The 115343-nt window shown below is 42.1% G+C and carries 81 protein-coding genes, 7 tRNA genes and 1 other RNA gene (1 of these 89 running past the window's edge); 62 read left to right on the forward strand and 27 right to left on the reverse strand.

Annotated elements, in window-relative coordinates; all coding sequences use genetic code 11:
- Positions 1-119: 119 nt before the first annotated feature.
- Together BM176_RS29120 and BM176_RS29125 are read right to left on the reverse strand one after the other, a co-directional pair.
- Positions 120-920 carry a hypothetical protein gene (locus tag BM176_RS29120; RefSeq protein ID WP_090107932.1) on the reverse strand — a complete coding sequence of 267 codons (801 nt, stop codon included), beginning with the start codon at positions 918-920 and terminating at the stop codon, positions 120-122.
- Between the two features lie 203 nt (positions 921-1123).
- Entirely contained in the window at positions 1124-3322 is a 2199-nt protein-coding gene (locus BM176_RS29125; RefSeq protein ID WP_090107933.1) for a glutamine synthetase III family protein, read from the reverse strand.
- A 387-nt stretch (positions 3323-3709) separates the two neighbouring features.
- Between BM176_RS29125 and purL the strand changes: the two genes are divergently transcribed.
- On the forward strand, positions 3710-5962 hold the full coding sequence (gene purL / locus BM176_RS29130) for a phosphoribosylformylglycinamidine synthase subunit PurL (RefSeq protein ID WP_090107934.1): 2253 nt from the start codon (positions 3710-3712) through the stop codon (positions 5960-5962).
- A 1250-nt stretch (positions 5963-7212) separates the two neighbouring features.
- On the opposite strand, the gene BM176_RS29135 is transcribed toward purL, so the two are convergent.
- Complete coding sequence (locus BM176_RS29135) at positions 7213-8454, reverse strand: aminotransferase class I/II-fold pyridoxal phosphate-dependent enzyme (RefSeq protein ID WP_090107935.1); 1242 nt, start codon at positions 8452-8454, stop codon at positions 7213-7215.
- 116 nt (positions 8455-8570) lie between these two features.
- Between BM176_RS29135 and pafA the strand changes: the two genes are divergently transcribed.
- The 3 genes from pafA (at position 8571) to BM176_RS29150 (ending at position 11815) form a co-directional block, all read left to right on the forward strand.
- Positions 8571-10253 (forward strand): alkaline phosphatase PafA, encoded by a 1683-nt coding sequence (pafA, locus tag BM176_RS29140; protein ID WP_090107936.1) that lies wholly within the window; start codon positions 8571-8573, stop codon positions 10251-10253.
- Between the two features lie 84 nt (positions 10254-10337).
- On the forward strand, positions 10338-11117 hold the full coding sequence (locus BM176_RS29145) for an enoyl-CoA hydratase/isomerase family protein (RefSeq protein WP_090107937.1): 780 nt from the start codon (positions 10338-10340) through the stop codon (positions 11115-11117).
- 47 nt (positions 11118-11164) lie between these two features.
- Complete coding sequence (locus tag BM176_RS29150) at positions 11165-11815, forward strand: hypothetical protein (protein ID WP_143097951.1); 651 nt, start codon at positions 11165-11167, stop codon at positions 11813-11815.
- Positions 11816-11888: 73 nt separating this feature from the next.
- Here the strand turns inward: BM176_RS29150 and BM176_RS29155 are convergent, their stop codons facing one another.
- Complete coding sequence (locus BM176_RS29155) at positions 11889-12278, reverse strand: hypothetical protein (RefSeq protein ID WP_090107939.1); 390 nt, start codon at positions 12276-12278, stop codon at positions 11889-11891.
- A 149-nt stretch (positions 12279-12427) separates the two neighbouring features.
- Here BM176_RS29155 and BM176_RS29160 point away from each other — a divergent pair, with 149 nt between their 5' ends.
- The 3 genes from BM176_RS29160 to BM176_RS29170 all read left to right on the forward strand — a co-directional run bounded on the left by BM176_RS29160 (position 12428) and on the right by BM176_RS29170 (position 15744).
- Positions 12428-13864: a tetratricopeptide repeat protein gene (locus BM176_RS29160; protein ID WP_090107940.1), complete on the forward strand. Its 1437-nt coding sequence runs from the start codon at positions 12428-12430 to the stop codon at positions 13862-13864.
- 260 nt (positions 13865-14124) lie between these two features.
- Positions 14125-14889: a phosphosulfolactate synthase gene (locus BM176_RS29165; protein WP_090107941.1), complete on the forward strand. Its 765-nt coding sequence runs from the start codon at positions 14125-14127 to the stop codon at positions 14887-14889.
- A gap of 117 nt (positions 14890-15006) precedes the next feature.
- Positions 15007-15744, forward strand: a complete 738-nt coding sequence (locus BM176_RS29170; protein ID WP_090107942.1) for a shikimate dehydrogenase family protein — start codon at positions 15007-15009, stop codon at positions 15742-15744.
- A 1-nt stretch (position 15745) separates the two neighbouring features.
- On the opposite strand, the gene BM176_RS29175 is transcribed toward BM176_RS29170, so the two are convergent.
- Complete coding sequence (locus BM176_RS29175) at positions 15746-16537, reverse strand: class I SAM-dependent methyltransferase (RefSeq protein ID WP_090107943.1); 792 nt, start codon at positions 16535-16537, stop codon at positions 15746-15748.
- Positions 16538-16615: 78 nt separating this feature from the next.
- Between BM176_RS29175 and truB the strand changes: the two genes are divergently transcribed.
- On the forward strand, positions 16616-17305 hold the full coding sequence (truB, locus tag BM176_RS29180; RefSeq protein ID WP_090107944.1) for a tRNA pseudouridine(55) synthase TruB: 690 nt from the start codon (positions 16616-16618) through the stop codon (positions 17303-17305).
- Here the strand turns inward: truB and BM176_RS29185 are convergent.
- Positions 17293-19704, reverse strand: a complete 2412-nt coding sequence (locus BM176_RS29185; protein ID WP_090107945.1) for a translocation and assembly module lipoprotein TamL — start codon at positions 19702-19704, stop codon at positions 17293-17295. The two genes, truB and BM176_RS29185, sit on opposite strands and share 13 nt — an antisense overlap.
- A gap of 98 nt (positions 19705-19802) precedes the next feature.
- Between BM176_RS29185 and BM176_RS29190 the strand changes: the two genes are divergently transcribed.
- Positions 19803-20543, forward strand: coding sequence for a TrmH family RNA methyltransferase (locus tag BM176_RS29190; RefSeq protein WP_090107946.1), 741 nt, complete (start codon positions 19803-19805; stop codon positions 20541-20543).
- Here BM176_RS29190 and BM176_RS29195 read toward each other — a convergent pair.
- Positions 20536-21768 carry an ABC transporter permease gene (locus BM176_RS29195; RefSeq protein WP_090107947.1) on the reverse strand — a complete coding sequence of 411 codons (1233 nt, stop codon included), beginning with the start codon at positions 21766-21768 and terminating at the stop codon, positions 20536-20538. The two genes, BM176_RS29190 and BM176_RS29195, sit on opposite strands and share 8 nt — an antisense overlap.
- Before the next feature lie 105 nt (positions 21769-21873).
- Between BM176_RS29195 and BM176_RS29200 the strand changes: the two genes are divergently transcribed.
- Entirely contained in the window at positions 21874-23166 is a 1293-nt protein-coding gene (locus BM176_RS29200; protein ID WP_090107948.1) for a type IX secretion system plug protein, read from the forward strand.
- 84 nt (positions 23167-23250) lie between these two features.
- Here the strand turns inward: BM176_RS29200 and BM176_RS29205 are convergent, their stop codons facing one another.
- The 6 genes from BM176_RS29205 to BM176_RS29230 all read right to left on the reverse strand — a co-directional run bounded on the left by BM176_RS29205 (position 23251) and on the right by BM176_RS29230 (position 28745).
- A complete protein-coding gene (locus BM176_RS29205) occupies positions 23251-24561 on the reverse strand; it encodes an NAD(P)/FAD-dependent oxidoreductase (RefSeq protein ID WP_090107949.1) in 1311 nt (436 codons plus the stop codon).
- A 191-nt stretch (positions 24562-24752) separates the two neighbouring features.
- The gene (gene fsa, locus BM176_RS29210) at positions 24753-25403 is read right to left on the reverse strand and encodes a fructose-6-phosphate aldolase (protein ID WP_090107950.1); all 651 of its coding nucleotides are present in this window, start codon (positions 25401-25403) and stop codon (positions 24753-24755) included.
- Between the two features lie 201 nt (positions 25404-25604).
- An RNA gene (gene ffs, locus BM176_RS29215) (signal recognition particle sRNA small type) lies at positions 25605-25704 on the reverse strand.
- A 399-nt stretch (positions 25705-26103) separates the two neighbouring features.
- On the reverse strand, positions 26104-26781 hold the full coding sequence (locus BM176_RS29220) for a hypothetical protein (protein ID WP_090107951.1): 678 nt from the start codon (positions 26779-26781) through the stop codon (positions 26104-26106).
- Between the two features lie 363 nt (positions 26782-27144).
- A complete protein-coding gene (locus BM176_RS29225) occupies positions 27145-28152 on the reverse strand; it encodes an NAD(P)H-dependent flavin oxidoreductase (protein WP_090107952.1) in 1008 nt (335 codons plus the stop codon).
- A 2-nt stretch (positions 28153-28154) separates the two neighbouring features.
- Positions 28155-28745 carry a riboflavin synthase gene (locus BM176_RS29230; RefSeq protein ID WP_090107953.1) on the reverse strand — a complete coding sequence of 197 codons (591 nt, stop codon included), beginning with the start codon at positions 28743-28745 and terminating at the stop codon, positions 28155-28157.
- Between the two features lie 21 nt (positions 28746-28766).
- Here BM176_RS29230 and rpsU point away from each other — a divergent pair, with 21 nt between their 5' ends.
- The 12 genes from rpsU (at position 28767) to nusG (ending at position 33879) form a co-directional block, all read left to right on the forward strand.
- Positions 28767-29117, forward strand: coding sequence for a 30S ribosomal protein S21 (gene rpsU, locus BM176_RS33015; protein WP_255373607.1), 351 nt, complete (start codon positions 28767-28769; stop codon positions 29115-29117).
- Positions 29118-29197: 80 nt separating this feature from the next.
- Positions 29198-30139 (forward strand): tyrosine-type recombinase/integrase, encoded by a 942-nt coding sequence (locus tag BM176_RS29240; RefSeq protein ID WP_090107954.1) that lies wholly within the window; start codon positions 29198-29200, stop codon positions 30137-30139.
- Positions 30140-30319: 180 nt separating this feature from the next.
- Entirely contained in the window at positions 30320-30619 is a 300-nt protein-coding gene (locus BM176_RS29245) for an HPF/RaiA family ribosome-associated protein (protein WP_090107955.1), read from the forward strand.
- 225 nt (positions 30620-30844) lie between these two features.
- Positions 30845-30918: transfer RNA gene (locus BM176_RS29250), tRNA-Thr, on the forward strand.
- A gap of 74 nt (positions 30919-30992) precedes the next feature.
- Positions 30993-31073 (forward strand) — tRNA-Tyr (locus BM176_RS29255).
- A 106-nt stretch (positions 31074-31179) separates the two neighbouring features.
- A tRNA-Gly gene (locus tag BM176_RS29260) sits at positions 31180-31252 on the forward strand.
- Between the two features lie 62 nt (positions 31253-31314).
- Positions 31315-31386: transfer RNA gene (locus BM176_RS29265), tRNA-Thr, on the forward strand.
- Positions 31387-31419: 33 nt separating this feature from the next.
- A tRNA-OTHER gene (locus BM176_RS29270) sits at positions 31420-31494 on the forward strand.
- A gap of 74 nt (positions 31495-31568) precedes the next feature.
- Positions 31569-32756, forward strand: a complete 1188-nt coding sequence (gene tuf / locus BM176_RS29275) for an elongation factor Tu (RefSeq protein ID WP_090107956.1) — start codon at positions 31569-31571, stop codon at positions 32754-32756.
- 111 nt (positions 32757-32867) lie between these two features.
- A tRNA-Trp gene (locus BM176_RS29280) sits at positions 32868-32938 on the forward strand.
- A gap of 96 nt (positions 32939-33034) precedes the next feature.
- Positions 33035-33226: a preprotein translocase subunit SecE gene (gene secE / locus BM176_RS29285; protein WP_089782540.1), complete on the forward strand. Its 192-nt coding sequence runs from the start codon at positions 33035-33037 to the stop codon at positions 33224-33226.
- 2 nt (positions 33227-33228) lie between these two features.
- Positions 33229-33879, forward strand: a complete 651-nt coding sequence (gene nusG, locus BM176_RS29290; protein ID WP_255373608.1) for a transcription termination/antitermination protein NusG — start codon at positions 33229-33231, stop codon at positions 33877-33879.
- A 198-nt stretch (positions 33880-34077) separates the two neighbouring features.
- Here nusG and BM176_RS29300 read toward each other — a convergent pair whose 3' ends face one another.
- Positions 34078-34650, reverse strand: coding sequence for a DUF1579 domain-containing protein (locus tag BM176_RS29300; RefSeq protein ID WP_090107958.1), 573 nt, complete (start codon positions 34648-34650; stop codon positions 34078-34080).
- A gap of 420 nt (positions 34651-35070) precedes the next feature.
- Between BM176_RS29300 and rplK the strand changes: the two genes are divergently transcribed.
- The 13 genes from rplK (at position 35071) to BM176_RS29365 (ending at position 56042) form a co-directional block, all read left to right on the forward strand.
- On the forward strand, positions 35071-35514 hold the full coding sequence (gene rplK, locus BM176_RS29305; protein WP_090107959.1) for a 50S ribosomal protein L11: 444 nt from the start codon (positions 35071-35073) through the stop codon (positions 35512-35514).
- Positions 35515-35560: 46 nt separating this feature from the next.
- Positions 35561-36250, forward strand: a complete 690-nt coding sequence (gene rplA, locus BM176_RS29310; protein ID WP_090107960.1) for a 50S ribosomal protein L1 — start codon at positions 35561-35563, stop codon at positions 36248-36250.
- A gap of 40 nt (positions 36251-36290) precedes the next feature.
- Positions 36291-36821: a 50S ribosomal protein L10 gene (gene rplJ, locus BM176_RS29315; protein WP_090107961.1), complete on the forward strand. Its 531-nt coding sequence runs from the start codon at positions 36291-36293 to the stop codon at positions 36819-36821.
- A gap of 97 nt (positions 36822-36918) precedes the next feature.
- Positions 36919-37290, forward strand: a complete 372-nt coding sequence (rplL, locus tag BM176_RS29320; RefSeq protein WP_090107962.1) for a 50S ribosomal protein L7/L12 — start codon at positions 36919-36921, stop codon at positions 37288-37290.
- A 249-nt stretch (positions 37291-37539) separates the two neighbouring features.
- Complete coding sequence (rpoB, locus tag BM176_RS29325) at positions 37540-41349, forward strand: DNA-directed RNA polymerase subunit beta (RefSeq protein WP_090107963.1); 3810 nt, start codon at positions 37540-37542, stop codon at positions 41347-41349.
- Positions 41350-41480: 131 nt separating this feature from the next.
- Positions 41481-45776 (forward strand): DNA-directed RNA polymerase subunit beta', encoded by a 4296-nt coding sequence (rpoC, locus tag BM176_RS29330; protein WP_090107964.1) that lies wholly within the window; start codon positions 41481-41483, stop codon positions 45774-45776.
- 100 nt (positions 45777-45876) lie between these two features.
- Complete coding sequence (locus BM176_RS29335; protein ID WP_177230583.1) at positions 45877-46569, forward strand: DUF4397 domain-containing protein; 693 nt, start codon at positions 45877-45879, stop codon at positions 46567-46569.
- Between the two features lie 115 nt (positions 46570-46684).
- A complete protein-coding gene (locus BM176_RS29340) occupies positions 46685-47299 on the forward strand; it encodes an OmpH/Skp family outer membrane protein (RefSeq protein WP_090107966.1) in 615 nt (204 codons plus the stop codon).
- Positions 47300-47407: 108 nt separating this feature from the next.
- Complete coding sequence (locus BM176_RS29345) at positions 47408-48829, forward strand: APC family permease (RefSeq protein WP_177230584.1); 1422 nt, start codon at positions 47408-47410, stop codon at positions 48827-48829.
- Positions 48830-49545: 716 nt separating this feature from the next.
- Positions 49546-50490, forward strand: a complete 945-nt coding sequence (locus BM176_RS29350) for a FecR family protein (RefSeq protein WP_090107968.1) — start codon at positions 49546-49548, stop codon at positions 50488-50490.
- 104 nt (positions 50491-50594) lie between these two features.
- Complete coding sequence (locus tag BM176_RS29355) at positions 50595-53783, forward strand: TonB-dependent receptor domain-containing protein (RefSeq protein ID WP_090108089.1); 3189 nt, start codon at positions 50595-50597, stop codon at positions 53781-53783.
- Between the two features lie 73 nt (positions 53784-53856).
- The gene (locus tag BM176_RS29360; RefSeq protein WP_090107969.1) at positions 53857-55215 is read left to right on the forward strand and encodes a hypothetical protein; all 1359 of its coding nucleotides are present in this window, start codon (positions 53857-53859) and stop codon (positions 55213-55215) included.
- A gap of 68 nt (positions 55216-55283) precedes the next feature.
- Positions 55284-56042: a DUF4397 domain-containing protein gene (locus BM176_RS29365; RefSeq protein WP_090107970.1), complete on the forward strand. Its 759-nt coding sequence runs from the start codon at positions 55284-55286 to the stop codon at positions 56040-56042.
- A 34-nt stretch (positions 56043-56076) separates the two neighbouring features.
- Here BM176_RS29365 and BM176_RS29370 read toward each other — a convergent pair whose 3' ends face one another.
- Together BM176_RS29370 and BM176_RS29375 are read right to left on the reverse strand one after the other, a co-directional pair.
- On the reverse strand, positions 56077-57447 hold the full coding sequence (locus BM176_RS29370; protein WP_090107971.1) for a S41 family peptidase: 1371 nt from the start codon (positions 57445-57447) through the stop codon (positions 56077-56079).
- 11 nt (positions 57448-57458) lie between these two features.
- Positions 57459-57980, reverse strand: a complete 522-nt coding sequence (locus BM176_RS29375; RefSeq protein ID WP_090107972.1) for an RNA polymerase sigma-70 factor — start codon at positions 57978-57980, stop codon at positions 57459-57461.
- Positions 57981-58092: 112 nt separating this feature from the next.
- Here BM176_RS29375 and BM176_RS29380 point away from each other — a divergent pair, with 112 nt between their 5' ends.
- The 5 genes from BM176_RS29380 (at position 58093) to BM176_RS29400 (ending at position 62704) form a co-directional block, all read left to right on the forward strand.
- Positions 58093-58695, forward strand: a complete 603-nt coding sequence (locus BM176_RS29380; RefSeq protein WP_090107973.1) for a DUF4254 domain-containing protein — start codon at positions 58093-58095, stop codon at positions 58693-58695.
- An 8-nt stretch (positions 58696-58703) separates the two neighbouring features.
- Positions 58704-59735 carry a glycosyltransferase family 9 protein gene (locus BM176_RS29385; RefSeq protein WP_090107974.1) on the forward strand — a complete coding sequence of 344 codons (1032 nt, stop codon included), beginning with the start codon at positions 58704-58706 and terminating at the stop codon, positions 59733-59735.
- A gap of 67 nt (positions 59736-59802) precedes the next feature.
- Positions 59803-59873, forward strand: a tRNA-Gln gene (locus BM176_RS29390).
- Positions 59874-60111: 238 nt separating this feature from the next.
- Positions 60112-61278, forward strand: coding sequence for a hypothetical protein (locus BM176_RS29395; protein WP_090107975.1), 1167 nt, complete (start codon positions 60112-60114; stop codon positions 61276-61278).
- 64 nt (positions 61279-61342) lie between these two features.
- Positions 61343-62704 carry a glucoamylase family protein gene (locus BM176_RS29400; RefSeq protein WP_090108090.1) on the forward strand — a complete coding sequence of 454 codons (1362 nt, stop codon included), beginning with the start codon at positions 61343-61345 and terminating at the stop codon, positions 62702-62704.
- A gap of 5 nt (positions 62705-62709) precedes the next feature.
- On the opposite strand, the gene BM176_RS29405 is transcribed toward BM176_RS29400, so the two are convergent.
- Positions 62710-63687, reverse strand: coding sequence for a GlxA family transcriptional regulator (locus BM176_RS29405; RefSeq protein WP_090108091.1), 978 nt, complete (start codon positions 63685-63687; stop codon positions 62710-62712).
- 168 nt (positions 63688-63855) lie between these two features.
- On the opposite strand from BM176_RS29405, the gene BM176_RS29410 reads away from it, so the two are divergent.
- The 13 genes from BM176_RS29410 (at position 63856) to BM176_RS29470 (ending at position 84169) form a co-directional block, all read left to right on the forward strand.
- A complete protein-coding gene (locus BM176_RS29410; protein ID WP_090107976.1) occupies positions 63856-64386 on the forward strand; it encodes an SRPBCC family protein in 531 nt (176 codons plus the stop codon).
- Positions 64383-64952, forward strand: coding sequence for a dihydrofolate reductase family protein (locus BM176_RS29415; RefSeq protein ID WP_090107977.1), 570 nt, complete (start codon positions 64383-64385; stop codon positions 64950-64952). Before BM176_RS29410 ends, BM176_RS29415 begins: the two co-directional genes overlap by 4 nt.
- 12 nt (positions 64953-64964) lie before the next feature.
- The gene (locus BM176_RS29420; RefSeq protein WP_090107978.1) at positions 64965-65597 is read left to right on the forward strand and encodes a dihydrofolate reductase family protein; all 633 of its coding nucleotides are present in this window, start codon (positions 64965-64967) and stop codon (positions 65595-65597) included.
- Between the two features lie 386 nt (positions 65598-65983).
- On the forward strand, positions 65984-66991 hold the full coding sequence (locus BM176_RS29425) for a hypothetical protein (RefSeq protein ID WP_177230585.1): 1008 nt from the start codon (positions 65984-65986) through the stop codon (positions 66989-66991).
- A 90-nt stretch (positions 66992-67081) separates the two neighbouring features.
- Entirely contained in the window at positions 67082-69286 is a 2205-nt protein-coding gene (locus BM176_RS29430) for a fasciclin domain-containing protein (RefSeq protein WP_090107979.1), read from the forward strand.
- An 18-nt stretch (positions 69287-69304) separates the two neighbouring features.
- Positions 69305-72580: a SusC/RagA family TonB-linked outer membrane protein gene (locus tag BM176_RS29435; RefSeq protein ID WP_090107980.1), complete on the forward strand. Its 3276-nt coding sequence runs from the start codon at positions 69305-69307 to the stop codon at positions 72578-72580.
- A gap of 21 nt (positions 72581-72601) precedes the next feature.
- Entirely contained in the window at positions 72602-74083 is a 1482-nt protein-coding gene (locus BM176_RS29440; protein ID WP_090107981.1) for a RagB/SusD family nutrient uptake outer membrane protein, read from the forward strand.
- A 9-nt stretch (positions 74084-74092) separates the two neighbouring features.
- On the forward strand, positions 74093-75721 hold the full coding sequence (locus tag BM176_RS29445; protein WP_090107982.1) for a fasciclin domain-containing protein: 1629 nt from the start codon (positions 74093-74095) through the stop codon (positions 75719-75721).
- Between the two features lie 19 nt (positions 75722-75740).
- Entirely contained in the window at positions 75741-77162 is a 1422-nt protein-coding gene (locus BM176_RS29450; protein WP_177230586.1) for a fasciclin domain-containing protein, read from the forward strand.
- A 5-nt stretch (positions 77163-77167) separates the two neighbouring features.
- Positions 77168-80278: a SusC/RagA family TonB-linked outer membrane protein gene (locus BM176_RS29455; RefSeq protein ID WP_090107984.1), complete on the forward strand. Its 3111-nt coding sequence runs from the start codon at positions 77168-77170 to the stop codon at positions 80276-80278.
- Between the two features lie 19 nt (positions 80279-80297).
- Positions 80298-82043 (forward strand): RagB/SusD family nutrient uptake outer membrane protein, encoded by a 1746-nt coding sequence (locus BM176_RS29460; protein ID WP_090107985.1) that lies wholly within the window; start codon positions 80298-80300, stop codon positions 82041-82043.
- Positions 82044-82056: 13 nt separating this feature from the next.
- A complete protein-coding gene (locus tag BM176_RS29465) occupies positions 82057-83877 on the forward strand; it encodes a rhamnogalacturonan lyase (RefSeq protein WP_090107986.1) in 1821 nt (606 codons plus the stop codon).
- Positions 83878-83938: 61 nt separating this feature from the next.
- Complete coding sequence (locus BM176_RS29470) at positions 83939-84169, forward strand: hypothetical protein (RefSeq protein WP_090107987.1); 231 nt, start codon at positions 83939-83941, stop codon at positions 84167-84169.
- 484 nt (positions 84170-84653) lie between these two features.
- Here the strand turns inward: BM176_RS29470 and BM176_RS29475 are convergent, their stop codons facing one another.
- From BM176_RS29475 to BM176_RS29490, 4 genes are all read right to left on the reverse strand, one after another.
- Positions 84654-85160, reverse strand: coding sequence for a hypothetical protein (locus BM176_RS29475; protein ID WP_090107988.1), 507 nt, complete (start codon positions 85158-85160; stop codon positions 84654-84656).
- Entirely contained in the window at positions 85157-86395 is a 1239-nt protein-coding gene (locus BM176_RS29480) for an AAA family ATPase (RefSeq protein WP_090107989.1), read from the reverse strand. The genes BM176_RS29475 and BM176_RS29480 overlap by 4 nt, the downstream gene beginning before the upstream one ends.
- Before the next feature lie 176 nt (positions 86396-86571).
- Positions 86572-87105, reverse strand: coding sequence for a GNAT family N-acetyltransferase (locus tag BM176_RS29485; RefSeq protein WP_090107990.1), 534 nt, complete (start codon positions 87103-87105; stop codon positions 86572-86574).
- A gap of 55 nt (positions 87106-87160) precedes the next feature.
- A complete protein-coding gene (locus BM176_RS29490; RefSeq protein WP_090107991.1) occupies positions 87161-87373 on the reverse strand; it encodes a helix-turn-helix transcriptional regulator in 213 nt (70 codons plus the stop codon).
- Between the two features lie 165 nt (positions 87374-87538).
- On the opposite strand from BM176_RS29490, the gene BM176_RS29495 reads away from it, so the two are divergent.
- On the forward strand, positions 87539-87928 hold the full coding sequence (locus tag BM176_RS29495) for a hypothetical protein (protein WP_090107992.1): 390 nt from the start codon (positions 87539-87541) through the stop codon (positions 87926-87928).
- A gap of 35 nt (positions 87929-87963) precedes the next feature.
- On the opposite strand, the gene BM176_RS29500 is transcribed toward BM176_RS29495, so the two are convergent.
- The 3 genes from BM176_RS29500 to BM176_RS29510 all read right to left on the reverse strand — a co-directional run bounded on the left by BM176_RS29500 (position 87964) and on the right by BM176_RS29510 (position 90350).
- Positions 87964-88743, reverse strand: coding sequence for a nucleotidyl transferase AbiEii/AbiGii toxin family protein (locus BM176_RS29500; protein ID WP_090107993.1), 780 nt, complete (start codon positions 88741-88743; stop codon positions 87964-87966).
- Positions 88727-89353, reverse strand: coding sequence for a type IV toxin-antitoxin system AbiEi family antitoxin domain-containing protein (locus BM176_RS29505; protein ID WP_090107994.1), 627 nt, complete (start codon positions 89351-89353; stop codon positions 88727-88729). Before BM176_RS29505 ends, BM176_RS29500 begins: the two co-directional genes overlap by 17 nt.
- A 226-nt stretch (positions 89354-89579) precedes the next feature.
- Positions 89580-90350 (reverse strand): TerC family protein, encoded by a 771-nt coding sequence (locus tag BM176_RS29510; RefSeq protein ID WP_090107995.1) that lies wholly within the window; start codon positions 90348-90350, stop codon positions 89580-89582.
- Positions 90351-90527: 177 nt separating this feature from the next.
- On the opposite strand from BM176_RS29510, the gene BM176_RS29515 reads away from it, so the two are divergent.
- On the forward strand, positions 90528-91223 hold the full coding sequence (locus BM176_RS29515; RefSeq protein ID WP_090107996.1) for an HAD family hydrolase: 696 nt from the start codon (positions 90528-90530) through the stop codon (positions 91221-91223).
- On the opposite strand, the gene BM176_RS29520 is transcribed toward BM176_RS29515, so the two are convergent.
- The 3 genes from BM176_RS29520 to BM176_RS29530 are packed head-to-tail and all read right to left on the reverse strand — an operon-like array spanning position 91197 to position 94693.
- Positions 91197-92033, reverse strand: coding sequence for a hypothetical protein (locus BM176_RS29520; RefSeq protein WP_143097952.1), 837 nt, complete (start codon positions 92031-92033; stop codon positions 91197-91199). The genes BM176_RS29515 and BM176_RS29520 overlap by 27 nt on opposite strands.
- Before the next feature lie 19 nt (positions 92034-92052).
- Positions 92053-92688 carry a response regulator gene (locus BM176_RS29525; protein WP_090107998.1) on the reverse strand — a complete coding sequence of 212 codons (636 nt, stop codon included), beginning with the start codon at positions 92686-92688 and terminating at the stop codon, positions 92053-92055.
- Positions 92663-94693: an ATP-binding protein gene (locus BM176_RS29530; RefSeq protein ID WP_090107999.1), complete on the reverse strand. Its 2031-nt coding sequence runs from the start codon at positions 94691-94693 to the stop codon at positions 92663-92665. The genes BM176_RS29525 and BM176_RS29530 overlap by 26 nt, the downstream gene beginning before the upstream one ends.
- A gap of 431 nt (positions 94694-95124) precedes the next feature.
- Here BM176_RS29530 and BM176_RS29535 point away from each other — a divergent pair, with 431 nt between their 5' ends.
- The 7 genes in view from BM176_RS29535 to BM176_RS29565 are tightly spaced (at most 26 nt apart) and all read left to right on the forward strand, a layout consistent with a single transcriptional unit that may run on beyond the window.
- The gene (locus BM176_RS29535; protein WP_090108000.1) at positions 95125-98505 is read left to right on the forward strand and encodes a SusC/RagA family TonB-linked outer membrane protein; all 3381 of its coding nucleotides are present in this window, start codon (positions 95125-95127) and stop codon (positions 98503-98505) included.
- 11 nt (positions 98506-98516) lie between these two features.
- Positions 98517-99965: a RagB/SusD family nutrient uptake outer membrane protein gene (locus BM176_RS29540; protein WP_090108001.1), complete on the forward strand. Its 1449-nt coding sequence runs from the start codon at positions 98517-98519 to the stop codon at positions 99963-99965.
- A 23-nt stretch (positions 99966-99988) separates the two neighbouring features.
- On the forward strand, positions 99989-100897 hold the full coding sequence (locus BM176_RS29545; RefSeq protein ID WP_090108002.1) for a zinc-binding metallopeptidase: 909 nt from the start codon (positions 99989-99991) through the stop codon (positions 100895-100897).
- 26 nt (positions 100898-100923) lie between these two features.
- Positions 100924-102222: a DUF4302 domain-containing protein gene (locus BM176_RS29550; RefSeq protein WP_090108003.1), complete on the forward strand. Its 1299-nt coding sequence runs from the start codon at positions 100924-100926 to the stop codon at positions 102220-102222.
- A 19-nt stretch (positions 102223-102241) separates the two neighbouring features.
- Positions 102242-111112 carry a right-handed parallel beta-helix repeat-containing protein gene (locus BM176_RS29555; RefSeq protein WP_090108004.1) on the forward strand — a complete coding sequence of 2957 codons (8871 nt, stop codon included), beginning with the start codon at positions 102242-102244 and terminating at the stop codon, positions 111110-111112.
- A gap of 2 nt (positions 111113-111114) precedes the next feature.
- Positions 111115-114420, forward strand: coding sequence for a PKD domain-containing protein (locus BM176_RS29560; RefSeq protein ID WP_090108005.1), 3306 nt, complete (start codon positions 111115-111117; stop codon positions 114418-114420).
- Between the two features lie 22 nt (positions 114421-114442).
- Positions 114443-115343, forward strand: the 5' portion of a protein-coding gene (locus tag BM176_RS29565; protein ID WP_090108006.1) for a PorP/SprF family type IX secretion system membrane protein. Its footprint extends 107 nt past the window's final position; 901 of the gene's 1008 nt are visible here — the first part of the coding sequence; its start codon is at positions 114443-114445; its stop codon lies off the right edge, out of view.

Genomic DNA, 115343 nt, shown 5'->3' on the forward strand with positions numbered 1-115343 from the left:
ATTGATACCAACAGGTACTAAAAAATATATGACCCGCCAGGGCGGGCCATATATTTTTTAGTTTTTATAGAAACTGACCTTTTTAGTCAGCCTCTCATGATACCCTGAGCCATATCATATTATTTACAGGAGTACTGGATGTCCAGTGTACCTATGAGATATGTTAAAAAAGTTGGATGGAGATAATCTTTTCCTTTAGATGCAATATGTGTTGGAAGTCCGTATTTATTGAATGCAGTAGCATTTAAACTATTATTCAGGCTGTAATCTCTATCCATGAACTGCCATAAGGGATTAGTCAGATGGAAGTTTACCTTATTATCATAGTTACCATAAACATCTACATATTGAGGATCATCGCCATGTTTGGTGACTACAGAATCCAGGTTCCCCATATTATTATAATAAAAATACTGATTCCGGACTCCAAATTCCTGTACCTCATTGAGTGATATGACCCTGTTGTGGGAATCATATTGAAAGGTGGTAACGAGAATAAGTATTGGAACATCAGGTATTTTAATGGGATTATCACCAATAATACCGGAGTAAAACGAGCTGTCCTGAATCACCCGGTTTCTTCCATCATATTTAAACCGGTGCCAGAATTCAAACAGATCGCCATAATTTCCGTTATGATAAGCGCCGATAGCATCAGTGACTCTGTTTTGTTGATCATGCCTGAACAGGTAATTAGTGGCCCCGGTTGCTGTGGGAATATGATTAATGCGTAGGGGTGTTCCTTTTGCATCATATTCAAAATCGGCTGTATAATTGCCATACAGAGGATCCTGATTCGTTAATTTAACGATCTGGCATAATTGCGGTTGACAGTCCGGATCGGGTTTGTCACAACCAGAAAATAACAAGTTAGCAGTAATAAAAACTGCTGAAAGAAACAGTATAGAATTCTTTTTCATGTGAGGTGGGTTGAGAAGGGTTAAGAGAGTGTGAAATGATTAATATACGCGCTACAGGGTACACAAATTAATTACGGGAATGGAATATGGAAGCAGGGGGTATACGGTTATTAGGGCTAACTGAAGATAAGAATAATTCTTAGAAACACAAAGCCCCGGATGAAGATCCGGGGCTAATCATACACCAAAACAATCTTACGGTTTTATCGCAAGAAAAGCAGCTCTCTGTACTTGGGCAGTGCCCACATTTTGTCATCCACAAGGAACTCCAGTTTATCGGAGTGGTATCGGATCACATCAAAGTACGGCTTAATTTTTTCACAGTAATCTATAGCTTTCTGACGGCTGTCGCTAACTTTGTTAGCTACTTTACGCGCCTCTATCATAGCCTGTACGTTCTCACTGATGACGTTTACATGTTCAGCGATTTTTTCAGCAATCTGTTTCTGTGCTTTCACAGCAGAATCTCCCAGACCTATTTCTTTTAAACCACGGATATTTTCTACCAGTGTGTTCATGTAGCTGATTGCTGAAGGGAGGATAGTGTTAGTTGCCAGGTCGCCGATTACGCGGGCTTCGATCTGTACTTTCTTCACATAATCCTCAAGAAGAATCTCATGACGTGCATGTAATTCTTTCTCGTTGTATACTCCAACTTCTGAGAAAAGTTTAGAAGATTTGGAAGTAACGAATGCATCCAGAGCCTGAGGAGTAGTTTTTACGTTAGGTAAACCTCTTCTTTCAGCTTCTTTTTCCCACTCTTCACTATATCCGTCGCCTTCAAATAAAACTTTTTCCGAATCTACAATATATTTCCGAAGAGTTTGCATAATAGCAATCTCTTTTTTCTCGCCTTTTTCGATCAGTGCATCCACTTCTACTTTGAAGTTAGTCAGTGTTTTAGCAACGATAGTATTCAATACTGTCATGGCTGATGCGCAGTTTGCAGAAGAACCTACAGCGCGGAATTCAAACTTGTTACCAGTGAAGGCAAAAGGTGAAGTACGGTTACGGTCGGTGTTGTCAAGCAACAGTTCTGGAATATGACGGTGCAGATCCAGTTTCAGGATAGCTTCGTCCTGCTCATCGAACTTGTTGTTCACGCGGGTTTTAACTTCCTGCAGTACATCGTACAGGTATTTACCGGAGAACACAGAGATGATAGCCGGAGGTGCTTCGTTAGCACCCAGACGGAAGTCATTGCTTGGTGAAGCAATAGAAGCTCTCATCAGATCAGCATAATCATGAACCGCTTTGATCGTGTTTACGAAGAAAGTCAGGAACATCAGGTTGGTCTTCGGTGTTTTACCGGGAGCCAGCAAGTTTACACCAGTGTCGGTAGCCATGCTCCAGTTGTTATGTTTACCGGAACCATTGATACCTGCAAATGGTTTCTCATGCAATAATACTTTCAGCTTATGACGTTTGGCCACTTTAGCCATTACATCCATCAGCAGGGAGTTGTGATCTACTGCAATGTTCACTTCTTCAAAGATAGGAGCACACTCAAACTGAGAAGGTGCAACTTCATTGTGACGGGTTCTTAAAGGAATACCCAGTTTGTAAGATTCTTCTTCGAAATCGCGCATGAAAGCATATGCACGCTCAGGAATGGAACCAAAGTAATGATCTTCCAGCTGCTGGCCTTTTGAAGGAGCATGGCCAACTACTGTACGGCCACACATTACCAGGTCAGGACGGGCATTAGCCAGGGCCTCATCAACGATGAAGTATTCCTGTTCCCAACCCAATGTGGCAGTGATCTTGGTTACATTTTTATCGAAGTAGTTACATACGTCTACAGCGGCTTTATCCAGTGCAGAAAGAGCTTTCAGCAATGGAGCCTTGTAATCCAGCGATTCGCCGGTGTAAGCAACAAATATAGTAGGAATGCAAAGTGTTTTGCCTGCTCCCTGTTCCAGGATGAATGGAGGAGAAGATGGATCCCATGCAGTGTAACCACGGGCTTCAAAAGTAGCACGTAAACCACCGTTAGGAAAACTTGAAGCATCTGGTTCCTGTTGAACAAGTGCATCACCATCAAAAGTTTCCAGCGCAGAGCCATCACCTTTCAGGGTAAAGAAAGAATCATGCTTTTCAGCTGTAGTGCCGGTTAAAGGTTGAAACCAGTGTGTGTAGTGAGTCACACCCTTTTTCATTGCCCATTGTTTCATACCGGAAGCTATCTGCTCAGCCATTTTGCGCTCGATCTTGGTGCCGGCTTTAATAGAGTTATTTAAACTCTTATAAGCTTCGTCACTCAGGTTTTCGCGCATTGCTTTTCCTGTAAAAACATTAATACCGAAGACCTCGGTGATTTTGGTACCGGCGACTGGTTCGGGTTTGATTTTCAGATCAACGCCGGAGAGGTTTTCCAGCGCGGTGAAGCGTAACGATTGCATGCTGTAAATAATTTTACACAAAAGAACGCTCTTGTGCTTACATAAGCAAGAAATAAGTTGATTTTAACTAAAAAATTACATTTTGAGGGTAAAAAGGGTTAATTTTTTAATTTTTAAATAAAAAAATAAGGGTGACAAACTTCTAAACTAATACATTAAAAAAATAATAATTTGTATATGCTGCTAAAGTTGTGCGCTACAGGTAGTAAATTGAAGATGTATAGCAGTTAAATGCTCAAAATACAGCATTTACTGTGATCATTTGCCTCATATGTAATATATAATAGCAATCCCTTCTGATGAAGTCCCAATATCCTTTGTCAATTGCAGGAAAAACTTGTAGTTTCGCATCTTCTTTTTATCTATCGTACTCATACTTTTAGTTACATGCAAACTACAGAAACTACAGATAAGTTTTCCCAAACTACTGTTGAAACTGCCGAACAGCTTGGTCTTACTGCTGACGAATTTGAACGTATTGTTAGTATACTTGGCCGCACTCCTAATTTTACCGAATTAAGTATGTACTCTGTAATGTGGAGTGAGCATTGCAGTTACAAGAATTCAATTGTATGGCTGAAATCCTTGCCCCGTGAAGGAGAACGCCTCCTTGTGAAAGCAGGAGAGGAGAATGCCGGTCTGGTAGATATTGGCGATGGCTATGCCTGCGTATTTAAAATTGAATCTCATAATCACCCATCTGCAATTGAACCCTTCCAGGGTGCTGCTACAGGTGTGGGCGGGATCCACCGTGATATCTTTACCATGGGCGCTCGTCCTATCGCAGCATTGAATTCCCTGCGCTTTGGTAATCTCAACGATAAAAAAACACAACACCTGTTAAAAGGTATTGTACATGGTATAGGCCACTACGGCAACTGCTTTGGTGTTCCTACTGTGGGTGGTGAAGCATACTTTGAAGACTGCTACGGTACCAATCCTCTGGTAAATGCCATGAGCGTAGGCATCGTGAAAGTGGGACAAACAGTATCCGCTACCTCTTATGGTGCAGGTAACCCTGTATTCATTGTAGGCTCTGCTACCGGTAAAGATGGTATCGGCGGTGCTTCTTTTGCCAGCGCAAATATCACTGAAGACAGCGTGGAAGATTTGCCATCCGTACAGGTAGGCGATCCTTTCCAGGAAAAGAAACTGCTGGAAGCCTGCCTGGAAATTATCCCAACAGGTGCACTGGTAGGTATGCAGGACATGGGTGCTGCGGGCATTACCTGCTCTACTGCCGAAATGAGCGCCAAAGGAGAACATGGTATGATCATTCACCTGGACAAGGTTCCTACCCGTCAGGAGAATATGAAAGCATGGGAAATGCTGCTGAGCGAAAGCCAGGAAAGAATGCTGATCGTATTGCACAAAGGCCAGGAAGCTGAAGTGCTGAAAATATTTGAAAAATGGGATCTGCACTGCGTACAGATCGGTGAAGTAACGACAGACAAAAATCTGAAGTTCTATATGAACGGTCACCTGGAAGCAGATGTGCCGGCAGAAAGTATGGTACTCGGTGGCGGTGCTCCTCAATACCACCGTGCATATACAGAACCCGCTTACTTTGAAAAGGTTAAGGCATTTGATATCCAGAATATTCAGGATACCCTCCATGCACGCTTCGCGGCGGAAAGACTGGCCAAACTGCCTAACATTGCTTCTAAGCGCTGGATCTATACCCAGTACGACAGCATGGTAGGTACTGCCAATGCCAGCACCAATGCTCCAAGCGATGCTGCTATTGTGACTGTAAAGGGTACTAAAAAGACACTCGCAGTGACTACAGACTGTAACAGCCGCTATGTATTTGCAGACCCGCATACCGGCGGTCAGATCGCTGTAGCTGAAGCTGCCCGTAACATTGTGTGCAGTGGTGGTGAACCGGTAGCAATTACCAACTGTCTGAACTTTGGTAATCCTTACGATCCGGAAGTATACTATCAGTTCGTATACGCCCTGAAGGGAATGGGTGAAGCCTGCCGTAAATTTAATACGCCTGTTACCGGTGGTAACGTGAGTTTCTATAACCAGTCTCCTGATGGCCCTGTATATCCAACACCGACGATTGGTATGCTGGGTATACTGGATAGCATTGAACAGCGTATAACTCTGAACTTTAAAGAAACAGGACACCTTGTATACCTGGTAGGCAGAAGCCGCAATGATATCAGCAGCTCCGAATACCTTCACAAGCTGTTAGGAATTGAATACAGCCCTGCGCCTCACTTCCACCTGGAAGAGGAGCAACAGCTGCAACAAGCTATCGCAAAACTGAATAAAGCAGGATTATTGCAATCTGCTCATGATGTAAGTGAAGGCGGACTGTTCATTACCCTGCTGGAAAGCGCTATGGCCGGCGGACTTGGTTTTGATATCCAGACAAACAGCAATTTCCGTAAGGATGCTTACCTGTTTGGTGAAAGCCAGAGCCGCGTGGTAGTAACAATCAGACCTGACGATAAAGAGAAGTTCGAATCGCTGTTACATAGCCTGGTAGATGCTTCTGACTATTCCGTTCGTTTCGAGAAGATAGGATTAGTACATGGTGAGCAGGTAGTAATTGATGGTGAAAGCTGGGGTATTGTTGCTGATTGGAAATACAACTATGATACCTCCCTGGAGTCTCATTTAGTATAAAAATACTCACAAAAAAAATTAACAAGTGCAGTGTATATCCCACATGGGTGTTATGCTGCACTTTTTGTCTTTTTATTGTTGTACATCATACACTTATAAATTTTAAGACCCCTGCAATCTTCCACGGTATTGGGTTTTCCACGATCATTCTAATTATTGTATAACATATTCGTTTTAACAACTCATTAACAAAATCCCATCTTCGTGTGAGCTTATATAGCAGTGAGAAGCCTACTTTTGATAAAGAGAGATGCAAACACATACGGTCTGATATCATAAAGACCACCCTATAAAAATATTTATCCTTGGAGTCAAAAGATTCCTATCCTATGAAAGAGGCTCATTAAAAGCCACCTATAATTTTGGAGTCATTAAGATTCCCTATCCTATGAAGAGGCGGTAAAAGACCACCTACTTATTTATCCGGAGTCACAAGATTCCCTATCCTATGAAGAGGCGGTAAAAGGCCACCTGTCTATTTATCCTGAATCACATAGATTCACTATCCTATGAAAGAGGTTGGTAAAAGACCACCTGTCTTATTTATCCTGGAATCATTAAGATTCCCTATCCTATGAAAGAGGCGGTAAAAGACCACCTACTTATTTATCCTGGAATCACAAGATTCCTATCCCTATGAAAGAGATCTTTAAGTAGATCACCTTATTTGTGGAATCCCGAGATTCCATTACTCTATGAAGACCAATTTACGTTCTACCATGTCCTAATGAAAGCTATGTGATTTATTACACCTAGTGAGAAGAAAAATTTAAATTTGAAGCCCCGGATTTACCGGGGCTTCACTGTTTTCACTACCTCCCATTTCAATAAATTAATAACCAGAGAGCTCTTGGATCAACTCCAATAGGGGATTGATTGTACCAGTATTCTTATATGCTTATAAGCTGGAAGGCCTTTCCCTATATGGTTCTTATATGCTTAGCTTATAGGAACCATATAACCAGCTTGGAAGCAGGATATAAGCAGCTTATAAGCAATATTATATAATGCAGTACCAGTAATGGTTTCAGGCAGTATTTTGACTGTCTTATCTTAAGCTTACTTTCCTGGTTAAAATAATCCTGTTTAAAGTTTGCAGAAGGTTGAGTCAAAGCCACAGAGGGGCTTCCTGTTTGCAGAAATATTAACGGAGTTCAAATAAATAGGGCTGACCTTTGGCCAGCCCATTTAAACAACAAAGGCTCCTTCTGGAGCCTTTGTTGTTTAATATAGTTAGATGATCTGATGGATTATACCATTGGAATCTCAGCCACCTTGTATTCTTTCTTATCCAGTTTGGCTTTGGTCTGGGTAAAAGCTTCCAGCGTCAGTTCTATATCCTCATCGCCATGAGCAGCGGTAGGGATAAGACGGTAGATGATCTGACCTTTAGGTATAACAGGATATACCACGATAGAACAGAAAATGTTATAGTTCTCACGCAGATCCAGGCACATTGCAGTAGCCTCTGGAATATCTCCCTGCAGGTAAATAGGCGTAACAGGAGAGTTAGTTCTGCCTATGTCGAAGCCACGGTCACGGAGGCCCTTCTGGAGCTTATTTACGTTTTCCCACAGCTTTGCTTTCATTTCCGGATGTTTACGCATCAGTTCCACACGCTTTAAGTGACCTATCACTAATGGCAAAGGAATAGATTTCGCAAAGATCTGGGAACGTGAGTTATATCGCAGATAGTTGATGATGGCTTTATCGCCGCTGATGAAAGCGCCGATAGAAGCTCCGGATTTTGCAAAAGTGTTGAACAGCAGGTCAATTTTATCTTGTACACCTTGTTCTTCACCTGTACCGGCACCGGTTTTACCCATAGTACCAAATCCATGTGCATCGTCTACCATGAAACGGAATTCATATTTATCTTTCAGTGCAGCAATTTCTTTCAGTTTACCCTGATCGCCGGCCATACCAAATACACCTTCAGTGATTACCAAAATTCCCCCACCGGAAGTTTTGGCCAGTTCTTCAGCGCGTTTCAGTTGTTTTTCGCAATCTTCTATATCATTGTGTTTGAACACATAACGGTGGCCCTGGTGAAGGCGCAACCCGTCAATGATACTGGCGTGGCACTCTGCATCATATACGATAATGTCTCTGCGGTTACAGATAGCATCGATAGAGCTCATAATACCCTGATAACCATAATTAAGCAGTGTAGTGTCTTCCTTGCCCATAAAGTCGGATAATTCTTTCTCCAGCTTCTCATGGTAATTGGTATTACCACTCATCATGCGGGCTCCCATTGGAGTAGCAAGTCCGTAGTCTGCTGCTGCTTTGGCATCCGTAGCGCGTACCTCAGGATGGTTAGCCAGTCCCAGGTAGTTGTTCAGGCTCCAAACAATTTTTTCATTACCCCTGAAATTCATACGGGGACCTATTTCACCTTCCAGCTTGGGAAAAGCAAAATAACCATGAGCTCTATTTGAGTGTTCGCCAATCGGGCCCATGTGTTTAAGCAGTTTCTCGAATATATCCATATGTTAATTAATGATTAATAATGATTGTTTAAACCGGACACAAAGGTATTAAAATATTACTTTTTGTAAACTTGAGTTACTTTTATAAAGTGAACAATAATCAAGAAACAAGAATCATGAACTGGAAATTTCTCCCTGGTATCCTTTTGATAACATGCTTATTTACTTCGCTAAGCGTATTTGCACAAAAGGCAACTTCACCTAAACCAGGTTACACAACTTCTCTAAGTAACACTGTTATTTCAAAAAACGTTAATCGTCCCAGACTGGTGGTCGGTATAGTGGTGGATCAAATGCGTTGGGACTACTTATACCGCTACTCTGACCGTTATACTGATGGTGGCTTTAAACGGCTGCTGAGAGAAGGATTCTCCTGCGAAAATACATTAATTAATTATACTCCTACGATAACAGCTTGCGGACATACCTGTATCTATACCGGTTCTGTACCTGCCGTACACGGAATTATTGGTAATAGCTGGTACAGTCGCGAGTTGGGGAGAGACCTCTACTGTGCTGAAGATACTTCCGTAAGTACAGTTGGGAGTACTTCCAATGCTGGAAAAATGAGCCCGCGTAACATGTTGGTAACTACTATCGGGGATGAATTGCGATTGTCAAACAACTTCCAGAGTAAGGTAATAGGCGTAGCTATTAAAGACAGGGGCTCCATCCTTCCTGCTGGCCATAGTGCTACTGCTGCCTACTGGTATGATGGTAGTACGGGCAACTGGATCAGCAGTACCTATTATATGAAAGAACTGCCATCCTGGGCAAAGGACTTTAATAGTGAAAAATGGCCTGCACGCTATCTTAGCCAGCCATGGACTACTTTATATCCAATTAATACCTACACACTGAGTACGGGGGATAATAAAGCTTATGAAGGCCGTTATATGGGAGCCACGGCAACTGTATTTCCGCACGATCTGAATGTGGCCCCTGCCAGAGATATCTCTTCCACTCCTTTTGGCAATACTATGACGCTGGAATTTGCTAAGAAAGCAATGGATGCCTACCAGTTAGGTAAAGGGTCTGTAACGGATATGCTGGCAATCAGCCTGTCGTCTACCGATTATGTAGGGCATCAGTTTGGTCCTAATTCAATCGAAATTGAAGACGTTTATCTGCGTCTGGATAAAGACCTGGATAACTTCTTTAAATATCTGGACGCGACTGTAGGGAAAGGGCAGTATACTTTTTTCATTACAGCAGATCATGGGGTAGCACATGTACCCGGCTTTATGGAGGAAAATAAATTACCAGGCAAAGCATGGCGCGATACTAAGCTGGTTACTACCCTGAATCAGATCGTGAAAGATCGTTTTGGTGTGGAAAAAGCAATCATTGCTTCGGATAATTTCCAGTTAAGCCTTGACCACGATGCTATCGCTAATACGGGGAAACCTGAAAAAGAAATCCGGGACCTGATCATTGCCAATCTGCTGAAACAACCGGCTATTGCCAATGCATTTTCTCTTACAGAACTAATGACCACCACTTTACCGGAACCTATGCGTTCCATGATAGCTAACGGTTTTAATATGAAACGCAGCGGAGATATCCAATATGTATTATTGCCGGGTTATATCGAAGGTGGGTTAACTGGTACTACACATGGCGTATGGAATCCTTATGATGCGCATATTCCGCTGGTATGGATGGGTTGGGGCATTCACCCTGGTCATAGTAACCGGACTGTTGGGATGACTGACATTACTCCTACACTTGCTGCTTTACTACATATACAAATGCCCAGTGGGAACGTTGGGAAAGTGATCGAAGAGATCACACAATAAATTGGATTGACAATTTCAGATTGCAGAATTTCACAGGTTCTTGCTATATTCATTCTGCAATCTGAAATTGCCAATACGAAATAAATGACGTTTGAACATATCCTATATAATGTAACAACACGCATCGCCACTATAACTTTGCATCGTCCGGAAAAGCGTAATGCGCTTAACGGTGCCATGGTAGCAGAGTTACAGTCTGCTTTTCAACTGGCAGAAAAAGATGTAAACGTAAAGGTGATTATATTGAAAGGCTCCGGCGAAGCATTTTGTGCTGGAGCAGATCTTGAATATCTACAACAGCTTCAGAAAAATACAAGAGCAGAAAATCTCGCCGATTCCCGCGCACTGATGCAACTCATGCAACAGATCTATTATCATGACAAGGTGGTTATTGCCCAGGTGGAAGGACATGCCATAGCCGGCGGATGCGGACTGGTTACCCTTTGCGACCTGAGTTATGCCATACCGGAAGCATTGTTGGGCTACACAGAAGTGAAAATTGGGTTTATACCTGCATTGGTAGCTGTTTTCCTGGTAAGGAAGATAGGAGAAGGACGTGCCAGGGATCTATTATTGACGGGAAGACTGGTACCTGCTCAGAAAGCGGAAGACTATGGCCTTTTAAACCAGGTAATTCCAGCTAGTGATATAGCTTCTCATGTAGCAAAAGTTGCAGAAGATCTTTGCAGCGGCACTTCTGCCAATTCCCTAAAAGTGACTAAAAAATTAATCTCCGGAGTACTGGATCAATCCCTTGATGAAGCCCTGGAACAGGCAGCCCAAATGAATGCTGCTACCCGCGAACATGCTGATTGTCAACGGGGTATTCAGGCGTTTCTGACAAAGGAAAAAATGAAATGGTAAACCGGTATGATTTTTTCAATATACCTATGAAACATACAACATTTGTTATGCAGAAATATCTATTAATGCTGCTGTTATCCAGCCTTGTCACCGGCGGGCTAACTGCACAGCGCCTGGTATCAGACGCAAAGATTGTTTATCGTATAGAAAGACCTGCCCAACAGCCTGGAGATCTTACTTTTGAAGGAAGCACATTTACTCAATATCTAAAAGGACATCAAAGCCGTGTTGACATCGACTTTAAACTTGTTCATTACAGTTACCTCATCGATAGCCGGAATGAAACAGTGGTAACGCTGATTGATAATAATGGCGATAAATACCTGATCCGCGCAGGAAAAGATGAGTATGAAAAAGACCTGAAACAATATTCTGGTGTACAATTTATTGATAGTAAAGAAACTAAGGAAATAGCCGGGTATACCTGCAAAAGGGCTGTTGGTAAATTAGCTGACGGTCAAACTATAGAGGTGTATTACAGTCCTGATCTGGTACCTGAAAACAAACAGTTTAACCGCCGGTTCGTTAATCTGAAAGGGATTCCTTTACAGTTTGAGGTGCTTAACAAGAATGGTACTAAAATGACGATGATTGCTACAAAGGTGGATCTGTTCCCGGTACCCGGTTCTTATTTCGATACACCCAAATCTGGTTACAAAGAAATCAGCAGGGAAGAGTTGATGAAAATGGGAAATTAATGTATAAAAACAAAAAGGCTTCGGAAACCCGAAGCCTTTTTTATAGCAAAAATGCAAAATCAGAGTTGATTAATTAATTCCGTTTCAAAGGCAGTACAATCTGCAGATGATGGAAATTCATGTTCGAAGGTTGCTGTACCTGTGTTGCATAAGGCAGCACATAAGTAACGTTTCCCTTCTTAAAACTCATTACTGACTTTATGTTAAACGCCACAGCGTTATTATTATCAGATGATAGCTTAAAAGTTGAGTTCATAGAACCACTGTAACGAAAACCTGCATCGAGGCTTAAGTTGGCTTTAGGCATCAGCGATAATCCGCTTTCTGTTTTCTTAATCTTGTCTTTATTCTTGTCAGTTATTATGTTGTCACTGGCATGTGCATTCATGGCAACTACTGCCAGTGTGCCTGCCAAAAAGAAAGACAATGAGAGAGCCTGAAATATGTTAGTTATCTTCTTCATTGTGTCACAAATGTACAAACTTTTCAATATATTTTATAACAAATCCTTAACTAAGTTACGATAATTTCCTAAACAAATGTTAAAGTTTTCATAATACTTGCTTTCTCCAGCCATAGTGCCCGATTCAAAAATTTCTTATATTTACATTAATGAATCAAGACTTTCCATTTTTGAACGAAGATTTTGAGGAGCTTAGAGACTTGTTGCAGCAGTTTGAAAACCTGAAATCTGGCCAGTCTCATTCCTTTCTCGATGAGGATTCCTTTGAACTGATCATAGACTATTATGATGAGCACGATGAACTCCCCAATGCTATGCACGCTGCTGAACTAGCAATCGAGCAGTTCCCTTATTCTTCTTCTCTCTTGTTAAAGAAAGCCAATCTGCTTATTGAATCAAAAAAATACCAGGATGCTATGGAGCTGCTTGAAAAAGCTGCCATTCTGGATAGCACAGATATTAACCTGTATATCCTGCAAGCGGATGTATTCCTGGCCATGAACCAGCACACTAAGGCAGCAGCCTTGCTGGAAGAGCAGATTGCCATATTTGACGGAGAAGATAAGACAGAACTGTTACTGGAACTGGCTGATGTGTACGACGACTGTGAAGAATTCGACAAAGTATTCGATTGCCTCAAACTTACATTGGAGCACGATCCAAATAATGAAGAAGCACTGCATAAAATCTGCTTCTGGACAGAATTTACCGGAAGAAACGAAGAAAGCATCCGCCTTCATACCACTATTATAGACGAACATCCTTATAATCAGCTGGCCTGGTTTAACCTGGCGACTGCCTACCAGGGATTAAAACTCTACGAAAAAGCAATTGATGCCTACCAGTATGCTATTGTGATCGATGAGAAATTCGATTATGCCTATCGCAACATGGGGGATGCCTACATCCGCTTACGTAAATATGCAGAGGCTATCGAAGTGCTGAAAAAGCACCTGGAAATAGCCAAACCAGAAGATGTAATCTATGAGGCAATCGGCCACTGTTACGAACGGCAGCGTAAATACACACAGGCAAGATATTACTATCGTAAAGCGTCACATCTGAGCCCTGGCGACGATAAGCTGTATTACAAAATAGGGGTGGCTTACATGACAGAATCCAACTGGGAAAATGCCATTAAGTCTATTATGAGCGCTATCAAAATCAATAAAAACAGCGCGGAATACCTGATAGCACTGGGACAATGCTACATGGAGCTGGACAGAAATAAAGAGGGACTCATTCATCTCCTGGCGGCAGTACGGTTACGCCCTTCCAGTATCACCACCTGGCAGGAATTTATCCGTGGCCTTTATATCTCAGGCTTTTACCAGGAAGCACTCTCCCAACTGGATGCGGCAGACCAGAAGCTGGGATACAAGCCCGTATTGTTATACTACCGGGCCGCCATCTCAATTGCTTTGGGTAAGTCTAAAGAAGGGATGATCCTGCTGGAAAATGCTTTACAACGCTCAGTAAAACATGTGAAAAAATTCATAGAACTGGATCCTTCATTATTGCAACACAATGCTATTGTGGAGATGATATCCCGTTATAAACGTACAAAACGCACTAAAAATCAATAATATAGCGTCACGCTTATACCAAATGCGAAACGCTGAACGTTCAAAGCAATGCGTTCGGTGTTTCGCATTTTGCGTTTGCAAAAAATTCTTATTTGAGGCTGTTTAATTGGAATGTAGTAATTTTGCGCCGGTTTTATATACACATATTATATTTGGCTTAAATAATACTATTCCGTACACTATTCTTATGAAGGTCCGTCCTAAGTGCCTTTATAGTTTAGATGTTAGGGTTACTGACCAGGACGATAAAAATGTTTTAAATGAATTTTAATCTGACACAAATTCCCGATCGGACACAGAAGCCTCGTAACCATGGATTGACTATGGTGATGGACAAAGGACTTAGTTTGGAAGAAGCAAAGAATTTTTTATCGGTCGCGTCGCCACACGTAGATATTTTGAAACTGGGCTTTGGGACCTCTTTCGTTACGCCTAATCTGCGGGAAAAGATCGAAATATATCAGGCGGCTAATATCCCTGTATATTTTGGGGGAACATTATTCGAAGCTTTCCTGATCCGGAATCAGTTTGAAGAGTATGTGAATATAATCAAGGATTATGGGATCACTATGATGGAAGTATCAGATGGTTCTATCACTATCCCTCATGCTGAGAAATGCGGCTACATTGAGAAATTAGCCAAACATGGAATGGTACTGAGCGAAGTAGGTTCTAAAGATGCAGAACACATTATCCCTCCTTACAAATGGATAGAGCTGATGAGTGCTGAATTAAGTGCAGGTGCTACCTACGTGATAGCAGAAGCGCGTGAAAGCGGTAACGTTGGCATCTACCGTGGTACCGGTGAAGTACGTGAAGGATTGGTACAGGAAATCCTGACCCAGATCCCTGCAGAAAAGATCATCTGGGAGGCTCCACAGAAAGCACAACAGTTATATTTCCTGGAATTGATAGGTTGTAATGCTAACCTGGGTAATCTGGCTCCTCATGAAGTAATTTCCCTGGAAGCAATGCGTGTTGGCCTAAGAGGCGACACTTTCCATTTATTCCTGAATAAAGAATAATTAACCAGAGCAGACTAAAAGTACCTGAAGTGCTGAATTACAAGTACTTTTAGTCTGCTGTTCTTGTATATTATAAGCAGCAACCTTTTTTCGATCAGTTGCCTAATTATTTCAGTTATGAAAGTTTACGGTCTTATTGGCTACCCGCTGAGCCATTCGTTTTCCAAAGATTTTTTTGCAGAAAAGTTTGCCAGGGAAAATATTAAAGATTGTATATACGAGAGCTTTCCGCTGCCTGCCATAAAAGAGTTGAAACCTCTGCTTGCCAGTCAGCCTGAATTATTAGGTCTGAATGTAACCATCCCCTATAAGGAAGCTGTTATTCCTTATCTCGATGAACTAAGTCCTGCTGCTGCACAAATCAAAGCTGTAAACTGTATTCGCATTATTGATGGTGTGAAAACCGGCTTTAATACGGATGCCATAGGTTTCAGAAGGTCGTTGGAGCCACTACTCCAATCTCATCATACCAATGCATTGATCCTGGGCACTGGTGGTGCTGCCAAAGCTGTACAATATGTACTGGAAGCTCTGAATATCCCTTATAAGCTGGTGAGCCGCAAGGCCGCTCATGATGGTGCCGTTACCTACGACCAGCTGGATGCGGAGGTAATGGAAGAACACACAATTATCATCAATACAACTCCGCTGGGAATGTATCCCAATGCAGAAGCTGCTCCTGAATTACCTTATAACTTCCTTTCCTCTCAACACCTGTTATACGATCTGATCTATAATCCGGCCATGACAGCTTTCCTGAAACATGGTGCCGATAAAGGTGCTACCATCAAGAATGGGCATGAAATGCTCATCCTGCAGGCCGAAGCCAGCTGGGAAATATGGAATGATCTGTAAATCAGTGAATCATATAGTATACGCAGGTAGTCACAAAATTCCTGAAGAAAGGTATTTTGGCTATAGGTCCCCATTGCTTGCGTGCACTCACACCAAACTTATACTTGTAGATTGGGTTAATAAGATAGAATTGCTTTTTCGTGATGCCATAACCTTGTTGCTTCACGATTTTCTCAAAGCGTTCTATTGAAATGCCCGTGTCCTTGATCTCCATTAATTCATCAATCACAGACTGATCTTCCTTAAATGCACGTAAAATTCCTTTGTATAGTGGGTTAGGGAGTAAGTGAATGTAAGGCATCATATTCAGCACTTTGCTGCGGCATGTTTGCTGATGTCCGCCGTGTGGCATATACCAGGGGGGAAACCCAAAATATACCTGACCCCTTGGGGTGAGTAGATTTTTAAGATAACCAATGATCTTGGCCTGATCGGGAATATGTTCAATAGCATCTTTCAGGATGATGAGATCGAAAGAGTTTTTGAACTCTCCCAGGAAATCAACATCATAAATATTTTTATTGATGAGCTGCATGAGGCCCGCATCAACATATTGTTTCAGGAATTCGTGTCCCAGCGCAATCTTATCGTCAGAAAGGTCTACGCCAACACAATGACATCCTCTCTCCAGGAACGGAATTAATACACCGCCTTCCCCACAACCAATTTCCATGATCCGGATATCTGATGTAATGGGCAGGGCAGATTCAATAAAGGGCATCACGTAGTTAATGGAATTATCTACCTGCTGCTGGTATCTGATATTTGCGTTACTGTGTTGTACTAAGGACATAGTCTGAAAATTCCGTGAAAATAGTAAAAAAATAGGGAATGAATCATGCAGAATGCCTAACGCACTTATATTTGCGGCATGAATCAGACGGCAGAAAAAAATATTTATGAAGAAGGCCAGGTAGTGCTTATTAATAAACCACTGAAATGGACCTCTTTCGATGTAGTGCGCAAGATAAGAAATACAACAAAAGCAAAAACAGGACATGCTGGTACATTAGATCCGCTGGCTACCGGGCTGTTGATCTGTTGTACAGGTAAAATGACGAAGAAGATCAATGAATATCAGGCAAAGGAAAAAGAGTATACCGGTACATTTACGCTGGGATCTGTAACTCCTACTTATGATCTTGAATCTGAACCCACTGATTTTAAATCCCTGGATGGGATTGATGAACAGGCCATTCATGCTGCTACAAAGCAATTCTTAGGGGCTCAGCAGCAATTGCCACCGATACATTCTGCTATCAAGCAAAACGGAAAGCCTATTTATGAATTGGCACGTAAAGGTGTAGAAGTAAAGGTAGAGCCCCGCAGTATTTTCATCAATGAATTTGAAATTACTTCTATCGCATTGCCCGTAGTCCATTTCCGGGTGGTATGTAGTACTGGTACTTATATCCGTTCACTGGCAAATGACTTTGGCGCTGCGCTGGGCGTTGGCGGATATATGAGCAGTCTGTGCAGAACCCGTATTGGCGAGTTCCGACTCGAAGATGCAAAAGATATCCAGGTGTTTATTGATGAATTGAAAGATCAGAAAGGGTAACCGATCGCGATATTCCAGATGATATTATCTCTCCGCCAGCGTCCGTTTCCAAGCTGCCACTGGTCGAGATACCAGCCATTCTTGTTACCGGTAAAGTAAGGTGCTTTGATAGGAATTCCCCAGTCAAGCCTGATCAGGAAAAAGGAAAAATCCAGCCGTAAGCCGGCGCCGGTACCAATGGCAAGGTCATGATAGAGATTGGATAACTGGAAGTTAGCTCCTACACGCACCGTATCTTTCTTCAGCATCCAGATATTACCCATATCAATGAAGGTGGCACCTTTCAGGTTAATGCTACCGTTGAACAGGCGCAGCAGATCAAACCGGTATTCTATATTTCCTTCCAGTTTCATATCACCTGTCTGATCCGGGAAGCTCACAGCTGTTGCTGAGGTGTCCTTAAATGTGCCAGGGCCTAATGTGCGTAAACGCCATGCGCGGATACTGTTGGGGCCACCGGAAGTGAACTGCCTGATGTAAGGCAGTACATCCGATTTACCATAGGCAATACCGATTCCTCCGTATAAGCGGGTGGCCACAGTAGTATGAGTGGTCAGGTTCCAGTAATGTCTGTAATCTGCTTCCAGCTTCACAAAATTGGCTATCGGCATATTGGTTAATTTTTCCAGGTCTGTGCTGTTACCGGAAATAGCGCCCCATAAGCCATTGATACCATTCAGCCATCCGCCGGATTCTTCTACATTGGCGCGGAAATAGGAATTATGGTACTTATGATATACGTCGTTGTTGCTAAAGATATAAGTAACATTCTCCCCTCCAATAAAAGCTGGTTCAAAGCTCCTTTTCAGGTATGGGTTCTTATTAACCGTAGAATCGCGGAAAAGTTTGTTGAGATTTACACCCACGTAGTTCAGTGAGATGGGCTTAACGATCCAGCGTTTATTCTGAGATTCATTCCATTCGTAACCAAAGGAGGCGTTCAGGTTGGAAATATAGAACTTATCAACACGGGTGAGATAATCTATACCCGCTGTGAGCCTGGTTCTTACAGTGGAGCGATTAGTCTGTGAAATTTTGAAAGGAATGATAAACCGGGGGAAGATCAGGCTCACCTGACCTCCAATCTCCTGCGATTGCAGCATCCACATATTGTCCTGGTTCCGGATCAATTCTATACCTGCATTCAGATTCACGTTCAGCTGAGTGGCAGAACGACCCACATTCAAATGTTTATAGTTAAGGCTTATACCACTACCCAGCAGGTAATCAGAGCTGGTACTCACCTCAAAGTTGGCTCCCAGCTCCTGCCGGCGTTTGGGAGTGAGGTAAATATAAGCGTCCAATTTATTCGGCCGTAGTTTATCCTCCCTGTATTGCAGGGTCACAAACTGCCATGCTCCCAGATCGTACAAGCGGTTGATTGCATCATTTGTTTTCTGCTGGGAATATAGATCTGTGCTGCGTAGCAGGACTGATCTTGAAAGTACACTGGGCTTTAATATATTTTGGCGGTAGCGGATAATCAGATCTTTCTGATGTAATTCCTTAAATGTAGAATCAGCGGTATTACCATAAGCCGGGTAATCCGGATAAGTGTAGATACTATCAATGTGATAAAGCTGGTAGGGAGCCGCAGAGTCTTCCGGGTTACGGATCTTCACGGTAATATCCATTGTTGGCCGCTCCAGTCCCTTTTTCTCATTGTAAACGTTCACGATACCTTCAAAAGGGTTCATGAGGTTTCTGAAAAGCATTTTATGTAAGGTATCTATCACAAATTCTATAGCGTCGCGGTCAAATTTGTAATAACCGGCATTGCGCATTACCCGCATGAGTCTTTCCCTTTCACTGCCCAGCAGCTCCTGTTTATAAGCCATACCTGGTTTGATCAGGGAAAGGGATTGGTTCTTCTTCGCCAGATCCAGCAGAGTGGTATCGGGTACTTCGTATTCTATTTTATCGATCACGAAGTTACGGCCGGTATTTACTTTGTATTTAACGCTTACTTTCTGTCGCTTAATAGTTTCGTGGTAATCTACGGTAGCATAGAAATAGCCCTGGTTGTTCAGGTAGCTAACCATGCGCTTTACTGATTCCTTCGTTTTCAGGGAATCATAGATTACGGGTTCTTCCAGGTTACGTTTGGACAGCATCAGGTTCCAGAACCAGTTGGATTTCTTCTCATTGTATTTCTGGTTGTATAGCCATACTTTGAAACGGGTGCCTGCAAATTGCTTGTTGGACTGTTGCAGCATCAGCTGCTTGGATGTAAGGGAATTACGAAGATTTTGTTTGTCAACAGAAGATGCATCACCCTTTACATCAACACTGCTGCTCGTATACAGCGACTGGTTCTTTTGAAGGTATTTTGTATTGGAACAAGCTGTCAGCGCCACGGAAGTGATCAGTATGAATAAATAGTTCAATGGCCGCTGCATCACAGTCTATACAATATTAATAGTTAGTAGCTTTGTTTCAATCATTTCACGTAAGCGCCTGCTTTGCAGATTAATAGAAATCTCGTAGGTTTGGCGCTATGTTGTCAAAGGCGCAAATTAAGTATATTCAATCATTACAGCATAAAAAATACCGTCAAAAATCTGGCCAGTTCATTGCTGAAGGAGATAAGATCGTCCCTGAATTATTGTCAGAAGGAGTACCAGTACAGGAAATATATGCTACTGATGCCTGGATTAGCGTGCATGAACAATTGCTGGCAACTGCGCCCAACGTACGTATAACAGCGGTAGACGCCACTATTCTAAAGCAACTCTCTGCGTTAACTACTCCAAATCAGGCCATTGCACTACTCAATATCCCGGCTCCACCTACTGAAACTTTATATAAAGGAGTTGTAACGCTTGTACTGGAAACTATCCAGGACCCCGGTAATCTGGGCACTATTATTCGTATAGCCGACTGGTTCGGCATCCGGCAGGTAGTTTGCTCACCTGATTGTGTAGACGCTTATAATCCTAAAACGATCCAGGCCACTATGGGCAGCATTGCCCGTGTGCGTATCGTGGAAAGTGAGATACTTCCATTATTGGAGAAAGCAGGGGTGCCTTCTTTTGCTGCCACATTGCATGGTACCAACATTGTGGAGTTCTCCCGGATAACGGAAGGGATTATCCTGATAGGAAATGAGTCCAGGGGACTGAGTGAGAATGTGATCACTGCCAGCACCCATCGTATCACCATCCCCCGCCTTGGAGGTGCAGAGTCACTGAATGCAGGCATTGCAGCAGGGATCATCTGCGGCAGGTTACTTATTTAAACTGAATCGCTTTTACCGGAGTAATCCTCCGTATAACCATAGACGGTACAATCAATACCAGCAGGCAGATCACAAAAGTGCCTATATTAATAAGGGCTACTTCCCACCAGTGTAAAGAGATAGCTGCTACAGACATATAATAGGATTCTTCCGGAAGTTTGAAAAAACCGGTATGCTGTTGTAATACGGCAATACCGATACCCAGCACATCTCCCAGCAGCAGGCCTGCCAGCACAATATACCCGGCCTGGTAAATGAAGATCTTCTGTATGTTCGCATTACGCATTCCCAATGCTTTCACGATACCTATCATATTGGTGCGTTCCAGTATAAGGATCAGTATAGCGGTGGTCATATTAATAATGGCTACTATTGTCATGATTATCAGAATGATGATCTCATTTTGATTTTGCAGTTGCAGCCAGTCAAACACATTTGGATAGATCTCTTTGATCGTGCGGATGAACAGTTTATCGGGCATTATTTTATCAGCCGTCAGGCTGACTTCATTCATCTGTTTATAATTGGTTATAAATATTTCATACCCCCCAATATCTCCCGGTTGCCAGTTATTGAGTTTGCGTACCAGTTCCAGATCTCCTATAACATAGGTTTTATCATATTCATCAATGCCTGTTTTGTATATCCCGGCAATAGTCAGCTTCCTTGCCCGGGGAGCCTGCCCCGCCCCCTGGATAAAGTAGAGGATGAGTGGATCGTGCAGTTTTACCTGTAATTCTTTCGCAAGACTGGCAGAAATAACTATCTCAGGAGCATAACTGCTGTCGGTATATTGAATAGCCCTGCCTTCCTGAATAAACTGTTGCAGGTTTTTCCAGTTATAATGCCGGTCTACCCCCTTGAAAATCACCCCTTCAATATCTTTTGCGGCTTTTATGATGGCCGATTTTGTAGCATAAGCATTCACGCTACTGATCCCGTTGAGTTTATACAAACGTCCTACCATTGCATTATCTTCCTGGAACGGGATTTGTTCTGTTAACGGACCTGCATTTGGTTGATACTGTGTGATATGGATATGCCCCCAGAAGCTGAAAATCTTTTGCTGGATCACCTGCTGGAAGCCATTTACCAGGGCTGTTGCCAGTATCATCACCGCTACGCTGATGGCTGTAGCGAGTATTGCTATATTGATGATGAACCGGGAAAAAGAGGAAGACTTGTTAAACGCGATCCTCCTGGCAACTAAGAATGATAAACCCATAGAACAAAAGTATTAAATTCCGGTATATGAATACTTACAGCGTCAAAAGCATCGTTAGCCAGGTAGCGGAAATATTGTAACTTAACATCACTTTGATAATGTATTATGAGGATAAAACCTTTTTTCTGTCTGCCAGTACTATGTTTACTGGCATATATCCTGCCCGTAACAGCGCAGGATAATACTGTAGGACCTGACCACGTTTATTACAACAATATCAAATCAGTAAAGCTAAATCAGGCGGGAGATCAGCTCAGTTATCCCATGATCACATTGGGAGGAGGTGACAAACTGGAATTAAGCTTTGATGACCTGGATAATGATGTAAAAAACTATTATTACACATTCGTACTGTGTAATGCCGACTGGACGCCTGCCCAGATCAACCAGATGGAATACCTGCGGGGTTTCTCTGAGAACAGGATCCAGGATTACAGGTTTTCAAGTATCGCTCTGCAGAAATATACGCATTACAGCGTGCAGTTACCCAGTCAGAATGGTTACCCTATCAAATCGGGCAACTACCTGTTGAAGGTATACCTGGATAGTGATACCAGCCAGTTAGTCCTTACCCGCAGGATGCTCATAATAGGAAATAAGGCTGGTGTAAGTGGCTTTATTCAACAGCCGGTAACCCCTAAACTGTTTAAAACTCATCAAAAAATAAACTTTTCAGTGAATACAGCAGGATTGAATATCGTTAATCCTTTTGATCAGCTGAAGGTGGTGATCCTGCAAAATTACCGTTGGGACAATGCAATTAAATATCCCCGTCCTTTATTTATTAAGGGCAATACTATAGATTATAACTGGGAAGTGGATTGTGTGATGCCGGCAGGAAAGGAGTGGCGGTGGATAGACCTCCGCAGTTTCCGTTTACAAACGGAGAGAGTGAAACATACCGATTATCGTAAAGATGGAACGGATGTATATGCAATGCCGGATTATGAAAGGGGTAGTAAATTATATCAGTATATTAAAGATATTAACGGACTCTATTATCTCGCCACTATCGATGATTATAATCCATTCTATGAAGGCGATTATGCAACCGTGCATTTCAACTTTCCCGTACAGGAGCCTTATGCAGGGTATGATATGTATATCCTGGGAGAGCTGACTAACTACGAAATCACTGAGAATAATAAACTTTCTTTTAATCCCGCTACCAGGGCTTACGAAGGGTCTTTATATCTGAAACAGGGATTTTATAATTATGAATATGCGCTGGTAGATAAAACAGTAGAAGGAAGTTTACCGAGTACAGAATATACAGAAGGTAACTCGTGGGAAGCGGAGAATAATTATACCATCCTGGTATATTACCGGTCACTGGGCGGCCGCTCGGATGAGCTGGTAGCTACTGTAACGCTGAATTCTATGTTGAGCCGGAAATAAAAATGCCTTTATGCCAGTAAAAGATATGGCTCACCTTTGGCGAGCCATATCTTTTAACAGTTTTAAGAGATTGATAAGAATATCTTAATTCACTGTTTGTCTCAGTTTCACAATATTAGCTGCCCCACGTTTAATAATAATTCTCGTACCTCTGTCAAAAGTAAAGTAGCGATAGAACCAGTTGATAAATACCACCAGTTTATTACGGAAACCCAGTAGGCTCATTAAGTGTACAGCCATCCATACCAGCCATGCAAAATATCCGTACAATTTCATGCCTGCAAATTCAGCCACCGCTTTGTTACGTCCGATGGTAGCCATGCTGCCAAGGTCATTATATTTAAAGGGCTGCAAACTTGTTTGTTGTTTCAGCAGCTTTTTCAGATTATTTGCCAGGTTAGCTCCTTGCTGAATTGCCACCTGTGCCACCATGGGATAGCCTTTAGGGTGTTTATCGTCTGTCATCTGGGCAATATCACCAATGGCAAAAACATTGGTCAGGCCATTTAGCTGGTTAAATTCATTAACAAGGATGCGGCCGTTAGGCAGTATTATTTCCGGAGCTATACCATCAACAGGTACGCCTTTTACGCCAGCGGACCAGAATAAGGACTGACTTTCTATTTTTTCACCGGTGCTTAGTGTAAGTATTTTCCCATCATAATCTTTCACCACGGTTTTACGCATAACGATTACGCCTAGTTCCTGTAATCCTTTCAGTGCTTTTTCGGAAGAGAGTTCACTCATTCCTGCCAGCAGCCGCGGACTCCCTTCTATCAGATAGATGTTCATCAGGGATACCGGTAGTTCGGGATAGTCTTTTGGTATAATATATTTACGAAGTTCGGCAAAAGCGCCTGCCATTTCCACGCCGGTAGGGCCGCCACCCACCATTACAAAGTTCAGTTTGGGTTTTATTTCTTCTTCGGTTTTCAGCAACAGGCTTTCCTCAAACTGTTTGATTACATAGTTACGGATCTGTACTGCCTCTATCAGTGATTTCATACCAATAGCATGTTCTTCTATCAGTTTGTTTCCGAAAAAGTTGGTAGTACTACCAGTAGCCAGTATGAGGTAGTCGTAACGGAGTTCGCCGATCCCTGTTTCGAGAATGTTTTCAGCAGCACGTAAGCCTGTTACTTCGGCCATGCGGAAGATGAGGTTCTTTTGGCTTTTGAATATTCCTCGGAGAGGGAATGCAATGCTATCCGGCTCCAGCCCGGCTGTTGATACCTGATATAATAAGGGTTGAAAGAGGTGATAGTTGTTTCTGTCCAGCATAACTATCTGTACAGGTGCATTTTTGAGCTTTTTAGCTAGATTAATACCGCCAAAACCACCGCCCACTATGACTACGCGAGGCACACCGGTTTCCGGTACATTCGGTTGGATCATAAAAACATCTTTTATCAGTCAAAGAATAAATTCGAAGAAAGTTTCGACAATGCTGTTCAAAAGGTGGAGTTCATAAATGCATATCAAAATTACAAAACTTTCAGAAAAGAATGAAAGTTTAATTTAAAAGAGGGCAAAAAAAATCCCCGGTACATTACTGGACCGGGGAATATACCATCTAAAAGTATGTACTACATTTTCTTCGCGTCTTCCAGGAATTTGGCCAGGCCAATATCTGTGAGCGGATGTTTCAGCAGACCGAGGATAGAATCCAGCGGGCAGGTACATACATCAGCGCCGGCTTCAGCACATCTTACAATGTGGAGGGCGTTACGGATGGACGCAGCAAGGATTTCAGTTTTGAAGCCCTGCAGGCTGTATATCTGTGCTATTTGTGCAATCAGTTCAACACCATCCCAACTGGTATCGTCAATACGACCAATGAAGGGAGATACGTAAGTAGCACCTGCTTTAGCAGCCAGGATAGCTTGTCCGGCAGAGAAAACCAGGGTACAGTTCGTTTTGATACCGTTATCAGTGAACCATTTCAGAGCCTTGATACCATCTTTGATCATTGGTACCTTTACGATAATGTTTGGGTGGATAGCAGCCAGTTTTTTACCTTCTTCAACAATGCTGTTGAAATCAGTAGAAAGTACTTCCGCGCTGATAGGACCGTCAACGAGTTCGCAAATAGTTTCGTAATGCTTGATGATGTTAGCCTCACCTTTGATGCCTTCTTTAGCCATCAGGGAAGGATTGGTAGTTACACCGTCAAGTACGCCCAGGTCGTTTGCTTCTTTGATCTGTGCAAGGTTCGCAGTATCTATAAAGAATTTCATGATGAAATGATTTAGTAGTTTAATAGCATTCAGCCGATCATTCAATCAGCAGATTGAAGTGCAAAGTTAATTAAGATAATCTTAATGCTATAGTGTTGCAGAGAAAATTTGAACAATAATTATAATTGGATTGTAATGCACAGATCATTTGTTTGAAGATGGGATTAACGAGAGAATAATGATCTGAAATAAAGGAAAAAAAATCGGCAAGTTACTTACATCGCACCGCTACAACCACCTACCCTTGCTACATTCCTGTCCTGGGGGAGTTCAGTAGGAGCTGGTCGTATAAGACTTGCCGGCTGCAAATGTAGGATAATTGGATAAACTACCAAAAAAAACACTACCTTTTCATGTATAAATTATTTAAACCCCAGATAACTACTCATTTAAAGATATTTAAGCATGTCTTTTAATGATAATTCGATTGGTAATACAACCGTAATAAAGAAATAGCTATCTCGTAGTGTAATAATTATAATCGTTCAGTACGGTTTCAAGGAAAGGAAGATGTTCCATCTCAGTTTCTATCTGTAGTACATCTCTTACACGATAAGATACCCGCGCCGTTAATTCCTGATTATTGAGTAAGAGAGCTCACGCAGTATGGTATCATGTCTTTGTTGACCACTCCTCAGCAATTGACCACGAATGTGATCAATAAATACCTGGAATTAAAAGCACGCTCGCTGATCTGATGTCAGTGCCGTGTGTTATAATTATTGGGTAGGATCTTAGATTCATCGTCTGGTAATTGTTTTACCGGGATGTTGGTTACTGCTTTAATGGAAGGATCATGTTTATATATTGCGGTTACTGTGATGATACGTGTAGTAGTATTTTTCAGATCCAGTAATAAGTCCTGGCCTATCATTTTCCCTTCACTCACCTCGAATTTTACTGCCGAAGTATCCAGTGGAAATATTTTACCACTGCTGAATATGCCTTCTACATTAAGATAAAAATGAATATCCCTTTTCAAACTGTCTGCATAATGATTGAACCTGATGCTTTTCACATAAGGAAGGGCAAGTGAGACCGGAAATGGTTCTGGTGCATCGGGAAAAGTAAGTGACAGAATCACTTTATATTGCTGTTCTGCCAATCGTTTACGGTTTATGATCAGGTATCCATCCTGGAAAGAGCCGTTACTGGTAGTTACTTTAATACGGTTCCAGCGGTAATTACCCTCCAGAAAACCCTCTGTCTGCCTTAGCTGGCCATTATTATATATCAGTTTTAATCCTATAGGAATACGGTCGTATAGTTCGGCTACTGCGGTGGTGTCATATATAGCCGTAATCGTCTTAATACCGTTCGTTTGGCTCAGCGCTGGTAGCCAGAATAGCAACTGCAATACTGTGAGAAATACTTTCAATTGAATTTTTGATAAAAATAGAAAAAATCGTTCCAGAAAATGAGGATAATGGGATAGGATGGTTTTGTTACGGATATAAGCTTTAGTAGGGGCTGGGTAAAAGGTTGGTATATCGTATGTACGGGGTAGTGTTTAAGCAGGTAGTAAGCAGGTAGTAAGCAGGAGGTAAACAGGTGTTTGTTCGGTAAATACCTGTTTACCTCCCGTTTACCTCCTGCTTACTACCCGTTTAAACTACTTCCTGCTAAGCACTCATATTTAATTTCAATGCAAGTATCCTTTGGGGCATATCTCTTATATCGGATGTACCGGATATAATGAGATAGTAAGATGAGTTTTAATCGGATTAGAGGTCTGGGTTATTTATTCATAATCTTTCTGCAGGGAAGCCATTTCTTTGAAAGAAGTCTTTAAATCTGAAGTAAGATGGGCTACTATATCCTTAATGCTGCTGATCTCGTATACCATTTCAACACTTTGACCGGCAGTCCATAGCTGTTGATAGTTATTGGGTTTCACTGCCTGTTCCAGTTTCTTCATGCCCCGCACCTGTACCAGCATTTTGAAGTATTTGCGTGTCCGCTGGTTGTTGCTCAATAGTTTTTCGAACCAGTTCTGTTTATAGCCCAGTTTTTTAGCCGCGGGAGTATTGATTACGTTGCAGGGTGTGCCTGACAGGCGTTCTGTCAATACAATATCCTCCATGCCATAATTAAGGATGCCATTTTTGTATTCTTCACTTACCGGAGCTTCTGTACTGGCAATAAAGCGGGTGCCTATGGATGCCCCGTGTGCCCCCAGAACCAGAGCGCTTGCCATTTGCTGTCCTGTAGCGATGCCACCGGCAGCTACCAGGATCTTATCCGGGAAAGCCTTTTGTAATGCCGGTATGAGGATGTGCATAGGGTAGGGGCCGGCATGTCCGCCAGCACCAGCACATACTGCAATGAAACCATCACAGCCCGCTTTTGCAGCTTTTTCTGCATGTTGAATGTTAGTTACATCGCACAATACTTTAGCACCATAGCTATGTGCAGCTGCTATCACTTCTTTTGGGCTCCCCAGGGAAGTAATGTAAAAAGGCACCTTTGCATCCACGCATTCTTTTAAGTGTTTGGAATACAAAGGATTCGTCTTTTGTACGATGAGGTTTACCCCATATGTTCCTTGTCCGGGAGGAAGCTGAGCCAGGTGTTGATTCAGATTTTCCAGCACGGCTTTCAGTTCACCCTCTTTGCGGAAGTTGAGAGTCGGAAAGGTCCCCGCTATCCCATTATCCATAGCGGCTTTGGTCATTTTTTCATTGCTAACGAGGAACATGGGAGCCATGATGATGGGGTAACGGATGGCCAGGGCGGAAGTAAGTTTCATAGTTATTCTTTGAGGGATAATTGTCGGGCCACGTATTTACCCAGGATATCGAATTCCAGGTTGACTGTACTGCCGGACTTAACAGAAGAGATATTAGTGAATTCGTATGTGTAAGGGATTACAGCCACGGTGAATTCTGTATCAGTCACATCGAATACGGTCAGACTGATCCCGTTCAGGCAGATTGATCCTTTTTCCACTATGAGGGCTGCAAAATCAGCAGGGTAGCGAAAGCGGTATTCCCAGCTTCCATCCTTCGGTGTGCAGGAAACGCATTCGCCCACGCTGTCTACATGACCTTGTACCAGGTGACCATCTATACGGCCATTGAATACCATGGCTCTTTCCAGGTTTACTTTTTCGCCTGGGGTAAGCAGGCCGATATTGCTTTTCTGCAATGTTTCTGCCACAGCCACTATATTATAGGTATCGTCCTGGATGCGGGTTACGGTGAGGCATACGCCGTTATGTGAGATGCTCTGATCCACTTTCAGTTCTGGCGTAAGTGTGGAACTGATGGTAATTTCCATGTTGCTGCCATCCTTCCTGGTGGCTATTACTTCTCCTGATGATTCTATTATTCCTGTAAACATGGAGCTAATTTAATTAATAATATGGAGATTGAGGGGAACGGGAGAGTTACTCTTCCCGGCCTGCCATGGCAGGGTTATTCTGTATGCCTGCCTGATAATTCTCCTTTCACATTTTTTTGTTTTTTTAAAACAATGCTATATCTTTGCCTTCCTGAAAAAAAGGAGACTAATACTATGTTGATCATCGATTCTAAAGATTGCGAAAATATTGACAAGGCGCTCAAGAAGTATAAAAAGAAGTTTGAGAAAGCTCGTATCCTGCTGCAACTCAGGACACGTCAATCTTTTACCAAGCCTTCTGTAAAGCGTCGTACTCAGGTACTGAAAGCTGTTTACAAACAGCAGTTGGCTAGTGGTAAATTGGACGATTAATTCGAATTACATAATTCCAACGCAAGATATGTGATGATTGTAAGGTTTTATATAACTTTACAATCATCAATTTTTTTGTATTGAGCGAAGAATTACATCCGGTAGCCACCCGCTTCCTGGCTTATATCCGGCTCGAAAAACGATACTCTGAGCATACTTTCGCTGCATATCAGCAAGATCTTACCCAGTTTTTTACGTTTTTGCAGTCAATTTATGGTGATGTGCCACTTAGGGGCATCACCCATTCGCATGTCCGTACATGGCTGGCCTGGCTCATGGAGCATGATAATGTGGCCAAAACAGTTAACCGCAAAATTTCCTCCCTTAAATCATTCTTCAAATACGCTTTACGGCATGGAGAGGTAGTGCTTACTCCTATGACGAAGGTCACTGCGCCCAAAATTGGCAAGCGGTTGCCCGGCTTTATTGATGAAAAGGGGATGCAGGCCCTGGAAGATAACCATAGCATGCGGAGGGGGCATGAAAAAGAGCCGGTTTTTTCCAGCAACCTTGAAGGACTGACCCATCAGTTGATCTTTGGGATTCTGTATAATACGGGCATTCGTTTATCAGAACTGATTTCCCTGCGGGAAAGGCATGTTGACAAAGGTAATCTCACTATTAAAGTGTTGGGAAAGGGCAATAAGGAGCGGATTATTCCCATAAGTCCGGCATTAATGGAGGAGATATCTATTTACAGGGAAAACCGCAGTAAGGAGCTGGCAGAATACGATCAGGAGGTATTGCTGGTAAATCCCCGGTCGGGTCGTAAGTTATATCCCAAATATGTATACAATGTTGTCAGGGATTACCTGACGGAGCACCAGATAACTACCATTAACCGTAAGAGTCCTCATATTCTGCGACATACGTTTGCCACCCACCTCACTAACAATGGCGCTGATCTGAACGCCGTAAAGGAATTGCTGGGTCATTCCAGTCTTGCATCTACCCAGGTATATACATCCAATAGCATTGAGAAGCTAAAAGAGGCTTATAAGAAGGCTCATCCAAAGGGATAAGGAATATTAACAAAATATTACTAAATGGTTATGAATAAGAGAGTAAAAGTGACTAAATTAGTAATGAGTTCTTTGATGATTACCATATCCGTTATTTTTTACCAATAAACCAACTTAAAGCCTATGGACGTAATGCTACAAGCATGAATAAGATTGTTAAATATTAAAAATTAAAATGCTATGAACGTTCAGATTCAAACTGTGCACTTCGATGCTGATTCCAAGCTAATTGATCATGTGAGCAAAAAGCTTCAGAAACTCAATACCTTTTATGACCGTATTATCAGTGTTGAAGTTTTCTTAAAGTTAGATGGTATAGCCCATCAGGTAAGAGACAAAATTGCCGAGATTAAAGTACACATTCCCCGCCAGGACCTCTTTGTAAAGCATGAATCTAAATCCTTTGAAGAGTCCTTTGACTTAGCCTTTGATTCAGTTGTAACCCAGATCAAGAGGCAGAAAGAGAAGAAATTTCAGTAAATCCTTAAAAATATTTTGGAATTAAATATCTGTTTACTACCTTTGCCATCCCGATCGAAAAAAGGGATCGGCGAAGGTAGTAAAGTTCTTTACTGTAGGGCATTTTAGCCAAAAGAAACAAGTTTTGAAATTTGTATCCGGGCGCAAAAAAAAGATTTTGAGATTATCTAAATACTGTTATTTTTGCACCTCTTTTAACGGATACCTTTTATAAACACTTGGTATGCCACCATAGCTCAGTTGGCCAGAGCTACTGATTTGTAATCAGTGGGTCGGGGGTTCGAATCCCTCTGGTGGCTCCGGAAAATTCCGAAGCAAAAAGAAGTCCAGATGATGGACATGGTTTTTGAAAAGGAGTTTTAGGATTAAGGACGGGCAGGTTCCAGAGTGGCCAAATGGGGCGGACTGTAAATCCGCTGATTCGTCTTCACAGGTTCGAATCCTGTCCTGCCCACACAGTGCAAATGTTCCGCCTTTGCCCCTCGCAAAGGCGGAACATCCTTGTTACGGGGAAGTTTGAGTAGAGGGAAGTAGATCTTTAGATAATGATTTTTACAAATGCGGGAGTAGCTCAGTTGGTAGAGCGACAGCCTTCCAAGCTGTAGGTCGCGGGTTCGAACCTCGTCTCCCGCTCATTAGTTAACCTGATGGGCAACCATTGGTTAACGAAAGAGTTCTTTTACAAATAAGTACAAGCTGTTGTAGCTCAGGGGTAGAGCACTTCCTTGGTAAGGAAGAGGTCGTGAGTTCAATTCTCATCAACAGCTCTGCGGATTTCTAACATCCGGGATCCGGAATTTCGTTGTAGCTCAGTGGAAGAGCGGTTCCGGTCTTCGTGCCGGAAATGGTCATGAGTTCAATTCTCATCAGCGGTACAAGTTTGTAAAACCGTTTTTTTAAAACAACAATTCAATACAATCTTTACAAACCATCTAAAAAGTAAAATACAATGGCAAAAGAAACCTTTAAGCGGGATAAACCCCACGTAAACATTGGTACCATCGGCCACGTTGACCACGGTAAAACTACCTTAACTGCTGCCATTACTACGATTTTGGCAAACAAGGGTCTGGCAGAGAAGAGAGGATATGATGAAATCGATGCGGCTCCTGAAGAAAAAGAAAGAGGTATTACCATCAATACAGCACACGTTGAGTATGCTACTGCTACTCGTCACTATGCTCACGTTGACTGTCCAGGTCACGCTGACTATGTGAAGAATATGATCACTGGTGCTGCGCAGATGGACGGTGCTATCCTGGTGGTTGCCGCTACAGATGGTCCGATGCCACAAACTAAAGAACACATTCTGTTGGCTCGCCAGGTAGGTGTTCCACGTATCGTTGTGTTCATGAATAAAGTTGACCTGGTTGATGATCCTGAGTTGCTGGAACTGGTTGAACTGGAAATTCGCGAACTGCTGAGCAAATACAACTACGATGGAGATAATACTCCAATCATCCAGGGTTCTGCTACCGGCGCTTTAGCTGGTGACGAAAAATGGGTTAAAGCTGTTGACGATTTGATGGACGCTGTGGATTCTTACATCCCGCTGCCTCCTCGTCCGGTTGATATGCCATTCCTGATGTCTGTTGAGGACGTATTCTCTATTACTGGTCGTGGTACTGTTGCTACTGGTCGTATCGAGCGTGGTGTTATCAACGTAGGTGAACCAGTTGAGATCGTAGGTCTGATGGAAAAACCATTGACTTCAACTTGTACTGGTGTTGAAATGTTCAAGAAATTACTTGACAGAGGTGAAGCTGGTGATAATGCTGGTCTGTTACTGCGTGGTATTGAAAAGAGCCAGATCCGTCGTGGTATGGTTATTTGCAAACCAGGTTCTATCACTCCGCACACTGATTTCAAATGTGAAGTATACGTACTGAGCAAAGAAGAAGGTGGCCGTCACACTCCGTTCTTCAACAAATACCGTCCGCAGTTCTACTTCCGTACAACTGACGTAACAGGTGAAGTTGAATTACCAGCAGGTGTTGAAATGGTTATGCCAGGTGATAACGTATCACTGACTGTTAAGCTGATCCAGCCAATCGCTATGGAAAAAGGTCTGAAATTCGCTATCCGCGAAGGTGGACGTACCGTAGGTGCAGGTCAGGTTACAGAAATTATCAAGTAATCACTTTTTCGAAATAAGGCCATTAGCAATTAGCAAATTGCGGTTAGCAGAGAAAATTTAGTAAATTTGAACTGCTGATCAGTCAGACGCTCGCAGCTAATGGCTTTTTATACGGGCATAGTTCAATGGTAGAATAGAGGTCTCCAAAACCTTTGATGTGGGTTCGAATCCTACTGCCCGTGCACTAAATGTTGAAAGTGAAAGGTGAAAAGTGAATGATTTTAATCACCTTTCACTTTTCACCTTTCACGTTTTTAAACGGTTAATAATATTAAACCATGAATAAGATTAGAACTTACTTCCGGGAATCTTATCACGAACTGGTGCATAAAGTGTCCTGGCCTACCTGGCAGGAGCTGCAGTCCTCTACAATGGTAGTTTTAATAGCAACTGTTGTTATTACACTCGTTGTATGGGGTATGGATGCCCTTTCTAACTTAGTGTTAACTCAGTATTATAAAATGTTCTGATAATGATCGACGAATCAATTACCCCTGAAGAGGAACAAGAAGAACAAGAACAGGAAAAGGAAAAAAATATTCCCATTCCCGAGGTAGAGCACGAAGCCGTTGCTCCTGCTCAGGATACGAAATGGTATGTACTGCGTGTAGTAAGTGGTAAAGAAAGGAAAGTGAAGGAGTACCTGGATATTGAAGTACGCCGTTCTGACTGGGGGAGTATGATTACTCAGATCTTCCTGCCTGTAGAGAAAGTGTATAAAGTATTGGCAGGTAAAAAAGTGATGCGTGAAAAGAACTTTTATCCTGGTTATATCATGATAGAAGCGATAGATGGTAAAATGTCTGATGATGTAATCCAGGCTATTCGCAACGTTTCCGGCGTTATTCACTTCCTTGGTAAGGATAAGCCAATTGCACTGCGTAAAGCAGAGGTAAACAAAATGCTGGGTAAAGTAGATGAGATGTCAGATAACGGACTGACCATGAGCGAACCTTTCATTGTTGGCGAAACAATCAAGATCATAGACGGACCATTCAACGACTTTAACGGTGTGATCGAAGAAGTGATAGAGGATAAGAAGAAGCTGAAAGTAACTGTAAAAATATTCGGTCGTGCTACCCCTGTTGAACTGAACTTCATGCAGGTAGAAAAAATTAGCTAACTATTTCAGTGTAAGAAAATAAGGAAGTCCTGGCGGTAAGCCGGGACTTTTTTTATGGAGTATTGGCTCAACCGGATTTTTTATTTCCATGGATTCGGGGGTAGAACCTGGAGAGGATATGCCTGAAGATCCTGCAGGGCTAAACAAAAAACCTTCCCGGTGGTTACCAGGAAGGCTTTCAATCAATTTGTAAGAGCATTACTTCTTACGGGTGAATTTGATTTCCATATTCTTGAATTCCTTATCTCCGCTCGGCATGTACATTTCCAGGGTATGATGATCGTCGTCTACCATCTTATATACCTGTTTTACCTCCATATCTTTGCCGGTCATCGGGTCAAAGCTTTTACCCCTAAGAGTAATTGATTTAGTAGGCTCATCCCATTTACCTTCCAGGAACATTATACCAGTGCCCATGTTATCGGCCCAGGTGTTCTGAAAGAGGTTTTTAGAATTGTCATAGCCAAGCAGGCCATGTCCTTCAAACTGCATCCCTTCCATCATGGCTTTGTGAACAGATTCCTGGTAGCGTCCTCCCAGAACCATTTTATTTTCTGTGGTACCGGTAGACGTAGAAGCATTAGCACCAGGAGACATCCAATAGGTCATGTCAAAGGTCCAGTCGCCATCATCTTTTGCCAGCATCTGGTGGATTTTGCCCGGAGTCATGTAATCCGTCCAGGCTTTTTGCTGTTCAGCAGTTTGTGCTTTAGTCGAATAGGTGACGGCCAGGAGGAGAAAGGCAGTTAAAAATAACAACAGACGTTTCATAATTGGTGGTGTTTTATTAAAGATAACATATAACGTGAGGGAAGGTTGAGGGCATTCGGGACATTATTTGGGGAGGGGAGAGGGGGATTCAGGACAGATATTAAAAAATGTTTTTATTCTTGTTAACAAGGCTGGGAATTCCGGTAAATTAAATTAGATTTGTCTCACTTGCCGGAGATCTGTTAACCTTGAATGTTTGTACCGGCTAATAAAAGCAAGAACAGTTTTGCAATAGAATTGTAAAATTTATACCCCAAACGAATGATAATAGCAAAAAGGATGCCCGAAAGCAAATTCTTTTTGTCTTTATATATATTATTATATACCTTTGCATCCCCTTTAAAAGGTAAAATTTCGTCCTTTTAGTTTTGGGAGTCCTGTCTAAGACAGAACGTTTTCACCAAATTAAACTGAAACAACATGGCAAAAGAGATCGCAACGTACGTGAAATTGCAGGTAAAAGGCGGCCAGGCCAATCCTGCACCTCCGATTGGTCCCGCGCTGGGTTCCAAAGGTGTGAACATCATGGAGTTTTGCAAACAGTTCAATGCCCGTACCCAGGATAAAATGGGTAAAGTATTGCCTGTATTGCTGACTGTTTACACCGACAAATCATTTGATTTTGTAATTAAAACACCTCCCGCTCCTGTACAGTTGCTGGAAGCAGCCAAATTGCAGAGTGGTTCCAAAGAGCCCAACCGTAATAAAGTAGGTAAGGTAACCTGGGCACAGGTTGAAGCTATTGCAGCTGATAAGATGGCCGACCTGAACTGCTTTACGAAAGAAAGCGCCATGAAAATGGTAGCTGGTACCGCCCGTTCTATGGGTATTACTGTTGAGGGTAACGCTCCTTGGGGCAACTAATTGTGTCACCCTGTTGAACGCAGGTTAACTTTTAAAACATTTTGCAATGGCAACGAAGAAAAGAAAAGCAGCCGATACAAAGGTGGACAAAAACAAGGTATACAGCCTGAAAGAAGCCTCCACTCTTGTAAAAGACATTAACTGCACAAAATTCGACAGCTCTGTCGATTTACATATCCGTCTGGGCGTAGATCCCAAGAAAGCAGATCAGGCTATCCGTGGTTCCGTAACGCTTCCCCATGGTACTGGTAAAACTAAACGTGTATTGGTTCTTTGCACTCCTGATAAAGAAGCTGCTGCAAAAGAGGCCGGTGCTGATTTCGTTGGTCTGGATGAATTTATTCAGAAGATCGAAGCAGGTTGGACTGATATTGATGTAATTGTTGCTACTCCTGCTGTTATGCCTAAAATAGGTAAGCTGGGTAAAATACTTGGTCCCCGTAACCTGATGCCTAACCCTAAAACTGGTACTGTTACTAATGATGTAGCTGCAGCAGTTAATGAGGTGAAAGGTGGTAAGATTACTTTCAAGGTAGATAAGGCTGGTATTATCCATGCTTCTATCGGCCGTGTATCATTTGCTTCCGACAAGATCGAACAGAACTCACAGGAACTGATCAACGCTATTATCAGGCTGAAACCTGCTACTGCGAAAGGTCTCTATCTGAGAGGCTTATCTATGGCAAGCACCATGAGCCCAAGTATCACAGTTGACACTAAATCTGTTCAAAACTAACTGATTCACCTTCTGGTAGATCAACAAATTGAAAAAAGCTATGAACAAAGATCAAAAAAACGAAGCGATTGAACTGCTGAAAAGCAAGTTCTCTCAATATAACAACTTCTACATCACCAACACCGAGTCTTTGACCGTTGCACAGGTGAACAACCTGAGGAAGGTTTGTTTTGATAAGAATGTAGAAATGAAGGTGGCTAAGAACACTCTCATCCGTAAGGCATTGGAATCTCTGGACAGTACTAAGTACGAAGGTGTATTCAGTGCACTGAATGGCGTAACTGCCCTGATGTTCTCTGACAGTCCTAAGGAACCAGCGTTGATCATTTCTACTTTCCGTAAGGAAAATAAGAAAGTTGAGAAACCAGAACTGAAAGCTGCTTTCGTAGCAGATGAAGTTTACCTGGGAGACAATCAACTGGCTAATCTGGTGAAGATCAAGACCAAGAACGAACTCATTGGAGACGTTATCGGTCTGTTGCAATCTCCTGCAAAACGCGTTATCGCTGCTTTGCTGGAAAAAGGCAAGAAAGAAGAAGCTGGTGTAGAAGCAGCTCCTGCAGCAGAATAATCAGTTACCACCAGGTGACAAACAAAAATGGCTTCCAAGTCAAATTATAAAACACTCTGTTTAACAACATTACAAACATCTTTTAAAAATTATACAAATGGCAGACGTTAAAGCATTAGCCGAACAATTAGTAGGTTTAACTGTTAAGGAAGTACAAGAACTGGCCGATTTCCTGAAAAGTGAATACGGTATTGAACCAGCTGCTGCTGCAGTTGTAGTTTCTGCAGGTGGTGGCGAAACAGCTGCTGCTGAAGAAAAAACTGCCTTCAACGTTATCCTGAAATCTGCAGGTGCTAGCAAACTGAACGTAGTTAAGATCGTTAAGGATCTGACAGGTCTTGGTCTGAAAGAAGCTAAGGAACTGGTAGACGGTGCTCCAAAACCTTTGAAAGAAGGTGTGAGCAAAGCTGAAGCAGAAGACCTGAAGAACAAATTAACAGAAGCTGGCGCTGACGTTGAAATTCAGTAATTCTTTGCTTAAGGATACCTCTTTATAAAGGTCAAAAGTGCTTCTGGCACTTTTGGCCTTCTTCCCTTTGGGAAAGTGTCTTTTCGGAGAGTCAAAAAAGGGGAAATCACCAGGTCGGTTGATTTGACAAATAGAGAAGACAGAAATTTTTGAAGGGTATTTGGCAAAGAAATCTTAATTTCCCCGATTCATGTTGTGATTTGCTTCTTCACAATATTATATAAGTTAATATAACTGCTAACTTCGAATATGTCTCTAAAAAAAGCCCAAACACAAGAAAGAGTAAATTTTGGAAAGATCAAACAAGTGACTGAGACACCGGATTTGTTGGCTATCCAGATTCAATCTTTCAAGGATTTCTTCCAGTTAGAAACCACACCAGATAAACGTAACAATGAAGGCCTTTTTAAAGTATTTAAGGAGAACTTCCCGATAACAGATACCCGAAATATCTTCAATCTGGAGTTTCTGGACTACTTTGTAGACCCTCCGCGATATACTATAGAGGAATGTATTGAACGTGGGCTTACTTATTCAGTACCGCTGAAGGCGAAACTGCGCCTGAGCTGTAATGATGAAGAGCACGTTGACTTCCAGACCATTGTGCAGGACGTGTTCCTTGGGAACATACCCTACATGACGCCTAGAGGTACGTTCGTGATTAATGGAGCTGAACGCGTGGTAGTATCTCAACTCCATCGTTCTCCTGGTGTATTCTTTGGTCAATCTGTACATCCAAACGGAACCAAGATCTACTCTGCAAGGGTGATCCCGTTCAAGGGTGCGTGGATGGAGTTTGCTACAGACATTAATAATGTGATGTATGCATACATCGACCGTAAGAAGAAATTCCCGGTAACAACCCTGTTACGTGCCATCGGCTACGAAACGGATAAAGATATCCTGCAGCTGTTTGGCATGGCAGATGAAGTTAAAGCAGATAAGAAGAGCCTGGAGAAATACGCTGGTAAGAAACTCGGTGCACGTGTACTCAGAAGCTGGGTAGAAGATTTTGTGGATGAAGATACCGGTGAAGTTGTGAGTATCGAGCGTAATGAAATCATGCTCGAACGTGATAGTATCCTGGATGAGGCGAATATCGAGACCATCGTGGATATGGGCGTGAAAAGCGTGTTCGTGCAGAAGGAAGAAGTGAGTGGTGACTTCTCTATTATCTACAATACTTTAAATAAAGATACATCTAACTCTGAGCTGGAAGCCGTTCAGCACATCTACCGCCAGTTGCGTGGAGCAGATGCGCCGGATGATGAAACAGCAAGGGGTATCATTGATAAATTATTCTTCTCTGATAAGCGTTACGATCTGGGTGATGTAGGACGTTATAAGATCAACAGGAAACTGGGTCTGCCTACTCCACTGGATATGAAGGTGCTTACCAAAGATGATATCATCTCTATCATAAAATACCTGGTACAACTGACGAACAGCAAAGCGGAAATCGATGATATCGATCACCTGAGCAACCGTCGTGTACGTACCGTGGGTGAACAATTGTATGCGCAGTTCGGTGTTGGTCTGGCCCGTATGGCCCGTACCATCCGTGAGAGAATGAACGTGCGTGATAATGAAGTATTTACTCCGGTAGACCTGATCAATGCGAGGACGTTATCTTCTGTTATCAACTCCTTCTTTGGTACCAGCCAGCTGAGCCAGTTCCTGGATCAGACCAACCCATTGTCAGAGATCACGCACAAACGTCGTATCTCCGCGCTCGGGCCCGGTGGTTTGAGTCGTGAAAGAGCAGGTTTTGAGGTGCGTGACGTACACTATAGCCACTATGGCCGTCTGTGTACTATCGAAACACCAGAAGGACCAAACATCGGTCTGATCTCTACCCTTTGCGTACACGCTAAAGTGAACGACATGGGCTTTATCGAAACGCCTTACCGCAAGGTGCGCGACGGTAAAGTAGATATGGACAAAGTGCAGTTCCTGAGTGCTGAAGAAGAAGATTCTGTGAAGATAGCCCAGGCAAATGCACCACTTGATGATGAAGGCCGCTTCCTGAACGAAAAGGTTAAATCCCGCGAAACCGGTGATTTCCCAATATTAGACAGAGAGGAAGTAGAATATATGGACGTTGCTCCTAACCAGATCGTTGGTTTGAGCGCTTCCCTGATTCCGTTCCTTGAACATGATGATGCCAACCGTGCGTTGATGGGATCAAACATGCAACGTCAGGCGGTTCCGCTGATCAATCCACAGGTGCCTATCGTAGGTACCGGTCTGGAAGGAAAAGCAGCTCGTGACTCACGTTTGCAGATCACTTCTGAAGGTAATGGTACAGTTGAATTCGTTGATGCAAATGAAATCCATGTACGTTATGTACGAGATGAAATGCAGAAACTGGTGTCTTTTGAAGATGATCTGAAAGTATATCAGCTAACCAAATTCGTTAAAACGAACCAGAGCACCTGTATCAACCTGCGTCCTGCCGTTAAGAAAGGACAACAGCTGGTATATGGCGACTTCCTCACAGAAGGTTATGCTACCCGTGCTGGTGAGCTGGCGCTGGGTCGTAACATGAAAGTGGCGTTCATGCCATGGAAAGGTTACAACTTTGAGGATGCTATCGTAATCTCTGAGCGTGTAGGCCGTGAGGATCTCTTCACTTCCATCCATATCGATGAATATGAACTGGAAGTACGTGATACCAAACTGGGTGAAGAAGAACTGACTCCAGATATTCCAAACGTAAGTGAGGAAGCTACCAAAGATCTGGATCAGAACGGTATCATCCGTGTAGGTGCTCACATTAAAGAAGGTGATATCCTGATCGGTAAGATCACCCCACGTGGTGAATCTGATCCTTCTCCTGAAGAAAAACTGCTCCGTGCAATCTTCGGTGATAAGGCTTCTGATGCGAAAGATGCTTCTCTGAAAGCACCTCCAAGCACAGAAGGTGTGGTAATCGACAAGAAATTGTTCAGCCGCGCCAAGAAAGATAAGAACTCTAAGACCCGTGAAAAGGCGTCTCTGGAAAAACTGGAAAAAGTACACCAGAAGAATGAAGAAGACCTGCTGGAAGTATTGATGAGCAAACTGCTTACCCTGCTGAAAGACAGAACTTCATCCGGTATCACCAATACTTATGGTGAAGTACTGATCTCCAAAGGTTCCAAGTTCTCTTCCAAGAACCTGGCTAACATAGACTTCCAGAACGTTAATCCTTTGGGCTGGACTACAGACGAAGGCACAAACGATCAGATCAATACACTGCTGCATAACTATAACATCAAGTACAATGAAGAACTGGGTCGCTACAAACGCGAAAAGTTCAACATCTCAATTGGTGATGAGTTACCAGCCGGAGTACTGAAACTGGCTAAGGTTTACCTGGCCAGCAAACGTAAACTGAAAGTGGGTGATAAGATGGCGGGTCGTCACGGTAACAAGGGTATCGTTGCCAAAATTGTGCGTGATGAAGATATGCCGTTCCTGGAAGATGGTACACCGGTAGATATCGTACTGAACCCATTGGGCGTACCTTCCCGTATGAACCTTGGACAGATTTACGAAACCGTACTGGGTTGGGCTGGTCTGCAGCTGGGATTAAGGTTTGCTACACCAATCTTCGATGGTGCTACCACAGAAGAAATAGCAGACTACATCACAGAGGCTAAACTGCCAAGCTTTGGTCATACTTACCTGTATGATGGCGAAACGGGAGACCGTTTCCACCAGAAAGCAACCGTGGGTGTTATCTACATGCTTAAATTAAGCCACATGGTAGATGACAAGATGCACGCCCGTTCTATCGGACCCTACAGTCTCATCACACAGCAACCTTTGGGTGGTAAGGCGCAGTTCGGTGGTCAGCGTTTTGGTGAAATGGAGGTGTGGGCACTGGAAGCATATGGTGCATCCAATATCCTGCAGGAACTCTTAACCATTAAGTCTGATGACATCGTAGGCCGTGCAAAAGCATATGAAGCAATCGTTAAAGGCGATAATATACCGAAAGCAGGCGTTCCGGAATCATTCAATGTATTAATACATGAACTCCGTGGTCTGGGTCTGGATCTGAAATTTGATTAGTAGTTACAAAATATAAGCTACAAGCAACAGGAAGTATTTTACTGATAAAACAGTGGAATACTACCTGGGGCTTGTAGCTCTTAATACTTGCAGCACTAATTCTACATGTGAATTTTCTTTAAACAACATATATGGCCATCAAGAAAGAAAATCGTCCTAAATCAAACTTTAGCAGCATTACCATCAGTCTGGCGTCTCCGGATTCCATACTGGAACGCTCTTACGGGGAAGTGCTGAAGCCGGAAACCATCAACTACCGTACTTACAAGCCGGAGCGTGATGGTTTGTTCTGTGAAAGGATCTTCGGCCCCGTAAAGGACTATGAGTGCTATTGCGGAAAATATAAACGTATCCGTTATAAGGGTATCGTGTGCGATCGTTGTGGTGTGGAAGTAACTGAGAAGAAAGTACGTCGTGAAAGAATGGGTCACATCCGCCTGGTTGTACCTGTTGTTCACATCTGGTACTTTAAATCATTGCCTAACAAAATTGGTTACCTCCTGGGTATGAGCTCTAAAAAGCTCGAAACCATCGTGTATTATGAAAGATACGTGATCATTCAGGCTGGTGCCAAACAGGAAAAAGGCATGAACTATGGCGACCTGTTAACTGAAGAAGAATATCTTGATATACTGGATACCCTCCCTAAGGACAATCAGATGTTGCCGGATGAAGATCCCAACAAGTTCATTGCCAAGATGGGTGCAGAAGCGGTAGAGATGATGCTGGCCAGAATTGATCTGGATAGCCTGTCATACCAGCTGCGTAACCAGGCGGCTACTGAAACCAGCCAGCAACGTAAGGCAGAAGCCTTAAAGCGTTTGAGCGTGGTGGAAGCATTCCGCGAAGCTAATGGTCGTGTTGAAAACCATCCTGAATGGATGGTAATGCAATATATCCCTGTAGTACCTCCTGAACTGCGCCCATTGGTGCCGTTGGATGGTGGCCGTTTTGCATCTTCTGATCTGAACGATCTGTACCGCAGGGTAATTATCCGTAACAACCGTCTGAAACGTCTGATCGAAATCAAGGCACCTGAGGTGATCCTGCGTAACGAAAAACGTATGCTGCAGGAAGCGGTAGACTCCCTCTTCGATAACTCCCGTAAATCAAATGCGGTAAAAGCAGAAGGTGGTCGTGCGCTGAAATCATTGTCAGATGTACTGAAAGGTAAACAAGGTCGTTTCCGTCAGAACCTGTTAGGTAAACGTGTGGATTACTCCGGTCGTTCTGTTATCGTGGTAGGTCCTGAACTGAAACTGCATGAGTGCGGTCTGCCAAAAGATATGGCGGCAGAGCTGTTCAAACCGTTTATTATCCGTAAACTGATCGAAAGAGGTATTGTTAAAACCGTAAAATCAGCGAAAAAACTGGTAGACCGTAAGGAAGCCGTAGTTTGGGATATCCTGGAAAATGTACTGAAAGGTCATCCGGTTATGCTAAACCGTGCGCCAACCCTGCACCGTCTCTCCATTCAGGCATTCCAGCCTAAACTGGTAGAAGGTAAAGCAATTCAGTTACACCCGCTGGTGTGTTCTGCGTTCAACGCTGACTTTGATGGTGACCAGATGGCCGTGCACGTACCGCTGAGTAATGCAGCAGTACTGGAAGCACAGTTGCTCATGCTGTCATCTCACAATATCCTCAACCCACAGAACGGTACACCAATCACCCTGCCTTCACAGGACATGGTATTGGGTCTGTACTACATCTCTAAGGGTAAGAGATCAACCGATACCGAAAAGGTAGAGGGAGAAGGTAAAGCATTCTATTCTGCAGAAGAGGTGATCATTGCTTACAATGAGCAGAAAGTGAACCTCCATGCTAACATCCGCGTAAAGGCAACAATACGTAATGAAAAGGATGAACTGGAATGGAAACTGATCGAAACAACCGTAGGCCGTGTAATATTTAACCAACACGTTCCAAAAGAAGCTGGTTTCGTAAACGCGCTGCTTACTAAGAAGTCACTGCGTGAAATCATCGGTGACATCATTAAATATACTGACATCCCGAAAACTGCGAAGTTCCTGGATGATATCAAACAACTTGGTTTCCGCACGGCATTCCGTGGTGGTCTGTCATTTAACATTAATGACCTGATCATCCCTGAAGTGAAACAGCACATGATTGATGGTGCTACCAGTGAAGTAGACGAAGTTTGGGAGAACTATAACATGGGTCTGATCACGAATAACGAACGTTATAACCAGATTATCGATATCTGGTCCCGTGCAGATACCAAAGTAACAGAAACGCTGATCCGTGAGCTGGCAAATGACAAACAGGGCTTCAACTCTGTATACATGATGCTTGACTCTGGTGCGCGTGGATCCAAACAGCAGATCAAACAGCTGGCAGGTTTAAGGGGATTGATGGCCAAACCGCGTAAGAGTGGTTCCAGTGGCTCTGAGATCATTGAAAACCCGATCCTGTCCAACTTCAAGGATGGTCTGAACGTATTGGAGTACTTCATCTCTACGCATGGTGCGCGTAAAGGTCTTGCGGATACGGCGTTGAAAACTGCGGATGCAGGTTATCTGACCCGTCGTCTGGTAGACGTTGCACAAGATGTGGTAATCAATGAAGAAGATTGTGGTACCCTCCGTGGTATTGCCACTTCAGCATTGAAAGATAATGAAGAAGTAGTTGAACCATTGTATGACCGTATACTCGGCCGTACTTCCCTGCACGATGTGTTTGAACCACACACGGAAGAACTGATCGTTGCAGCTGGTGGTATGATCACCGAAGATATCGCTCACAAAATAGATAACAGCGCTATCGAAACCGTAGAAATCCGCTCCGTACTTACCTGCGAAAGCCGCAGAGGTGTGTGTGTGAAATGTTACGGTAAGAACCTGGCAACCGGTTATGTAACGCAGCGTGGTGATGCCGTAGGTATCATTGCCGCCCAGTCAATCGGTGAACCTGGTACTCAGCTGACACTGCGTACGTTCCACGTAGGTGGTGTGGCTGGTTCTACTTCAGTAGATACCGGCTTACAGGCTAAGTTTGATGGTACCGTACAGTTCGATGGTTTGAGAACTACCACTTTCGAAAACAGTGATGGTGAAAAAGTACAGGTAGTAATTGGCCGTACAGGTGAATTACGTATCGTGGATGTGAAGAATGACCGTTTGCTGATCACTAACAACATCCCTTATGGATCCAGCCTGCTGGTGAAAGACGGACAGAAAGTGGTGAAAGGTGATATCATCTGTACATGGGATCCGTACAACGCCGTTATCGTTTCTGAAATTGCAGGTAGTATCCGTTTCGACAGCATCATAGAAGGTATCACCTTCCGTGAAGAAGCTGATGAGCAGACAGGTCACCGCGAGAAAGTGGTAATTGAAACTAAAGACAAGAATAAGATCCCGTCTCTGTTTGTAGATGGTAATAAAGAAGTGAAGTCTTACAACTTACCAGTTGGCTCACATATCGTACTTGAAGAAGGAGATGTTGTAAGAGCTGGTCAGGTAATCGTGAAGATCCCACGTATCCTCGGTAAACTGAGAGATATCACGGGTGGTCTGCCACGTGTAACTGAACTGTTTGAAGCACGTAACCCAAGCAATCCTGCCATCGTATCTGAAATTGATGGTGTGGTAGCTTTTGGTAACATCAAACGTGGTAACCGTGAGATCATCATTGAAAGCCGTGAAAGTCACATCAAGAAATACCTGGTGCCATTAACACGTCATATCCTGGTACAGGATGGTGACTTCGTGAAAGCAGGTACAGCCTTGTCTGATGGTTCTATCACTCCGGCAGATATTCTCTCCATCAAAGGACCGTTCGCAGTACAGGAATACCTGGTGAACGAAATCCAGGAAGTATATCGCTTACAGGGTGTGAAGATCAACGATAAACACATTGAAGTGATTGTACGTCAGATGATGCGTAAGGTGAATATCGAAGATCCTGGAGATACACGTTTCCTGGAAGGTGATACCACCGATAAGTTTGAATTCTTTGAAGAAAACGATCATATTTACGACAAGAAGGTAGTAACCGAACCAGGTGAATCCGGCAACCTGAAAGCAGGTCAGATCGTAACATTGCGTCAGGTAAGGGAAGAAAACTCCCTGCTGCGCCGTGCAGATAAACAACTGGTAGAATACCGCGACGCTGCTCCGGCTACTTCCAGTCCACTGTTACAGGGTATTACCAAAGCATCACTGGGTACTCACAGCTGGATCTCTGCTGCGTCCTTCCAGGAAACAACCAAAGTACTGTCTTCTGCAGCCATCAACGGTAAAACAGATGACATGCTTGGCCTGAAAGAAAACGTAATTACCGGTCACCTGATTCCTGCAGGTACAGGTTTACGTGAGTTCGAAAACATGATCGTAGGTTCTAAAGAAGAATACGACATCCTGGCATCTTCTAAAGAAGTATTCCAGTTCGACGAAGAAGAATAGACTAAGTGCATTGATGTATAAAAAAAATGTCCCGGCTCATATCCGGGACATTTTTTTTACATGTAACTTTCCGCAACTTTAAATCACCGGCATGTTTGTTATGAAGCAAAGGTTCCTTTTTACGTGTATATTATTAGTTGCAGTCATCATTGCCTGTAATAAAGACAGTGATAGTTCTATTCCTGAAACCAGCTCCAATATCAATGTATTTCTTGCCGTGCCGGGTGTACAGTATGATGTGGTAGTGGATACTACAACCATTGGCAGCAGTCTTGAAGCAGGGCAAAGTACAGGTTATCATAGTTTTATCGCAAAGCGGTATAACTTATTCATTTACCCGGCAGGTGATCATACTACAGCCATAGCAGGCGGACAGATAAGTCTCCGCAATAATCACTATTACTCCGTATTCCTTTCCCTGGATCATACCAATGCGCTGCGCTTACTGGCAGTGGAAGACAAACTTGATCTGCCGGCGGCCAATACAGGTAAGGTGAGGGTAATAGATCTGAGTGATACTTATAATAGTGATGCCCAGACGGTAAACCTGGATTTTTATGCAAATGATACATTACGCTTCCAGCGGATCAGTTATCTCGCTGTGACTAACTTTATCCAGTTACAAGCAGGTACGTATACCCGCGATATTTTTTATGCAGATTCAAGTTTGAGTCTGTTAGGAAATAACCTTCCCAGCTTTACCATAGCAGACCGCAAAATCTATAGCTGGATAGTATATGGGAACGCACAGGTAGCAGACAGTTTTAAACTGGTAGAATTCGTGCATAACTAAAATGTGAAAGTGTTGTTAAGATGGCCGGACACTACCTATAATCATGTAAAAACCTTATTTTAGCCGTTCAATTTTTAAATCGATTCAAAGGAGATTAAAAAATCCACCTAACAACATGCGCACTAGTAAACAATTTGTGAAAAGCGGGATATTGGCAGCAATGGCAGCCGGAACATTTATGGCTTGTCAGCAGCCCGCTAAGAAAGATAGTACACCTGCAGCAACAGCATCAGGAGACAATAATACAGCAACTGTTAATAAGGGTTTTATTATTGCTTATGTGGATATTGATACAGTGGAGGCTAACTACAACTATTTCAAAGAGAAGAAAGCTGAACTCGAAAAGAAACAGCAGGCTATTGATAATGAGCTGAAAGCAAACGTGAGGGTATTACAGAATGAAGCATCTGATTTTCAGCGTAAGGCGCAAAGCATGACGCAGGCAGAAGGTGAAGCCGCTCAGCGTATTTTATACGATAAACAACAGCAACTGGAAGGTAAAGCACAAAGCATGCGCTCTCAATATGCCGAACAGGAAAATAAATTTAATGAAGAACTTCAGAAGAGATTAAATGACTTTTTGCAGAAGTTCAACAGTGATAAAAAATATGCTTATATCCTTTCCTATCGCTCCGGCGCAAGCAATGTATTATACAAGGATGAGCAGTATAATATTACGAACGAAGTGATTGCCGGCCTGAATGAGGCAAATGCAACTGAGAAAAAATAATACTTGCTATAGCAAAAACATTAAAAAAAACTTTAACTTGGAATCCCGTTCTACCTGTTGGAAGAACGGGATTTTAAAATTAGACCTGCAATCAATAACCATTAATTGATGGAAAACAACCAAAATTCGGCTTTCCGACCCAGCCTTAGCCTGCTGGATGCAACTATGATCGTTGCGGGTTCAATGATAGGATCCGGCGTATTTCTCGTATCTGCAGAAATAACCCGTAACCTGGGATCTGCCGGATGGCTTACACTCATGTGGGTGTTGGGAGGTATTGTCACAATTATAGCAGCAGTTAGTTATGGAGAGCTGTCCGGGATGTTTCCCAAGGCAGGTGGTCAGTATGTATATCTGCGCGAAGCCTATAATCCTTTTGTAGCCTTCCTTTTTGGATGGACGCAGTTCAGTGTGATCCAGACAGGTACTATTGCTGCAGTAGCAGTAGCATTTGCCAAATTCTCTTCTTATCTCATTCCTTCTTTCAGCGAAGAAAATATATTATTAAACTTAGGCTTTCTGAAAGTCTCGGCAGCCCAGATAGTAGCCATCATCTCAATCATCTTATTAACCTGGATCAACACACGTGGAATCCGTAATGGTAAGATCATACAGACGGTATTTACACTGGCAAAGCTGTTATCATTATTCGGGCTGATCATTTTTGGTTTCCTGCTGGGAGCCAAACAGGAGATCTGGAATGCTAACTGGGCACATGCCTGGGATGCTGTATCATTAACACAGAATAATGGAGAAGTAGTTACTACATTATTATCCGGATTAGCACTATTTGGTGCTGTTGCCATCTCTATGAAAGGTTCTCTGTTCAGCAGTGATGCCTGGAATAACATCACCTTTATTGCAGCTGAAATCAAGAACCCGCAGAAGAACATTGGCAGAGCATTATTCTTTGGAACACTGCTGGTTACTATCGTGTATGTGAGTGCAAACCTCATGTACCTGGCTGTATTGCCACTGCACGATATTGCCTTTGCCGCAAAAGACCGTGTGGCGGTTGCCGCAGCAGAACAGATCTTCGGTGGAAGTGGTTCAAAAATCATTGCCATCATGATCATGGTATCTACATTCGGATGCAATAATGGGCTGATCCTGTCAGGTGCGCGTATCTATTATACAATGGCAGAAGACAAGCTGTTCTTCAAGAAAGCAGCAGAAATGAATGCATTTAATGTACCTGCAAATGGGTTATGGATTCAGTGCGTGTGGGCTTCCCTGTTATGTCTTTCGGGTAAGTACAATGACCTGCTGGTACTGGTGATATTTGGAGTATTAATTTTCTACGTATTAACGATCCTGGGCATTTTTATCTTGCGTAAAAAGCAACCTGATGCACCACGTCCTTATAAAGCATTTGGTTATCCCGTGTTGCCACTTATATATGTGGTGGTAGCTATTTCGCTGGCATTACTACTGTTAGTATTTGAAAGTAATTATGCGTTACCAGGGCTTGGAATTATTTTGCTGGGTATTCCGTTATATTATATTGCGGTAAGAACACAGTCGAAATAATCTTGTACGGGAATCATTCGTAGTTGAATAGCTAGATAAGACAAGAAAAACTATTTTGACACAAAAGTTGTATGTAAAATAGTTGAAATTTTATTTGACTGCTGTGGAATTTTCAGTGAATTGATGTAATTTGCATGAAGACTTCCGGACCCGACGAATGATTTATGTATAACCCTTGGCGCGACACGTATGAATAGAAAACCCTTTGTCACTAAAGCATTACCTTATGAGAAGGTGGTGAGTTTCTAAGAAGGAGTGATTTATTTTACTACAACTGTGAAGGCCAAACCCGCAGAGAATCAGGAGCTGTTAACAGGAATAGATATGGAACGTCCAGTTGGATGGTGTGAGTAAAATGAAACTTTATTCTGATTAAAAGACTATATGCCAACATACTATATTCAGCAACAGTTTTTGTTTGCATTAAATATTATTTCTCAATAGGTTACTAAATATTTTTAAAGGTCTGAAAAGACCTTCACGATTTGCATTCTCGAACATTCACATGACAATCTTAACAACAAGCGTATGGTATCTACCATACGCTTTTCTTTTGCCCGGCAACGCCGGGCAATGATTATGACACCAAATCCGGGTAAGCGAATAGCCTGTTCGTGTTAAGGAATTGTAAACTCCACTTTCTTCATTGGTACTTCCTCTTCTCTGCAGCGTACTCTTATTGCTGATACCATCGTCAGGATTACCATATACAGGAAATGAAGATAGATAAGCAAATACTTGAAAAATACTTTAAAGGTGACTGTACAGCTGAAGAAGCTGCTCTTATAGCAACTTTCCTGGAGCAGCCAGATGCACCTGGTGTAGATGAATGGTTCAGTGAAGTGTATGCTTTAAGTGAAGCGAAAGAGCCGGTAATATTGAAACGGACAGGAATTAACATTTATCGTCGTTTATACAGCATTGCTGCGGCGGTAGCCGTACTGGTAGGTGTATGTGCCTGGTTATGGCAATCACAGCAGCGTACTGCGGGAAAAGCACAACTGGCGCTTAACTGGGATACCCTGGCAAACAAAGGGAACGATATTAAGCTCCTGTCACTGACAGATGGTTCTAAAGTTTGGCTTGGGCCACACTCTTCTTTAGCCTATACTCGTAATTATAACGATACAAGCAGAGAATTATCACTGGATGGGGAAGCCTATTTTGAAGTAGCACATGACCCCGCCCGCCCATTCAGTGTACGCACGGGAAAACTTATCACCACTGCTTTGGGTACCGCTTTTAATATTGCCACTGCCAGCCAAGCAGATGGTAGCATCCAGGTAAGCCTGGTGGAAGGCAAGGTGTCAGTAACAGCCACAGCTTTCTCCTGTATCTTGCATCCGGGACAGATGGTAAGATATGGAGAGGGCATAGGGACAACGCAACCGGAAACATTTAAAAAAGAAGAGGTGCTGGACTGGAAATCAGGCAAGCTGGTATTTGATGGTACACCACTGAAAGATGCCTTTGCCAAATTGCAGGCCAGATTGGGATCGCGGATTATTATGGATAATACGCTAACGGGCACACAAAAGGTGTCGGGTGTATTTTCGGCAGGCGAATCACTTGAGCACATACTGGAAGCAATGCAATATGTACACGGATTTAAAATCGTGAAGAAGAATCACAATACGTATGAAATAACAAAATCTAATTAAAGGACACAACTATTCCCGGGGGGCCCGGTACTGTATTCATTTTTAACAAAAAGTAATCTTTAAGTATGCAAAAATCTACAAACAGATTTTGTAATGGGAAAGCTATGCAAAATTGGAAAGCTATCCTGTTATGTTTTTTAGTGGCAGGATCTCCTGTGGCGCTGTCGGCGCAAACCTACCAATCCCTTTCAGAAAAGGTATCTGTAAACCTTGACAATACAACAGCTGACGTTGTAGTGAAATCGCTTGAAAAGCAAACGCCTTACACCTTTACTTATGATCCGGAATACTTGCAGCATTGTACGCTCGCAACTGTAAAATTTAATAATCAGCCACTGTCTGATGTACTTCATTATCTCGATGTATATGCGCCACTGGATATTGCTTTTGTGAACAAAACAGTAGCTCTGAAACAAGGCAAACTGGAACGTATATTAGGTCAGGATAAAGGCCGTGTTACAGGTAAGATCGTTGATAATAAAAACGAGCCATTACCCGGCGTAACAATACAGTCCAGCAATGGAGTGGGGGCTGTTACCAGCGTAGATGGTACTTATGAACTTAGTCTGCCGCCAGGCGTATATACCATAACCTTCAGTTATATCTCTTATGATACCCGTAAGGTAACTGAAGTGGCTATTAAAGAAAAAGGCATTACACCGCTTGATGTTGTGATGAAAAGTGCAGGTGCTCACCTGAAGGGAGTGACGGTAACAGGTAATTATAAACGTGCATCTGTAGAAGGTTTATACGCCATACAAAAAAACAATGCATCCATTACAGACGGAATCAGTGCAGAACAGATCAGTCGTACACCAGATAAAAATATCGGAGATGTATTAAAACGTGTTAGTGGATTATCGACTGTAGATAATAAGTATGTGGTGGTACGTGGTTTAAGTGAGCGTTACAACCAGGCGGTATTAAACGGACAGGTAATGCCAAGCACTGAAATGAACAGAAAGAATTTCAGCTTTGATATCATCCCTTCAAATATAGTAGAAAATGTAACGGTTGTTAAAACCCTGACACCAGACCGTAGTGCAGAATTTGGCGGTGGCGCTGTGGAAGTGAATACACTGGAAATACCAACACAGAATTTTCTGAACATTGGAATAGGTGGAAGCAGTAATGATATCACAACAGGGAAAAACTTCCGCACTTTAAAAATGGATGGCCAGGAATACTGGGGTAAAGTGGCACCTCACCGTGATCTGCTGGGTAAACTGGATTGGACCAATACTGCGGATGTGGTGGCTAAATATAACACAGAAGGTAAGAAAACACAATTACTAAGCAACAACTGGGGCGTGTATGAAATGAAAGCACCAGTTTCCCAGAACTACCAGTTATCAGGTGGAAAAGTATTCCGTTTAACAGCAAAAGATCAGTTTGGGATTGTAGCCTCTGCAAGTTACCGCAATACTTTCCAGACAAAAGATATCCGCATGAGCCGTGATGGTTTTGAAGGAGATGGCGCAGGAGATATTGAAGAAAGGGCAGCTTTCAAAGGTAAGAACTATGGCTTCTCCACCAACTTAGGAGGTTTGCTGGGATTGGGATATAAAAACGAACGTACCCATCTTAGTTTTCAGACACTGTACCTGCGCACACTTGATCAGCAGTTGCTGATTGGTATGGGTACACACGTTGATCCTAGTGGTTTTTTGTTGGGGTATTATGACCTTACCACCCAAACCAGCTTATGGCAAAACCAGCTGAAAGGAGAACATTCATTGGGACACCGTGGTGTTAAATTAAAGTGGATGGGTAGTTATGCGTTGCTGGACAAACAACGGCCGGATAATCATCAGTTGAAAGCATCTATGATGGAAGATGATAAACTGGCATCTAACGAATTTAATATCAAATCCCCGTTCAGCAGTGGTATCAGTGATGGAACATTGCGTTGGTGGAGCAGAACTTATGAAAAAGATTATAACTGGGATATCTCTTTGTCAGTTCCTTTTAAACTGGGAACAGGAAAGATCCAAACAGAGAACATTTTAAAAGGAGGTTATGGAGGATGGAGTAAAAACAGACTGTTCTATGTATTAAACAGTGGCTCTAAAGGATTTGATACAGAAGATTATCCGCCACTGGCACAAACATTTATACCTGAACGCGGAGGTGAGATCTACTTTGACCGCTTTGCAGATGATTTCCATAAAACAGCTGTATTACATAGTTTTTATGCCATGCTTGATAATAAGATAAATGAAAAATGGAGACTGGTATGGGGTGTGAGAGCAGAAGGATATAATCTAAACAAAGTAAATGATGTACTGGATTCCCTTTTAAGTGATATTAATGAAACAAGAGGTTCTGATAAACAGCTCGATTATAGTGCTATTCTTAACCGTGAACCTAACTGGCGTTTATTCCCATCGGCAAACCTGACGTATAGCTTAACACAACAGATGAATCTTCGTCTGGCATATGCCGAAAGCATTATTCGTCCGGATCTCAGAGAACTGTCTTTCTTCAAGGAATATGATTTTGAACTGGGTGGTATTTATAGAAGCAACCAGGTAAAGTCTACCACGGTACAACATTTTGATTTCCGTTATGAATGGTATCCCACTCCCGGAGATGTACTTTCTGCTACTTTGTTCTATAAGAAGTTCAGAGATCCTATGGAGATCTATAAAGAGGGAGACAACAGGATGTATTTCTTAAAGAATAATAAATACGCAAAAAATTACGGACTGGAAGTGGAAGTAAGGAAATCACTTGCTTTTACAAAAGTACCTGTAGTTCGTAATATCACGCTGTATGGCAACTTCACCGCATTAGCGTCACGTGTTACGCCTGTTGACATAAGTTATAATACGCTGGATCCTAATAATGAGAATAAAATATTACCTGCAGAAGTGGTAGGAAAAGTAGAAAAGAGGCCTCAGACGGGCGCCAGTAACTATATGGTCAATGCAGGATTTTATTATGATATCAAACCCGTTTCCTTCAGCCTGGTATATAACTATGTTACAAACCGTATGTTTCGTCCTGCGGCATACTACAGTGAATCATTATTCGAACGTCCGCTTGAATCACTGGATGGACAGTTGGCTATACGCCTGCTGAAACAGAAGCTGCAACTGCGTTTAAACATTTCGAACCTGTTGAACAGTTATTCTGTGGTGTATAGAAATTTTTATAAGGATGATGCTATTACCAATTATAAGAAAGATCCCAGCACTAAGGATCTGCTTTATCAGAAAGGACAGGATCTGATAGATTATGAAGCAAGGCCCGGCCGGACTTTCAGTTTTACCCTTGGTTATAGTTTTTAATTGAGAACGCGTAAACACAAATATATCCTGATCAGGTATTCAATCCATTTTAAACACAAACAAAAGAGAACCCATGAAAAATTGTTCACTGATTTTATCGCTTGCCGCTGTTGTACTGGCATTGGGTACAGCCTGTAAGAAAGAGAACCACATTACCGACGAGCGTGCACTGTCTGCAGGACCAATACATTCCTGCGGTGACAGTACTATTTCTGGTGTAATTACTTCTAATCTGTTTCTGGACAGTTGTAAAGTGTACAAGTTGAGCGGACTTGTATATGTTGCTAACAATGCAACACTGACTATTTCTAAAGGCGCCCTGGTACAGGGTATCAAAGGTGCCCCAGGAGGTACATTGATTATTACAAAAGGTTCTAAACTGGTTGCTGCCGGTACTCAGTTTAGTCCGATTTTATTTACTTCAGATCAGGCATCACCAGCATCTGGCGATTGGGGCGGTATCGTATTATTAGGAAAAGCCGATATCAATCAGGGAGATTCTGCACTGGTTGAAGGTATCACTGGCGCTACACCAGCAAGTGCTTATTATGGTGGTAATGACAATGGTGATAACTCAGGTACCTTAACTTATGTAAGAATTGAGTATGCTGGTTATGAACTGGCTGCTGACAATGAACTGAACGGTCTCACAATTGCAGGTGTTGGTTCTAACACCACATTGAATCACATTGAAGTGTACAAATCAAAAGACGATGCTTTCGAATTTTTCGGAGGTACAGTAAATGCTTCTTACCTGATAGCGGTAGATGCACTGGATGATATGTTCGACTTTGATAATGGTTTCAGTGGTCACATCAGTTATGCATTAGGTATTTCTGATCCTACCCGTGCAGACAAGAGTCAGTCAAATGGTATAGAAAGTGATAACCGTTCCAATGGTGATTCATCTTCATTCCCTACCACTAAAGCTGTTATTGATCACCTGACTATCATTGGTCAATCAACTGCAGCTGCTGCAAGTATCACCAATGGCCAGCCTTCTGGTACTGGTAGCTATGGCCGTGGTGCTCATTTCAGAAGAAGCAGCCAGTTTGATGTTCAGAATTCAATATTCCTGGGCTTCAATAAAGGTATTTCTTTAGATGGTGCACTGGGTAACACTCCTTGCGCTTATGCAAGGAACTTATCTACACTGACTAACAACCTGGTACATGCTTATGTAACACATTTTATAATCGAAGGAACAAGCGCATGCCTGACAACGTTAAATTTCGATGCGTTAGCTCAACTGCGTGAAAATTACCCTTATGCTACATGGCAGGAAATAGGTTTGAGTGCTCCTTTTAACAGACCAACTACAGCAAGTGCTGCTAACTACTTCCCTTCTGCGGGTAGTGATGCAGCAACTGCGGGTGCAGGTGCATTCACCGTTGGTAGTGCAGACTGGGCTGCAAGCTGGTCCCGTTTCTAGTAAGATTCAGTTATAATATAAGTGTGGGGGAGGAATGCTTCCCCCACTTTTTTTAAAAAAAACAAAACATGCTTAAAGTTTTCAAATGTATTTTTTTTACCGCTTTTATATTCTTAGCGGCTTGTAAAAAGGGGGAACCCGTAAATGAATATTACTTTGCTTCATTTTCGGCTGAATTATTAGCATTACCAGGCACGCCAACAGTTGACGTATATGTTGGCGATAACAAAATAGATACACTTGCCGCCGGCAAAAGTATAGGAATAACCTCACGATTAATGTTAGAGGCTGGAGGTAAAAAGACCAAAATCAGTTTTAAAAAATTTGGAACAGATACACTACTGCTGGATACATTAGTAGACCCTGTTGCCGGATCTATGTTTCCACTTAAACTCGCATTTAGCCCTACATTAGGTATACAGAGTTTTATGGCAACAGGTAATAATACTGTTGCTGCTGATTCCGTTTCTTTCTTTGCATTTAATCTATTACCTGTAGAGATTCAGGCTGTTGATGTAAAAGTTGATGCCTATTTATTTAAAGTTAATGGTATTGAATATGAGGAAACAGGAATTGTATTAAAAGGATTTGAAAAGAATAAATTACATCCAACATTGGTTTCATTAAAGGTGATTGATGAAACCGGAGCAGGAATCAATTATATATTTAAATTTAAGAACACTGCCACCGGAGAGTTTTTGAAGGATATGTCATTAGCAGAAGTATGTACGATATTTCCTTTGGCCGGAAAGCGACAGATATTAACTATTACCGCTACCAAAAGACTTGGTAAATTAAGATTTGGAGCGACATATGCTGAGTATTAAATCTTAGAAATCCGTTGCTTGTTAGCCCTTATCCCTATCTTATAGGCATTATTACTACACTATTATTTGCAGCTGCCTGCCTTGAATCATAATAACGTTGTATTATAGTTCCGTCAGTCTGTCTTCCATTCCCACTTATAATTGAAAAAGCTTTTGCTTTCAGTGGATCATTGTTATCTCCGATGGATGATAACGGCTGAACAGTCATTTCATCAGTTACATATTGTGGTGTAATTCCAGTTGTATATCCTCCTGTTCCCTTCGCATTAAACAGGTTGTACGTAATAGGCAATATAGCCCAGGGAATACGCTGTGGGGACCTGGCATCCCGGATAATAACAGCCGCTTTATCCTTCCCAAAAGTTATTTGTCCGATCTGTATTACATCCATATAAGGCTTTAAGGTATTGATGGTTAATTCAGCAGCGGAAGCTGTTTGTTGCCCTGATAAAATAAATACCCGGCTTAATGAAAGCCGTGCGGCAGACAATGAACTGAAAACGATAGGAGAGCCGCTTTCAGGAACCGACAATGCTGATTTGTAAGAGATCGTTCTTTGTCCCATACGATTGTTACCGCTATATTTTGCAAAGGTGCTCTGTTCATTTATTCCCGGTGCTATAAGAGAATTGATTAATGCAGCTGCTGACACACTACCTCCCGGATTATAACGGAGATCGAGGATCAGTTCTGAAGCACCTGCGTTTTTAAATTTAGTAAAGGCAGCGACGAGTGCCTGATTATAATTATCATCAAAATAATTATAGAAAAGATAAGCAACTACCTTCCCGTTTACGGTCGACGTACTTTGCTGATAAATAGGATTTTCTGGCAGGGCTTGCGCCGGCAATGTAATAGTACTATCTTCTTTTACGCTATTATTATCAACTGTTGCCATTGTTAGTGCAGCAGACGATACTTGCAAAAGTGCATTGCTAAGTGTAGATGCATTTGTGCTGGTAAGAGTTGTACCATTTATTTGGGTGAAATAACTCCCCCGTTGTATGCCATTTAATGCTGCCACAGAGCCCGGTATTACCAGTTTTACCACCCCGATGGCACCTCCCGGTGCTGTAGGCCAGTTTATTACGGAGAAATCTATTCCATAGATGTACAGCATGTATTTGGGGTAAGTAGACTGATCGGCTGGTTTATACAGAAATGAAAAGCGGTCATCTTTGCTTTTTAACTGGTTGAAAAATGCCGTTGTAGTGAGCATAGTGTCGGCTGTAGCGGGTAACTGGTCATTCCAGAGGTAGAAGTACCGCATACTATCAAGGAGCCAGTTATTGACCTCCTTTTGCGTAACAGGCCCCGTTGGTATAGGGGGAGCAGGGTCATCTTTTTTACTGCAGGAAATAACCAACAGTGGGAAAACAAGTGTATAGCAGATTCTGCGAAGCATAGGGGGTAGTTTTACATGTCGTAATGCGTCATCATCTCTCTTCTGATATATTGTAAGGCCAGACTGAGATGATTTCTTACCGTGGAAGGAGAGAGGCTGAGCTGTTCAGCAATCTCCCTGTAACTTTTGCCTTTATCCCGGCTCAGCAGGTAGATGTTCCGGCGTTGTTCGGGCATTTTTTCAATAACTCTCTGAATATGCTGGCGGAATTCTTTATGTAACAGGGATTCGTCGTCTCTGCTATCTGTTGAAGATTGCCGGTTGGAAGATATTTCTGCAAGAGATTTTTTCTCCCGGTATAGTTTGCGGGTTTCGTCAATTACAATATGTTTTACATAAACGAAAAGGAGTGGAAAAACATCTTGTCCTTCTTGCACCTTGTGCATGTTTTCCCATAGCTTAATAAAGCATTGCTGAGTAATCTCTTGTGCCCGCAAACGGTCTTCGGTGAGTTTGAACGCGAACCGGTACACTTTTTCCCGGTTGTCCTCAAACAATTGACCAAAGAGTATTCTTGATGGGTTATCAGACATATAGTTTGATATGTGGTTGCTATAATGGAAATTAAATGTAAGCAGCAGATGTTACTTGAATGTTAAGCCTCCCTGGCTGGGGACTATGAAGCATTTTATATACATTTGCCCCATGTTTACAGAACTGTGCAATAAAATATTTGATCAGAGTATTGCCGATTATCATCTGCATAACAGTGTAAATCAGTCTATTCTGAATCCTTATGAAAAAGCAGCGATCGAACACCTGCTTTACCTTAAAAACTGGATCGATACCGTGCAATGGCACCTGGAAGATATTATCCGTGATCCGTTAATTGATCCGGTAAAGGCGCTGGAGATAAAACGCTGGATAGACAAATCCAACCAGGAGCGTACAGATATGGTGGAGTACATTGATAGCTATTTCCTTGAACAATACAAATCCGTGACTCCGGTACAAGGTGCATCTATCAATACGGAAAGTCCGGCGTGGGCTATAGACCGTCTGTCCATACTGGCACTTAAGATCTACCATATGAGGGAAGAGGCCACCCGGGCGGACGCTTCTGCCGAGCACCGTGCCGCGTGCCAGCGTAAGCTGGATATCCTGCTGGATCAACGTAATGACCTGGGTACTGCTATCACCCAGCTACTGGAAGATATTGCTGCCGGCAAAAAGTACATGAAAGTGTATAAGCAGATGAAAATGTACAATGATCCGGCCTTAAACCCGGTTCTTTACCAGGCACGCTAATCTTTAATATGCCCGACAAATTAAGAACGATACTGGCCATCCGTTTCTCAGCCATGGGCGATGTTGCCATGACCATACCTGTTATGAAACAGGTACTGGTAGCCAATCCGGACCTCCAGATCGTTTTTGTATCCAATAAAAACTGGGGTGCCTTATGCGCCGGTATCCCCCGGCTCATCTTTTTCCCGGCAGACCTGAAAGGGGAGCATAAAGGATTTAAAGGGTTGTTCCGGTTATACAGAAGCATCCGGCAGTCATACCGCATAGATGCCGTTGCAGACCTTCACCAGGTGCTGCGTTCTCAGATAGTACGTACCTTTTTTAAGCTGGGTGGCCGGCCGGTGTCTGTAATAGACAAGGGCCGCGCAGAAAAGAAAGCGCTGGCCAGTAAGGAAAATAAGGTGTTGAAACCTTTAACCAGTACTATCGAGAGATATGCAACAGTGTTCCGCAAATTAGGACTTACAGCAGATTTGACGAATACACCGCCTGTATTTCCCAAGCAACCTTTACCTGCACAAATGACTAAGGGTAATGAAAAGTGGGTGGGATTGGCACCATTTGCTACCTACCGCGAGAAAACATATCCCCTGGATAAGATCGAGCAGGTGCTGGCGGTACTGGTACAGAAACCCAATGTAAAAGTATTGCTGATGGGAGGAGGAGCTACAGAAGTGGCACAACTAACCACCCTGGCTGCTAAATACCCGGCATCAATAATCATTGCAGGTCGTTTTACTCTCCCGGAAGAGCTGGCCATAATCAGTCAGCTGGAGGTGATGATCAGCATGGACTCTGCTAATATGCACCTGGCATCCCTGTTTGGTGTGCCGGTAGTATCTATCTGGGGAGCGACTCATCCATTTGCGGGATTTATGGGGTATGGACAGCGCATAGAGAATGCTGTGCAATTGGAAGATCTGTCCTGCCGACCTTGCTCTATATTTGGAAATAAGCCTTGTTTTCGCGGTGATCATGCCTGTATGGAGTGGTTACCTCCTGCTGCAGTGGTAGCGAAAGTGCTGACAGTAGCGGGTTGAGATAAATTATAAAAAGTTTTTTTTGCGGATTAGGAAAAATTGCTAATTTCGCCATCCAATTATACGGTGCCCTATAGTATAATGGTAGTACGACAGTTTTTGGTACTGTTTGTCTAGGTTCGAATCCTGGTGGGGCAACAACCTAAGGCTGAAAAGCTCCGAAATTTCGGAGCTTTTTTGTTTTTACTCTCTCTGAAAGATTTTACCGGCCACATAGCTGTCTGCAAAAGCCAGGCTGTTTGTTTAGTTGGAAATTTATAAAGATATAATTGTTATCAGGAAATGAAATCCATCCTCAACCAATATTGATCATTTCCTACTTTTCTCCGATATTTACAATAACCTAACTTTAAGACCCAATTCTAAATTGTTCCCGATGAAAAATGTTTACTGGCCATTATTCATAGGCTTTACATTATTTACTACTGTTGCTCGTGCCCAATATGATGATGATAACGTTACAATACATAGTAACCGTAAAGCGAAAGATCCTTTTAAGGTCGGTAAAGACCTTGATAGTACCAGTGAGAGTGAGGGCAAAACCATTTCTCTGACAAACTTTACTCTTAATGATAAAATGCCAACAGGTATTGATATCTCCGATATCAGGGTAATTAACGCAGTAAGTGATTCTTCAATGCTTGGTTATGTACAGACCGGCATGTTTAACAGATGGATGGAAGCTCGTCCCGATAAGCCTTACACACAATTCCTGCAATCTTATGTGAATCGTAAATATGAATCTATATACCGGAAGAACACAGCACATATGGTATGGGTGATCCAGGAGTTACGCATCAGTGAACGTACTTTTAATATGAGTGAAAAAGGATTCTTGCATCTGAAAGCGATGGCATTTACCAGTAATGATAATGAAACATTCAAATACCTCATACAACTGGATACTATCCTGGTGACAGGAGGAATGGATGTAACTCATAAACATGGAGATAACATAGCTGATGCTTTACAGATACTGCTGGAGCAATCGCTTAAAAAGAGTGCTCAGACAGATAGTCCCGCTTATTCCCTGGCTACCATTAGAGAGAAGGCATTGCAACGTTACCAGAAGCCTGCTTTACAGTCAAATGAGCATGTTGATGGGATCTACTTAACTTTTGAAGAATTTATCAATGATCAGCCTTCTATTAAGAATATAGATTACAGTCTTGAACATAATGGCGTACACTTCTTTTATATAGATAATAACGGAAAGATGACTTTTATTGACAAGTTCTGGGGAGTTCGTAAAAGGGGGGTACTACTGAAGCAATATTATAATCTGCTAATTGCTATAGAACAAAAACAGAATAGTATTGTCTTAACCGGCTACTTACCATTGGCCCGCCGTAAAAATAATGCGACTCTTATGACAGCAACAGGTAGTGGACTTATTGGAGCTGCAATAGTGGGCGCAGCAGCTGGAGAAGAAACCTCAATGTCTGTGTCTGTACTACCTACAGTAGACAACATTCCTTACATCAGAAAAAAGGCTCCTTTAGCTACTGGCGTTGATATTGAAACAGGAGAGTTTACGCTGTAAGTATTTTGAGTATCGGAAAGGGAATTCTGAGAATATCTATGCAACTGCATTAAAAACCATGTTAATGAAAAGAGCATTATTTGTAAGCCTACTTGTAATTGTAACAGGGAGCGGTTGTTATACCTCTAACGCACCTGTAAAAGTAAAGGCAGCTATTGATACAACAATAAGCGTCGATTCAATATTTAATCTTGTTGAACATAATACTTTCCAATATTTCTGGGATGGTGCAGAACCCAATAGCGGGATGGCGCGGGAGAGATATCATGTGGATGGAGATTATCCGGAGCATGATATAAATGTTGTAACTACCGGAGGTAGTGGTTTTGGGTTGATGGCTATACTGGCAGGTATCGAAAGAGGATATATTACCCGTCAGCAGGGATTTGAAAAATTGTCGCATATCATTCAGTTTCTGGGAAAGGCTGATCGTTTTCACGGGGCCTGGCCACACTGGATCTATGGTGAGACCGGCAAAGTAAAACCTTTTGGAGAGAAAGATAATGGTGGTGACCTGGTAGAAACGGCGTTTATGATCCAGGGGTTGTTATGTGTACGTCAGTATTTTGCAGATGGCAATACACAGGAAAAAGCATTGGCTACGCAGATCAGTAAATTGTGGAAAGAAGTGGAATGGAGTTGGTTCCGGAATGGAAAGAACGTTTTATACTGGCATTGGTCGCCTTCTTACCAGTGGGAAATGAATTTTGCTGTAACTGGTTATAATGAATGCTTGATCATGTATATACTTGCAGCATCTTCACCCACACATGGCATACCTGCAGAAGTATACCATGAAGGATGGGCACGCAGTGGTAAGATCAGGGATAGTATTTCCGCATACGGATATACGCTGACGTTATCGCATAATTTCGCACCGCAATATGGGGGTCCTCTTTTCTGGGCACATTATTCTTTTCTGGGACTCGATCCCCACGGACTGAAAGACCGTTATGCAGATTACTGGGAGCATAATACAAACCAGACGCTGATCAACCGTGCCTGGTGCATTCAGAATTCCAAACATTATAAAGGATATGGACCAGATAGCTGGGGACTGACTGCCAGCTACTCCGTAAAGGGATATGCAGCGCATGCACCTGGTATGGAAACAGATCTTGGAGTGATCTCGCCTACAGCTGCGATCTCTTCCATGCCTTACACACCAGAGTATTCCAAACAGACAATGTTACACTGGTATAAGAACTATAATGGCAAACTGTTTGGTAAATACGGCTTTTATGATGCCTTCAGCGAAACCAATCAATGGTTTCCGCAAAGATATCTGGCCATCGATCAGGGACCTGCGATAGTAATGATGGAGAATTACCGAAGCGGACTGTTATGGAAACTGTTTATGAGTTGTCCGGAAGTACAGGCCGGCCTCAGGAAGCTGGATTTTGAGAGCCCGTATTTAAAGAATTAATAAGGTCATACCGCCACTTCTTTGTTGTATTTATTCCTGTATTCAACGGGAGATAATCCGGTTATCTTTTTAAAGATTGTTCTGAATGCTTTGGTGTCCAGATAGCCCACATCATACATTACTTCATTTACATTTTTCCGGGTATTCTCGAGTTGCTTTTTAGCAGCTTCGATTTTTACCCGTTGAATGTATTCACTGGGAGTATTGTTTGTGGCTTTCTTAAAACGTCTTTCAAAATGACGTCTGCCAATAGCAAATTTCACAGCCAGATCTTCTATCGATATTTTTTCAGTCACATTCTTTTCAATGAACTCCTGTGCCTGTTTGATGGGTTCGTCTTCGTGCCTTTTTTGTCCGTTGAACATAATAAAGGGCGATTGACTTTTACGGTCTATCTCTATCGCAAAGTATTTGGAGGCCTGGATCGCTAATGTCCGGTTCGTATATTTTTCCACCAGGTGGAGCAGCAGGTTCCAGTAAGAGTTGGCCCCACCGCTGGAATAAAGGCCCTGTTCCTCTGTAATAATACTACCATCCGTAAGTATCACATCAGGGAATAAAGTCCGGAATTCGTTTGCAAACAACCAATGTGTGGAACATTGCTTCCCGTTCAGGAGGCCCGTTGATGCCAGTAGGAATGCACCAATACAAAGTGAAGCTATTTCCGCACCTTTCTCACGTTGTTCTATAATCCAGGGGATTGTTGCTTTATTCACTTCCAGGGCATTGTTAATATCGCCACTTAATGCTGGTATAATGATCAGATCTGTTTTGGGAATATCTTTCAGCAGTGCATCTGTATGCACATAGAAGGCACCGTTTTGCAGGGGGATTTCTTTTGTAAGTCCCACAAGCTGCACATTGAATGCTGCATCTTCACCGGCATCCTGTAAAAACTGATTGATTGCAGTGAACATATAGCGAGGGTCTACAATACTTGCAGGAACCGCATCTTTAAACACAAGGATGGATATATGTTTCATTTGTAGGTTTTTAAGATCTATTTCGATCTGTGGAATGCATAAAATTAAGGTATTTACGGCCAAAGTCGCAACTGCCCCTGTAAGATGTCTCATTCACACATGACTAAATGTAATGAATGGAGATACTTTTGTATCAGTTTAATTAATAACTTATTTAACTCGGAAAGTATGAGCATTATTATTACCATCCTGGGCATCATAATAGCATTGATTGTATTACTGTTAATTGTAGCCTTGTTTATAAAAAAGAAATATACTATTGAGCGGGAAATCGTCATAAATAAACCTAAGCAGGAGGTTTTCAACTATATAAGGATGCTGAAAAACCAGGATTATTTCAGCAAATGGGTAATGACAGATCCCAATATGAAAAAGGAATTTAAAGGTACTGATGGTACTGTTGGTTTTGTGTATGCATGGGAGGGTAATAAACAAGCTGGAAAAGGAGAACAGGAGATTACGAAAATAATGGAGGGAGAGAGGCTGGATGTTGAAGTACGTTTTAAAAAGCCTTTTGAAGCGATTGCTCAAACACCATTTACTACGTCAGCGGTAACGGAGAACCAGACGAAACTGACCTGGGGCATGAGTAGTGAGATGAAATACCCCATGAATATCATGTGTTTATTTACTGACAACATGCTCGGAAAGGATCTTGAATTAAGTCTGGCTAATCTGAAAAATATTCTTGAAAGATGAGAAAGCTAAAACTGCAGATGCAGATATCAGTAGATGGTTATGTGGCAGGACCAAATGGGGAAATGGACTGGATGCAATGGAACTGGGATGAGGAATTGAATAATTATGTTATTGAGTTAACTGAACCAGTTGATTGTATTTTATTGGGCCGCAAGCTGGCAGAAGGATTTATACCAGCCTGGGCCGCCAGTATAGCAAACCCGGAAACAGAAGATGCTGGCGGGCATAAGATGGTGGATACCCATAAAATAGTATTCTCGAAAACCTTGAAAAGTATAGAAGGAAAAAATGTTGTAGTTGAAAATGGAGATATGGTGGAGGCTGTAACAGCCCTTAAAAAACAACCTGGTAAAGATATTATTGTATATGGGGGAAGCACTTTTGTTTCATCCCTGATCCAGCAGGGATTAATTGACGAATACCACCTCTTTGTAAATCCGGCAGCTATAGGAAAGGGGATGTCAATATTTAACACCCTGCAAAGCCGGTTAAATCTGAAGCTTGTTACAGCTAAACCCTTTGAATGTGGTATAGTAGTACTTTACTACAAATATGACAGGCAATAAAAAACAGAGTGTATGCGAAAAGTAGTTCTTTCCATGAATGTAACGCTGGATGGTTTCATGGCGGGTCCCAACTGTGAATTAGACTGGCATTTTGAAAACTGGGCTCCCGATATGGCAGCCTCATTATGCGAACAGCTAAGTAAGGCGGATACGATAATACTAGGGCGGGTAACCTACAGTGCAATGGCCAGGTACTGGCCGGGCCGGGCTACAGACATGTCTTTTCCCAGGGAAGACCTGGCATTTGCGGAGATGATGAACAGTTATAAGAAGATCGTCTTTTCAAAAAATATGAGTACCCCGGTATGGAATAATTCAAGGTTCGTAAAGGGAAATCTCAGGAGGGTGGTGCTGCAATTAAAACGACAGGAAGGGAAAGACATTATTATCTACGGAAGCGGCCAACTGGTAGCTTCCTTAATACAGTTGGAGCTGATTGATGAATATTTACTCTGGATGCACCCTGTTGTGTTGGGTAAGGGCAAACCTTTATTCAGGGAATTACAGGATAAGCTCAACATGAAACTGGTGAAACTGGAAACATTTCGTTCCGGAGTGGTTGTTCTTTATTACGAAAATGGGGGTATAGTTCCCGCTGAAGTTCCGGAACTCATCGCACAACCAGCCCTAAAGAAGGACCAGTAGCGGTATAATTCCCCTGAGGTTCTACAACTAGCTCCAGTAGTGAAATAATTACCTTTGAAGATCCAAAACTCATCATATACTAGCCATAAAGAGAAACTATTAGTAATATATTCCCCCTGAAGTTCCGAAACCGGAAGATTTAATGAATATGTTAAGAATTTAATATACTTTACCATTGTTATAAATTCCGACCCCGGATGTATTATTTTCCATGTCTGCAACAGAATTTCCATCCTCATATAAGACAATAATTACAGGGAATTGTATGATTCTCCATTCCCTGGGATATGTGGGTCCGTTAACTTAGCATCAATAACTGATCCCACGTTTAAAAGATTCCCGTATGAAGAACAACACTGTCGTTCTCCCAAGATATTCTGACTGTTATGAAGTATAGACTGTTTATTCTGTACTGTAGTGTATTATTATCTAACTATAGCTATGCGCAAAGGGTAAAATACAATTTCAATCCGGGCTGGAAAGTATGGGTGGGCGACCAGACTGATGCCAGTAAGAAGGATTTTAATGATGATTCCTGGAAGAAAATCACCCTTCCATATGCATGGAACGAAGTAGAAGTGATAGATGATAAAGGGAATCGTTGCCCTACTGCCCTTGATATGATCAATTTTAGTCTGGATGGTGTTGGTGTATGGCGTGGGGGTATAGCACAGGGACCGGATAATTATATTCTCGCAAAAAGTTTGCCTGTAGAAGGCGGAGTAAACAGGGTGTTGATCAGATCCACCACGGTGCCCGGTACTATTACATTACGGGCGAATGCTGATGGTTTAAAAGGGGCCACTTTATCGCTGGTTACGACAGTATTTTCTGTAAAAGACGGATTGGCAGCTATGTTACCTGCTGCCGGACTTCCTTCCAACCTGGAAAGAGGACCTACACCTGCCAGTACTTCTTACAATATCACCCGCATCCCTGTAGGGATTGTAAAAGCCACCGCCGGTGCACATGCTGATAGTGCCTTTGCCAGCTTTGATGACAATGAATTAAGCGACTGGGTAAATGATGGTCAGTTATCAACAGCCTGGATAGAATATGAACTGGAACGTGAAGCGATCGCGAGCGAAATCACTTTAAAGCTGAATAATTTCCGTACAAGTACATATCCGTTACAAATTACAGTAGATGGAAAGAGTGTATTTGAGGGTACCACAGCTACCAGTCTGGGATACTATACTGTTAAATGTATACCGCAGAAGGGGAAAAAAGTAAGGATACAATTAGCCAGTATAGTAAAAGATAATAAGATTAATATAATGCCGGAAGTTTCCGGTAAAAAATCAGACGATGGTGTTACCAGGAAGGATGCAAAAACAACTGGTACGCTCAGTATAATAGAAGCCGAAATCTATGAAAGCATTTCCGTAAAGTAACTGTCAACGTATAGGAGTATTATCAACCAAAAAATATGTAACACGGTATAGTTTGCCGGGACGATTTATCTGTTATGAAATTTAGCTGTTATGAAAACAATTATCCGAAGTTCTCTGCTTCCGGGTGGAACCTTCTTTTGCCTTTTTCTACTGTTCATTCTTTTGATCTCCAGTTGCCGGAAGAAAGAATTTGATGAATATTATGGCCGTCCGGATTGGCTGGCATCGCCTATCTATAAGCAATTAGAAGCGCGTAAGAATTTCAAACACCTGCTTGTTACTATTGATAAAGCAGGTTACAAAGATATCCTGAGTAAGGCAGGATACTGGACTCTCTTTGCGCCAAATGATGCAGCATTCGAAAAGTATTTTCAGGAAAAAGGTATTGGTGGTGATGATGATATTGACTCTCTTACCGCCCGTAAAATTGTGACTTATGGATTGGTGTATAATGCTTACAGAAAGGATCAGTTGAGTAGCTATCAGCGTACCGGCGGACCAGATACCAGCCAGGCTTACAAAAGAAAAACCGCCTACTATGATTGGGTATATACAGAAAGCGGGCATACAGGAAAAATTATTGCAGCTAACAGGAATGGGACATATATAGCTAATGATAACAACAATAAAAACATCCCTTACTTTATCAACGGATTTATGTCTGCAAACGGACTAAGTGCTGCCGACTATAATTTCTTTTATCCTAATGTGCCGTATACTGGTTTTAATGTAGTGGATGCTGGCGTAGTAAATGCAGATATTGCTGCCGAGAATGGCATCATCCATGAAATAGATAAGGTGATTCTGCCATTACAGAACCTGGAAAGATATCTGGCCGATAACCCGGAATACAGCGAGTTTAAGCGCTTGCTGGATAAACTCGTAAGCTACCAGTCCAACGCCGATCTCACACACCGTAATTTGGTACTTACAGGGGCATCCGATTCTGTTTTTGTTAAATTATACAGTGCTGCCTTAGCTTTCTCTCCCAATAATGAAAATTATATATTGGCAAGTACAGATGCGCAAGCAGGAGGATGGACTTTGTTTGTACCTAAAAACGATGTACTGATAGCATATGAAAAGGAAATACTGGTTAACTATGGCACATTCGAAGCAGCTCCACCAGCCGTTTTATTGAGTCTGCTCAATTCTCATATGTGGCAAACTACTGTATGGCCTGGTAAACTGAGTATTACAGGTAATAGTCAGCGCGAAGTACCAACATTCAGTTTGTCTGATATAAATGATAAAAAGGTGCTTAGTAATGGTTTTTTCTATGGCATCAATGCTGTGCAGGATGCGAATGTTTTCAGAACTGTTTATGGAAAAGCTTTCCTGGACCCGGAATATTCGCTGATGACGAGAGCACTGGATGCAGATCTGAAATTTTCCATCATCAACCCAAGTATACAATATACATTATTCATGATGCCGGATACAAAGCTGAGGGCAGCAGGGTATGATTTTAATTCCGACAGAAATGACTGGTCTTATCAGGCACCAGGAGGTACTATTCAGTTTGGTTCAGGGGCGCAGGACAGATTATACCGGATTTTACAAACGTCTGTATTATCTACTTTGAAAGGTGAATTGGATAACCTTTCCGGAGAGGGGATAGTAGAAGCATGGAATGGGGAGTATATCCGTTATAGTAACAATACCGTATTTGCCAGTGGGAATGTTGATGCGGGAGTTGTACTGAATATTAATAAGGTAAGCACTGCCAAGAATGGAAGGGTATATTATACGGACGGGTTACTAACCTTCACAGAAAATCCGATTGGCTTTCATATTGAAAAACTGGCAGGTTCCTTCCCGGCTGATTTTGGAAGCTTTTACCAGTATCTGAAAAACACTACCCTATGGACAGCTACTAAAGATATTCTGGGAACCGTTCCCGGAAACTTTTATACTATTCTGATTCCCACCAATGATGCTATTTCGGCGGCGGTTAAAGATGGCTGGCTTCCCGGTGATATCACAACAGGTACTCCAAATTTTGCACCCACAACAGATGTTGATAAGGAAAAGGTTACCCGGTTTATTAACTACCACATTTTGAATAAAAATACAATAGTACCAGATGGGAAGAAGTCTGGCGCATTTGAAACTCTGCTGAGAACTACGGGAGGTGATCTAACTTTTATTACCATAAATAACCAGCTGAATTTAATGGATCTGAGAGATGCATTTAACAACAGTGCTATGGTAAATATCTCCCGGAGTAATAATCTGTCTAACCGGGCTGTCATCCACTCCATCAACAATTATCTCAGATACAATGTCCAATAACCTGAAACAAATACCTGTATGAACAAATTACCTTTAATAATTTTCTGTTTGCTGATCACGATGGTCTGTTCTCTGAGAGCACAGAAAACAGAAAGGATCACCATAAGAGGTAAAGTACTGGATGCAAATACCAGGTTGCCGGTTATTGGAGCATCGGTTGTAGAACTGGATAAAGATAAACGTACCGTTGCCGGAGTGGTTACTGATATAGATGGAAATTTTGCCATCAGGGTTTCCAATCTTAAAAACCTGATTTCTGTTTCTTTTATTAGTTACAAAACCATTATCCAGCCTATTAATGATAGAACGGTTATTAACTTTCAACTGGCATCCAATACAAGGGATTTAAATGAGGTAAATATTGTTGCGCGTCAAACCGTAGACAATGGTACCGGAATGAATGTTGAAAGCCGCAATTCCACATTTGCTACTGCTACTATTAAGGCAAAGGATCTGGAAGAGCTTTCGGCAGCATCCATAGATCAGGCCTTGCAGGGACGTCTTCCTGGTGTAGACATCGGTACTACCTCTGGCGATCCGGGTGCAGGGATGTCTATCCGCATCAGGGGAACTGCTTCCATAAATGGTTCGGCAAATCCGCTGATAGTACTGGATGGAATGCCATATGATACTGAAGTGCCTTCTGATTTCAATTTTGGTAGTGCTGATGAACAGGGATATGCGCAACTGCTGAATATATCTCCTTCTGATATCAGGGATATTACGGTGCTGAAAGATGCTGCGGCAACGGCTGTATGGGGATCACGTGCAGCTAATGGCGTGTTGATCATTAACACTAAAAGAGGAACTATCGGGAGACCGGCTATCACCTATAATTTCAAAGGAACATTTTCCAAACAACCACGTAATATTCCATTACTGAATGGTGATCAGTATGCAACATTGATCCCTGAGGAAATTGCGAATACCAATGGATTGCCCTTAAATATTCAAACGAATAAAGAGTTTTCATTTGATCCTAATGATCCCTATTGGTATTACAATTACAGCAATAATACGGATTGGGTGAAAGCCATTACCCGCCTGGGTTATTCACAGGATCATAATATTTCAATGACAGGTGGAGGTGAAAAAGCCCGTTACTACGCATCAGTGGGATACCTGGATCAAAAAGGAACTACAGTGGGTACTTCATTACAACGTATAACGTCTAAAATTAACCTCGATTATAACGTATCTAACCGTATCCGTTTCAAATCAGATATAACGTATACGCATGTAGATAATAACCTGAATTACGTACCGGATAAAAGTTACCAGGTAAGGGGTGTAGCTTATACCAAGATGCCTAATATGGCAATTCATGAATACGATGAATATGGAAATGTAACACCCAATTATCTGTCACCGGCATCTAATATCCAGGGTGTCTATTACAATACCTACAATCCGGTGGCACTGGCTATGGAAAGTATGTATAAACAGGTGGGTGAAAGGATCACACCGAAATTTAATATCCAGTATGATGTAATCCCTTCTTCCCTACTGGCTACTTTTGATGTACAGTTTGATATCAATAACACAAAAGCCAGAACCTTCCTGCCGCAGGTTGCTACTGGCCGGCCGGTAACAGAAACTGTTGTTAACCGTGCAGGCGACAGCGATGGTGATGTGTTTGATGTTTACACAAAAACCAATTTAGTATATACACGTAAAAAGAATGATGTTAATCATAACCTGCAGGCGTTAATGTCTATACAAACAGAGGATAGGAATTACATCACACATAATGCACTTACTTCAAATACGGCGTCATCAGCATTTCAGGACCCTTCCAATCCTTCCAGAACAGCTAATTCGGATCTCGTACTGGAATCCGTACAGGGTAGGACCAGAAGTGTTGGTTTGTTGCTGCAGGGGCAATATGGTTTATTAGACCGTTATATTATAAATGCAGGTGTACGTGGTGATGGAAATTCCAGGTTCGGCCCCAATTACAGATATGGGTTATTCCCTTCGCTTTCATTAAGATGGCGCTTTTCCGGAGAACCGTTCATGAAAAAATATAAGTTCATTGATGACCTGAGTTTCAGAGCCAGTTATGGACAGAGCGGTTCGGCTCCTCCTGATAAAGCAGCATGGAATTATTTCAATACTTATCAACCGTTCGACTATAGTTATATGGGAATGTCTGGAGTTTATCCTTCAAATATAGAACTCTCAAATCTGAAGTGGCAAACTGTAGTGGGACAAAACATAGGTTTTAATTTATGGATCTTTAAAAACCGTATCCGTATTGATGCGGAGGCATATCGAAACCGCACTAAAGATATGTTTTACGAAGACCTGCGGATCCCTTCTTATTCAGGGTCTTCCTCCATTGCTATGAACGTGGGTACGATGGATAACCAGGGTTGGGAAATACTGCTGAATACTATACCTATAAAAACTGCAAAGTGGCAGGTGGGCTTTGACCTCAATATTGCCCGAAATACAAATGTTGTGAGAGAAGTATCTGAATTTTTTCCCCGCGAGAATAATGTAGCAATTAATCAGAACGGGAAATATAAAACCTATTTACAGATAGGTAATCCCTTTGGATCATATTATGGATTCAGATATAAAGGAGTTTATAAAGATCGTGATGCAACTATTGTAAGAGATGCCAGTGGCGGCAAGATAGCAGGTGCCAATGGGCAAACGCTTTATATGCGTTTCAACTATCCGGCTACTGACTACACTTTTCAACCAGGTGATGCTATGTATGAGGACATCAATCATGATGGTAATATAGACAACAAGGATATTGTTTACCTGGGTAATGGGATTCCAAAAATAACAGGAGGTTTTGGTCCTAACGTTACTTTTATGGGGAGTCTTAAACTCACTACATACTTCGTGTATCGCCTGGGTTACGACCTGGTAAACCAGGCTGATATGAATACCAGCAACATGTACAGTTACGATAATCAGAGTACTGTGGTTTTGCGGAGATGGCGTAATCCCGGTGATGTAACGGATATCCCAAGAGCGTTATACCGTTCTGGTTATAACTGGCTGGGATCGGACAGATATATACAGGATGCTTCTTTTGTACGGCTGCAGTCGGTTACGTTAAGATATAATTTTGGAAAGAGGGTATTGGATAGACTGAGAATCAGGAATGCCAGCTTTTATATAACAGCAGAGAATTTATATACCTGGACAAAATACATAGGTCAGAACCCGGATGTAGCTATGAAAGGAGATAATGACCCCTTTGCTTATCCTGTAGATAATGCATTGACTCCTCCACCGAAGAATTTCCTGATAGGAATTTCTGCTAGTTTTTAAACAGATAAAATATTAACAGTAATGAAATACAAATTACTTCTGCTGATAGTCATATTTCTGACACCATCCTGTAGTAAATGGTTGGATGTAAAACCACAGGATGGTATTATCCGCGATAATTACTGGCAAAACAAGGAGCAACTGAAAGCAGCTGTGATAGGATGTTACTCTTCACTCCTGGATAATGAGCTGGTTGAGAATCTCTTTGTATGGGGCGAATTAAGGGCGGATATGGTGACTTCTACCCTGAATACATCCATAGATGAGGTTAATATCATGCAGGCCAATATTCTGTCCAGTAACAGCTATACCAGCTGGGCATCTGTTTATCGCACCATTAATTATTGCAATACTGTCATCGACTTCGCTGCACAAGTTCTCCAATCAGATAAAACATTAACGCAGGAACAACTGGATGCTTACCTGGCAGAAGCGCATGGCCTCAGAGCGCTGATGTATTATAACCTGTTAAGATCGTTCGGGGAAGTGCCGCTGCAATTGAAAGCCAGTGCAAGCGATGATCAATTGCAACAGTTAAAGAAGAGCTCTCAACAGGAGGTGTATGATCAGATCATGAAAGATCTCTCCTTCGCGGAACAACATGCAGTAGAAACTTATGGTAATATCACAGTAGATAAAGGCCGGTTTACAAAGTTCACGATATATGCGATTGAGGCAGATGCTTATTTGTGGATGGAGAAATATGAAGATTGCATAACAGCATGTGATAAGATTATTAATTCAAACAGGTTTGGATTGATGGATGGCAGTGTGCAGGCCCAATGGTTCAATACCATGTATTTTGTTGGCAATTCGAATGAAAGCATTTTCGAGTTCCAGTTCGATCAGCAAAAGTTAAATCCTTTCTATGGCATGTTTGGCGCTACCAACAATCATTTTATTGGATCGCCCAGGGTAATGGAAGAAGTATATGGTATTGATATAACGGATGAAACTAAAAAGGATATCCGTGGTGATGGCGGATCCATAAGAGCAACAGACCAGATGATCTGGAAGTTTGCCGGGGCCACGAGTGGTACACGATTGGATGCCAGATCAGCTGCCGACTCCTATGCACATTGGTTTGTATACCGCTTCGCTGATGTTTTGTTGCTGAAAGCAGAAGCATTGGCATGGGTAAGTAAGGGAGGAGACGCACTAAGACTGGTAGGCAAGGTCAGGTTGCGTGCGCATGCACTGGCTTTCACGGAAAAATCGCCAGATTCTACATCTGCTGCAGACATTTCAAATTATATCCTGGAAGAAAGAGCCCGTGAGTTTGCTTTTGAAGGTAAGCGCTGGTATGATGTATTGCGCAATGCAAAACGGGATAATTATGCTCATCTCGATATCATTCTGGATATGGTTGCAGCCAATGCGCCGGGTAACATGCAGCAATCTATTATCAATAAGTATAAGGATGTCCGCAGTCATTACTTTCCCATTAATCAGTATGAGTTGCAGGCGGATAAGCAGCTGGTGCAGAATCCGTATTACCAATAAAACTATGTTATGAGAATCATGATTATATGCCTGTTGTTGTTGTGTAGTTGTAAAAAGGTGGATATCGTTTCCAATACCACAGATGAAGTAAATATCACTGGATATCTGCAACAGCATTCCGATAAATTTTCTTCGTTCCTGAAGATACTTTCAATTACCGGAGATGAGGGCTTCCTGGGAGTATACGGTGCTTATACCGCGTTTATACCCGACAATGATGCAATAGCAATTTATCTCCAGTCAACAGGAAAACCCGCTATAGAAAATATTGATGTGCAGGAGCTGAAAGACCTGGTTAAATTCCACCTGCTGCAAGATACCATCTCTACCAGTTCCTTTTCTGATGGTAAGCTATCTAAGCTCACTATGTACGGACAATACCTGATTACAGGAGCAGGTAATAAAGATGGCGTTACGAGGGTTACTGTAAACCGGCAGGCGAACATTACTCAAGGAAATATCAGGGTAGGGAATGGGATCATTCATGTAATTGATCATGTATTACAACCTGCTAAATTCACGCTGGCAGAAATGATAGAAAATGATCCGAAGTATTCCATTTTTTCACAAGCTGTTAAAGAAACCGGTTTATATGATACACTGAATATTCTGCCTGCCAGTAATGCGGATAGCAGCAGAGCGTGGCTCACTGTACTGGCCGAATCTGATTCAGTATTGAATAATGCAGGCATCAGCAGTTATGCTGATCTGAAAACAAAACTTTCTCATACCGGCGATCCAAAAAATGTAGATGACAGTCTTCATCTATATGTCAATTATCATATCCTGTATGGGGTGAAATATCTGGCAGATATTGTTTCCAGTACATCACATACTACGCTGGCCCCTCTGGAAGTGGTTACTTCCAAACTATCAGGACAAGCGGTATTGATCAATGATGATACATTTAATGGTATCTATGAACCGGGTGTAGAATTGAATCGCGCAGGCAGTGATAATTCAGCCAGCAATGGTGTATTACATGCTGCAATGGGGCATTTTGCTATTAAGATCCGCAACCCGGTACCCGTATACTGGGATGTAGCCAATTTCCCTGAAATCCGCAATCTGCCTGCTTATTTCGGTAAACAGAATTATCCTTTTACCCTGGCTAATATGCCAAAAGATATTACAACTCCCGGCCCCAGTGCCATGACGTATACTGTGGGTTCCACTTATGTTAACGGAGATTTTCTGGCAATACCTTTAGGCGGGCCAGGCCGCAGTGCATGGGTTGAATTGAAAACACCATTGCTGGTGCGTGGAAAATACAAAGTGTGGATCTGTTACAGAACGCAGAAACAGTCCGGAAGTTCAAACAATGTAAACCAGATATCTGTTGATGGCGAGCCATTGCAGCGTACTATGAATTTCACAGTATCCATGCCCGTTAGCAGTGCAGGTGAAATGGAAGCGCAAGGCTGGAAATGGTATACAGACCCTGTGTCGAACAACTGGGCTAGCAGGTTGGTAGGAACGGTTGATATTAAAACAACAGACCGGCATCTGCTGAGGTTTACTACGCTGCAAGGCACACAGAATAACAATAACCTGGATATGATCCATTTTATCCCGCAGGATATGGATCAGCTATATCCACGTTTTAAAACAGATGGAACACCGGTGCCAAGACCATAACTATTTAATGCAGAAAACAATGCCAAGATCTATAATATTTGTATTCCTCCTTACAGCAATTGCGCTTTCCTGTAAAAAGGACAAATGGAACGAAAGGAACAGGATCGATGATCCTGCACTCAATACAAATCTGTTTCAAATGATCAGCAGGAATCCTGATCTCAGTCAGTTCAGCGAATATCTCGTTAAAACAGGTTATGATAAAGTGATTGCTTCCTCAAAAACATTTACGGTATGGGCACCTACAAATGCTGCTTTGAAAAATGTAGATCCTTCCATCCTGAATGATACTCTACAGCTTAAACTATTAATAGGGAATCATATTGCTAACCAGTCATACCTTACAACTATGCCTGATCCTGCTTTGCGTATCAGGACATTAAACGGTAAGAATATTATATTCTCCAAATCAGCGGCAGACGATGCAAATATTACTACCGCTGATCAATATACGGCTAATGGCATCCTGCATGTTATCGGAGGCACACTCATTCCTAAAATGAATGCCTGGGAATACCTTAACAGTAGCACGGAAGGCAGTATTCAGAGATCCTTTTTACAATCATTGAAATACATAGGAATTGATACAGCCCTGGCTGAACAGATAGGAGTAGACCCTCAAACGGGGCAGCCCATATACAAACCCGGTACAGGTTTGGTAGAACGCAACCATTTCCTGCAAAGAACGGATATCAGTAATGAAGATTCACTGCTTACATATGTGATCCTGAAAGATGATGCCTTTACAGCAGAAAAGAATAAGCTGATTCAATACTTTAGAGATAGCACGGTTGCACTTACAGATACTATTACCCAATGGAATGTGGTGAAAGATCTTGTGTTTAATGGTGTGTATGATCCGGATAATTTGCCTGCTACATTATACTCTGTGAGGGATAGTGTAAAATTCCACCTGGAAAAGAGTGCTATTGTATCGGTACATAAGGTTAGTAACGGGATTGTATATATTATGGATCATATCGACTATGCAATTGATACCAAGATTAAACCTATTATTATTGAGGGAGAAAGATTTTCTGATCTGAAGGATCGTACTAAGGCATATTCGGTACGAACACGAATAAATCCAATCAGCCATTTAACATTCAGAGATGTTTATATAGCTAACCACGGAATAAATGCTTTCTGGATCAATTACCAGACTATAGCCAATACGGTTACATACAAAGTGTACTGGGTAGCTGTCAATGATTTTCAGACAGGTACTTTCCCCATGAAGATAACATTCAAAGACCCTGCTGCAACTGGGTTTGCCTATAAAACGGTTGATTTGAACAATTACAACGAGATATACCTGGGAGACTATACTGTAGATCGTTATGGATTGCTGAACCTGTACCTGGTAGGGAACAGTGTAACTACCAATGGACTAAATACGCTTGTGTTGGATTACATCAAACTGGTACCTATTCTAAACTGATTTTTATGCGCATATTTACAATAGTACTCTTCATCATACTGATCTCCTTTAAGTTAAAAGCACAGGACAGCGTGAGAGGAGTGATAAAAGAAGCTGCAACAGGAATACCCTTGCCGGGAATCAATATCAGTGTTCCCGGATATTCGGCAGCTATCACAAATGAAAAAGGTTTTTTCCGCATTAAGGTGCCTGGTTATGATGCTATACTAACCGTTTCCGGGCAGGGCTACCAGGTAAAGGAAATAGTACTGAAAGGACGGCATACTGTTACGGCAAGCCTGCGCGAAGAATCTTTTAATAGTGTTTATGATGATGCTACACTTCCTTTTGGCAAACGGCCTCAGAATCATATCAGCTATTCTATTGCATCTGTTAATACGGATGATAAGTGGCAGCGTATCTCAGAATCACCAGAATCGTATTTACAGGGGCGTGCAGCAGGTCTGAATGTTGTGAGGCGTTCTGGTACACCTGGTATTGGGGCCGATCTGTTTTTAAGGGGATATACTTCTTTGTATGCCACTAATAAACCATTGATAGTGGTGGATGGGATGATCTATGATATCAATGAATATGGAGGTTCATTGATTACGGGGCATGTAAATAATCCGCTGGCAGATATCGATATAAAGGACATCGATAATTTTACAGTGATCAAAGACGGTACCTCCACCTATGGAACCAGAGGTGCCAACGGTGTGATCCTGATTACTACAAGCCGGACGAAGGAATTGGCTACTAAAATTGATTTTGCTGCCAGTGGTGGATTTAATGCTGCTGTTTCAAAGCTACCTGTAATGGGAGCTGGCGATTATCGAATTTATTTATCGGACTTGTTAAAGAGTAGTGGGCTAACAGATGCGCAGATCAGTGAAAAGCCGTATATGAATGATAATCTCAATCCAGACTATAATCGCTACCACTATAATACAGACTGGCAGAAGAAGATAATGAGCAATAGTTATAACCAGCAGTATTACCTGAAAGTAAGTGGGGGTGATGATATTGCGGTGTATGGATTGTCCCTGGGATATCTGAAGCAGGCTGGTATAATTGATAACACGGATCTGAGCCGTTATCAAACGCGGTTTAATGCAGATCTCAATTTATCTGCTAAGTTAAAAACATCTGTCAATCTTGCTTTTACCTCTAATCAGCAACGGGGAAAAAATCAGGGGATAGCGAATAAAACTAACCCTTTGTATCTCGGTTTGGTGAAAGCTCCTTTTCTTCCCACACAGGTGGTAAGCGATGAAGGGATAGAATCTCCCAGCCTGGCAGACTACGATATCTTTAATGTTTCCAACCCGGCAGCTATCATAGAAAATATGCAGGCTGTCAATAAAAACTACCGCTTTTCGGGATCAATAAACTTCCGTTACCAACTGAATAAGTCTGTTAATCTGCAAACCTTACTAGGCGTTACATACGATAAAGTAAGAGAGAATTTTTTCATTCCTGAAAGAGGAGTAGCACCGGATACATTGAGTAATGGTGTAGCTTATAACAGATCTGCCAGTAATGTAGAGCGGTTCTATGCTTTATATAACGATACCCGTTTTTCATATAGCCATACTTTTAATCAGGTACATCATTTTTCAGCGAACGCAGGTATCCGGTTTAATAATAATAACAGTGAATCCGATTATGGTTTTGGATATAATTCTGCCACAGATGAATTTGTAAGTGTGGGCATGGGTCAGAGTCAGCTAAGACAAATCGGAGGGGGAGTAGGTAAATGGAATTGGCTGAATACTTATGTCAATGCTGATTATGCATTGTTGAACAAGTATTTTCTGTCGTTTAATATGGCCATAGACGGATCGTCCAGGTTTGGCAAACAGGCACCGGGAGCTCTTACTATTGGGATGAATAAATATGCAGTAATGCCTTCGGTTGCTGCAGGATGGCTTATATCCTCAGAGTCCTTTTTATCAGGAGCGAATTTTATAGAGGTGCTGAAACTAAGGGCCAGCTACGGCAAAGTTGGTAATGATGATATTGGTAATTATACAGCCAGGCAATATTATATATCGCAGAACCTGCTGGGGATGCAGGGTTTGGTAAGAGGAAACATTGGTAATCCTAACCTGAAATGGGAGACGGTTGAAAAGATGAATGCAGGATTAGATGCCTCATTTCTGAATGAACGTTTGAACATAAGTGTGGATGTATTCAATAACAACACTACTGATATGCTGACGGTTGAACCAGTTAAAACGGTAACCGGTTTCAAAAGTGTAATTACAAATAGCAGTGCTATGAAAACCCGTGGATTTGAGTTGACTGTTAGCGGAAGAATCGTAGATCGCAATTTTAAATGGGATATGGGGCTGAACGTAGCCAGGTATGAAAATGAAATAACAAAAATACCTGGTAACCGGATACTGACTTCATATGCCAACGCTACAATACTCACTGAAAAAGGGCATCCTGCAAATCAGTTTTATGGTTATAAAACAAACGGTGTTTTTATTTCAGATGAAGAAGCGTTGAGTTCTGGTTTAACACACATCAGGGCCGATGGCACAACGGCACCGTTTGCTGGTGGCGATATACGCTTTATAGATAAAAACGGAGATCATTTGATTAATGATGATGACAGGCAGGTAATTGGTAATCCTAACCCATCATTAACCGGTATGTTCAGTAATATGATTTCGTGGAAGAGATGGTCTTTGGATGCTGTTTTCACATTCAGCAAGGGCAATGACATTTATAACTATACCCGCGCAAACATTGAATCTATGAGTGATGCCGGAAACCAATCGTTAGCAATGGTAAACAGATGGAGGGCCGACGGGCAGGTGACCGCCATTCCCCGCACTGCCTGGGGAGACCCCTCTGGCAATGCGCGTTTTTCGGATCGTTGGATAGAAGATGGTTCTTACCTGCGGTTGCGGACTATGTCGATAACCTATAACCTGCCTTTAAAACGGGGAGCCCTGAAGTATGTTAAGATATCCGCCACTGGCAATAACATCTTCACATTTACCAACTATCTGGGATATGATCCTGAGTTCAGTGCTTCCAGTAGTTTATTTACACAAGGAATTGATGTAGGACTTGAACCACAATTCAGAACAATACAACTTGGAGTAAGGATTGGCTTATAACTTTTATAAAAGACAGAATATGAAAATATTATTTCCCGGCCTGGTGCTTTGCATAAGCCTGTTTTCATGCAATAAAATATTTGATATAAAGCCGGAAGAGACACTGGATCACGAGCAGACATATCGTGATGTACATGATGCAGATGCAGCAGTGGTAGGTATTTACGGTAAGTTTATGACCCTTGCAGATCGTCTTGTGATTTTAAATGAATTAAGAGCCGACCTGGTAGATGTAACGCAGACGACTACTGATAAATACCTGCAGGAATTGAGCACACACAGTGTTACCGCAGATAATCCTTATGCAGATCCCAGGCCTTTTTATGAAGTGATCCTGAACTGCAATGATGCACTCGCTAATTTTGACATCATGCTGCGGGATAAGAGAATGACTGTAAACGAGTATGGCTTGCGGTATTCAACTGTGGGGGCTCTACGTTCATGGTTATATCTACAACTGGGTATTCAGTTTGGGAGTATTCCCTATATCACAGATCCGTTGGTGAGTGTAAATGACCTCAAGGATCAGTCGAAATTTCCCCTGGTAACATTTGATGAACTGTTGGATAAGCTCGTATCATTTACTGAGGGGCTGCCAAATAAGTTGCCCTTCCCATCAGGGACATCATTGTTGACGACTGTAGACGCCTATAATACAGAGAAGTTTTTTATCAATATAAAATGCTTCCTGGGAGATCTGTATTTATGGAAAGGGAATTATTCGCAGGCTGCTCTTAATTATCAATACATCATGAACTATGGGGATATTCTTTATCCTGCTAAAAACAGTGAGCAATGGTATGAAACTTATAAGCTGGCTTATACGGCAAATCTTTATGGTGGAAATTGGCGTAATATTTTCAGTCAGCCTTATGGAGAGCGTTATTCAAATTACGAGATTATCTGGAACCTGCCTTTCGATAAGAATTTTGATCCGCAAAACCCTTTTATAGACCTGTTTGATAATACGAAAGGAAAGTATCTGCTTAAACCTTCGGAGCTGGCTATAAAGAACTGGAACGATCAGGTACGTACAGGCGATGCAGTTGGAAATAATACACCTGTTGATTTGAGGGGGCCGGGCGCTTCCTGGAAAATGAGCAGTTCACAACCTGTAATCAACAAATTCACTTCCAACTTTAATCCGTTGCAACCCTTTGAAACCAATAGTAAGTGGATCCTCTACCGTGCTGCGATGTTGCATCTCCGTTATGCAGAAGCAGCTAACCGTGATGGGAGGGATAAGCTGGCATATGCCCTGTTAAATGCAGGAATCAAAAATACCTATGATCCCGTTTACATGGCTACAGGTGTTAGCGGCGGGGAAGGCCGTAATGTTACGGATATTGAGCAAACCTTCGATATCCCGCCTTATGATTTTGATGCGAGAGATGGGAACTATCCTCAATACAGAAACACCTGGTATCGTAATACCGGTATCAGAGGTAGGGTAACTTTAAAGCCGGAAAGGATCGACTCCGCCAGTTATTTTGATATGAGCAGCAAACAGGTTACAGACAGGAATGGGCTAATACTTCATATGGAAGATAAGCTGCTGGCAGAAGATGCACTTGAACTGGCGTTTGAAGGAAACCGGTGGGCTGATCTGCTGCGTGTTGCTCTACGCCGGCAGGCCAGTGATCCTGCTTATCTGGCCAATAAGGTTGCCGCTAAATTTGAAGCAGCAAATGATGGTCAGGCTGGTGCTGTGAGATCAAAGTTAATGGACAAACAAAATTGGTATCTCCCATTCCGTTGGGAATAATTTACTGAACAATATGAAGCAAGTATTTATAGTTATTTTCCTTTGTTATTTACTACCGGCACGTGCGCAGCGATTGATGGAAAACATTGATCGTGGTGTTGTTGCTATTCACGGAGAAGAAGGAAAAGTATATATCGGATGGAGAATGCTGATCAACGATCCTGAAAACATAGCGTTTAATGTGTACAGGAAAACGGGTAACAAAGTTGCTATAAAACTGAATGCTAAACCCATTACAGAAAGTACTAACTATGTTGACGAGAACGCAGACCCGACGGAACAGAATGAGTATTTTGTAAAAACTGTTCTCAAAGGAAAGGAAGAGCCTACCCGTGGTACTTTTATCTTAAAAGTTAATGCCCCATCTTATCTCTCTATCCCATTAAAAACTCCGCCGGGATATACTCCTAACGATGTTTCTGTTGGTGATCTGGATGGGGATGGTCAATATGATATCGTATTGCATCAGGTTGGACGCGGCCGTGATAATGCTTCTCCCGGTCTTACAGATCCTCCCGTTTTCCAGGCGTATAAAATGGATGGCACGCTGTTGTGGGAAATCAATCTTGGGAAGAATATCCGGGAAGGAGCACATTATACCCAGTTTATGGTGTACGATCTTGATGGAGATGGCATCGCTGAATTTACCTGTAAGACTGCTGATGGCACCATAGATGGAAAAGGGAAAGTAATAGGAGATAGCAGCAAAGACTGGCGGGATCTTACCCCTAACACGGCTAAATATGGTAAGATCCTGGACGGCCCGGAATACTTTACCATTTTTAGTGGTCGGACGGGTGAGGCACTTGCTACTACAGATTATATTCCTGCGCGGGGAGATATTGGCAGTTGGGGTGGCATTGGTGGCAATGGCAAAAATGACAATACCGGCAACAGGGTAGACCGGTTCACTGCCTGTATCGCTTACCTTGATGGTATACATCCCAGTGTGGTTATGTGCCGGGGATATTATGGCAGAATCGTAATGGCCGCCTGGGATTGGCAAAATGGTAAACTAACCTCCCGTTGGGTATTTGATTCTAAAGATGGCACAAATCCCTACTCCGGTATGGGTAATCATAACCTGAGTGTTGCAGATGTAGATAACGATGGGAAAGACGAAATTATCTTCGGATCTATGTGTGTGGATGATAATGGGAAAGGATTATATACAACAGGGTTACGTCATGGAGATGCGATTCATGTAGGCGACCTGGACCCTGATCATCCGGGACTGGAAGTATTTGGAATCCATGAAATAGAAGAGGGGACCAAAGGACCGGGAGCTGTTTTATATGATGCCAGAACCGGGGAAATCCTTTATAAAGGATCGATGAACGAGGATGTAGGAAGAGGGGTAGCAGAGAACATTGATCCTGATCAGAAAGGAGCACAAATGTGGTGGTCTCGCTCAAAGGGTTTGCATGATGTAAAAGGGAATGTTGTAGGAGAAGCGCCAGCCGGTACCAATTTCCTGATCTGGTGGGATGCAGATCTTTCCCGTGAATTACTGGATGGTAATCATATCGATAAATATAAAAAAGGAAGGATTTTTACGGCTGATGGATGTGTATCCAATAACGGTACCAAGGCCACTCCTGCGTTGAGTGCTGATCTCTTTGGCGACTGGCGGGAAGAACTGATTCTTCGAACTGCCGATAACCAGAGCCTGCGTATCTACACAACTACAATTCTTACTAAATACCGCATCCCTGCATTGATGCAGAATCCGCAATACCGGCTGAGTATTGCCTGGCAGAATGTGGGCTACAATCAACCACCACATACCAGTTTTTATCTGGGAACAGGTATGAAGTATCCTGTTATCAAATAATTTATTATGTTTAAGGGGTCATCCCCTTTACCTACAAGTTGGAGGCTGCAAAATCAATCATATGGCTTTCGACTTTTACAAAGAATACAAGAATTACTCAACGGAGGAGTTGCTTAAGATTTCCCTGCAACCAGGAAGATATACTGACGAGGCCATATTAACAGCTAAACAAATACTTGAAAGCCGGGAAGTATCTGCTGAGGATAACCGGAATGCCAGGCGACACGTGGAATTCCAGGAATTGGCAGCTGCTTCAAAAAGAGAGCGAAGCTCAGCTTTCATCATATTTTGATGGTACAGCGCGATTATTTTATATTCCAAAAGACGGCTGGGAATGTTTTTCAATTACGTTCGTGCAGCTTTTTAGGCTGTTCGTGTAAGTTTTTCGTGATGCCCGTGTAGTTTTCCGGAATTGGAAATGAATGAATACTTATATTGTAATAACGATGATAGTCAATGTATAAGCTGTTATTTCATTCATTCATCATTAAACCCGTTTAAATGGAAAAGACCCAAAAAATATCTGAAGTTAAGGGTAAGTTGATAGCAAGTTCGTAGTGAGTTCGTAGTTGCAACACACCTGCAACACACCTGGAACACTCCTTGAACACTCTTAGAGCACAAACAGGTGCTCAAACAGTGCTCAGGTTGGGATCTGTCTGTGATCCAACCCCAATCTCGCAGCCTTGGCAGAGCGATCTTGCACCTTGGATGCCAGGAAGAATTATCTACTGTGGTTCGTGGCGGCAATTTATTTAGAGTCAGGTAATAGATCCTTACTCAAGTACAATTCTGTTCTCAATTCTTAGCACGTAGCCTGTATCAGTAAGAAACTGTTCCATTCTCCTTGTCTGACTCTCCTTGAACTTCGGATGCTCGCTATTGGCGATGTATGCTTTTTTTCTTCTGTATCCTTCTGATTCGTCAGTATCTTCAAAATATGAAATACTAGTTCTAAGCTGTTTTTCTGCATCTTTTACCCACATGTTACCTATTGCTCCACGTTCCTTCAATTCGACAAAAATCACATTAGAATCATAAGTCAAAACACCATCACACCGCTTATCCATGGTTTCGTTTTTCCGCTTCATTTCAATACAATTGTCTATAGCCGTAAAGGTTGTAGTATATTGGTCATCATTAACCACAACAGCAACCCATTTGGCCCCATCACTCTCGTCAATATAAGCGGGATTTTTTTTCGGTGGAGGATCATCGCAAAGGCCGAAAAGTTTTTTATTTGAGTGAGTTTGGCAGTTTACAGCATTAAATTCAATACTCATAAGGCTTGCTGGATTTCTAATAATTTGGCAAATAGCTCGTTGCTCTCGCCAAGCCTTTCATTTAATTCGTTTTCATCTGATGGTAAGCCGTTGTATGTTCCCAATTTATTGATTGAACCATCTTTCTTTAGTTCATAAACTACCAAGTCGTCGGGTTTTATTGTTGATGCTAATGGAACTATTTCTTGAAGTTTACTTTGTAACTCATCACTTTGTATTCTCTCCTTTAGCATATTTGCTTTAACAGACAATGTTAGGTAATTAATCAGGTAAGGACTATGGGTTGTTATTATTAATTTGTTACCTGCATTAAAATTATTGAATTCTATCAAACGATTTAATACTCCATGTTGTGAAACCGGGAAAAGATTTTGTTCAGGCTCCTCAACAATATTTACAAAAGCTGTTTTAGTAAATTCTTTTGCTATTTCTGATATTGCAATCCGTTTTTGTTCCTCTGTTAAATCTAAATTTTCATCTATGGACTTAAATCTTTTCCGAAACCTCTCTCTTTGATCGCTTGTCATTAGATCTTTAGTAGATTCACTTTGGTGTTTGACTGAATTCGATAGATACCAGGAAACAAGAAATAAAGGAACTAATGATTGAAAGCCACTCGAAGCTTCAGTTAATTTAATACGATAATCTTTTCCTTTGAGATAAACTATATCATTCAGTTTATTGTATTCAACATACACTTCTTCATTTATAGGTAATAGCATCGGACCTTTCATTGCCTCTTTTGCATTGTCAAATTCTGTTACAAATTCTAACAGGTAATCAGAAGTTAATTTTAATGCTTTTGGTGTTCTGACATTTGCAATGAAATTTCTTTCTGCAGGTACATACATGATCTGAGGTAATGGGTAATCTCTATTGTTAGCATCTTCAATATAAAGAACGTCATTTTCAAAAGTGATGTTGAATGATTCTCCCCTATAATCAATGAATGTTTTACTTTGATTATCATTCTCTGGAAAATAGTTTTCTAACCGGAAATAGGTAAGAAATTGATTTCTCAGTTTATTTTTTCTTGAAAACCACTTTTGATCATAATCGCCTCTTGTAAGTGCTTTCTCCATCCACATGAAAGTAGTTAATAGTTTAGCAATCACACTTTTCCCGCTTCCTTGATTACCTATAAAAACAGTAACCTTTTTCACATCAATCCAACCATCATTCTCCAGACACCCCTCTTTGATTGGACCGAAATTCTTTATTTTGATTTTGCTCATTTGTTTATTTAGAATTGAGTAAGTAATTATGGGGCCTATGAACCAATGGCCTATTCTTAAGCAGATTTTAAAGTTATAAAAATAGGTTTAGGTACAAAAATACATTATTATCCTCTCACCAATCTGCGTTTCATAAATGCTTGCTAACCTTTTTCCCCCTTCTTTAGGTCCGACCTTCAACGGGCCACTTCACCTATCCGCTTGTAATAAAGGATAGTGCCGGTAAACCCGCCATGCGGTTTCAGCGCATAATCCGGGATCATTCCTGCCTTTTGAAAACCCAACTTCTCATAGAGTCCTGCGGCACCTTCTTCTTCAGCTGTATCAAGATTCAGGAGTGTCTTGCCGAGGTTGATGGCTATACGTTCGGCTTCTTGCATGAGGGAGCGGGCAACGCCCTTACCGCGATGACTAACGCGGGTCATCATCTTGGCGATTTCGCCGCGGTGCGGCTGATTCGGCGGACAGTCAATGAGCAATGTAACTGTTCCAATCAGTTCATCGCCATCATAAGCTCCCAATACAATACGCTCGCCACGGTCTGCAGCTGCAAGAGAGTTTTCCCAGAAGGCAGTAGCTACCTGTGGATCCAGTGGATGCATGAAGCTAACGGAGCCGCCATGTGCTACAGTTTCGATAATAATGTCTGTAAGTGCGGAAATTATTTTTGGTTGGCTGGTAAGAGGAACAATGCTGAATTTTGAATCCATGTGATATAGTCTTTTCTAAATTTAGATTACAGATTTCTTTAGCTGTTAGTGAGAATTAATGCTGTTTTCTTAATACCAGTAAATCTCTGGCTTCTACCTCCAATGCATCTGCAATTGAAAATAGAGTTTCAATGGTTGGCTGCATGTTGTTGGTACACCATTTAGAAACCGAAGTCCGGTTTACATTTAGCGTTTCAGCAAGCCAATTATTCGTTTTACCCTTTTCAGCAAGTACTGCTTTTATTCTATTGAAGACTTTATCGCTCATAATATTGCTTTAAAAGCATATTTTTTCAATTTAAGAAGATTATTACTTATTATGATACAGGTGTTTGCATATTAAAAAGCAAAATATTTTATCTATATAGATTCATAAATTGCTTTTAAAGCAATATTTATTACCTTTAAGTATAAGTATAAAAAATCTATTGTAATGGAACCTTCAAAAATATCATCTACCTCTTTCTTCCACCATACTCATCTCAATGAGCAGGAATTAAAGCATCCGGAACTGGCTATTAATCGTTTTTGTGAGTTATTTCCTCTTACAGATGTACGTCAGGCATTATGGTTATGGCTTAATGAAACGCTTACCGCCCAAGACACTCATTACGAGGATACTCAGAACAGGGCAAACCTGCTGGTAATTTATAATCAATTGCTTTATTTGCTGGATGCCACTTATATCATGAATCATCAGTACACTTCTGCACAGCAGATGGTAAAAGTAAATGAGGTGGTGACTTCATTAGCCTCTTACCAGAAAAATCGATATAATGTGGATGAGAGTATTCAGAAGGTGGTGCAGACGGGGAGTATATAATACTGAAAGGGAGCAGGTAACTGTTCCCTCATAATTTAAAGTTTTGCCTGCTTAATGAGTTCAGGAAACAATATCACCTTCCTGGTGTCCTTTGCATCAAACAGAAAAGGAGCTACATCTTTAGCCATTTCATCCATGCTTATCTTACTACATTTATCCAATATTTTTTCTTTCAATTGCTTTGCATTGGATACATTTAATTTCAATTGGAGGTAGTCATAGTTAGGTTTATCAGTCAATGATAACAGGAAAGCGACATCAAAAAAATCCCTGCCTTTATTTCGTTCTCTGTTACAAATAGCATAAAATTTTTGAGCTAGTAATATATCTAATGGCGTTATAAATATTTGCGTGAATACGTCAAAACGGTTCAATATATATTTATCGGGCACAAAGTCAAACCGTTGTGGTTCTGTATCCAGTTGTATCAAAATTCTTTCTTCTCTATGGCCTGATGAGCCTTCTCTATATAATATTTCAGGAAAACGGATATAACAATGATAAGCTCCTTTATAAACCGTTTTCATTTCCACTTTATATCCTTCTCTCTCCAATTGTATTTTTAATACATCTGCTAGTTTTTCAAAAGTATCCTCACCTATTTGAAAGTTATCGAAATCCAAATCCTCTGAAAAGCGGGTATTGCCATGTACAATACGTAAACAGGTCTCTCCTAAAAAGCAGAACTGGTTAGCATATTCACTATCGAAAATTATTTGCAGCAATTTATGCTGCAAATACTCTCTTAAAATGAATCGTTTATATCCACGAAGATTTTCCGGATAGTTATTTTCTATTTCAGATAGTGTCAACATTTGTTTTTAATTTCTTTAGTAAGGAAACTCTTTTGTTTAAAGTAGTGCTTTCAAAATATGCAGCGTACTTGTCCAACTTTTCCCAATCAATACTCTTATTCAGTTCCGCAATATTGAAACGTAATCCTTTTATATCAGCCATACTGTTAATCCGTGGATTTAAATATAGAAAGTCAAGTATCCCTTTTTCAGGTTCAGCCATTAATATTGGTAAGATGTTTATGCGACTTGCATGGTATCCAAAAAAAAACTGTGGCTTTACATTGCGGTATTGAAAAGTGCCCACATTTGTTTCATAGAGAGTCGTTTTGCGGGTTGTAATGTTCTGAATAGTATAGACCCCTTCCGGAATTAAATTATAATAGGAAAGTGCTGATTCAAGGGAAACATAAGAAGGACGATAAAGGCAATTACTGATACGATAGTTTAACCAATCATCTATTCCTATATCAGAAAATAGATACCATTTATTCACTAACTTCTGGATATATCCTTTTTTTTGCCACTCAACTAAACGCCTTGTATCAAAGTCAGGGAATAACTTTACTATGTCTCTTATGGAGAATACAGCAAAATCATGAAATGCTTCCCTAAATTTATTATAGGTCATTTTATTTCTTAAAATTGTTAATAATAACAAATTTAAGAAATAAAACCGGTAATTTAAGAGTTAATAGTAAGTTGGGTTGTCTAAGTGGAACGATTGTTAATGCGAGATAATTATGCGACTGAAATCACATTATAATGTGATTTCAGATAAGATTTGTGCAAATGGAAGTTTTATATACATCCATAACCACATTATAATGTGATTATGGATGCAAGTTTTAATACAATCACTTCTCCGCCTGCTTCAACTGCACCGGCGTCCCCTTTTTCTTCACCTTCAAATTCAAAACCTCAATAAACACTGAGAACGCCATTGCGAAATAAATATACCCTTTTGGAATATGCTGATCAAAGCTCTCTGCCAATAATGAAACACCAATTAATAATAAGAACGATAACGCGAGCATTTTAACTGTTGGATGTTTGTTCACAAAATTACTGATGCTTTCAGCAGCTATCAGCATTACACCTACTGCTATCACCACGGCCGCTATCATAATCTCAATATGATCTGCCATACCTACTGCTGTAATTACAGAGTCGAGTGAGAATACAATATCCAGCAACAGAATCTGAACGATTGTTGCGCTAAACCCGACAGTTTTTACTTTTGTTTCCTCATGTTCACTTCCTTCCAGTTTCTCATGGATTTCTGATGTGCTTTTGTAGATCAAAAACAGCCCACCTATTAGCAGGATCAGGTCACGTCCGGAGATGGCTGCCATTTCCAGCCATTTCGGATTCTCGATGCCTATCCAGGCTCCTACGTTGAAAAGCGGTGTGGTGAGAGACATGATCCAGCTGATTGACAGCAACAATAAAACGCGGATGAACATGGCGAGAGATAGCCCCAGTCGACGGGCTTTCTTCTGCTGGTTTTGAGGGAGCTTGCCTGAAAGGATTGAAATAAATACAATGTTATCTATACCTAATACGATTTCCAGTACTGTTAATGTTAAAAGGCTGATGAGAGAATCCGCGGTCAATAGATGTTCCATAGAAAAGTAATAATTTTTTATCATTAACAGGAATCTGTTTTAGCTGATTTCTGTTGCTGCGCCCAAAGATAAAGTAATCGATAGAAATATAGATTGATTGTCGATTATAGCTCCTGCAAAATTTGATCCGGTCTTATTATAAATAGTGATATTTTTGTTGTCTTAACCCTTCTCAGTATGAGTATAAAAGTAATAGCCTTTGATGCGGATGATACGCTTTGGGTAAATGAACCCTATTTCCGCGAAACAGAAGAAGAGTTCTGCCGGCTGATGGAACCTTATATCCCGCAGCATACAGTTGCCAGAGAATTGCTGCGGACAGAGATTGCAAACCTTCCGTTATATGGCTACGGGATTAAAGGTTTTATGTTGTCTATGGTTGAAACAGCGTTGGCTGTTACCAGTAATACGATTGATATCAGCGCTGTTGAAAAGATCATCGGTTATGGTAAGGCTCTGCTTGCAAGGCCCATTGAAATATTGGACGGGGTGGAAGTGGTACTGGATGCTTTAAAGGACAGGTTCCGGCTGGTAGTAGCTACGAAGGGCGACCTGCTGGATCAGGAGCGCAAACTGAAAAACTCAGGGATCGATCATTTCTTTCATCATGTGGAAATAATGTCCGACAAACAAGAGTCCGATTATATGAAGCTGATCCGCCACCTGGATATACAACCCGAAGAATTTCTGATGATAGGAAATTCCCTGAAATCGGATATCCTGCCAGTGCTGAGCCTGGGCGGACATGCCATTCACATCCCATTTCATACCACCTGGGCGCATGAACATGTAGATGTACATATTGATAACGTCAATTTCAGGCAGGCGGTACAGATCTCAGATGTGCTAGAACTGGTGGGGATAAAAGAATAATGAAGGATGATGGCCCTCACTAATGGTCAGGTAACCGGAGTTATCAGTTTTAAAAGTAAGTCCCTCGCCCTGCTTTTCCGGTACATATGGTAAGTTGGTAGCGGGTTTGGACATCGCTTCTTCTACACTTTCCCCTTTTCCGCGATGCCAGTACCAGATCTTCCTATCGTTTTTGATGATGATATGATGGCCATCTTTGGAAATGTCTCCGGCAGTGATCCAGGTGAAGGGTAAGGTGAGCACCTTTTCCATTTTTGCCGTTTCTCCGCTTTTAAAGTCAAGATTGGATATTTTATATAACCCCACCTCCTTTTCCCGTTTACTGATCACATATAAGTGCCTGGAAATAGGATCTGCCATTAAGGATTCTGCATCCCTTGCACCATCAGGATATCTAAGATATAGGTAATCCGGCTTTACCTCGGCCTTTTTGGAGGGTATTTTCTCTGGTACAGGAAAGCGGTACACCATCACGTCTATACCGAGTTTAGCATTATTGCCGATATCTCCTACATATACATACTGTTTATTGGGATTGGGACCCACTCCTTCTGCGATATCTTCCCAGTCGCGGTTAAACACCCCTTTTAAGTGGATAGTGCTCAGCAGTTCGCCATTGCTGTTCAGCAGGTATACTTCCGGTTTATTGCCACTGTCATTATGCGTCCAGTAGCAACCCGGAAGGGTAGAGCTGGATGCGAGCCCGGATGCCTCAGCTATTTTATCTGATTTTATTTTGCCTAGTACCTCTGGTTGCTGCGCAAAGGCAGATAATCCCATTAAAAGTAATATAACTGAAATGTACCTCATGTTGCTATATTACGAAATTTTATGCCAGTCCTGTTTCAAGAGCCACTTTTACCAGTCCTGCAGTGTTTTTGACTTCCAGCTTATGTAGCATGCTAATGCGATGATTCTCTACCGTATGAAGACTAATAAATAACTTATCCGCAATTTCCTGGTTCGTATGTTCCTGTACGATCAGTTGCAGAATTTCCTTTTCTCGGCGGGTGAGCAACGTATTTTTCCTGCTGGTTTTCTTATTGCGGAACATATCTTCCACCAGTTGTTGCTGAAGTACGGGTGAGAGAAACTGACCGCCATTCTGTACGGTTTCTATTGCTTTGAGGATGGTGAGGTCATCAGAATCTTTCAGGATGTATCCCATACATCCCAGCTTCAGCATCTTTTTTACCATTAATAGTACATCCGTACTGCTGAGGATGAGAATTTTTACCTGCGGATAATTCTTCAGGATCACTGTAGCCAGCTCAGGGCCACTCATATCTGGTAGTTGCATGTCGAGCAACAATACATCTGGTTGACGTTCTTTAATGCCTTGTAGCAGGCTTTGGCCATTGTTATAGATGTCTGTAATGGTTATATGAGGTGTATCGCGCAATATGCTGCGGATGCCATTGACCACTATCGGGTGGTCGTCAGCAATTGCTAGTTTTAAAGACATACCTGGACGTATTTTGTTTAAACGTAAATTCTATATGGATGCTGGTACCCTGACCAGGTACACTTTCTATATGCAGATCCCCATTCAGGGAATGCATGCGTTCGCGAATGGTTTTTAATCCCATGCCTTCTGCCTGTTGTGCGGTAAGTAGAAGCATGCCGTTTCCATCATCTTCTACCGTGATACACAGCTGTCTTTCATGGTAAACGATCTGTACAATTGCGGTGCGGGCAGCCGCATGTTTTAATATATTATGTACCAGTTCCTGGATGATCCGGTATACGGCCAGTTCGAAATCTGCTTCTAAGGCGGGTGCCTTTCCCCATGTCTCGAAATTAATTTCCAGTGTATGTCCTTTGCGAACCCGTTCGCAGAATAATGCAGTGGCTTTGGCAAGTCCTTCCTGTAATAGTATTTCCGGCATCAGATTATGAGCGGTTTTACGCAATTCTGTAGAGGCTTCTTCCAGGAGCAGTAATACATCCAGGAAGTCGCTGGTAACGTTGGTGGTTGTATGTTTTCTGAAGATGGCGCTCAGCTGTGTTCGTATGGTGCCCAGGGTGCCGCCCATACCATCATGAAGATCGCGGGCAATGCGACTGCGTTCTTTCTCTTCGCCGGCAATCATGGCCTGCAGACTGTTGATCTGCATCTCCTGCCGCAGGTTGCGGTACTTTTCCTTTTGCAGTTTCTGTTTGTGCAAGCTGTTTCTGTATAACAGGAGACTTACCAGGGAGAGTAACGCCAGTCCCGCAGAGATACCTATGATCAGGAAGTTCTTCGTTTTAAGACGGCTTTCATTCCTGGTGATGGCCAGTTGTTTCTGCGCCAGCTCTTTATTCTTATCTGCAATCCGGTATTTCATTTCCAGGTTGTATACCAGCTCCAGCTTCTCTACTTTCATCATGGTATCTCTCAGCTCAACATACGTTTTCCTGCATTGGGCGGCTTTTTTATATTCTCCAATAGCATAGTAACAATCTCCGAGAGTCCTGTAGGTGCGGGTAACAAGTATATGTACAAGATGCCGGTTATTGGCGCCGTTCAGTGCCGGTATAATTGCTGCAATGGCTTTGTCGTACTTGTGTTGTATACAATATGCTTCACCGGTAAGCAAATCTGTAAGCAGTTGCTGGCGAACGAAGTAATCGTTGCCCTGCACAAAAAGGTCTTTTGCTTTTTGTATAGTGAGCAGCGCCATTTCAGGATTCTTATCATCAATATAAGTAAGGGAAATATTTATGAGGAGGCCAGCACGCATGGAGTTTGTCATGTTAGTGAGGTGTCCCATCTTTAAACTGGTCTGACAATAATAACGTGCTGAATCATTCTGCTGTATATTATTATAATAACCTGCTTTATAGAAATACAGGTACATAAGGGAGGCAGTATCCTTCTTTTCTACAGCCCTGTTTACCAGCGAATTTATGTGTTGCATCACCTGTTGAATGTGTAGGTCGTTACGAATATCGTCATGCACATTCAACCAGAAATCCAGAATGCTACAATATACCTTCATCTGCATTTTGGGGTCCATTAGTCTGTTGGATTCAAGTTCTCCCAAGGCTGCATACCGGTACCATGCAGAGGAATCGTATTTCCCTTTATAGTAGTAGGTCTGTGATAACATGATATAGACCAGTACCCTTTGCTCATGTCCCTTAACGTCATTCCCACAATATTGCAGAGCCATGTGCCCGCAATTTAGTGCTTTGTCTTTCTGACTACTGTTAATATAACACATCCCGAGTCCGATCAGCGACTTTGTAGCACCATAGTTGTAATTTACTCCTTTGGCGATGTTCAGCGCCCGGTAATACATTCGTTCAGCGCCTTCTATAGAGCTGTCTCTTTGGGAGTTGGCCAGCTTGATGATACTGTCCACGGTTTTCCTGTCATCGACTGGCATAGCCATGCAATCTCCTGCAAACAGCAGTAGTAATAGTATGAACAATGGTGTCTTCCGGATATACTGTCCGTAATTCAAAGTAGTAAGGTTCCCCATAATCAGAAGTCATTTCACCTGCAGCGTTATTTGTACAGCTACAGTTACTCCGTTATTTACAGAGTGGGTTGTTTGCGAACAGGTGACAATTTTTAAAATTTCAACAGGCTTATTACGATTCTTAGTTTCTAAAGTTCGCTGATAATATTCTTTGGTTGATTCCGACAGTTAAGATAATAATTAAATAGTGGTTTACCGCTATTTTCTATTTAAGAGGTTTACCGGGGTATTACCATATGCTAACATGAATAATTTTAGGTTTTGAAAAGAGAGTCACTTACAAGGGGGTGTCACACTTTGATAATTAATTTGTTACAGCTAAAATCGACAGGACAACCTGAATAATAATAACCAGTGGCTGGATAAAATACCATCGCCTTGGAAAAACAATTTTAAGTAACCAGGATCTATTACGTAAACCAAAATCATTTATGATATTACCTCTACATGGTAATCAATTGCCTGTGCCGTTAAAAGGAATAATTACTGTTGCCATCCTATTACTTTTATCTACACATTTGTTTGCGGCTGAAAAGAAGAATGTACGCGATTCATTACCAGCTAATAGTGCACAGGGAAAGGTGACCGATGCGGATGAGAAAGTGCCGCTTCCTAATGTTTCTGTAGAAAATTTATCTACCCACAAAGGAACTGTGACCAGCATTACAGGCACCTTTATTCTGTCTGCCCGCCAGGGCGACAGTCTCCGCTTCACTTACCTGGGTAAAAAGCCAAGGGTGGTGCTTTTCAGCGGACAGTCTACATTAAACGTAGTGTTAAGCAGAACGGAAGGCGTATTGTCCGAAGTGATCGTTACCGGTTACCAGAATGTAGACAAACAGAAGTTTGCCGGTGCTGCCGTATCTCTGAAAGCTGCTGATGTGAAACTGGAAGGGGTGGCAGATGTAAGCCGTATGCTGGAAGGCCGGGCTGCAGGGGTATCTATTCAGAATGTATCCGGTACATTCGGTACTGCTCCCAAGGTGCGTATACGTGGGGCTTCTTCTATTAATGGAGATAATAAACCATTATGGGTGGTAGATGGGGTAGTGCTGGAAGAAGTAGCTAATATCTCTAATGATCAGTTATCCAGTGGCGATCCTACTACTTTACTGGGATCAGCGGTAGCAGGATTGAATCCTAATGATATAGAAGGTTTCGATATCCTGAAAGATGCGGCTGCTACAGCGCTCTATGGTGCCCGTGCGATGAATGGGGTGATCGTGATTACCACAAAAAAGGGAAAGGCCGGTAAACCGGTTATTACTTATAGTAGTAGTTTTACTACACAGTTAAAACCTGATTATGGAGGTTTTAATATTATGAACTCTGCCAAACAGATGTCTGTATTGGGAGAACTGGAACGTAAAGGTACCCTTACACCCGATATCCTTTCCAAAGCAGATAATGGTGTGATGGGAAAGATGTTTGAAAACCTGATACCAGATGAAAATGGTAACTACCCGCTAAAGAATACTCCTGAAGATAAGAAGGCTTTCCTGATGCGTTACGGAAAGGCAAATACCGACTGGTTCGGGTTGCTGTTCAGAAATAACTTCATGCAGGAACATTCTCTGAGCATCTCTTCCGGTACTGATAAGTCACAGTCTTATTTCTCTACCAGTTATTATGGCGATAATGGCTGGACGATTGCCGATAAAGTAAAACGTTATACGCTCAACTTCCGGAATAATTATAAGTTCTCTGAAAATGTAACGGCCGGATTCTCTACCATCGCTTCTGTTCGTCAGCAGAGAGCTCCCGGTGCATTAACACGTAACAGCAACCCGGTAGAGGGTGCATATGACCGTGATTTCGATATCAATCCTTTCAGTTATGCACTGAATACCAGCCGTACTATTACTCCATATGATGAGAATGGTAACCTGGAATATTTCAGACGCAATTTCAACGGGTTCAACATCATTAATGAACTGCAGAATAACTATATCAACCTGAATGTAATGGATATCCGTTTGCAGGGAGATTTCGGCTGGAAGATAGCACCACATTTACGTTATGATTTCGTTGGTGCATTACGTTATGTGAAGTCTTCCCGTGAGCACCAGATCACCGAACATTCAAATATGGCTAATGCCTACCGGGCGGCAGATAATGCTACCATTGCGGCGAACAATAAATTCCTGTATACAGATCCTGACAACCCGGATGCCCTGCCACAGATTGTACTGCCTTACGGTGGTTTCTATAACCGTACGGAAGATCAACTGATGAACTACGACTTCCGTAATACCCTGCGTTATGATCTTACCCTTGGTGGTAATCATAATCTGAACTTCCTGGGAGGACAACAAGTGAAATATGCGGACAGGCAAAATGCATCCAACACAGGATATGGTTACCAGTATAATAATGGTGGTGTACCCTATGTGGATTACCGCATCCTGAAACAAACCATCGAAGGTAATTTCCCCTATTATGGTATGAGCAGGGACTACGACAGGTTTGTGGCTTTCTTTGGTACTGCAGATTACTCCTTCGGAGATAAATATAATCTGAGTGCCAATGCCCGATATGATGGCTCCAACCGCTTAGGCTCTTCTGCTAATGCCCGCTGGCTGCCTACCTGGAGTGTTGCCGGCAGATGGAACCTGGACCGGGAATCTTTCATGCAACCTGTGACCTGGGTAGATTACCTGTCGCTGCGTGCCAGCTACGGATTAACCGCCAGTATGGGACCAGCTACCAATTCCAATATTGTATACCAGTCAATCAATACCAACCGCGCGCACCTGAGCGAAGTGGAATCAGTGATCAAATTATCACACCTGCAAAACAAAGAGCTGACCTGGGAAAAACTGTATACTACCAACGTGGGGCTGGAAGGCGGTATCCTGGACAGGCGCCTGAATTTCACACTCGATCTGTACAAACGTAAAAGCTTTGACCTTATCAGTGTAATCAAAACTTCCGGTATCGGTGGAGAAACCTTTAAGTCTGCCAACTACGCAGATATGGATTCCAAAGGGATAGAAATTATGCTGGGCGGTGAAGTGATCCGTCGTAAAGACTGGGGCTGGAGAACGAATCTAACCTTCGGATATAATAAGAACAAAATCACCAATGCGAAGAATGCTCCACTGATCTTCGACATGGTATCTGCAGAAGGTGGAAATATACAAGGATACCCTGTACGCAGCTTGTTCTCTATACAATACAAAGGATTGGACCCTCGCACCGGCGTACCCTCCTTTGTTACTGCCGATGGTACTACGGGCACCAATGTATACCTGCAGTCAGATTCCATCGCCTACCTGAAATATGAAGGTCCGGTAGATCCGCCAATAACAGGTGGTTTCTCCAATACCTTCCGTTACAAAGCATTTTCATTGAACGTATTTGTTACCTACCAGTGGGGTAATAAAATCAGATTATATCCTGCATTCAAAACTTCTTATTCAGACCTGGATGCTATGCCTAATGAATTTTATGATCGCTGGGTAATGCCTCATGACGAAGGCACTACAACTGTACCATCTCTTGTTGATGCATTCGAAAAAACAGTGATCAATGGTTCTTATCCTTATAATAACTACAACTATTCTACAGAGAGAGTGGCTAAAGGAGATTTTATCCGCTTAAAAACGGTGTCCCTTTCTTACCTGCTACCAGAACGCCTGGTGAAGAGTTCAGGATTTAAAAGCCTGATGATTACCGGGGCAGCTACAAACCTGTGGCTCATTTATTCTGATGATAAATTAAGAGGACAGGATCCGGAATTCTTCAATACCGGCGGGGTAGCACAACCTATCCAGAAGCAAGTTACAGTATCGCTTAAAGTAGGCATTTAAAAAAGATAAGTATGCAAAGAACAGCACTATATATCCTGTTAATAATAACCCTGGGGTTTGCAGGTTGTAAGAAATACCTGGAAAAAGCTCCCGATAGTACCTGGACACAGCTGGATACACCTGAAAAGATAAGTCAGTTATTAGGTACTGCTTATCCGCAGGGCAATTACATGACCTTCTGTGAAGCTATTTCCGATAATGTTGAAGATAAAGGAAAAGGAGAAGACCAGCGGGTAAACAGGGATCCTTTCTTTTTTAATGATGTACAAGCTAATGAAGAAGATAGTCCGGAGCAATACTGGCGTGCCTGTTATACTGCGATTGCAGTGGCTAACAATGCACTGAAGGCATGTGAGAGCGCTATTGACAGCGCTGCCTACAGCCGGCAGAAAGGAGAGGCACTCGTAGCAAGAGCCTATGCACATTTTATGCTGGTTAATTTCTTCTCTAAATCTTATGATTCAACTACCGCTGCTACAGATCCCGGTATTCCTTACGTAACAGAACCGGAAGATGTAGTGATGAAACAATACGAAAGGAAAACAGTGGCGTATGTGTATGAACAGATTGAGAAAGATCTGCTGGCAGGTTTACCACTGATCCGTGATGACAAGTATAAAGTACCACGTTATCATTTTAATCCGGCTGCTGCGTATGCTTTTGCCACCCGGTTTTATCTGTTCAAAAAGCATTACGCTAAAGTGGTTGCGTATGCTGCGATGGTATTCCCTGCTAATAATCTGGCAGATAATATGCGTCCCTGGAATACAGAATATATGCGGATGACACCCGCGGCATTATGGAATATCTACTCTAATTCTTCTGAAAAAGCCAACCTCCTGCTGGTAGAAACACCTTCTACATTTGGCCGCTATCTGGCTACTTATCGCTTTGGTATGACGTACGCGATATACAGGGATGTACTGTATGAAAATGCTACAGGTGGAAGCTGGGCATATCCTGTATATAGTTATGGTGAACAGAATTATTTCGTGCCTAAAATAACAGAGTACTTCGTAAAATCTTCTGTGAATGCTTCTATCGGTACTGCCTATGTAATGGTTCCTTTATTTACTACGGAAGAAGTATTGTTCAACAGGGCAGAGGCTAATACTTACCTGAACAAAACAACGGAAGTATTGCAGGATCTGAATCTGTATGCCAGTAAACGTATTGCTAACTATGATGCAACTACGAACCTGCTCACCTTATCTGGTATTAAAGCCTACAACGGTATCGCAGATACAAAGAAGACGTTGGTAAAAACTATCCTGGATTTTAAAAGAGCCGAATACATACAGGAAGGGATGCGCTGGTTTGATATGATGCGTTATAAAATGCCGGTTACGCATGTTACGAGTAAGGGAGAAACTATTACACTTGGTGCAGATGATCCACGCAGGGTATTCCAGATACCGGCATCCACCAAAACTTCAGGGCTTGAACTGAACCCCAGATAACCGAATTAAAACATGCATACTATATGAAAATTATAAAGACATTCTTTTTCATTTTAACAGTTGTTACGCTTGGGGCCTGCTCCAAAAAGGACGACCTGAGTGATATAGGGGATATCCCCGGCCTGGGAGGTGATACCTGGGTGCCCACAGCACTGGATCAGTGGTTACTGACGTCGTTTGTAGATACTTACAATATTGAGGTGAAATATAAATGGGATCAGTTTGAATTTGAACTGGATAAAACCCTGGTACCGCCGGATGAAGCGATGGTGAAACCTGCATTGGAAGCCATCAAAAAAGTATGGATCGATACCTATGTAGCCGAAGCTGGAGATTTGTTTTTCCGCCGGTATAGTCCCAAGTTCTTAATTCTCTGTGGTAGTGCCAGTTGGAATGTAGACAATGGAACAGTTACATTGGGAACAGCAGAAGGCGGACGTAAAGTAGTGTTGTATTCTATCAACGATTTCCGTACAAAAGGGATGCCGGGATATAAGCCTTCTGATTCATCAGTGATCAAACAGATCTTCCATGTAATAGAGCACGAATTCGGGCATATCCTTCATCAGACTATCCTGTATCCTCCTGCATTCAAACAGATCTCTACCGGTCATTACACGGCCAACTGGAATAATATCTCAGATGCAGAAGCGCTGAGTACAGGTTTCATTTCTCCGTATGCTATGTCCGGTTACGATGATGATTTTGTAGAAACAGTTTCTCTTATGCTCATCAACGGACGATCCACATTTGATGAAATGGTGAACAGCATTCCAGAGGGAACAGTGAACGGTGTTACAAAGGAAGCTGCTACAGCAGCCTTGCGACAAAAAGAAGCAATGGTAGTAGGATACTTTAAATCCGCATGGAATATTGATTTCTATAGCCTGCAAACAAAAAAACGCAAAGCTGTTGAGCAGCTCCTGTACTAGGTTTAACTAATTCTACAATTACAATTATGCGCAAACAGCTACTATTTATATTCTTTACTATCACCGTACTGGCTGCCTGTAAAAAATCGGATGATAATTTATTTGGCAACTCTCCTGATGCACGACTGAATGATACTTTACAGAAGTACCAGGAGCTGTTGGCAGGGGCAGAGCATGGCTGGAAGGGACTGGTTATTCCGCATGGGCTGGACCACGGAACGTTCTCCTTTTATTTCAAATTCAACGATTCTAACAGGGTACAGATGTTTGCTGATTTCGACAGCACTTCTTCCGTTACCATGAAAGAGAGCAGTTATCGTTTAAAGGCGCTGCAACAACCCTGTCTTTTATTTGATACTTATTCCTACATCCACATTCTAAGTGATCCTGATGCGGCTGTAAATGGTGGTATCTATGGAGAAGGATTGTATTCTGATTTCGAATTTTCACTGGATGGTATTTCTGGTGATACAATCAAACTCACCGGCCGCTATAACAATAGCAAAGCCATGATCATCAAAGCAACTGCCGAAGAAGAAGCTGCTCACTATGGTAAAAAAACAAACAGGCTGATAGAACATATCTATGACTATCGCACCTATTTCAAAAAATTTACTTCCGGTGGGAAAGACTATGATATCGCATTGAATTTTACTACCCGTAGTGCAACGTTCAGCTGGAAAGATGAGGATGGTACCGTACATACACAGATCACAGGATTCTATTACACACCTGATGGTGTTGGTTTTTATCCGGCTGTAGATGGCGCCATCAGTTCATTTAATAACATTACCTGGAGTGCGGAAAATACTACACTCAGTTTTACGGCGAATGGTACGGCTGGTACTATCGTAGGAACTTCCAAACCAATAGTAATAGATAAAGATGCGCCTAAAAGATGGTACCAGAAAGTGGTGGCAGCAGAAAGCTACTGGACCAGCTACACCGGTTTCCATAAGGATGGAGTAGATGATGTATATAATATCAAGGGATTACCAAATTTTTATCTGCTGCTTTTTTATCCAAAGTTCGGTACCAGTTCAGGGATTAATTATGACCTGCTGTCCTATGTAACGGCTACGGCTACTGAAACTGCTATAGAATATGGTACTGCTTTTACTGCACCAGGCTTTAAGACAGATGGCAGAGTGACCTTCCCTTATTTTGGTGACCTGGGTACATACCCTGAAGAAGACTCCGCTATTGTAAATACACTGGTACAAATGTCTGATCCCGATGGCTACTACCTGGTACAGACCGGCACTTATTCTTACGATATGGTAAGTGTAAAAGATAGCAAAACGTGGATCTCCTGGTATTATTAATCAAAAAGAAGTTATTCATATGAAACGGTATATTACTTATTCCTTTTGCAGAGTAACCTGGCTCATGACAGTATTGCTGATGAGCATACTGAACGTACATGCCCAGACGAATATCAGTATCGGTTCGGGTACCACCGGTAACGAAATAAGCTGGTATCCCTGCCCTTTGCAGGATTATCAGGATGGTGCACGTGCTCAGTACATGTACCGGGCATCTGAGCTGCAGGCTGCCGGTATGGGACCTGGTTTGATCAGTGCCCTTAGTTTTAAGGTGTTGAACCTGCGTGGTGTAGGACTGGTAGACAACTTTACAATACGGATAGGTGCCGTTTCTGCTGTTCAACTCAATGAAACTACCTGGGAAACAGTTCCCAACATTATATATGGACCGGCACATTATCAGCCGGTGATCGGTGCAAATACCTTCCATTTTGCTACCAGCTTTTTATGGAACGGACAGGATAACATTGTAGTGGAAGTATGTAATGGAGATGATGATACCAGCAATGAGAATCCGGAAGTGGCTTTTACTTCACTGCTGGACTTTAAGGCTGCACATACTACTGTAGCAAATAGCCAGGGCAGTCTTTGCGGCACTACCAATACTGACAACAGAGGAGACCTTTATACCCGCACGAATATTGTTTTTGAATGGACTGCTGCTGCCGTTTGTACAGGTGTACCGGTAGCAGGTACTGCTATTGCAGATGCTTCCGATGTGTGTAAAACATACAAGGCTAATCTTTCACTGACAGGTACAACTGTTGCTTCTGGTTTAACTTATCAGTGGCAGTCTTCTCCCGATAATGCTACGTGGACTAATATCAGTGCGGCAACTACTCCCGGTTATACAGCTACGCAAACCATTACTACATGGTATCGTTGTGTAGTTACCTGCCCCACAGGCGGATCTTCCAACTCTGGCAGTGTACAGGTAGTTTCTCCATTACCGGTAAGTGGTACCTATACTATTAACAGCGCAGTGGTCACTGGCGGAACTAACTTCCAGTCGTTCAACGATGCTGTTAACTTTATCGAATGTGGTATCAACGGCCCTGTTGTATTTAATGTGGTAACAGCAAGTGGCCCATATAATGAGCAAGTGGTGATTCCGGCTATTCCGGGTGCCTCTGCAACAAATACGATTACGTTCAATGGGAATGGTGCGAATGTTCACTATCTGTCTACTGTGAGTTCCACCCCTGCTGTGATAGAACTGGATGGAGCTGATTATATTACCATCAATAACCTGGGAGTAACAGCAGAAGGTACTGGCTGGAATCAATATGGAATTGGTATCCATCTGACAAATGATGCGGATTTCAATACCATCAGTAATTGTACAATCCAGTCTGACCTTTTATCCGGCGATCAGAATTATGCCGGTATCGCAATCAATGGTGGTAGTTTTATTACTGCCAGTGATTCAAAATGTGATAACAATACCATCAGCGGTAATACGATTACCGGTGGATATCATGGTATCACTTTATATGGAAGTCTGCAACAGGCAGCAAGGGATAATAAGATTATCAATAATACGATTCATGATTTTCATCGTGCAGGTATTATTGCTGAAGGAACATTTGGTCTGCTAATAGAAAACAATGAGATCAGTCGTCCTGCACGTACAGTGGCATGGGGCTTCAATGGTATTTCACTGAACGGACTTAATACAAAAGCAATTATTACCCGTAACAGGATCAGTAATCCTTATAGTGCAAATGCAGATAAACTCGACGACTGTTATGGTATCAGCCTTGAAGGTGTAGGAGCACTTCCAACACTCGAAAATAAGATTACCAATAACCTCATTTATAATATGAATGCAGGTGGTAATGTAGACGGAATTCATGTATACATCTGCAATAACGCCTGGTTCTATCATAATACTATTGTTCTGGATGGTGCTACTACAGCTCCTACTTACTTGAGCAAGGGATTGTATATTGATGCTAATTCCGGGGGCATTAATTTTAATAACAACATTGTAAGTATAACAAGGACAGGTGGAGGAAAGAAATATGCCATTTACCTGGAAAGCCCATCAGGAGATCAGAACATCAATCGTAACGATTATTATATTGCTACTTCCGTACAGGAGGCAGCTATAGGTTTTTACGGTGCAGATCAGGTAACATTGCTGCAATGGAAAACAGCAACCAGCCTTGACGCAGCCACTGTTTCAGTTAATCCTTTATTTACAGATATTACTACGGGCAACTACACGCCACAGAATAATTCACTGAATGATCTGGGTACTAACCAGACTGTGAGTGTAGATATCACTAGTGCAGCACGTAGTACTACTACGCCGGATTTAGGTGCTTATGAATTCACTCCTCCGGTATGTACATCTCCGCCAATAGCTGGTACTACTACGTTATCTGCTAATCCGGTATGTATCAATACACAGGTAGTGCTCGGATTAACAGGTAATTCAATCGGTGTCGGTCAGACTTACCAATGGCAGACCTCCATTACCCAAACAGGAACTTATGTTGCATTGGGTGATGTACAGAATTCCTCAGATACAGTAATTGTTGCAGCTACTACCTTATGGTACAGGGTTGCGCTCACCTGTAGTGGTAACATATCCTATTCTACTCCTATACTTCTAATAGTAAACCCGGCTGTTGTTGGAGGCACCTATACGATTGACAAGGGTGCTCCGGCAACGGCTACCAACTTTACCAGTTTCTCCAGTGCTGCTGATGCATTGAGTTGCGGTATCACTGGTCCTGTGGTATTTAATGTAGTAGCTAATTCAGGTCCTTACCTGGAACAGCTGATAATTGATACTATCAAAGGAGCTTCTGCTATTAACACTGTTACTTTTAACGGTAATGGTAATACGATTGCATTTGGCTCTGCTAATTCACTCGAACGTGCGGTAGTGAAATTAAGACGTGCAGATCATGTAATACTTGACAGTCTTACAATAGATGCTACCGGCGGTACCTATGGATATGGTGTGCAGTTGATCAACAATGCAGACAGCAATACTATTAGCAGGTGTAAAATCATTGCAGAAACTAATAACAACGGATTTGAGTTCTCTGGTATTGTGATGAGTGGCTCAGAAGATTTTCCTGCTTCAGAAGGGTCTTTGTGCGATGGGAATACATTGACGAATAATACCATCACTGGTGGTGATTATGGTATTACATTATATGGTAGTGATGCAGTAAGGGTAACTGGCAATAGAATTACAAATAACGTCATCACTGAGTTCTATCGTCATGCAATCTACCTTGACCATACTATTAATACAGTTGTTTCCAACAATAGCATCAGTCGCCCTACACGTGTGAATGTAAGCGGATTCAATGGTATTTTTTCAAATGAGTTTACAGGCTTGTTAATTGAAAATAATAAGCTCTTTAATCCTTTTGGTCCTGATCCATCTCCTTATGGTGATGTTGAAGGTATTCACCTGGAAAATTCAAGAGGAACAGGTGCAGATAATGTGGTGAGAAATAACATTCTATACAATATCCGTACTAACGGTAGTATTAATGCGTTCTACAATGCATTCTCTGACAATACATATTACTATCATAATACGGTTTCGATAGATGACCCTAATACCACTTCTACTAATAATATCATGGGATATGTACAGTATGGTGATATAACCAAAGTGGTATTCCAGAATAATATTATTAGTATCAACAGAGGAGGTACGGGACAGAAGACTGGTGTAAACCTTGCTAATGGCACAAGTGGACTAACCGTTAATAATAACAACTACTTTGTAAAGAACGGATTCATTGGTAATACAAACAGTACCAATTATGCTACACTTGCCGCATGGCAGGCTGCCAGCAGTATGGATGCTGCTTCTACAAATGTTGAACCTGTTTATGCAGATATCGTAACAGGCAATCTTGCTCCTGTCATTTCACCACTTGATAACACAGGTGCTGCTGTGGGAGTTACAAAAGATATCAATAGTGTAACCAGAAGTACTACAAAACCAGATGTTGGTGCATTTGAAATAACCATTCCTCCATGTACAACCCCACCAACAGCTGGCATCACCATCGTTGATCCAACTACGGCTATCTGTATGGGAGATTCAGTAAAATTAACATTGCAGGGTAACTCTACCGGTGGTACGCAAACCTACCAGTGGCAGAGTGCAAAATCTGCAACAGGACCATGGACAGATTTTGGTGATGTACAATATGTTGCTTTTACTTCAACAGAACTTGCTTTCGATAATTACTTCCGTTGTGCAGTAACCTGCGGTGGAAATACGGCTTACTCCTCACCTGCACAGGTGCTGACGAATGCTGCTTTAGCTGCCGGAACATATACAATTAATCCTGCTTTACCTGCAGGTGTTACCAACTTCCAAACCTTCAGTGCAGCAGTAGCGGCGCTGGAATGTGGTATCAACGGTAACATTACATTCCTGGCAACTGCGGGTACTTATAATGAACAAATCAGGATGCATCATATTCCTGGTGCAGCTGCTGATCGTCGCGTTAGTTTCCGCAGTGCAACCAATGATGCAGCAAGTGTAATACTCACTTATGCATCCAGCGATTATAGCTTTAACTATACATTGCAACTGGACAGCGCAAGTTATGTTACTTACGATGCCATCACCATACGGGCTACTGATCCTGATCGTGGAAGGGCTATATATCTGGCAGGCACTACTTCTTACGATAGTATTGTTAACTGTAAAGTTATAGCGCCTGTTGTAGCAAGTTCGAGCACAGATATCGTGGGTATCTATGCAGAAGGCTTCAGCGGTGGATTTAATGTGATCAAGGGAAATACCATTCTGAATGGTGGTAGTGGTATTTATATGTCTGGTTTGAATGATGCCAACAAGTATACAGATCATGTGATAGATAGTAATATTGTAACAGGTGCTTTTAAATATGGTATCTACGTAACACTGAACAGCCGTCTGAAATTGCATAACAATATCGTGGACCTGTCAGGTGCTTCCAGTAGCAGTGTATATGGAATGTTCTTACAGTATGCTGATACTTCGTGTTATGTAACACACAATAAAATTACCATCAGCAATAATACCAAAACAGTCTACGGGATTTATTATAACTATAGTAGCGGTACTACAAACTCTCCTGATACACTGGCTTCGAACACAGTGATTGCAGTAACGGGTAATACCGGTGATATGTACGGTATCTACACAACAGATAATAACTATGTAAATACACTGAATAACGTAGTAAGTATAAAAACGACTTCCGCTACTGCTTATGGCCTGTATGCAAAGAATGATGAGCAGGGTGTTTATTATAACAATAGCATCTACAATGCATCACCTACTATAGGTACCAAGAACAGTGCTGCTTACATGAGTCATAGCAATCCGGGCATGGTAGTAAGGAATAACATCTTTGCACACGATGCAGGTGGTAGGGCTTTGATCGCAAATAACGCTGCAAATGAGAATATAGATTACAACACACTGTATTCTACAGGTGCAGTGCTGGCAGCTACTTCTAAATTCAATTATGCAACCCTGCCATTATGGATAGCGGGTGCAAAGCTGGACCAGCACTCTATTGTATACAAACCGGCATTCATTAGCATTACGGATCTGCATCCTGATGTAGCTAGTCCTGATGTATGGGCAATCCACGGTCGTGGTATACAGATGCCAGGAAATGATCATGATTTCAATAACCAACCAAGACCAGTAACACTAGCAGCAGGCGTTCCGGATATGGGTGCATATGAATTTGTACCTACATCTGTACCTGCTGCTCTTACAGCAGTACCGGCAGCTCCTGTGGCAGGTACTACGCAAACTTTCCTGTTTGGTTCAGATACTGTAGCAAATATTACATGGGGTGCAAGTGTACCATCGGCTATTACTGTTAAAAGATATACCGGTGTTGCACCAACGGGATTATCTCCTGCAGCACAGTTCATGTACTTCTTCACTGATGTGGATGCAACAGGTGCTGGTCCGTTTGATTATACTATTAACCAACATTATATGGACCCGTGGCAGGGTACTGTGAAAAATCAGGCGCTGATACAACTGGGTAGAACCGATGCTGCTGATAAATGGATCACTGGAGATAGTAGTAAGGTGGATGAAACAAACAATTATATCACAGAATCAAAACTGACTTTCCCTGATAAATTTACGGGTCTTGTTGATAGTGCAAGAGCAGTAGTTCCTGTAGTGATTCAACCGGCAGATAGTTCTAATACTGGAACACGTTTCTGGGTAGGTTACGGTCATCATGAGTTCTTTGGTTCGGACAATGAGCAGGATATGGTGCTCTACTTCAGTGCAACAGAAGATGCTGATGTAACCGTTAAAATCAATAACACAGGTTGGATTAAACATTATCATGTTCCTGCTAATGCAGCTGTAACAAGTGATATTATTCCTAAAACCGGTATTGAAGATGCGCGTTTGCTGACAGAAGGTATTTCTGATAGAGGTATCAGTATTGAAAGTACTAAACCGATTGCAGCATATGCACATATTTATGGAGATCAGTCTTCCGGTGCTACAATGTTACTGCCTGTTGGTACCTATGGATATGAATACTATTCACTTAACTACAATCAGAGATATAGTTACCTCGATTATTCATGGGCGTATGTGGTGGCTGATCAGCCGAATACAGTAGTGGAGATTACGCCGTCTGTACCTTCTGCAACAGGGCACGAGGCAAACGTACCATACACTGTTATCCTGAATAAAGGAGAGATCTATCAGTTCCTCGCTGCGAGGATCAGCGGTGACCTGGGATATGATGCTACAGGTACCAAATTCCGCTCTGTTACCAATTCAGAAGGCAAGTGTTATCCTATCGGCGTATTCTCCGGAAGCAGCCGTAACAGTGTAAGCTGTGAACCTGGTGGTAGTGGTGGTAACGGAGATAATTTTATCCAGCAATGTTTCCCTGCGCAGGCATGGGGCAAGAGATATCTCACTGCGCCTACTTCTACAGATGAGGATCCTGCTGTTACCATGGGGAACGTTTACAGGGTGCTTGTAAAAGATCCGACTACGGTTGTAAAGATAAATGGCACTGTATTAAAAGGATTGAATAACGGACGTTTTTATCAGTATGTAAGTACTACTGCAGATTATATTGAGGCCAACCAGCCAATTATGATCGCTCAATACATGACAGGCTGGAACCGTTGTTTTAATACTGGTGGTATGGGGGATCCTGAAATGATTTACCTCAGCCCAATTGAACAAGGGATCAAACAAACCGGTTTCTATCGTAATACAGAAGAAGGTATTGAAGTGAACTACCTGACATTGATCATACCAACTGGTGGTATAAGTAGTTTAAAGATAGATGGTAGTAATCTTTTCGATCGTACTTACAAACACCCTGCATTACCGGGTTATACTGTTGTAGTAAAATACTGGAGTGCAGATAAAGCACAGAGTATTGTGAAAAGTGATTCAGCCTTTACCGCTATCACTTACGGACTGGGCGACAGTGAAAGCTATGGTTATAATGCAGGTACACTGGTAAGGAATCTGAATACAAGATCTTCTATTACCAACGTACACAGTGACAGCACTTCTACTAGTGATCACACCTGTGTTAACACGCCTTTCAGATTTACTTTTATTACTACACAACGGCCAGCATCCATTATCTGGGGTATCAGTGCAGTAAGTAATATCTCTCCATCTACCGACATAACACAAACAAATCCTGTTCCGGTAGATTCATTTATCGCGAACAACAAGAAATACTATCGTTTTGTAATCAAGCAGGAGTACAGCTTCTCTAAACCAGGTACTTATTACGTGCCGGTAACAATGCTGGATCCAACGTTTGAAGGTTGCGATAATAAACTGCTCACTTATCTGCCAGTGACAGTACTTGCTTCTCCTGTGGTAAGTTTCACTTATGCCTTTAATGGTTGTGTAAGTGATTCCGTGAAGTTTACCGGAAATGCTGTTACCACTGGTAATATAGCTGTGAATGAATGGAACTGGGCATTTGGGAATGGTACGGTTGATAATGTGAAAAGCCCTGCTCATCTCTTTACAGCAGGAGGTACCTATGCAGTTAAATTAGAAATCGTATCTGCCGATGGTTGTGTGGCCGATACCACCGGCAACCTTGTAGTGAAAGGTCCTGCATCCGGTATAATCGTTACAGATTCAGTAACTGCATGTATTGGCAGTGATGTAACATTCACAGTACAAAGTCCTGCTGCTGATGTTGACTATTTCTGGTACGATGCTGCCAATGGTGGTACGCGGGTAGGTACCGGCAGCACCTTTACTATCACAAATGCAACTACTTCTGCTAACTATTATCTGGAAACAATGAAAGACGGTTGTACCGGACCGGCACGTACTATTGCGAAAATGATTGTATTACCAGTGCTTACGGCTCCTGTTGCAGTACTTGATTCTACGGGTGTGAATACACTCAGATTCATATGGGCCGCTGTTCCGAATGCAACGGGTTATGAAGTATCTACAGACGGATTGAACTGGATGGCTGTTGCAGATCTTCAATATACTATCAATGGTTTGAAATCTATGCAGGAAGTAACATTCCATATACGGGCGCTGGGTTGTGAAACTGTAGTTGGCGCGCCTGTAACAGGTACTACTTTACTGGATGGTATCTATATCCCGAATGTATTTACACCTAACGGAGATGCGGTAAATGATCAGTTTAAAATATACGGCTACATCATCAAAGATGTACGCATGATGATCTTTGACCAGTGGGGTGAGAAGCTGTATGAGACTAACGACCAGAGCAGAGGATGGGATGGTTTATACAAAGGAAAACCACAACCTTCCGGCGTGTATATGTATGTAGTGAGATTGCAATTACTGGATGGTAGCACTGTAGACAAGAAAGGTATCATCAACCTGATCCGATAAGTATGACGTTCTTAAAAAACATAACACCTGTAGTTTGCCTCCTGCTGTTAATCGGCGGGAAGGCAAACGCTCAGGAGCTTTCCAACAAGGGGAAAGAATTCTGGGTAGGATACGGACATCACCAGTTTATGGAACCTCTTGGCAGCAATTCGCAGGATATGGTTATTTACCTGAGTGCAGAACAAGCGGCTACTGTAACTGTAACCGTGGATGGTACTCCGTGGACAAGAACCTATAGCCTTGCCGCTAACACTGTTATTGCTACAGAACCAATTCCTAAAAGCGGGCCTAATGATGCACGATTGTTCTCCGTACCGCCTTCGTATGGTGGTACCGGTGGGGAAGGTATTTTTACAAACAAAGGCATCCATATTCAGAGTAATGTAGCTATCGTAGCTTATGCTCATATTTTCGGAAGTGCTTCTTCCGGTGCTACTATGCTGATGCCGGTAAATACCTGGGGGTACTCTTATATCTCATTGAACAGTCAGCAGAATTATGCAGACGATTGTTTTTCATGGATGTATGTTATTGCGAAAGAAAATAACACAGTAATTGAAATTAAACCTTCAGAGCCTAGTCGTAATGGTCGTGTTGCGAATGTTCCTTTCACGATAACATTGAATAAAGGTGAGATCTACCAGTTAGTAGGTGCTTCACTGGGCGGTGGGAGAGGACGTGAGTTAACAGGTACAACGGTGAAGTCTTTAGGAAATTCAGATGGTAAATGTTTTCCGGTAGCAGTTTTTTCAGGCAGCAGTCGTACAGCTATTAACTGTTCCGGATCTAATATTGTTACAGGCGATAATAATATGCAGCAGGTATTTCCTTTCCAGTCATGGGGCAAAAGATATCTTACTGCACCTATTTCGGGTGCTTCTACTTTTAGTTATCAAACTAATATTTATAAAATTGTAGTGAAAGATCCCACTACAGTTGTAAAAGTAAATGGAAATACATTATCAGGATTAACACCTCATTCCTGTTATGAATTTGAAAGCAGAACGGCAGATTATATAGAGTCTGATAAGCCAATATTGGTAGCGCAGTTTATGGCATCTGGCGGAGGATGTCCTTTTACGAATGGATTGGGTGATCCTGAAATGATTTATTTAAGTCCGATAGAACAGGCAACCAAAAGAGTGGCTTTCTATCGTAATACAGTGGAATATATTGAAGTGAATGCGCTGCTGATGGTTATCCCCGACGGAGGACTTACTTCCTTACTGATAGATGGCAGTAATACATATGATGTGGCTTATCCACATCCTAATAAACCCGGTTATTCTGTGGTGGTAAAGAGATGGAAATCTGCTGTAGCACAATGTATCGTATCCAGTGATTCTGCGTTTAATGCTATTACCTATGGACTTGGTAGTTTTGAAAGCTACGGATACAATGCTGGTACTTATCTTAATAACCTGAATGCAATAGGACAAATTCATAATGAGGCAGATACTTCTGCTAAACAACAGAGTGACTTTACCTGTGTAAATACCCCGGTTAATCTCTCTGTATTATTCACTTATCAACCCACAAAATTAGTATGGCAACTGAGTAAGCTGGGTACTGCCGTTACTCCTTCTGCAGATATAACAGACAATGCGCCGGTAGCCATTAAACAAGTAACTATCAAAGGAAACAATTATTATCAATACACATTACCGCAGACTTACCAGTTTGCAGCTGCAGGAGATTATGACATTTCTGTATTATCTACCGCCCCACACATCCAAAATTGTAATAACACCGAAGAGATTATTTATACGGTTACTGTAAAAGGGAAACCAGCAGCAGTTGCTACTTATCAGAACGCATCAGGTTGTGCAAATGATTCTGTTCATTTTGCCGGACAGAGTACAGGAAATGGTTACCAGATCAATCGTTGGGAATGGGATTTCTCTAAAGGCATCATTGCAAAAGAAAAAAATACTACACAGTTATTTGCAACAGGTGTACAGCCGGTAAAACTGACTGTTATTTCTGCTGAGGGTTGTGTAGCAGATACTTCTTTTAATATAGATATCTATCCGGTTCCCCATGCTGACTTCACTGTTGGTAATTCTATTTGCCAGGGTGTGCCTGTTAGGATAACCGATAAGTCGTCCATTACAGCTGGTACTATTTCCAGCTGGGAGTGGACCTTTGGAGATAGCAGCAGTGCAACAAAACTCACAGCAGCTCCTTTTGATAAAATATTTACTACTGCTGGTACATTACCTGTAAAACTGTTGATTACAAGTGATCACAGTTGCAAGAAAGATACTTCCATCAATGTAACAGTACATGCTGCCCCATTTGCAGATTTCAGTCTGCCGAAATCGGTATGTATGCCGGAAGGGGAAGCGGTGTTTACCAATCTTACTACTATATCCGATCAATCAGTTTTAACCTACCAGTGGAATTTTGGAGATGGCAGTAGTGCTGTTACCACAAAAAGTCCTGTGCATGCTTATGCTGCTGAGAATGATTATGCTGTTAAGCTGGAGGTGAATACTGCCTTTGGTTGTAAAGATGATACCACGAAGTATCTGAATGCTTTTTTTGATAAGCCGGTAGCGGATTTTACGGTAACACCTGAAACATTATGTCAGGGTACAGATAATTCCTTTACAGATAAAAGTACCGCTGCAAACAGCGTAATACAATCCTGGGCCTGGGATTTCGGAGATGGCAGCAGTAATGGAGTACGCAATCCGGCGAAGCGTTATGCAGAAGCGGGTGACTATACTGTGCAACTGTCAGTAACCAGTGCCGCGGGTTGTATATCATTACCAGTTACAAAGACTGTAAAAGTATATCTGCAACCGGTGGTAGATGCGGGGCCTTCTTTCACTGTGGAATTTGGCAGCACTATACAATTTCAGCCGGTAGTGAACAGCACCAGCGGACTGGATTTTAGCTGGACACCTGCGGGAGATTTGTCAGGAGCCAATTATCTACGCCCAACGTTAACGGCATTACGCGACGAAACATATACGCTCACTGCAACCGGCTTAGGTGGTTGTACAGCCAGCGATGAAATGAAAGTAACAGTGTATAAACCAGTAAAAATTCCTAACGCGTTTTCTCCTAACGGCGATCATATAAATGACACATGGATGATCACGAACCTGGCCGACTACCGCAACAGCACCCTGGAGGTATTTAACCGCTACGGACAAATAGTGTACAAGTCGACTGGGTATGATCGTCCCTGGGATGGTACTTACAACGGTAAGCAGTTACCACTGGCTACCTACTATTATGTAATAAAACTGAAGGATGGATCTGCACCTCTCACAGGGTATGTAGTGATATTAAAATAATAAAAAACAAAACGCTGACATCATGAGAACTTTTACCAAAGCATTGCTGATGCTGATCTTAGTGAGCCTGACAGGTAAAAAGCTGCAGGCGCAGTCAGACCCTCATTTCTCCGGGTATTACGTATACCCCGCCTGGTTGAATCCGGCATTAACGGGTGTGTTTGATGGTAGTTACCGTTTATCCGGAATCTATCGTTCGCAATGGGGAAGTGTGAACAGTCCCTTCAAGACTTATGGTGTGGCAGCAGATGTAAAAACAAATAGTAACATAAATTTTGGAGGCAGTTTGCTAAATCAGGCCGCCGGCGATGGCGGTTATAACTATACCACTGCTTACGGTAGTGCATCCTATACCGGTGTGAAACTGGGAGAATTACAGCAACATCGCGTAGTATTCGGTTTACAGGCAGGATTTATCCAGCGCAAATTTGATCCGGCCAAATTGCATTATGGTGATCAGTGGAACCCTATCACCGGATACAATCCCGGTAACACCACTAACGATATGATCACTAAAACATCCGCATTCACTTTCGATGCAGGATTTGGGGTACTGTATTACAACGCGCAACCAGGTAAAAAATACAATTTATTTGGAGGCTTCTCTGCCAATCACCTGAACCGTCCGGCAGATCAGTTCAGTGCTGTAGGCGATGCGCGCATTCCGGTGAGATATACAGGGCATGCAGGGGTGAGGGTGATGTTGTCAGAATTATTCAGTGTTACGCCCAACGTATTATACATGCGGCAGGGTACCGCACAGGAGAAAATGCTGGGTGGTTTCGGACAGTACAGTATAACACAGGAAACAGATCTGATGCTGGGTGCTAACTATCGCTTTAAAGATGCTTTTGCTGTATATGCTGGCGTCAACTATAAGAACCTGATGTTAGGACTTAGCTATGATGTGAATTCGTCCGATA

Source organism: Chitinophaga sp. CF118, from assembly GCF_900112615.1.
Lineage (GTDB): Bacteria > Bacteroidota > Bacteroidia > Chitinophagales > Chitinophagaceae > Chitinophaga.

Excerpts from the sequence above, each read along its gene's own strand:
- fsa (WP_090107950.1), bottom strand. The coding sequence starts at position 25,403 with ATGAAATTCTTTATAGATACTGCGAACCTTGCACAGATCAAAGAAGCA.
- BM176_RS29440 (WP_090107981.1), top strand. The coding sequence starts at position 72,602 with ATGAAATACAAATTACTTCTGCTGATAGTCATATTTCTGACACCATCC.
- nusG (WP_255373608.1), top strand. The coding sequence starts at position 33,229 with ATGATCGACGAATCAATTACCCCTGAAGAGGAACAAGAAGAACAAGAA.
- BM176_RS29480 (WP_090107989.1), bottom strand. The coding sequence starts at position 86,395 with ATGAGCAAAATCAAAATAAAGAATTTCGGTCCAATCAAAGAGGGGTGT.
- BM176_RS29415 (WP_090107977.1), top strand. The coding sequence starts at position 64,383 with ATGAGAAAGCTAAAACTGCAGATGCAGATATCAGTAGATGGTTATGTG.
- BM176_RS29225 (WP_090107952.1), bottom strand. The coding sequence starts at position 28,152 with ATGAAACTTACTTCCGCCCTGGCCATCCGTTACCCCATCATCATGGCT.
- BM176_RS29135 (WP_090107935.1), bottom strand. The coding sequence starts at position 8,454 with ATGGATATATTCGAGAAACTGCTTAAACACATGGGCCCGATTGGCGAA.
- truB (WP_090107944.1), top strand. The coding sequence starts at position 16,616 with ATGAATCAGACGGCAGAAAAAAATATTTATGAAGAAGGCCAGGTAGTG.
- BM176_RS29370 (WP_090107971.1), bottom strand. The coding sequence starts at position 57,447 with ATGCTTCGCAGAATCTGCTATACACTTGTTTTCCCACTGTTGGTTATT.
- BM176_RS29345 (WP_177230584.1), top strand. The coding sequence starts at position 47,408 with ATGGAAAACAACCAAAATTCGGCTTTCCGACCCAGCCTTAGCCTGCTG.
- BM176_RS29185 (WP_090107945.1), bottom strand. The coding sequence starts at position 19,704 with ATGCAGCGGCCATTGAACTATTTATTCATACTGATCACTTCCGTGGCG.
- BM176_RS29495 (WP_090107992.1), top strand. The coding sequence starts at position 87,539 with ATGGAACCTTCAAAAATATCATCTACCTCTTTCTTCCACCATACTCAT.
- BM176_RS29420 (WP_090107978.1), top strand. The coding sequence starts at position 64,965 with ATGCGAAAAGTAGTTCTTTCCATGAATGTAACGCTGGATGGTTTCATG.
- BM176_RS29120 (WP_090107932.1), bottom strand. The coding sequence starts at position 920 with ATGAAAAAGAATTCTATACTGTTTCTTTCAGCAGTTTTTATTACTGCT.
- BM176_RS29505 (WP_090107994.1), bottom strand. The coding sequence starts at position 89,353 with ATGACCTATAATAAATTTAGGGAAGCATTTCATGATTTTGCTGTATTC.
- BM176_RS29355 (WP_090108089.1), top strand. The coding sequence starts at position 50,595 with ATGCAAAATTGGAAAGCTATCCTGTTATGTTTTTTAGTGGCAGGATCT.
- purL (WP_090107934.1), top strand. The coding sequence starts at position 3,710 with ATGCAAACTACAGAAACTACAGATAAGTTTTCCCAAACTACTGTTGAA.
- BM176_RS29350 (WP_090107968.1), top strand. The coding sequence starts at position 49,546 with ATGAAGATAGATAAGCAAATACTTGAAAAATACTTTAAAGGTGACTGT.
- BM176_RS29365 (WP_090107970.1), top strand. The coding sequence starts at position 55,284 with ATGCTTAAAGTTTTCAAATGTATTTTTTTTACCGCTTTTATATTCTTA.
- BM176_RS29195 (WP_090107947.1), bottom strand. The coding sequence starts at position 21,768 with ATGGGTTTATCATTCTTAGTTGCCAGGAGGATCGCGTTTAACAAGTCT.
- BM176_RS29555 (WP_090108004.1), top strand. The coding sequence starts at position 102,242 with ATGAAACGGTATATTACTTATTCCTTTTGCAGAGTAACCTGGCTCATG.
- BM176_RS29125 (WP_090107933.1), bottom strand. The coding sequence starts at position 3,322 with ATGCAATCGTTACGCTTCACCGCGCTGGAAAACCTCTCCGGCGTTGAT.
- BM176_RS29430 (WP_090107979.1), top strand. The coding sequence starts at position 67,082 with ATGAAAACAATTATCCGAAGTTCTCTGCTTCCGGGTGGAACCTTCTTT.
- BM176_RS29485 (WP_090107990.1), bottom strand. The coding sequence starts at position 87,105 with ATGGATTCAAAATTCAGCATTGTTCCTCTTACCAGCCAACCAAAAATA.
- BM176_RS29360 (WP_090107969.1), top strand. The coding sequence starts at position 53,857 with ATGAAAAATTGTTCACTGATTTTATCGCTTGCCGCTGTTGTACTGGCA.
- BM176_RS29170 (WP_090107942.1), top strand. The coding sequence starts at position 15,007 with ATGAAAGTTTACGGTCTTATTGGCTACCCGCTGAGCCATTCGTTTTCC.
- BM176_RS29490 (WP_090107991.1), bottom strand. The coding sequence starts at position 87,373 with ATGAGCGATAAAGTCTTCAATAGAATAAAAGCAGTACTTGCTGAAAAG.
- tuf (WP_090107956.1), top strand. The coding sequence starts at position 31,569 with ATGGCAAAAGAAACCTTTAAGCGGGATAAACCCCACGTAAACATTGGT.
- BM176_RS29385 (WP_090107974.1), top strand. The coding sequence starts at position 58,704 with ATGCCCGACAAATTAAGAACGATACTGGCCATCCGTTTCTCAGCCATG.
- secE (WP_089782540.1), top strand. The coding sequence starts at position 33,035 with ATGAATAAGATTAGAACTTACTTCCGGGAATCTTATCACGAACTGGTG.
- BM176_RS29545 (WP_090108002.1), top strand. The coding sequence starts at position 99,989 with ATGAAAATTATAAAGACATTCTTTTTCATTTTAACAGTTGTTACGCTT.
- rplA (WP_090107960.1), top strand. The coding sequence starts at position 35,561 with ATGGCAACGAAGAAAAGAAAAGCAGCCGATACAAAGGTGGACAAAAAC.
- BM176_RS29515 (WP_090107996.1), top strand. The coding sequence starts at position 90,528 with ATGAGTATAAAAGTAATAGCCTTTGATGCGGATGATACGCTTTGGGTA.
- BM176_RS29450 (WP_177230586.1), top strand. The coding sequence starts at position 75,741 with ATGCCAAGATCTATAATATTTGTATTCCTCCTTACAGCAATTGCGCTT.
- rpoB (WP_090107963.1), top strand. The coding sequence starts at position 37,540 with ATGTCTCTAAAAAAAGCCCAAACACAAGAAAGAGTAAATTTTGGAAAG.
- BM176_RS29155 (WP_090107939.1), bottom strand. The coding sequence starts at position 12,278 with ATGAAGAAGATAACTAACATATTTCAGGCTCTCTCATTGTCTTTCTTT.
- BM176_RS29405 (WP_090108091.1), bottom strand. The coding sequence starts at position 63,687 with ATGAAACATATATCCATCCTTGTGTTTAAAGATGCGGTTCCTGCAAGT.
- BM176_RS29380 (WP_090107973.1), top strand. The coding sequence starts at position 58,093 with ATGTTTACAGAACTGTGCAATAAAATATTTGATCAGAGTATTGCCGAT.
- BM176_RS29425 (WP_177230585.1), top strand. The coding sequence starts at position 65,984 with ATGAAGTATAGACTGTTTATTCTGTACTGTAGTGTATTATTATCTAAC.
- BM176_RS29375 (WP_090107972.1), bottom strand. The coding sequence starts at position 57,980 with ATGTCTGATAACCCATCAAGAATACTCTTTGGTCAATTGTTTGAGGAC.
- BM176_RS29340 (WP_090107966.1), top strand. The coding sequence starts at position 46,685 with ATGCGCACTAGTAAACAATTTGTGAAAAGCGGGATATTGGCAGCAATG.
- BM176_RS29525 (WP_090107998.1), bottom strand. The coding sequence starts at position 92,688 with ATGTCTTTAAAACTAGCAATTGCTGACGACCACCCGATAGTGGTCAAT.
- rplL (WP_090107962.1), top strand. The coding sequence starts at position 36,919 with ATGGCAGACGTTAAAGCATTAGCCGAACAATTAGTAGGTTTAACTGTT.
- BM176_RS29245 (WP_090107955.1), top strand. The coding sequence starts at position 30,320 with ATGAACGTTCAGATTCAAACTGTGCACTTCGATGCTGATTCCAAGCTA.
- BM176_RS29160 (WP_090107940.1), top strand. The coding sequence starts at position 12,428 with ATGAATCAAGACTTTCCATTTTTGAACGAAGATTTTGAGGAGCTTAGA.
- BM176_RS29535 (WP_090108000.1), top strand. The coding sequence starts at position 95,125 with ATGATATTACCTCTACATGGTAATCAATTGCCTGTGCCGTTAAAAGGA.
- BM176_RS29500 (WP_090107993.1), bottom strand. The coding sequence starts at position 88,743 with ATGTTGACACTATCTGAAATAGAAAATAACTATCCGGAAAATCTTCGT.
- BM176_RS29335 (WP_177230583.1), top strand. The coding sequence starts at position 45,877 with ATGAAGCAAAGGTTCCTTTTTACGTGTATATTATTAGTTGCAGTCATC.
- BM176_RS29530 (WP_090107999.1), bottom strand. The coding sequence starts at position 94,693 with ATGGGGAACCTTACTACTTTGAATTACGGACAGTATATCCGGAAGACA.
- BM176_RS29475 (WP_090107988.1), bottom strand. The coding sequence starts at position 85,160 with ATGAGTATTGAATTTAATGCTGTAAACTGCCAAACTCACTCAAATAAA.
- BM176_RS29435 (WP_090107980.1), top strand. The coding sequence starts at position 69,305 with ATGAACAAATTACCTTTAATAATTTTCTGTTTGCTGATCACGATGGTC.
- BM176_RS29410 (WP_090107976.1), top strand. The coding sequence starts at position 63,856 with ATGAGCATTATTATTACCATCCTGGGCATCATAATAGCATTGATTGTA.
- BM176_RS29520 (WP_143097952.1), bottom strand. The coding sequence starts at position 92,033 with ATGAGGTACATTTCAGTTATATTACTTTTAATGGGATTATCTGCCTTT.
- BM176_RS29205 (WP_090107949.1), bottom strand. The coding sequence starts at position 24,561 with ATGATCCAACCGAATGTACCGGAAACCGGTGTGCCTCGCGTAGTCATA.
- rplJ (WP_090107961.1), top strand. The coding sequence starts at position 36,291 with ATGAACAAAGATCAAAAAAACGAAGCGATTGAACTGCTGAAAAGCAAG.
- BM176_RS29395 (WP_090107975.1), top strand. The coding sequence starts at position 60,112 with ATGAAAAATGTTTACTGGCCATTATTCATAGGCTTTACATTATTTACT.
- BM176_RS29510 (WP_090107995.1), bottom strand. The coding sequence starts at position 90,350 with ATGGAACATCTATTGACCGCGGATTCTCTCATCAGCCTTTTAACATTA.
- BM176_RS29445 (WP_090107982.1), top strand. The coding sequence starts at position 74,093 with ATGAGAATCATGATTATATGCCTGTTGTTGTTGTGTAGTTGTAAAAAG.
- BM176_RS29470 (WP_090107987.1), top strand. The coding sequence starts at position 83,939 with ATGGCTTTCGACTTTTACAAAGAATACAAGAATTACTCAACGGAGGAG.
- BM176_RS29300 (WP_090107958.1), bottom strand. The coding sequence starts at position 34,650 with ATGAAACGTCTGTTGTTATTTTTAACTGCCTTTCTCCTCCTGGCCGTC.
- BM176_RS29200 (WP_090107948.1), top strand. The coding sequence starts at position 21,874 with ATGAGGATAAAACCTTTTTTCTGTCTGCCAGTACTATGTTTACTGGCA.
- rpsU (WP_255373607.1), top strand. The coding sequence starts at position 28,767 with ATGGAGATTGAGGGGAACGGGAGAGTTACTCTTCCCGGCCTGCCATGG.
- BM176_RS29460 (WP_090107985.1), top strand. The coding sequence starts at position 80,298 with ATGAAAATATTATTTCCCGGCCTGGTGCTTTGCATAAGCCTGTTTTCA.
- BM176_RS29540 (WP_090108001.1), top strand. The coding sequence starts at position 98,517 with ATGCAAAGAACAGCACTATATATCCTGTTAATAATAACCCTGGGGTTT.
- rpoC (WP_090107964.1), top strand. The coding sequence starts at position 41,481 with ATGGCCATCAAGAAAGAAAATCGTCCTAAATCAAACTTTAGCAGCATT.
- BM176_RS29550 (WP_090108003.1), top strand. The coding sequence starts at position 100,924 with ATGCGCAAACAGCTACTATTTATATTCTTTACTATCACCGTACTGGCT.
- BM176_RS29230 (WP_090107953.1), bottom strand. The coding sequence starts at position 28,745 with ATGTTTACAGGAATAATAGAATCATCAGGAGAAGTAATAGCCACCAGG.
- pafA (WP_090107936.1), top strand. The coding sequence starts at position 8,571 with ATGAACTGGAAATTTCTCCCTGGTATCCTTTTGATAACATGCTTATTT.
- BM176_RS29190 (WP_090107946.1), top strand. The coding sequence starts at position 19,803 with ATGTTGTCAAAGGCGCAAATTAAGTATATTCAATCATTACAGCATAAA.
- BM176_RS29465 (WP_090107986.1), top strand. The coding sequence starts at position 82,057 with ATGAAGCAAGTATTTATAGTTATTTTCCTTTGTTATTTACTACCGGCA.
- BM176_RS29400 (WP_090108090.1), top strand. The coding sequence starts at position 61,343 with ATGAAAAGAGCATTATTTGTAAGCCTACTTGTAATTGTAACAGGGAGC.
- rplK (WP_090107959.1), top strand. The coding sequence starts at position 35,071 with ATGGCAAAAGAGATCGCAACGTACGTGAAATTGCAGGTAAAAGGCGGC.
- BM176_RS29560 (WP_090108005.1), top strand. The coding sequence starts at position 111,115 with ATGACGTTCTTAAAAAACATAACACCTGTAGTTTGCCTCCTGCTGTTA.
- BM176_RS29150 (WP_143097951.1), top strand. The coding sequence starts at position 11,165 with ATGCAGAAATATCTATTAATGCTGCTGTTATCCAGCCTTGTCACCGGC.
- BM176_RS29145 (WP_090107937.1), top strand. The coding sequence starts at position 10,338 with ATGACGTTTGAACATATCCTATATAATGTAACAACACGCATCGCCACT.
- BM176_RS29165 (WP_090107941.1), top strand. The coding sequence starts at position 14,125 with ATGAATTTTAATCTGACACAAATTCCCGATCGGACACAGAAGCCTCGT.
- BM176_RS29455 (WP_090107984.1), top strand. The coding sequence starts at position 77,168 with ATGCGCATATTTACAATAGTACTCTTCATCATACTGATCTCCTTTAAG.
- BM176_RS29175 (WP_090107943.1), bottom strand. The coding sequence starts at position 16,537 with ATGTCCTTAGTACAACACAGTAACGCAAATATCAGATACCAGCAGCAG.